The 112486-nt window shown below is 63.2% G+C and carries 111 protein-coding genes, 1 tRNA gene and 1 pseudogene (2 of these 113 only partly in view); 52 read left to right on the top strand and 61 right to left on the bottom strand.

Annotation, left to right across the window (positions count from 1 at the left end):
- Positions 1–1460 carry the 3' portion of a polyphosphate kinase 1 gene (gene ppk1, locus SM755_RS04585; RefSeq protein WP_323171628.1) on the top strand. 922 nt of this gene lie to the left of the window's left edge, so 1460 of the gene's 2382 nt are visible here — the last part of the coding sequence; its start codon lies beyond the left edge, outside the window; it ends in the stop codon at positions 1458–1460.
- 86 nt (positions 1461–1546) lie between these two features.
- On the opposite strand, the gene SM755_RS04580 is transcribed toward ppk1, so the two are convergent.
- The 6 genes from SM755_RS04580 to glmS form a co-directional block, all read right to left on the bottom strand.
- Positions 1547–2233: a metallophosphoesterase family protein gene (locus SM755_RS04580; RefSeq protein WP_323171627.1), complete on the bottom strand. Its 687-nt coding sequence runs from the start codon at positions 2231–2233 to the stop codon at positions 1547–1549.
- A 292-nt stretch (positions 2234–2525) separates the two neighbouring features.
- Positions 2526–3569, bottom strand: coding sequence for an L-malyl-CoA/beta-methylmalyl-CoA lyase (citE, locus tag SM755_RS04575; protein WP_323171626.1), 1044 nt, complete (start codon positions 3567–3569; stop codon positions 2526–2528).
- A gap of 55 nt (positions 3570–3624) precedes the next feature.
- Positions 3625–4764, bottom strand: a complete 1140-nt coding sequence (gene mch / locus SM755_RS04570; RefSeq protein WP_323171625.1) for a 2-methylfumaryl-CoA hydratase — start codon at positions 4762–4764, stop codon at positions 3625–3627.
- The gene (locus tag SM755_RS04565; protein WP_323171624.1) at positions 4757–6037 is read right to left on the bottom strand and encodes a methylaspartate ammonia-lyase; all 1281 of its coding nucleotides are present in this window, start codon (positions 6035–6037) and stop codon (positions 4757–4759) included. Before SM755_RS04565 ends, mch begins: the two co-directional genes overlap by 8 nt.
- Before the next feature lie 113 nt (positions 6038–6150).
- A complete protein-coding gene (locus SM755_RS04560) occupies positions 6151–7590 on the bottom strand; it encodes a methylaspartate mutase subunit E (protein ID WP_323171623.1) in 1440 nt (479 codons plus the stop codon).
- Positions 7591–8046, bottom strand: a complete 456-nt coding sequence (gene glmS, locus SM755_RS04555; RefSeq protein ID WP_323171622.1) for a methylaspartate mutase subunit S — start codon at positions 8044–8046, stop codon at positions 7591–7593.
- Between the two features lie 137 nt (positions 8047–8183).
- On the opposite strand from glmS, the gene mct reads away from it, so the two are divergent.
- Entirely contained in the window at positions 8184–9371 is a 1188-nt protein-coding gene (mct, locus tag SM755_RS04550; RefSeq protein ID WP_323171876.1) for a succinyl-CoA:mesaconate CoA-transferase, read from the top strand.
- 169 nt (positions 9372–9540) lie between these two features.
- On the opposite strand, the gene psmB is transcribed toward mct, so the two are convergent.
- On the bottom strand, positions 9541–10272 hold the full coding sequence (gene psmB, locus SM755_RS04545) for an archaeal proteasome endopeptidase complex subunit beta (protein WP_006663958.1): 732 nt from the start codon (positions 10270–10272) through the stop codon (positions 9541–9543).
- A gap of 155 nt (positions 10273–10427) precedes the next feature.
- The gene (locus SM755_RS04540; RefSeq protein WP_006663959.1) at positions 10428–10598 is read right to left on the bottom strand and encodes a hypothetical protein; all 171 of its coding nucleotides are present in this window, start codon (positions 10596–10598) and stop codon (positions 10428–10430) included.
- 434 nt (positions 10599–11032) lie between these two features.
- Between SM755_RS04540 and SM755_RS04535 the strand changes: the two genes are divergently transcribed.
- Positions 11033–11386 carry a DUF555 domain-containing protein gene (locus SM755_RS04535; protein ID WP_006663960.1) on the top strand — a complete coding sequence of 118 codons (354 nt, stop codon included), beginning with the start codon at positions 11033–11035 and terminating at the stop codon, positions 11384–11386.
- Between the two features lie 77 nt (positions 11387–11463).
- Positions 11464–12003 carry a CBS domain-containing protein gene (locus tag SM755_RS04530; RefSeq protein ID WP_006663961.1) on the top strand — a complete coding sequence of 180 codons (540 nt, stop codon included), beginning with the start codon at positions 11464–11466 and terminating at the stop codon, positions 12001–12003.
- A gap of 84 nt (positions 12004–12087) precedes the next feature.
- Here SM755_RS04530 and SM755_RS04525 read toward each other — a convergent pair whose 3' ends face one another.
- Positions 12088–12501 (bottom strand): PadR family transcriptional regulator, encoded by a 414-nt coding sequence (locus tag SM755_RS04525; RefSeq protein WP_323171621.1) that lies wholly within the window; start codon positions 12499–12501, stop codon positions 12088–12090.
- 220 nt (positions 12502–12721) lie between these two features.
- Between SM755_RS04525 and SM755_RS04520 the strand changes: the two genes are divergently transcribed.
- On the top strand, positions 12722–13276 hold the full coding sequence (locus SM755_RS04520; RefSeq protein ID WP_323171620.1) for a hypothetical protein: 555 nt from the start codon (positions 12722–12724) through the stop codon (positions 13274–13276).
- Between the two features lie 10 nt (positions 13277–13286).
- Here the strand turns inward: SM755_RS04520 and SM755_RS04515 are convergent, their stop codons facing one another.
- The 3 genes from SM755_RS04515 to SM755_RS04505 all read right to left on the bottom strand — a co-directional run bounded on the left by SM755_RS04515 (position 13287) and on the right by SM755_RS04505 (position 17372).
- Positions 13287–14267: an aldo/keto reductase gene (locus SM755_RS04515; protein ID WP_323171619.1), complete on the bottom strand. Its 981-nt coding sequence runs from the start codon at positions 14265–14267 to the stop codon at positions 13287–13289.
- A 91-nt stretch (positions 14268–14358) separates the two neighbouring features.
- Positions 14359–14844, bottom strand: coding sequence for a hypothetical protein (locus tag SM755_RS04510; protein WP_323171618.1), 486 nt, complete (start codon positions 14842–14844; stop codon positions 14359–14361).
- Positions 14841–17372, bottom strand: a complete 2532-nt coding sequence (locus tag SM755_RS04505) for a penicillin acylase family protein (RefSeq protein WP_323171617.1) — start codon at positions 17370–17372, stop codon at positions 14841–14843. Before SM755_RS04505 ends, SM755_RS04510 begins: the two co-directional genes overlap by 4 nt.
- Positions 17373–17611: 239 nt before the next feature.
- Here SM755_RS04505 and SM755_RS04500 point away from each other — a divergent pair, with 239 nt between their 5' ends.
- Entirely contained in the window at positions 17612–17968 is a 357-nt protein-coding gene (locus tag SM755_RS04500) for a helix-turn-helix domain-containing protein (protein ID WP_323171616.1), read from the top strand.
- 20 nt (positions 17969–17988) lie between these two features.
- On the opposite strand, the gene SM755_RS04495 is transcribed toward SM755_RS04500, so the two are convergent.
- Positions 17989–18435: a UPF0179 family protein gene (locus SM755_RS04495; protein ID WP_006663968.1), complete on the bottom strand. Its 447-nt coding sequence runs from the start codon at positions 18433–18435 to the stop codon at positions 17989–17991.
- 81 nt (positions 18436–18516) lie between these two features.
- Entirely contained in the window at positions 18517–18939 is a 423-nt protein-coding gene (locus SM755_RS04490; RefSeq protein WP_323171615.1) for a DUF5820 family protein, read from the bottom strand.
- A 550-nt stretch (positions 18940–19489) separates the two neighbouring features.
- On the opposite strand from SM755_RS04490, the gene SM755_RS04485 reads away from it, so the two are divergent.
- Genes SM755_RS04485 through SM755_RS04470 form a run of 4 tightly spaced genes read left to right on the top strand, consistent with a single transcriptional unit; the run spans position 19490 to position 27287 of the window.
- Positions 19490–21562: a serine protein kinase PrkA gene (locus tag SM755_RS04485; RefSeq protein WP_323171614.1), complete on the top strand. Its 2073-nt coding sequence runs from the start codon at positions 19490–19492 to the stop codon at positions 21560–21562.
- Between the two features lies 1 nt (position 21563).
- On the top strand, positions 21564–23849 hold the full coding sequence (locus SM755_RS04480; RefSeq protein ID WP_323171613.1) for a kinase anchor protein: 2286 nt from the start codon (positions 21564–21566) through the stop codon (positions 23847–23849).
- Between the two features lie 46 nt (positions 23850–23895).
- Positions 23896–25224 carry a YeaH/YhbH family protein gene (locus tag SM755_RS04475; protein ID WP_323171612.1) on the top strand — a complete coding sequence of 443 codons (1329 nt, stop codon included), beginning with the start codon at positions 23896–23898 and terminating at the stop codon, positions 25222–25224.
- Between the two features lie 23 nt (positions 25225–25247).
- On the top strand, positions 25248–27287 hold the full coding sequence (locus SM755_RS04470; RefSeq protein ID WP_323171611.1) for a SpoVR family protein: 2040 nt from the start codon (positions 25248–25250) through the stop codon (positions 27285–27287).
- Positions 27288–27370: 83 nt separating this feature from the next.
- Here the strand turns inward: SM755_RS04470 and SM755_RS04465 are convergent, their stop codons facing one another.
- Positions 27371–28072: a glycerophosphodiester phosphodiesterase gene (locus tag SM755_RS04465; protein WP_323171610.1), complete on the bottom strand. Its 702-nt coding sequence runs from the start codon at positions 28070–28072 to the stop codon at positions 27371–27373.
- 263 nt (positions 28073–28335) lie between these two features.
- On the opposite strand from SM755_RS04465, the gene SM755_RS04460 reads away from it, so the two are divergent.
- Positions 28336–28788 carry a response regulator gene (locus SM755_RS04460; protein ID WP_323171609.1) on the top strand — a complete coding sequence of 151 codons (453 nt, stop codon included), beginning with the start codon at positions 28336–28338 and terminating at the stop codon, positions 28786–28788.
- Between the two features lie 94 nt (positions 28789–28882).
- Positions 28883–29617, top strand: coding sequence for an SDR family oxidoreductase (locus SM755_RS04455; protein WP_323171608.1), 735 nt, complete (start codon positions 28883–28885; stop codon positions 29615–29617).
- Positions 29618–29622: 5 nt separating this feature from the next.
- Here SM755_RS04455 and SM755_RS04450 read toward each other — a convergent pair whose 3' ends face one another.
- Together SM755_RS04450 and glnA are read right to left on the bottom strand one after the other, a co-directional pair.
- Entirely contained in the window at positions 29623–30033 is a 411-nt protein-coding gene (locus tag SM755_RS04450; protein WP_323171607.1) for a hypothetical protein, read from the bottom strand.
- Between the two features lie 227 nt (positions 30034–30260).
- The gene (gene glnA / locus SM755_RS04445) at positions 30261–31616 is read right to left on the bottom strand and encodes a type I glutamate--ammonia ligase (RefSeq protein ID WP_323171606.1); all 1356 of its coding nucleotides are present in this window, start codon (positions 31614–31616) and stop codon (positions 30261–30263) included.
- Positions 31617–31828: 212 nt separating this feature from the next.
- On the opposite strand from glnA, the pseudogene SM755_RS04440 reads away from it, so the two are divergent.
- Positions 31829–32184 (top strand): annotated as a pseudogene (locus SM755_RS04440) (thioredoxin family protein).
- 16 nt (positions 32185–32200) lie between these two features.
- Here the strand turns inward: SM755_RS04440 and SM755_RS04435 are convergent.
- From SM755_RS04435 to SM755_RS04420, 4 genes are all read right to left on the bottom strand, one after another.
- Complete coding sequence (locus SM755_RS04435) at positions 32201–32602, bottom strand: hypothetical protein (RefSeq protein WP_323171605.1); 402 nt, start codon at positions 32600–32602, stop codon at positions 32201–32203.
- 89 nt (positions 32603–32691) lie between these two features.
- Positions 32692–32856: a hypothetical protein gene (locus SM755_RS04430; protein ID WP_006109440.1), complete on the bottom strand. Its 165-nt coding sequence runs from the start codon at positions 32854–32856 to the stop codon at positions 32692–32694.
- A gap of 158 nt (positions 32857–33014) precedes the next feature.
- Positions 33015–33245: a hypothetical protein gene (locus tag SM755_RS04425; RefSeq protein ID WP_006663982.1), complete on the bottom strand. Its 231-nt coding sequence runs from the start codon at positions 33243–33245 to the stop codon at positions 33015–33017.
- Positions 33246–33299: 54 nt separating this feature from the next.
- The gene (locus SM755_RS04420; RefSeq protein WP_323171604.1) at positions 33300–34256 is read right to left on the bottom strand and encodes a PGF-CTERM sorting domain-containing protein; all 957 of its coding nucleotides are present in this window, start codon (positions 34254–34256) and stop codon (positions 33300–33302) included.
- 280 nt (positions 34257–34536) lie between these two features.
- On the opposite strand from SM755_RS04420, the gene SM755_RS04415 reads away from it, so the two are divergent.
- The 3 genes from SM755_RS04415 to SM755_RS04405 all read left to right on the top strand — a co-directional run bounded on the left by SM755_RS04415 (position 34537) and on the right by SM755_RS04405 (position 38626).
- On the top strand, positions 34537–37419 hold the full coding sequence (locus SM755_RS04415) for a DEAD/DEAH box helicase (protein ID WP_323171603.1): 2883 nt from the start codon (positions 34537–34539) through the stop codon (positions 37417–37419).
- A 95-nt stretch (positions 37420–37514) separates the two neighbouring features.
- On the top strand, positions 37515–37895 hold the full coding sequence (locus tag SM755_RS04410) for a response regulator (protein WP_323171602.1): 381 nt from the start codon (positions 37515–37517) through the stop codon (positions 37893–37895).
- Between the two features lie 74 nt (positions 37896–37969).
- Complete coding sequence (locus tag SM755_RS04405) at positions 37970–38626, top strand: protein sorting system archaetidylserine decarboxylase (protein WP_323171601.1); 657 nt, start codon at positions 37970–37972, stop codon at positions 38624–38626.
- A gap of 104 nt (positions 38627–38730) precedes the next feature.
- Here the strand turns inward: SM755_RS04405 and SM755_RS04400 are convergent, their stop codons facing one another.
- Positions 38731–41004, bottom strand: coding sequence for an AAA family ATPase (locus SM755_RS04400; protein ID WP_323171600.1), 2274 nt, complete (start codon positions 41002–41004; stop codon positions 38731–38733).
- 157 nt (positions 41005–41161) lie between these two features.
- Here SM755_RS04400 and SM755_RS04395 point away from each other — a divergent pair, with 157 nt between their 5' ends.
- On the top strand, positions 41162–41296 hold the full coding sequence (locus SM755_RS04395) for a hypothetical protein (protein WP_006663988.1): 135 nt from the start codon (positions 41162–41164) through the stop codon (positions 41294–41296).
- 55 nt (positions 41297–41351) lie between these two features.
- Here SM755_RS04395 and SM755_RS04390 read toward each other — a convergent pair whose 3' ends face one another.
- Complete coding sequence (locus tag SM755_RS04390) at positions 41352–41597, bottom strand: hypothetical protein (RefSeq protein ID WP_323171599.1); 246 nt, start codon at positions 41595–41597, stop codon at positions 41352–41354.
- A 1-nt stretch (position 41598) separates the two neighbouring features.
- A complete protein-coding gene (locus SM755_RS04385) occupies positions 41599–42120 on the bottom strand; it encodes a DUF5796 family protein (RefSeq protein ID WP_323171598.1) in 522 nt (173 codons plus the stop codon).
- 131 nt (positions 42121–42251) lie between these two features.
- Here SM755_RS04385 and SM755_RS04380 point away from each other — a divergent pair, with 131 nt between their 5' ends.
- Both SM755_RS04380 and SM755_RS04375 read left to right on the top strand, forming a co-directional pair.
- On the top strand, positions 42252–43130 hold the full coding sequence (locus SM755_RS04380) for a shikimate kinase (protein WP_323171597.1): 879 nt from the start codon (positions 42252–42254) through the stop codon (positions 43128–43130).
- Positions 43127–43456 carry a chorismate mutase gene (locus SM755_RS04375; RefSeq protein ID WP_006663993.1) on the top strand — a complete coding sequence of 110 codons (330 nt, stop codon included), beginning with the start codon at positions 43127–43129 and terminating at the stop codon, positions 43454–43456. The genes SM755_RS04380 and SM755_RS04375 overlap by 4 nt, the downstream gene beginning before the upstream one ends.
- A 320-nt stretch (positions 43457–43776) precedes the next feature.
- Here SM755_RS04375 and SM755_RS04370 read toward each other — a convergent pair whose 3' ends face one another.
- The 7 genes from SM755_RS04370 to ribH form a co-directional block, all read right to left on the bottom strand.
- Positions 43777–44160: a PIN domain-containing protein gene (locus SM755_RS04370; RefSeq protein ID WP_323171596.1), complete on the bottom strand. Its 384-nt coding sequence runs from the start codon at positions 44158–44160 to the stop codon at positions 43777–43779.
- Entirely contained in the window at positions 44157–44402 is a 246-nt protein-coding gene (locus SM755_RS04365) for an AbrB/MazE/SpoVT family DNA-binding domain-containing protein (RefSeq protein ID WP_323171595.1), read from the bottom strand. The genes SM755_RS04370 and SM755_RS04365 overlap by 4 nt, the downstream gene beginning before the upstream one ends.
- A 181-nt stretch (positions 44403–44583) precedes the next feature.
- Positions 44584–45018, bottom strand: a complete 435-nt coding sequence (locus SM755_RS04360; RefSeq protein WP_006663994.1) for a GNAT family N-acetyltransferase — start codon at positions 45016–45018, stop codon at positions 44584–44586.
- Between the two features lie 320 nt (positions 45019–45338).
- A complete protein-coding gene (locus tag SM755_RS04355) occupies positions 45339–45551 on the bottom strand; it encodes a hypothetical protein (protein ID WP_006663995.1) in 213 nt (70 codons plus the stop codon).
- 119 nt (positions 45552–45670) lie between these two features.
- On the bottom strand, positions 45671–46480 hold the full coding sequence (locus tag SM755_RS04350) for a MarR family transcriptional regulator (RefSeq protein WP_323171594.1): 810 nt from the start codon (positions 46478–46480) through the stop codon (positions 45671–45673).
- Positions 46481–46644: 164 nt separating this feature from the next.
- A complete protein-coding gene (locus SM755_RS04345) occupies positions 46645–47793 on the bottom strand; it encodes a pyridoxal phosphate-dependent aminotransferase (protein WP_323171593.1) in 1149 nt (382 codons plus the stop codon).
- A gap of 41 nt (positions 47794–47834) precedes the next feature.
- A complete protein-coding gene (gene ribH, locus SM755_RS04340) occupies positions 47835–48269 on the bottom strand; it encodes a 6,7-dimethyl-8-ribityllumazine synthase (RefSeq protein WP_323171592.1) in 435 nt (144 codons plus the stop codon).
- A 220-nt stretch (positions 48270–48489) separates the two neighbouring features.
- Here ribH and tuf point away from each other — a divergent pair, with 220 nt between their 5' ends.
- Positions 48490–49755, top strand: coding sequence for a translation elongation factor EF-1 subunit alpha (gene tuf, locus SM755_RS04335; RefSeq protein WP_323171591.1), 1266 nt, complete (start codon positions 48490–48492; stop codon positions 49753–49755).
- 172 nt (positions 49756–49927) lie between these two features.
- Here the strand turns inward: tuf and SM755_RS04330 are convergent, their stop codons facing one another.
- Complete coding sequence (locus SM755_RS04330; RefSeq protein ID WP_323171590.1) at positions 49928–50704, bottom strand: ABC transporter; 777 nt, start codon at positions 50702–50704, stop codon at positions 49928–49930.
- Complete coding sequence (locus SM755_RS04325; RefSeq protein WP_323171589.1) at positions 50697–51737, bottom strand: ABC transporter ATP-binding protein; 1041 nt, start codon at positions 51735–51737, stop codon at positions 50697–50699. The genes SM755_RS04330 and SM755_RS04325 overlap by 8 nt, the downstream gene beginning before the upstream one ends.
- Positions 51738–51870: 133 nt before the next feature.
- Here SM755_RS04325 and SM755_RS04320 point away from each other — a divergent pair, with 133 nt between their 5' ends.
- From SM755_RS04320 to SM755_RS04250, 15 genes are all read left to right on the top strand, one after another.
- Positions 51871–53034: a 5-(carboxyamino)imidazole ribonucleotide synthase gene (locus tag SM755_RS04320; protein ID WP_323171588.1), complete on the top strand. Its 1164-nt coding sequence runs from the start codon at positions 51871–51873 to the stop codon at positions 53032–53034.
- Between the two features lie 15 nt (positions 53035–53049).
- A complete protein-coding gene (locus SM755_RS04315; protein ID WP_323171587.1) occupies positions 53050–53688 on the top strand; it encodes an AIR carboxylase family protein in 639 nt (212 codons plus the stop codon).
- A gap of 243 nt (positions 53689–53931) precedes the next feature.
- The gene (locus SM755_RS04310; RefSeq protein ID WP_006664003.1) at positions 53932–54345 is read left to right on the top strand and encodes an NADH-quinone oxidoreductase subunit A; all 414 of its coding nucleotides are present in this window, start codon (positions 53932–53934) and stop codon (positions 54343–54345) included.
- Between the two features lie 22 nt (positions 54346–54367).
- On the top strand, positions 54368–55075 hold the full coding sequence (locus SM755_RS04305) for an NADH-quinone oxidoreductase subunit B (protein ID WP_006109471.1): 708 nt from the start codon (positions 54368–54370) through the stop codon (positions 55073–55075).
- A complete protein-coding gene (locus SM755_RS04300; RefSeq protein WP_323171586.1) occupies positions 55072–56754 on the top strand; it encodes an NADH-quinone oxidoreductase subunit D in 1683 nt (560 codons plus the stop codon). The genes SM755_RS04305 and SM755_RS04300 overlap by 4 nt, the downstream gene beginning before the upstream one ends.
- A complete protein-coding gene (locus SM755_RS04295; RefSeq protein WP_323171585.1) occupies positions 56751–57839 on the top strand; it encodes a complex I subunit 1 family protein in 1089 nt (362 codons plus the stop codon). Before SM755_RS04300 ends, SM755_RS04295 begins: the two co-directional genes overlap by 4 nt.
- Positions 57836–58297: an NADH-quinone oxidoreductase subunit I gene (locus tag SM755_RS04290; RefSeq protein WP_006109474.1), complete on the top strand. Its 462-nt coding sequence runs from the start codon at positions 57836–57838 to the stop codon at positions 58295–58297. The genes SM755_RS04295 and SM755_RS04290 overlap by 4 nt, the downstream gene beginning before the upstream one ends.
- A gap of 39 nt (positions 58298–58336) precedes the next feature.
- On the top strand, positions 58337–58627 hold the full coding sequence (locus SM755_RS04285) for an NADH-quinone oxidoreductase subunit J (protein ID WP_006109475.1): 291 nt from the start codon (positions 58337–58339) through the stop codon (positions 58625–58627).
- Complete coding sequence (locus SM755_RS04280) at positions 58624–59139, top strand: hypothetical protein (protein ID WP_323171584.1); 516 nt, start codon at positions 58624–58626, stop codon at positions 59137–59139. The genes SM755_RS04285 and SM755_RS04280 overlap by 4 nt, the downstream gene beginning before the upstream one ends.
- Positions 59139–59444 carry an NADH-quinone oxidoreductase subunit NuoK gene (gene nuoK / locus SM755_RS04275; protein ID WP_006109477.1) on the top strand — a complete coding sequence of 102 codons (306 nt, stop codon included), beginning with the start codon at positions 59139–59141 and terminating at the stop codon, positions 59442–59444. Before SM755_RS04280 ends, nuoK begins: the two co-directional genes overlap by 1 nt.
- A 1-nt stretch (position 59445) precedes the next feature.
- Complete coding sequence (gene nuoL, locus SM755_RS04270) at positions 59446–61488, top strand: NADH-quinone oxidoreductase subunit L (protein WP_323171583.1); 2043 nt, start codon at positions 59446–59448, stop codon at positions 61486–61488.
- The gene (locus tag SM755_RS04265; RefSeq protein WP_006664008.1) at positions 61485–63020 is read left to right on the top strand and encodes a NuoM family protein; all 1536 of its coding nucleotides are present in this window, start codon (positions 61485–61487) and stop codon (positions 63018–63020) included. Before nuoL ends, SM755_RS04265 begins: the two co-directional genes overlap by 4 nt.
- Positions 63020–64540 carry an NADH-quinone oxidoreductase subunit N gene (locus tag SM755_RS04260; RefSeq protein WP_323171582.1) on the top strand — a complete coding sequence of 507 codons (1521 nt, stop codon included), beginning with the start codon at positions 63020–63022 and terminating at the stop codon, positions 64538–64540. Before SM755_RS04265 ends, SM755_RS04260 begins: the two co-directional genes overlap by 1 nt.
- Positions 64541–64715: 175 nt before the next feature.
- Positions 64716–66416 carry a DHH family phosphoesterase gene (locus tag SM755_RS04255; protein WP_323171581.1) on the top strand — a complete coding sequence of 567 codons (1701 nt, stop codon included), beginning with the start codon at positions 64716–64718 and terminating at the stop codon, positions 66414–66416.
- Between the two features lie 54 nt (positions 66417–66470).
- Complete coding sequence (locus SM755_RS04250) at positions 66471–67283, top strand: CBS domain-containing protein (protein ID WP_323171580.1); 813 nt, start codon at positions 66471–66473, stop codon at positions 67281–67283.
- A gap of 50 nt (positions 67284–67333) precedes the next feature.
- On the opposite strand, the gene SM755_RS04245 is transcribed toward SM755_RS04250, so the two are convergent.
- The 4 genes from SM755_RS04245 to SM755_RS04230 all read right to left on the bottom strand — a co-directional run bounded on the left by SM755_RS04245 (position 67334) and on the right by SM755_RS04230 (position 70111).
- The gene (locus SM755_RS04245) at positions 67334–67648 is read right to left on the bottom strand and encodes a histidine kinase (RefSeq protein ID WP_323171579.1); all 315 of its coding nucleotides are present in this window, start codon (positions 67646–67648) and stop codon (positions 67334–67336) included.
- 350 nt (positions 67649–67998) lie between these two features.
- A complete protein-coding gene (locus SM755_RS04240) occupies positions 67999–68241 on the bottom strand; it encodes a DUF6684 family protein (protein WP_006664013.1) in 243 nt (80 codons plus the stop codon).
- A gap of 191 nt (positions 68242–68432) precedes the next feature.
- On the bottom strand, positions 68433–68858 hold the full coding sequence (locus SM755_RS04235; protein WP_323171578.1) for a hypothetical protein: 426 nt from the start codon (positions 68856–68858) through the stop codon (positions 68433–68435).
- 188 nt (positions 68859–69046) lie between these two features.
- Positions 69047–70111: a polyprenyl synthetase family protein gene (locus SM755_RS04230; protein ID WP_323171577.1), complete on the bottom strand. Its 1065-nt coding sequence runs from the start codon at positions 70109–70111 to the stop codon at positions 69047–69049.
- Between the two features lie 147 nt (positions 70112–70258).
- Here SM755_RS04230 and SM755_RS04225 point away from each other — a divergent pair, with 147 nt between their 5' ends.
- Both SM755_RS04225 and SM755_RS04220 read left to right on the top strand, forming a co-directional pair.
- On the top strand, positions 70259–71572 hold the full coding sequence (locus tag SM755_RS04225; protein WP_323171576.1) for a M28 family peptidase: 1314 nt from the start codon (positions 70259–70261) through the stop codon (positions 71570–71572).
- 110 nt (positions 71573–71682) lie between these two features.
- Positions 71683–72495 carry an NAD(+)/NADH kinase gene (locus tag SM755_RS04220; RefSeq protein ID WP_323171575.1) on the top strand — a complete coding sequence of 271 codons (813 nt, stop codon included), beginning with the start codon at positions 71683–71685 and terminating at the stop codon, positions 72493–72495.
- A gap of 184 nt (positions 72496–72679) precedes the next feature.
- Here SM755_RS04220 and SM755_RS04215 read toward each other — a convergent pair whose 3' ends face one another.
- Positions 72680–72943, bottom strand: a complete 264-nt coding sequence (locus tag SM755_RS04215; RefSeq protein WP_323171574.1) for a hypothetical protein — start codon at positions 72941–72943, stop codon at positions 72680–72682.
- Between the two features lie 81 nt (positions 72944–73024).
- The gene (gene nth, locus SM755_RS04210; RefSeq protein ID WP_323171573.1) at positions 73025–73708 is read right to left on the bottom strand and encodes an endonuclease III; all 684 of its coding nucleotides are present in this window, start codon (positions 73706–73708) and stop codon (positions 73025–73027) included.
- 328 nt (positions 73709–74036) lie between these two features.
- Between nth and SM755_RS04205 the strand changes: the two genes are divergently transcribed.
- Both SM755_RS04205 and mvaD read left to right on the top strand, forming a co-directional pair.
- Positions 74037–74939 (top strand): coiled-coil domain-containing protein 154, encoded by a 903-nt coding sequence (locus SM755_RS04205; RefSeq protein WP_323171572.1) that lies wholly within the window; start codon positions 74037–74039, stop codon positions 74937–74939.
- Positions 74940–75018: 79 nt separating this feature from the next.
- Positions 75019–76002, top strand: a complete 984-nt coding sequence (mvaD, locus tag SM755_RS04200; protein WP_006664021.1) for a phosphomevalonate decarboxylase MvaD — start codon at positions 75019–75021, stop codon at positions 76000–76002.
- Positions 76003–76064: 62 nt separating this feature from the next.
- On the opposite strand, the gene SM755_RS04195 is transcribed toward mvaD, so the two are convergent.
- From SM755_RS04195 to fen, 4 genes are all read right to left on the bottom strand, one after another.
- Positions 76065–77303, bottom strand: coding sequence for a PQQ-binding-like beta-propeller repeat protein (locus SM755_RS04195; RefSeq protein WP_323171571.1), 1239 nt, complete (start codon positions 77301–77303; stop codon positions 76065–76067).
- A 132-nt stretch (positions 77304–77435) separates the two neighbouring features.
- Positions 77436–77765 (bottom strand): hypothetical protein, encoded by a 330-nt coding sequence (locus SM755_RS04190; protein ID WP_323171570.1) that lies wholly within the window; start codon positions 77763–77765, stop codon positions 77436–77438.
- Positions 77766–77938: 173 nt separating this feature from the next.
- A complete protein-coding gene (locus SM755_RS04185; RefSeq protein ID WP_323171569.1) occupies positions 77939–78958 on the bottom strand; it encodes an NAD(P)-dependent alcohol dehydrogenase in 1020 nt (339 codons plus the stop codon).
- Between the two features lie 87 nt (positions 78959–79045).
- Positions 79046–80023 carry a flap endonuclease-1 gene (gene fen / locus SM755_RS04180; protein WP_323171568.1) on the bottom strand — a complete coding sequence of 326 codons (978 nt, stop codon included), beginning with the start codon at positions 80021–80023 and terminating at the stop codon, positions 79046–79048.
- Positions 80024–80146: 123 nt separating this feature from the next.
- On the opposite strand from fen, the gene SM755_RS04175 reads away from it, so the two are divergent.
- Together SM755_RS04175 and SM755_RS04170 are read left to right on the top strand one after the other, a co-directional pair.
- Complete coding sequence (locus SM755_RS04175; RefSeq protein ID WP_323171567.1) at positions 80147–81547, top strand: PQQ-binding-like beta-propeller repeat protein; 1401 nt, start codon at positions 80147–80149, stop codon at positions 81545–81547.
- 1 nt (position 81548) lies between these two features.
- The gene (locus SM755_RS04170) at positions 81549–82499 is read left to right on the top strand and encodes a hypothetical protein (RefSeq protein ID WP_323171566.1); all 951 of its coding nucleotides are present in this window, start codon (positions 81549–81551) and stop codon (positions 82497–82499) included.
- Here the strand turns inward: SM755_RS04170 and SM755_RS04165 are convergent.
- Positions 82496–83116 (bottom strand): GNAT family N-acetyltransferase, encoded by a 621-nt coding sequence (locus SM755_RS04165; RefSeq protein ID WP_323171565.1) that lies wholly within the window; start codon positions 83114–83116, stop codon positions 82496–82498. The genes SM755_RS04170 and SM755_RS04165 overlap by 4 nt on opposite strands.
- A 135-nt stretch (positions 83117–83251) precedes the next feature.
- Between SM755_RS04165 and SM755_RS04160 the strand changes: the two genes are divergently transcribed.
- On the top strand, positions 83252–83803 hold the full coding sequence (locus tag SM755_RS04160) for a hypothetical protein (protein WP_323171564.1): 552 nt from the start codon (positions 83252–83254) through the stop codon (positions 83801–83803).
- 243 nt (positions 83804–84046) lie between these two features.
- Here the strand turns inward: SM755_RS04160 and SM755_RS04155 are convergent.
- Positions 84047–84117, bottom strand: a tRNA-Gly gene (locus SM755_RS04155).
- Between the two features lie 83 nt (positions 84118–84200).
- The gene (locus SM755_RS04150) at positions 84201–84914 is read right to left on the bottom strand and encodes a class I SAM-dependent methyltransferase (RefSeq protein WP_323171563.1); all 714 of its coding nucleotides are present in this window, start codon (positions 84912–84914) and stop codon (positions 84201–84203) included.
- Positions 84915–85079: 165 nt separating this feature from the next.
- Here SM755_RS04150 and SM755_RS04145 point away from each other — a divergent pair, with 165 nt between their 5' ends.
- From SM755_RS04145 to SM755_RS04135, 3 genes are all read left to right on the top strand, one after another.
- Positions 85080–85550, top strand: coding sequence for a DUF5793 family protein (locus SM755_RS04145; protein ID WP_323171562.1), 471 nt, complete (start codon positions 85080–85082; stop codon positions 85548–85550).
- A gap of 191 nt (positions 85551–85741) precedes the next feature.
- A complete protein-coding gene (locus tag SM755_RS04140) occupies positions 85742–86020 on the top strand; it encodes a UPF0058 family protein (protein ID WP_006109503.1) in 279 nt (92 codons plus the stop codon).
- A gap of 37 nt (positions 86021–86057) precedes the next feature.
- Positions 86058–88706, top strand: a complete 2649-nt coding sequence (locus SM755_RS04135) for a transcriptional regulator (RefSeq protein ID WP_323171561.1) — start codon at positions 86058–86060, stop codon at positions 88704–88706.
- A 202-nt stretch (positions 88707–88908) separates the two neighbouring features.
- On the opposite strand, the gene SM755_RS04130 is transcribed toward SM755_RS04135, so the two are convergent.
- Entirely contained in the window at positions 88909–89214 is a 306-nt protein-coding gene (locus SM755_RS04130; RefSeq protein WP_006109505.1) for a hypothetical protein, read from the bottom strand.
- A gap of 350 nt (positions 89215–89564) precedes the next feature.
- Between SM755_RS04130 and SM755_RS04125 the strand changes: the two genes are divergently transcribed.
- Positions 89565–90971 (top strand): adenylosuccinate synthase, encoded by a 1407-nt coding sequence (locus SM755_RS04125; protein ID WP_323171560.1) that lies wholly within the window; start codon positions 89565–89567, stop codon positions 90969–90971.
- A gap of 67 nt (positions 90972–91038) precedes the next feature.
- On the opposite strand, the gene SM755_RS04120 is transcribed toward SM755_RS04125, so the two are convergent.
- Both SM755_RS04120 and SM755_RS04115 read right to left on the bottom strand, forming a co-directional pair.
- Positions 91039–93456, bottom strand: a complete 2418-nt coding sequence (locus SM755_RS04120; RefSeq protein ID WP_323171559.1) for a hypothetical protein — start codon at positions 93454–93456, stop codon at positions 91039–91041.
- Entirely contained in the window at positions 93453–95549 is a 2097-nt protein-coding gene (locus tag SM755_RS04115) for an ATP-binding protein (protein WP_323171558.1), read from the bottom strand. Before SM755_RS04115 ends, SM755_RS04120 begins: the two co-directional genes overlap by 4 nt.
- A 155-nt stretch (positions 95550–95704) precedes the next feature.
- Here SM755_RS04115 and SM755_RS04110 point away from each other — a divergent pair, with 155 nt between their 5' ends.
- Both SM755_RS04110 and SM755_RS04105 read left to right on the top strand, forming a co-directional pair.
- A complete protein-coding gene (locus SM755_RS04110) occupies positions 95705–95920 on the top strand; it encodes a methytransferase partner Trm112 (protein ID WP_006109509.1) in 216 nt (71 codons plus the stop codon).
- A gap of 64 nt (positions 95921–95984) precedes the next feature.
- Positions 95985–96725: a hypothetical protein gene (locus tag SM755_RS04105; RefSeq protein WP_323171557.1), complete on the top strand. Its 741-nt coding sequence runs from the start codon at positions 95985–95987 to the stop codon at positions 96723–96725.
- A gap of 24 nt (positions 96726–96749) precedes the next feature.
- On the opposite strand, the gene SM755_RS04100 is transcribed toward SM755_RS04105, so the two are convergent.
- From SM755_RS04100 to SM755_RS04085, 4 genes are all read right to left on the bottom strand, one after another.
- Positions 96750–97913, bottom strand: a complete 1164-nt coding sequence (locus tag SM755_RS04100) for a DR2241 family protein (protein ID WP_323171556.1) — start codon at positions 97911–97913, stop codon at positions 96750–96752.
- A 2-nt stretch (positions 97914–97915) separates the two neighbouring features.
- On the bottom strand, positions 97916–98821 hold the full coding sequence (locus SM755_RS04095; RefSeq protein ID WP_006664039.1) for a CbiX/SirB N-terminal domain-containing protein: 906 nt from the start codon (positions 98819–98821) through the stop codon (positions 97916–97918).
- Between the two features lie 88 nt (positions 98822–98909).
- On the bottom strand, positions 98910–99260 hold the full coding sequence (locus SM755_RS04090; RefSeq protein WP_323171555.1) for a BsuPI-related putative proteinase inhibitor: 351 nt from the start codon (positions 99258–99260) through the stop codon (positions 98910–98912).
- A gap of 88 nt (positions 99261–99348) precedes the next feature.
- The gene (locus SM755_RS04085; RefSeq protein ID WP_323171554.1) at positions 99349–101427 is read right to left on the bottom strand and encodes an alkaline phosphatase D family protein; all 2079 of its coding nucleotides are present in this window, start codon (positions 101425–101427) and stop codon (positions 99349–99351) included.
- 350 nt (positions 101428–101777) lie between these two features.
- Between SM755_RS04085 and SM755_RS04080 the strand changes: the two genes are divergently transcribed.
- Positions 101778–102542, top strand: coding sequence for a DUF2797 domain-containing protein (locus tag SM755_RS04080; protein ID WP_323171553.1), 765 nt, complete (start codon positions 101778–101780; stop codon positions 102540–102542).
- 74 nt (positions 102543–102616) lie between these two features.
- On the opposite strand, the gene SM755_RS04075 is transcribed toward SM755_RS04080, so the two are convergent.
- From SM755_RS04075 to SM755_RS04065, 3 genes are all read right to left on the bottom strand, one after another.
- Positions 102617–103186 carry a cysteine hydrolase family protein gene (locus tag SM755_RS04075; RefSeq protein WP_323171552.1) on the bottom strand — a complete coding sequence of 190 codons (570 nt, stop codon included), beginning with the start codon at positions 103184–103186 and terminating at the stop codon, positions 102617–102619.
- A complete protein-coding gene (locus SM755_RS04070; protein ID WP_323171551.1) occupies positions 103183–103980 on the bottom strand; it encodes a YqcI/YcgG family protein in 798 nt (265 codons plus the stop codon). Before SM755_RS04070 ends, SM755_RS04075 begins: the two co-directional genes overlap by 4 nt.
- A 116-nt stretch (positions 103981–104096) precedes the next feature.
- Positions 104097–104585, bottom strand: coding sequence for an MOSC domain-containing protein (locus SM755_RS04065; RefSeq protein WP_323171550.1), 489 nt, complete (start codon positions 104583–104585; stop codon positions 104097–104099).
- Between the two features lie 182 nt (positions 104586–104767).
- Here SM755_RS04065 and SM755_RS04060 point away from each other — a divergent pair, with 182 nt between their 5' ends.
- Complete coding sequence (locus tag SM755_RS04060) at positions 104768–105172, top strand: hypothetical protein (RefSeq protein ID WP_323171549.1); 405 nt, start codon at positions 104768–104770, stop codon at positions 105170–105172.
- A 258-nt stretch (positions 105173–105430) separates the two neighbouring features.
- On the opposite strand, the gene SM755_RS04055 is transcribed toward SM755_RS04060, so the two are convergent.
- From SM755_RS04055 to SM755_RS04040, 4 genes are all read right to left on the bottom strand, one after another.
- Positions 105431–106300, bottom strand: a complete 870-nt coding sequence (locus SM755_RS04055) for a phosphatase PAP2 family protein (protein ID WP_323171548.1) — start codon at positions 106298–106300, stop codon at positions 105431–105433.
- Complete coding sequence (locus SM755_RS04050) at positions 106300–108216, bottom strand: ABC transporter substrate-binding protein (RefSeq protein WP_323171875.1); 1917 nt, start codon at positions 108214–108216, stop codon at positions 106300–106302. Before SM755_RS04050 ends, SM755_RS04055 begins: the two co-directional genes overlap by 1 nt.
- A gap of 207 nt (positions 108217–108423) precedes the next feature.
- A complete protein-coding gene (locus SM755_RS04045; RefSeq protein ID WP_323171547.1) occupies positions 108424–109299 on the bottom strand; it encodes a phosphatase PAP2 family protein in 876 nt (291 codons plus the stop codon).
- 4 nt (positions 109300–109303) lie between these two features.
- Positions 109304–111130, bottom strand: coding sequence for an ABC transporter substrate-binding protein (locus tag SM755_RS04040; RefSeq protein ID WP_323171546.1), 1827 nt, complete (start codon positions 111128–111130; stop codon positions 109304–109306).
- A gap of 443 nt (positions 111131–111573) precedes the next feature.
- Here SM755_RS04040 and SM755_RS04035 point away from each other — a divergent pair, with 443 nt between their 5' ends.
- Together SM755_RS04035 and SM755_RS04030 are read left to right on the top strand one after the other, a co-directional pair.
- Positions 111574–111909, top strand: a complete 336-nt coding sequence (locus SM755_RS04035) for a ribonuclease P protein component 4 (protein WP_323171545.1) — start codon at positions 111574–111576, stop codon at positions 111907–111909.
- Positions 111910–112002: 93 nt separating this feature from the next.
- The gene (locus tag SM755_RS04030; protein ID WP_323171544.1) at positions 112003–112251 is read left to right on the top strand and encodes a YhbY family RNA-binding protein; all 249 of its coding nucleotides are present in this window, start codon (positions 112003–112005) and stop codon (positions 112249–112251) included.
- 66 nt (positions 112252–112317) lie between these two features.
- Here the strand turns inward: SM755_RS04030 and SM755_RS04025 are convergent, their stop codons facing one another.
- On the bottom strand, positions 112318–112486 hold the 3' end of the coding sequence (locus SM755_RS04025) for a DMT family transporter (RefSeq protein ID WP_323171543.1). Its footprint extends 755 nt past the window's final position; the window shows 169 of its 924 coding nt (coding positions 756–924); the start codon falls outside the window, past its right edge — the gene reads right to left on this strand; its stop codon occupies positions 112318–112320.

Raw genomic sequence — 112486 nt, 5'->3', positions numbered from 1 at the left:
CTGATCTCAAGCGGTCTTCGTGGACCCCACGAGCACATCCCCGATTTCGATCGGTGACAAGCGATACTCAAGACGGACCGATGGCTATCTTTGATGAAATCCGAGAGGGGGATGTCCTTGTACATCATCCGTACCACTCCTTCGAAGGGACGGTACAACAGTTTCTCAACGCGGCGGCAAACGACCCCAACGTGCTCGCAGTGAAAGCGGCCATCTATCGGACGGCGAGTGACTCGAAAGTGATACAAAGTCTCATCGACGCCGCCAAGAACGGCAAGCAGGTGGCTGTGATGGTTGAACTCAAGGCTCGCTTCGACGAGAAGAATAACCTGGAGTGGGTTCGACAACTCGAGGAGGAAGGTATCCACGTCGCCTACGGGACCGTCAACCTGAAAACGCATTCTAAGACTGCGCTCGTCGTTCGGCAGGAAGACGACGGTGTTCGACTCTACTCACACGTCGGGACGGGAAATTACCACTCGGAGACGGCAAAGGGGTATTCTGATCTGGGGTTGGTGACCGCCAATCAGGACATTGGCCACGACCTCACGAAGGTATTCAACTTTTTTACCGGCCCAACGCTCGATGATCGCTTCCGGAAGCTCCTAATCGCGCCTGTAACGATGCGCGAGCGGTTTACGGAGATGATTAGACGGGAAGCTGACCATGCCGATGCGGGCCGACGGGCGCGGATCGTCGTGAAGGTAAACGGACTCGAAGATCCCTCGATGGTCGAGGAACTCTATCGCGCTTCAAGAGCCGGTGTTGAGATCGATCTGATTGTTCGGGACATCTGTCGGCTCCGCCCTGGTATCGAAGCGTTGAGCGAGAACATCACTGTCCATTCGATTGTCGGCCGATTCCTCGAACACGCTCGAATCTTCTACTTCGAAAACGGTGGCAAGCCTGAATGGTACATTGGGTCGGCCGATTGGATGACACGGAATCTCGACTATCGGGTGGAAGCCGTTACTCCCGTTCAGGAGACACAACTGCGTAGACAACTCCGGTTCATTTTGGAGTCATCAATGGCGGACAACCGCCGTCGGTGGGTGATGCAAAGCGACGGAAGCTACGAACAAATCACCCCGGATGATGACTCCATACGGGACATCCAAGAGATACTGATGACAGCCACGAAAGCGGCTCTCGATCGCGGAAGTGAATCGGGACTGATGGTCGATACAGATCTCATCGAGGGGGACCTCCTCATTGCGGACGCGTCCGAAACCGATGCAGATGCCGGTCGCGAGAAATCGGATAACTCTACGCACGACGAGACAATCACTCAGGCCCGGTCAGACGGCGGAGAGAAACCTGTGTTCGACGCGTATTCCGAGTACTGGTATCGTCCTAACAGCGAAATCTACGACTGGGCAGTTCGAACAACTGACGGCGACCGCCGATATTTCAAGACACGTGAGGGGGCACGGAACCGTCTCCGATCGGAGTACGTATAACGCCGATATTTCCGAACACGGTTATTCGAATTCGGAATATCTAGAACGTTGTCGGAGTGTGTCCAACCTCACGGTAGAAAACCGATTCAAGCCGGGTGAACGACTTTTGAGTCGTCTCGCTCTTGGTGAGTTGTCGTCTGGTCGGTAGTGATAAATTCGTCATACCGGTAATTGTAAGCCGTGAGCATGCCACCATAGACACAGCCGGTGTCGAGGCCGACGGCGAACTCTCGCTCAACCGGACGGTTGTGAACGGTGTGTCCGAAGAAGACACGATATGGACCGTCATAACTCTCGTACCAGAACGGTCCATTATACCCATCACCGTGTGGTGCACGCATCGTCAATAGCTCTTCAACGGAGTGGTTTTTCAATGTTCGCTTGGGGTCAACGCCACCATGGACAACGAGTGCGTCCGCAAAGGAGATAACAACAGGGAGCGAGTCAAAATACGCACGATCCCCCTCACGGAGCCATTCAGGATCCTTGCGGCCACGCACGATTTTCTGCTCGTTGTTCCCGCGAACGCTGATGAAACGACTATCTTCGCGGACAAGATCGATCACACCGGGGCTATCGGGTCCCTTTCGCACCAGATCACCGACGAAGATAACGAGATCGTCGTCGTTCAGGCCGAGGTCCGAAAGAAGCGTCTCAAGAGTGGCCCGGCTTCCGTGGACGTCTCCAACGACGTAAATATCACTGTACTCATCGACATCGAACCGTTTGTGGTGTGATTCGACACCATCGCTGAACTTCGGTACTGTGTTCATGAGAAACTGTTTGGAGTGGGTGGTGGGTCGATCTCTATCGGCGTTCAGACATCTATTCTCCGTAACCGGGTTAAGCTGTTTCTAGTAGCAGACTATACGTCTATGTATGAGTCCCCTCTAGAGAAGAGAGACCAGAAGCTATCGGACTGACGAATATTCGTCGGATCCAAACCCGTGAATAGCTCTCCTCGATACACCCACGCAACAACTGTTGGTACACACAAGACGCCGACGCCCCGTGACGAAACAACAGTATAGAGCTGCTGGTAGTCGGACCGGCTGTTCTCGAACGCTACTGGTAGGAAAGTTCGAGTTCACGCGCGCGTTCTAACAGTGATTCGTCGTAGCGCTCTGCGGTTTGGGCCGGTCGCCGGTCGTCGATCGCACGGACCTGCTGGACCGTATTTTCGAAGTTCTTGAACGTCGCTTCGTCGACCATCTGGCCGTCGATGGTGACCGCGCCGGTGCCTTCACGTTTGGCTTCGTTGAACCGTTCGATCTTGTGCACGTCGCGTTCTAGTTCGGCGGGCGTGGGCATGTGGATCGTGTTAGCCTGGATGGTCTGTTTGGGATAGAGCGACCAGGAACCGTCCAGACCGAGCCGGGCCTCGTGTTCGACCTGATCGGCGTACTCGTCGGCGTTGTAGTAGGTCAGCCCGGCGCGTTCTTTGAACAGGTCGTCGAACGGGCCGCCGATCGAGAGCAAGTCGCCGGCGCTGGCCTCGTTCGAGAGTTCTTCGAGCAGGCCGTCCCAGCGTGGGCGGCCGTCGCCGAGGTCGCGCCCGCCGAGTTCGGCGGTGTAGTCGACGGGACCGAAGACGAGCGCGGTGAGTCGCGATTCCGCGCCGAAGGCGGCGATCTTTCGGAGGTCGGACTTGGCCCGGCCGGTTTCGACGATGATCGAGAGGCCGATCGAGTTGTCCGGATAGCCGTGTTCGGACTCGGCCTCGGCGACGACCTCGGCCGCTCGCTGGACGTCCTCAAGTCGGCCGACCTTGGGGACGACGACGCCCTCGATGTCGTCGCCGAGTTCGTCCACGAGCTGATCGATCTGGTTGCGGCCCTTCTCGCGGTAGTCTGCGTCCTCGTAGCTCCACTCGACGCGGGGCCAGATTTCGCCGGGGAACTCGTACTCGGGGACGCGGTCGATGGTGTTTTCGAGCCCCTCAGCTTTCATGTCGGGAGCGGTGCCGTCCTCCAGGTCGGGGACGAGCCAGTCGGGTGCCTGGAAGCCCTCGGCCTCGAGGCCGGAGACGAGGTATTTCGCCGAGTCGTCTTTCGGGACGGCGGCCGGTGCGGTCTGGAAGGTTCGGCAGAGTCGGATGTCGTCGGTCATGTCTGGATTGGCTGTGTTGTCTGGTGAATCGGATCGCGGGTACTCTCTCTCTCTCTCAGGCTGTGCGTTTTCGAATCTCGGCGATTCTGGTTCCCGAATACACGGGTTCGTCGTCCTGGTTGAACGCGATGTGTTCGAACCGGACCGTTCCCGCCACATCGATCGAGGCGTCGTTGTCGGCCGAGAGCACGCGCGTGAACGCGTAGACGGTGTCGCCGGGTGCGACGAACGTGTGGAACTTCTCGTCGTCGAAACCGACCTCGCGCCAGGTTCGCTCGTCCGAGCGAGCGTGGCCAAGCGCGGTCGAGCGGGTCACGTCGCCGTAGGTGACGATGTCGCCCGACGGCGAGTCGCCCATCACGTCGACGTTGTGGTGCTGCTTGGCCGTGTTGAGCGTCGCCAGCGGTAGCGAGGCCACGGTCACGTCGTCCTGGGTGCGCCCGCGCTCGTGGCGGTAGGCGACGGCAGCGTCGCGTCCTTCGGCCGTCTCGAGCGCATCGACGAAATCCTCAAAAAAGCCCCCATCGGGGGTGACGAACGTTTCGGGGAGACCGGAACCCTCTTCGTCTCCGTCGGCATCGGCCGCTGTAGCACTCCCGCCGCCGTCCGTCGCGACCGGCTCCCGCCGCGGAATCATATTCGTCCGCTCGTACGAGCACAGCACCTCGCCCGTCGCGGCGTCTTTCCCCCTCGTCCGCCAGGTAACGATGCCGAACTCGGGGCGCGAACTCGAGGTCGCCGTCGAGACGACCTCGCTTTCGACGCGGAGTTCGGTGCCGGCGTACACGGGAGTCCCGGGGTATCGCACATCCGTCCGTCCGAGGAAGTAACCGCCCTTCTCGCTCAGGTCCTCGACGGTGATGCCGAGCGTGGCGGCGGTGAGGTAGTCCGGGTGGATCGGCGGCTCGTCGAAGCCCCGCTCCGCGGCGGCGTCGGAACGCCAGTAGGCCGGATCGTGGTTGAGCGTCTGGCTCATCCACGCTTCGTTGCCCCAGCGGGTGAGTGTCAGGCCGGGGTCGTGTTGAAGGCGGTCGCCCTCGGCAAAGTCCTCGAAGCAGTTGCCCTTCTCTCGCGTCTCGGATTGCTCGAGTGCCCGCGCGAACGTGTCGGAATCCGTCCAGTCAATCGGTCGCAGTTCGTTTCGCTCTCCGCTCCCGCTCCCGGTTTCGGAATCCCGTTGTGATTCCCTAGTCATCTGCAGTCACCTCGTCGGCGTCGAGTTCGGATTGCCGGCTTCGGTTTCGGCGCGCGATCGTCCGCCGCATCTCGTTTTCGACGATCATGTAGCCTTCGTCGAACCCCATGCCGGGCTTTGCGAGGACCTGCGCGGCGTCGGTCGCGAGCGCGACGTGTGCGCAGGCGCGTGCGGACGTTGCCGTTTCGTTGCAGGTGCCCCCGAGGTACGCGCGGGTCTCGGTCCCATCGCAGTAGCGGACGGCTTGCCCGCTGCGGTGGACACTACCGAGGTCCGGCGTCTTGATCTGGACGACGTCGGCTGCGCCGGCATCGACGAACGCCCGCACGTCTGCGAAGGTGTTGCACCACTCGTCGGCGACGATATCGACGCCGACGCCGGCCTCCTGCAGTCCCGTCCGAAGCTCCACCATCGCCTCGATCTGATCCTCGCGACCGCCGGCGTCCATCGGTCCCTCGATCTGGATCGGGTACGGCCCCGCGGCGTCCTCGACGGCGGCGAAGTACTCGACTACCTCGTCGCGATCGTAGGGGCCGCCGAAAACCTCCCCGATCATCCCGTACACGTCGATGTGGAATCGCGGCTCGTAGTCGTCGGGACCGAGTTCCTGCGAGCGCTCGGTGAGCCACTCGATGAACTCGAGCAGCGTCTCCCCGTTCTCGCCGATCTTCTCGACGCTGTTGATCAGCGCGTGCGGAAGGACAGGGACGCCCTTGACGAACATCTTCTCCGTGTTCGTGTAGCGGTCGTCCCCGGACTGGCCGAAGACCGGAACGGGTTCCGTCGCGGGGGCCGTGCCGAGTGCGTCGGCCAGTACGTCCGTGCGCGTCGTGCTCTCGGCTGCGGCGGCTGCCGCGAGCAGCGCCTGGGACACGCCGTAACGGATCGCAGTATGGAGTTGGCTCCCGCCGATCGCTATCTCCTCGAGGCGGTCGACGTTCGCCAGAAACTCGCTTGCGTCTCGTCCCACAAGCGTTTCAGCGACGGGTCCCTCGACGACGGGCGCGAACTCGTCGGCCCGAAAGAGCGGATCGCGTCCGCCCGCGCCGGAGTACTGGACCGCGGCGCAGTCGCCGCGGTGGGTCGTGCCGTCCGCGAGTTCGATGTCGACGATGAGGGTTTCGCCGGCCTGGCGGATTTCCTCGAAGCCGTCGGTGACGGGGTCGCCGGTGTAGGTGAACCCGTCCTGCTGTGCACCGTGCTTGATCGCGCGCTGGTCGTCGAAGAAGAACCCGGCGTAGCCGGGGGTTGCGTGGATGGCTGTGATTTCCATTGTTGGCGTTGAGGTTTGGGTTGGGTTGGGTTGGGTTGAGGTTGAGATTAGGGTCAGGGTTGGGGTTGGGATTGAGGGTAAGGTGATGTTGCGGGTGACTGGTACGCGTCGTCTTAGACGTCCCCCGCGTTCTGGGGGCGACCGATGAGTTTTCCGTCGCTGATCGCGTCGACGTCGTCTGCAACCATGCGAAACGACTGGTCGCGGCCTTCGGTGTCCGCACGCCGCGAGAGTCGCGCCCCGTGGATCTCCTTGATGTCGTCGTCCATCGCGAGGTCGGCCCACTCGAAGATGCGGACGCGGCCGTCGTCGTCCCGCGCGGGGAGGACGGCCCCTCTCGCGCTGTCGCTCGGTGCGAACGGCACGTCGAGTGCGCCCGAGTCGAACGCCTTGATCGTCCCCTGGACGACGTCGCCGTCGCCGTGCTCGAGGATGGTGTCCATGAGACACCGCGTTTCGCGCTCGATCAGATCCTGTTCCTCCGCGATACCGTCGATGTCGATCTCCTGCTCGATCGCCATGTCGATGACCTGGCGCGTCGTGCGCAGTCCGGAGGCGTTCGCCTCTTTCGTCGGCACGCCCTGGAACTCCTGGGGGGACTTGGTGATGACCTTGTCCGGCCGGGCGATGGCGGCAGTCATCCCGCCGAGGCTGATCACGCCGTTGGCGCGGGCCTCGTCCGGCGGGAAGCCGCCCATCCACTCGTGGAAAACCGTGGTGACGACGACCTCGTCGGGCAGGAACTCGTCGCCCAGTTTCTGCAGGGCGTTCAGCGCTGCAACGTCCTGGACGACGTTGCCGACCTGGCCGTAGCCCAGTGTCACGGAGCGCACGCCCTGCGTGGCGGCGAGTTGTCCCTCGACCAGCATGATCGCGATGGCGATCGACGGCGGCACCAGGGTTCCGGTCAGCGGCCCGAACGGCTCGCGGTTGATCCGCACGCCGCGTTCCGTGTAGGCTCCCGCGAGCCGGTCGACGAACTGCCACTTCTCGATGGTCTCCTCCAAGCCGTGGCGCTTGGTGTAGGGGATGTTGTACGAGATCGGACCGCCCTCGAAGCTCTGGAAGCCGCCGGCGAACGTGATGGCCGCCAGCAGGCGGGCGTCGGGCGTCCCGTGGCGAACCTCGATCGGGGCGTCAATCGCCTCGATCAACTCCCGGCAACCCGAAACGCCGTGGTTGACCGCCGGGAATCCGTTGAGGGTGTCCTCGCCGCTCTCGCGGGCGTTCTCGAGTCCCTCCTGGGCCTTCTCGTACTCGTTATCGCGCGTGTACGAGTCGATCGTCGTCGGGAGGAGATCCGCTTTCCCCTCTCCGTGGAGGTACTCGAGCAGTTCGACCTGATCGTCGAGGCGCGGCACGCCGGCCCGCGGCTGCAAGAGTGGTTTGGTCGCCTCTTCGAGAACGTCGGCGAAGCGCTTGCTCGCGGGAAGCGACTCGTGGTACGCGATCGCCTCGTCGAAGTCGACGTCTGCACCCGTCGGCCAGTCGGCCCGAATCTCCTCGTCGATACGCCGTAGCTCCTCGGCCGGAATGCGTTCGTCTCGTATCATCTAGGAACTGATCGTCGCGCGCTCTGTCTCCGTCGGCGTAATCTGGAGATCCTGGCGGAGCGCAGCGATCGCTTCTTCTGGGTCCGTCTCCGAGTCGAAGACCCGGTCGAAACCGAGTTCTTCGAACGTCGCCCGCGTCTGCTCGAAGTCGTCCTGGCCGACGGCGAGGTTGCCGCCGATGTAGGTGTGCGCATCGACACCCGCATCTTCGAGCACGCCGTGGAATCCCTGGCAGTCCTGCTCGGCGTGGCCGTAGAGCGACGAAACCAGTACGGCCTCGGCATCGTGTGCTACCGCGGCCTCGGCGAACTCTTCCTGGGAGGTCTGGACGCCGAGGTTGATGACGTCGAAGCCTGCTGCACTGAATGCCTGCTCTAGGATCGTAATGCCGACGACGTGAGCGTCCGAGCCGATCACGCCGAGGACGACCGTTTGGGACATCGTGTGCAGAACCATGAGGAACTTGGGTATAAACCTAATGATCTTCCATGATAATATTCCTTAAACACCTTAACAGCCCCTCTATGTCACAAGTTCACACCTACATGATCGATGGTAAAGGTTTAGGTGGCGGTATCGCAACCACCCACACCATGGGCGCACTCTCGAACCTGCGCGTGCTGGACCTAACCCAGGTCCTCGCCGGCCCGTACTGTACGATGTTACTCGCGGACATGGGTGCCGACGTGGTCAAGATCGAACGTCCCGGCGGCGACCTCATCCGATCGAACCCCCCGTTCGTCGACGATCCCGACGAAGAGGCCTACGGCGGCTACTTCCAGAGCGTCAACCGGGGCAAGCGAAGCATCGAACTCGACTTCACCGACGCGGACGACCGCGCGGACTTCCTCTCGCTCGTCGAGGAAGCCGACATCGTCGTCGAGAACTACCGCGCGGGCACGATGGAAAAGTACGACCTCGGCTACGAGACGCTCACCGAGTTCAATCCGGAACTCATCTACTCCTCGATCCGGGGCTTCGGCGACCCGCGCACCGGGGAAACCGACCGGCAGGGCCAGCCCTCCTTCGACCTCATCGCCCAGGCCCTGGGCGGCGTCATGGAGATCACCGGCCAGGAAGACGGCCCCCCGACGAAGGTCGGTCCCGGCATCGGCGACCTCTTCACCGCCACGCTGAACTGCATCGGCATCCTCGCCGCCGTCAACCACCGCGCACAGACCGGCGAGGGCCAGTACGTCGACACCGGCATGTACGACTCGATGATCAGCATGACCGAACGCGCCATCTACCAGCAGTCCTACACCGGCACCCCGCCCACCAGACAGGGCAACTCCCACCCCACGCTGTTCCCCTACAACGCCTTCGAAACCGCCGACGGCCACGCCGTCATCGCCGCATTCGGCACGAACCACTGGACCGAGGTCTGCGCCGCCATGGACCGCGACGACCTCGCCGACGACTACCCCACCACCGCCGACCGACTCGAACACCGCGAGTTCTTGCGCGCCGAACTCGCCGACTGGGCCGCGGATCGAACGACGGACGAACTCGTCGCTGAACTCGAGGGGAGCGTGCCCGTCGCGCCGGTGCAAAACACCGAGGATATCTTCGACGACCCGCACGTCCACGCGCGCGATATGCTCGTCCCGGTCGACCAACCCGGCACCGACGAGGTAGTCGAAATCGCCGGCTCGCCGATCAAGATGACCGAGACGCCTCCCGAACCGCGCGGCCGCGCCCCGCTGCTCGACGAACACCGTGAGGAGGTCCTCGATTCGACGAACGAGCGCGCGGACGCAGAACGGGCTGCCGACGACTGAACGCGGCTCGCGTCCAGTCTCGGTTTTCGTCGGCCAAGCCACTATTCCACTAGCGGACCGACAGCAACGATACGGATCTCTACACTACAATAGCACCAGCCAGAAAAGCTGCCAACAGCCCCAGTGGACGGGCCGGTGCTCCTGAACTCGGGATCGAGGTCGTTTGTGTTCAGACGACTTCCTCGAAGTCGTGGTGACCGTTGATCTCGACGCCCTCGTCGGTGATCTCACAGAGGAAAACGCCGTTGCCGGAGCCGGTGTCGCGTTCGGCGGCGGACTTGATCGCGCGGGCGGCGATCGTCGTCGCGTCATCGTTCGAGAGGCCGTCCTCGTACTCCTGTTCGAGCAGGCCGTAGGCGAGTTGCATTCCGCTGCCGGTGACGGTGTAGTCGTCTTCCATGACGCCGCCTGCGGGGTCGATGCTGTAGACGTGGCTGCCTTCCGAATCGACGCCGCCCAGGATGGGGTGGATCGCGAAGAACGGACCGCCGCGAGCGAAGTTACCGGCGAGCGTCGCTAGCGCGTCGATGCTCATCGGCTCCCCGCGTCGGGCCTCGTAGAGGTTGACCTCGGCGCGGAGACTCGAGATAAACGACTGGGCACCGCCGACGCTACCGACCATCGTCAGCGCGCCGGTCGGGTGAATCTGCTCGACCTTCTGGACGTTCTTGTTCGAGACGAACCGGCCGCCGAGGCTGGCGCGCATGTCCGTCGCGATGACGACGCCGTCCTCGGTCGTGATGCCGATCGTCGTCGTCCCCGTCTTGTTGACGTTGTCCAGATCGGCTCGCGAAAGGTCGTTCTGCGGCAGCGATCCGACCTCCGGCGCGTAAGGGTTCGAATCGTCGGCCAACTGATCGACCGTCCGGGAAAACTCCGAATTATGCTGTGGTGCTCGCATTGACCGAAGATTACGACCGGCACGATATAAAACATCGGCGGTCATCGTCCTTGTTTCCGCTTCGTCCGAGTTCAGCTTCGGCTCGGCGCACTACTGGATACTCGCGTCGCTACCGGGTCGAAACGAACAGCCGAGCAAACGAGTTCAGCGAGTGATCAGGGCTGGGAGGCGTCGTAAGCGGTTTCGACGGTGTCGATGAGTCGGTGGATGGGCAGCGTGATTCCGGCCTGGCGGGCGGCGATTGCGAGCGGCATGGCGACGATACCGGCCACGATGCAGAGTTGGTACAGTGCGAACAGCGTTGCGCGGTAGACGCGGGATATCATCAGCGTTCAGTCGTGGGACAGACGGAGGTGATATATAAGCGTTTGTAAGATGGAAAAATCATAATGTTTGTTAATTCCAGATAGGGGCGACGCCGTCCTGCGATTCAAAACCACTTTCAGTTCGAGCAACTGAACCTGTACTCGTCCCGACATCCGGCTATGCAGGCGGGAATCGACTGGCTCAATTTGCATAACTTACAGGGATGATCGGATTCGCGTGCGCGCCAAGTCGCTGGCACACGCGGGTAATACTGCCGGACAAAACTATTCACACGTCGATCGCACTCGAACGGTCGTCGCCACAAGCGACGCTCCGTGAGACGCGATCGAGTGTTCACTGACTTTCGTCTGGCAGTATAAGCAACACTCGTGCGGTTGCTCTCCGGTCAGCATCGAACCGCAAGACAGGAAACCCCCCGGACCGACCAGGAAATATGGGCAATTACCTCGTCGCGATGGAAGCAGCATGGCTCGTTCGGGATGTCGACGCGATCGACGACGCGATCGGCGTCGCGGTCAGCGAAGCCGGCAAACGTCTCAACAGCGAAGATATGGACTACGTCGAAGTCGAAGTCGGCGCGACGGGCTGTCCCGCGTGCGGTGAGCCCTTCGATTCGGCGTTCGTCGCAGCCGAAACCGCGCTCGTCGGCCTCGCTCTCGAGATGGAGGTCTTCAACGCCGACAGCGAGGAACACGCCTCCCGAATCGCAAAGAGCGAAGTCGGCGGCGCGCTCCGAGATGTCCCCCTCTCCGTCGTCGAAATCATCGAGGTCCCCGAGGACGAATAGCCCCCGCGACACCCTGCTCCGGACGCGGACTGCCAGCCACCCAAAGGACTTTCTATAACCCCTGGTTATTCACCGATATGGAACTTCCCACGCCCGCGGACCTCCGCCAGCGCCGGACCGAACTCGAGTTAACGCAGAGTGAACTCGCCGACAAGGCCGAGGTCTCTCAGCCGCTGATCGCCCGGATCGAGGGCGGCGACGTCGACCCCCGCCTCTCGACGCTTCGACGGATCGTCAACGCGCTGGAGAAGGCCGAAAGCGACGTGGTGCGCGCGGAAGACTTGATGAACGAAGCCGTCGTGAACGTGTCGCCGGACGACCCCGTTACGGAAGCCGCACGCAAGATGGAAGAGGAAGCCTACTCGCAACTCGCCGTAATCCAGGACGGCATTCCCGTCGGTTCGATCAGTCAGAGCGACCTCGTCCACCTGGACGCTGCGGCCCGTGATGAGCCGATCGCGGACCACATGAGCGAGAGTTTCCCAACCGTCTCGAAGGACGCGACGCTCGATGAGATCAGTAATCTGCTGGAGCACTACAAGGCCGTCATGATCACCGAAGCCGGCGAGACGGTCGGCATCATCACCGAGGCGGACATCGCTTCGCGGTTCTCCTGATTCATCCCGTCGCCCACCCCGCCGAATCCGCGGTTACACTCGACCGGTGCGGACGTGCGCTGAACGATGCGGCCCGCGCGCCACTCACTCGACGGACGGCCGCGGCGCGCTCTCGTACCGTTGCATCTTCGCCGATTTATCGGAAATCGTCTCGTACAGGTGCTGGAGCGTCTCCTCCGCGGCGAGCAGATTGTGTTCGTCGAGAAACTGCCGCCCCTCAGCAGTAAGCCTGTAGAATTTCCAGGGATACCCCTGCTGGCGCTCGTCTTCGGACAGCTCTACCCCTTCGAGCATCCCGGCCTCGATCAGTTTCTGGACGTGTTTGTACACGGTCGCCTCGCTAACGCTCGGATTCAACTGCTCGAGTTCGTACATCGAGGGGAGTTGCTCGGGGTGTTGCAAGACGTTCATGAGCAGTGCAAATCGCGTTTCTTGGGTGACGAAGTGAAGGAGCTCGCGGGTGTTCGGTCCCTCGGACGTGCCGAGCCGGGTACTCATACGGCGGGCTACGTGCTGGGACACCAAGTAAGTTACTCTGGAGTAAATCACTCTCAAGTAAGATACTGAACTCGTCGAATTCCGATTGATTTCCGATACTTGTCCCTTACTTTCTCGGTCCTGGGGTCCTCTATCGTCCCTTTCTCGATTGAGAACGAAGAATCGGAAAATCGGAAACGACCCGGAAACTACTATGGTCGATTGCCGACACTCATTGCACATGACAGACTCAAAGCCAGCCGTCCCCGAGTCGGTCCTCACGAGTGCCTACGAGCGACTCGACCGGGAGGACATCTCGCTCGCGGACAACGAGGCCATCTTGCACTCGCTGAGCGAGCTGACGCCGATCTACGAGAGCGACCGCTCCTATTTCGTCCTCGGTAGCTACGACCGCGAACCGATCCGGCGGCTCAACCTCGTCGTCGACCGGTTGAATCGACGATCCGATGCCTACGCGTTCCGGATGGTCGACGTTCGCGGCGAGTGGGAAAACGGGATTCAGAAGTTCTGTCTCATCGCGGATCTCGTCACGCACGTCGTCGGCGTCGCCGAGAAGGAGCCGAGCGACTTCCTCGTCGAACAGGGGCTGCTCGCCGGCACGTCCGAGTTCTTCGAGAAGAGTCACGTCCTCAAGCGCGAGTACCCGGACGGCGAGGACGACCATCCCTTCGGCTGGATGCAGGACGGCGTCTTCGACCTGCTCGAGTCGGAGGGGCGACTCCACCGCTGGGAGACCGAGGCGGACCTGGTCGCCGCCGCCGAGGAACTCCCGTGATCGAGTTCGGCTACGAGTGGCCCGACACGGGAACCGGTTCGTACGGCTCCTCGAGATAGGCCATGTCGGACGCCGACAGCGAGATATCGAGCGCTTCGACGGCCTGCTCTAAGTGTTCGACGCTGGTCGTGCCGATGATCGGTGCGTCGACCCAGTCCTTGTGGAGCAGCCAGGCAAGGGAAATCTGTGCCATCGTGACGCCCTTTTCGGCGGCGAGTTCGGCGACGCGGGCGTTGATTTCGGGGCCGCCGCCCTCGCGGTAGGGGTGGTCGTACAGGTATTCTTCTGTCTTGCCGCGCGTCGTCGCGTCGATGTTCTCGTGGGGACGCGTGAGGTAGCCGCGGGCGAGCGGCGACCAGGGGAGGACGCCGACGTTTTCTTTCGCACAGAGCGGCAGCATCTCGCGTTCTTCCTCGCGGTAGACGAGGTTGTAGTGGTTCTGCATCGTGACGAACCGGTCGAGTCCGAGTCGGTCGCTCGCGTACAGCGACTCGGCGAACTGGTGGGCCCACATCGAGGAGGCACCGACGTACCGAACGTGGCCGCGGCGGACGGCGTCGTCGAGCGCGCGCATGGTCGTTTCGATCGGCGTGTCGTCGTCCCAGCGGTGGATCTGGTAGAGGTCGATCGCGTCCACGCCGAGGCGCTCGCGGCTGGCGGCGAGTTCCTGTTCGATCGCCTTTCGCGAGAGCCCGCCCGAGTTCGGGCCGTCGTCGCGCATCTGGAAGTAGGTCTTCGTCGCGACGACGGCCGCATCCCGGTAGTCGAACTCGGCGAGTGCGTCGCCCAGGATGCGCTCGGATTCGCCCCGCGAGTACATGTTGGCCGTATCGAAGAAGTTGATCCCGAGGTCGATGGCGCGCTCGATGATTTCGGTGCTTTCCTCCGCTTCGAGGACCCACTCGCGCCAGTCGCTCGACCCGAAGCTCATGCAGCCGAGACAGAGGCGGCTGACCTCCATGCCGGTGTTTCCAAGCGTCGTGTACTCCATGTGCAAGGCTCGACGAGCGGGAAGAAAACAGTTCTGTCCGGGTCGGGGCTGCGACCGTCGCCGATCGTCGTCCCGAGAGTCGGAGTTCGCGTTAGACGATTCCTCGAACCAACGAGCCGAGCACCGGCAGCCCGATCGCACTGCCGACGGTGAGATAGACGACCGGCCGCATCTCGAGAACAGTCGCGGTCGCGCCGCCCAGGCTGATCACGAAGACTCCGAGGGCGACCAGCCCGAAGCCGGCCGCGGCGGCGAGCGCGCGCCACAGGTTCGCGGAGACGAGACCCACGAGCGCGCCCGCGAGTACGAGTCCGAACCAGTGGAGCCACGCGAGCGCGAGCCCGATGACGGTCGTCAGGACGAGCGCGACGGCGCGCTGGCGCGGATCGGCTCTTACGACCGCAAGCCGACGCCCGAGTTCAGCGACGGGCGATCGGTTCCCATCAGCGGTGCCGGCATCGGTGTCGGTGTCGGTGCTGGTGCTGGTGTTGGTGGCGGTGTCGGTATCGTCATCGGCGTCGGCAACCGCCGTCGGTTCCAGCTCGGCGCGGTCGCCGTCGGTCGAGTCGCCGTTCATGAGCCGTCCTCCACGAACGAGACGTCCACCTCGCCGCCATCGACCGTCCGATCCATCGCTTTCTGCTCGCCGTTTCGCCACCGGTCGAACTGGTCGTCGTAGTGCTCGGAGAAGTAGTCGCCCGAGTTCCCGCCGGGGAGAATCGCCGTCGCGTCGCCGCCGGGTTCGACGACCATCCGCCAGCTCGAGCCGACGGCCGAGTCGACGCGGTAGTTTTTGACCGTCGCCCGCGACCCGTCGACCGGCCGCGTCTCGTAGTCCAGAAACGGCGCTTCGACGCTGAACGGATGCTCGATCGCCCGCGTCGAGTTCCAGTCGCCGTACGTGTCCCAGCCCGCTTCGTCGAGTTCGTCTCGCGCGGTCTCGAGTGCGGCGACCATCGTCTCGGCCCGCGAGCGCTCGGCGAAGAATTGGCTGTCGGCGGGGAGCGTCGCCACAACCCAATCGTTCGGGTAGTACGAGTCGTCCAGTCCCGCGTCGTCGAACGCGGGTTCGAAGAGTTCTCGCCGGTAGTGTTCGAACCAGCGGGCGAAGACGAGCGCACCGCGGGAGTCGCGGTCCATACGGTAGTCCCACGATTCGAGGGCATCGCGGGCGTCCACGAGCCCGCTCGTCTCGCTCGTTCGAACGGCGTCGAGAAGGTCGGGAACGAGTTGGGCCGCCCGGCCGTCGTACACGTCGTCCTGGAGGTCGCGGTGGAAGTCGAGATCGGTCGGTTCGCCGCCGTCGACGCGCTCGTCGAGTCGGTCGTAGATCCGCCGCCCGCGGTAGGGGGTGGCGTAGGCGGTCCCGACGTAGTGGGTGGGGTCGTCGGTCACGCGCTGGTTCGCCGTCGCGAGTACATCGGGGTCGATGACGTGGGGTTTCTCCTCGAAGGGGACGAATCCATCCCAGGAGGACTCGCCGAAGGGAGTGAAGCCGTCCCACTCCCCCTCGCCCGCGGAGCCGTCGAAAATCCGGTTTCCGGCCACCGCCTCGCCGTCGACCTCCCGAATCGGGAGCTTGCCCGTCGCGTAGTACATCGTCCGCCCCTCGGCGTCCGCGTAGACGAGGTTCTGCGTCGGCAGGTCGAACTTTCGGGTCGACTCGAGCACGTCGTCGAGGCCGCCGCTCCGACCGAACTCGTAGATCGCCTCGGTCGTCCGGGTCGCCGTGTGGCCGGTCCAGGCGACGCCGACGGTCTGGCCCTCGCGCTCGAGGACCGGCCCGTGAACCGTCTTCCTGACCGTTATCGTGCGGTTCTCGCCGCCCGCGACGGCGAGTTCGCGTTCCTCGGTCTCGAACTCGCGCCACTCATCCTCGTAGCGGTAGCGCTCGCCTGCCTCGTCGAACTCGTACTCGTAGCAGTCGAGTACGTCCGCGCCGACGTTGGTGAACGACCAGACGCCGCTATCGTTGGCTCCGGCGATGACGAACGGGACGCCGGGAAAGGTCACACCGCGAATCGAGACCTTGGGCGTCTCGACGTGTTGCTCGTACCAGAGCGGCGGCGTCATCAGGGTGAGATGCGGGTCGTAGGCGACGATCGGGGTTCCGCTCTTGGTGTGCTCGCCGGAGACGACCCAGCTGTTCGAACCGACGCCCGGCGGCGATTCGAATTTCGAAAGCCAGTTCAGAAGCGCCGGGCCGACGGCGGCAGTGTGCTCGGCAGCAGTACCCGTATCAGTATCAACGTCAGTACCGGTCTCGGTCTCGGACTGCCGTAATCGGCCCACAGCGTTCGCGTCTTCGCCTTCGGTTCCGTTGTCGGTCGCCGCTCCGGCTCCGTTTTCGCGCCCCGTCTCGCCGTCACTGCGTTCGTCTGCATCTTCACTCAGTCGCTCCCCCTCAACTGCGTCCCGAAGAATCGGCACGTCGTGATCCAGCCGCTCCGGATAGAGTTCAGCCGTGGTCTCCTCGCCGAGTCGATCCGCGAGCAGCGCCTGCCGCAACTCGGCGAAATTCCCGGTTAGATCCCACGAGATCTGTTTCTCCATCAGCATCGAATCGACTGGCGTCCACGGCTCCGGCTCGGCCCCGAGCAGTTCGAACTCGAGGGGGAGCTGCCCGTCTCCGATCACCGCGTTGACGCCGTCCGCGTAGGCCTCGATCAGCGGCCCGGCCGGCGTCTCGGCAACGTGGTCCCAGGTCGCCTCGGCCGCTCCCGCGAAGTCCATCGCGATGTGAAACGCGTCGTCCTCGACGGTCGACTCGCCGACGAGTTCGGAAACCTGTCCGCGCATGACCCGCCGCTGGAGGTCGAGCTGGAAGAGCCGATCGAACGCCTGCGTGTACCCGACGGCGAAATACGCCGCCGCCTCGTCGTCGGCCGCGACCGTCGGCACGCCGAACTCGTCGTAGCGGACGCTGGCCTCGCCGTAGGGACTCTCGACTGTGTCCGGGAGTGACCGATTCGCTGCGTCCCAGGCGTCGCCCGAGAGCGGTGCGAACTGATCGAGTAACTCCCGGGCGGACGTCAACGTGAGCCCGCCAACACCGGCGGCCAACACCCCGGCGAGGACACCCCGTCGCGTGGTATCAGTCTTCACATCCGATACCTGTTGCTAGTGGTACATAACTGTCCTGTTGGGACGATTCTCCGGGAGGTGTGACGGTCGCGGTGCCACTACGCAGCAAAACTCGGCCGGTTCCAGCCGATGTGCGCGCTGAACTCGGCCAGCGCCGGTCTGCGGAGACTCGCGAACTCGGCCGGACAGCGATAACGCCACGTTAGCTAGTTCGTTTCCGAACTGCTATAGTACTCCACGCTGTAGGGACTGTCAATCGAATGTCTTCCCAGCAGATCGATACCCGCGAAACCGACGCCGGTGCCTGCTCAGTCATCGAATCGCTCGAACAGATCGGCTCCCAGTGGCGACTGGCCGTCCTCCACGAACTGCTCTCGGGCGAACAGCGGTTCAACGAACTCAAGCGCTCGACCGGCGCGAACGCGCGAACGCTCTCGCGCGTCCTCGACGATCTCGGCGAGACCGGCTTCGTCGAGCGCCGCATCGAGGAGGACGCCCCGATCGCGACCTATTACAGCCTCACCGACAAGGGCGAATCCCTCGAACCCGTCTTCGACGAAATCGAGTGCTGGGCCGGTACCTGGCTCGAGGACGAGTCGGCGCACGAACAGAACTAATCGGACGGCAGCAACGGCGTTCAGTCCTCTTGTTCGAGTTCAACGAGCTGTAGCGATCGGTCGAGGTGACAATCGTCGTGTGGCGGGTCGCCGAGCATCTCGCTGATCCGGTACTCCTCGTCGAAGTCGGCACCGTCGGGCTCGCAGAACTCGTGGCTCGGGCACTCGACGTACGGACAGGGGCCGGCGAGACTCGCCTTGCTCCCGGCGAACGCCCCCTTCGTCGGAATGTTCGCGCGCACGGGGACGGGTTCGACTTCCACGGCGCGGACGCCGCCGTCGTGCATCGCACATTCGAGCGTCTGTGCGTTCTCGCGAACGGACGTGATGCGATAGGTCGTCCCCGTCGAGAGGTTGAGACACTGGCTCCGGTACGGACAGCCGGCACAGCCGTCGGCCTCGCCCTGGTAGATGAACTCGGTTCCCGGTTCGGCGAGCCGGGAGCCGACGAGCGTGACAGTAGACATAGTAGAGATAACTCACCACTCGCGGTTAAGCCTCACGTCCCGCCGTCTGGATCGATCGCTGAACGCGTCTCACCCTCTCCCTCACCCTCCCCCGCTCTCGCCAACTGATTCGCGTCCAGTGAACTCGTCGAGTCGCGCGAAGTACTGTTCGCGCGGGACCTGATAGCAGTCTCTATAATCGATTTCGCCCGCGTCGAACTGCCGGGCGAGTTCGAGCGCGGCAGAGAGCGCGTCGGATCGCGTTGAAAATTGGGTACCGCCGTCGAGGGTGATCTCGGGTTCGAGATAAAGGGTAACGTACCAGTCGTTTCGGCCGGTTGTGTCGGTTGGATTTTGGCCGGGGCGACGCGTGCGCTTGCCGTGGGTGAGATACAGCGTCGGGAGACAGGGGGCGGGGAGGTCGTTGCCGTTGAAGATATCGGGACGGTACGCCAGGACGAGGCGGCCGTCCTCGCCCTCGGCCCAGATGTCCCAGGAATCGGGGAGTGCTGCGAGATCGGTCATAGTGAAGGTAGGAGGACTGTCCCTAAATCTCCGTCGTCGCCGAGCGCTGAGTAGCGTTTCAGTTACTGCAACGAACCCGACTGTTGATATCCGTAGACATATCAGGTCCGGTACCGGAGCGCGCGCGAGTGGACCACGGCAATGCAGGCCGGCCATTTACGTCGCTCGGCACGAACTGTGGTCCACGATACCATTCGTCTGTAGAGAATAGTGGCATATATCTCCCGTAATAATCTCCTAATAAATACCTTTTGGGGCCAACGTTAAGTACCTGGATTACTCACTCATTAAATACTATCGGTATCCGTCCGTTGGACCGATTCACCCCACGCCCACCCTGGTACGTTGCCCACGCTTCCAGACGTGGTCACCGGCCATCGGTGAATGGTGGGAGTTCACACATGACAGAGAAAGCCGCTGTCGCCCGCATGGGTATGCCCTCTTCGAGAGCCCCCGTCTCGTTCCGGAGGGTAGCCGCGACGCTGAGGGTTGGCGATCGGACCGACTCTCGGCTCACGACCGACGGGGATCCACAACTGGCAATGATACAATGACCGGTGACATCGAGACACTCGAGCAACTCAGCACGGAGTACAAGGAATCGATGCCCGCGGACCTGCGGGAGACCAAGTCTTTCGACTGGTACCTAGAAGCGGTGTACGACGACCCGAAGATCACCCGGAACGCCCATCAGCGCGTTGCGGATATGTTCGACTACTATGGGACGACGTACGACGAGACCGAAGGCGTCGTCGAGTACCAGTTAGCCAGTGAAGACCCGTTAAACGACGGTGAGAACACCTTCTACGGGACCGTGATCCACCAGTCGATCCACGAGTTCGTCAACAAGGTGAAGTCGGGAGCCAGACGCCTGGGACCGGAACGGCGGATCAAACTCCTGCTCGGCCCGGTCGGCTCGGGGAAGTCCCACTTCGACAAGCAGGTTCGGGAGTACTTCGAGGACTACACGATGCACGAGGAGGGGCGGATGTACACCTTCCGGTGGACGAACCTCTGCGATGTCATCAAAGACCAGGACCCCGCCGACGATACGGTTCGGTCGCCGATGAACCAGGACCCGCTGGTCCTGTTGCCGTACGAACAGCGCCAGCGGGTGATCGACGATGTCAACGAGCGCCTGGATGCGCCGTACACGATCCAAAACGAGCAGTCGCTCGATCCGGAGAGCGAGTTCTACATGGACAAACTGCTCGCGTACTACAACGACGACCTCCAGCAGGTGTTAGAGAACCACGTCGAGATCATCCGCTTCGTCGCCGACGAGAACAAACGGCAGGGACTGGAGACCTTCGAGCCGAAGGACAAGAAGAACCAGGACGAAACGGAGCTGACGGGTGACGTTAACTACTCGAAGATCGCCATCTACGGCGAGTCGGACCCGCGCGCGTTCGATTACTCGGGAGCGTTCTGTAACGCGAACCGCGGCATCTTCTCCGGCGAGGAGTTGCTCAAACTCCAGCGCGAGTTCCTCTATGACTTCCTGCACGCGACCCAGGAGCAGACGATCAAGCCGAAGAACAACCCGCGGATCGACATCGACCAGGTGATCGTCGGCCGGACGAACATGCCCGAGTACAAAGACAAGAAGGGCGACGAGAAGATGGAGGCGTTCAACGACCGCACCAAGCGGATCGACTTCCCGTACGTCCTGTCCTACGAGGACGAGTCCCAGATCTACCAGAAGATGCTGAACAACGCCGACGTGCCGGACATCAACGTCGAGCCGCACACCCTGGAGATGGCCGGCCTGTTCGGCGTCCTCACTCGGATCGAGGAGCCGGACGCCGAGACGGTCGACCTCCTCTCGAAGGTCAAAGCCTACAACGGCGAAATCGACGAGGGCGACGACATCGACATCAAGAAGCTCCGCGAAGAGGCGGAGCAGACGGCCGAAATCGGCGAGGGAATGGTCGGTATCTCGCCGCGGTTCATCGGCGACGAGATCGCGGAGGCGATCATGGACTCGAAGCACCGACAGCGCGGCTTCCTCTCGCCGCTGACGGTGTTCAACTTCTTCGAGGAGAACTTAGAACACCACGGCTCCATTCCGGAGGACAACTTCGAGACCTACTACCGCTACCTCGAGACGGTCCGCGAGGAGTACAAGGAACGCGCCATCGAGGACGTGCGCCACGCGCTCGCCTACGATCTCGACGAGATCCAGCGCCAGGGCGAGAAGTACATGGACCACGTCATGGCCTACATCGACGACGACACGATCGAGGACGAACTCACCGGACGCGAGCAGGAACCCGACGAGACGTTCCTGCGCTCGGTCGAGGAGAAACTCGACATCCCCGAAGACCGCAAGGAGGACTTCCGCCAGGAAGTGAGCAATTGGGTCAGCCGCAGGGCGCGCGAGGGCGAGGCCTTCAACCCGCAGGACAACGAGCGCCTGCGCCGCGCCCTCGAACGCAAGCTCTGGGAGGACAAGAAGCACAACATCAACTTCTCGGCGCTGGTCTCGGCCAACGAGTTCGACGACGACGAGCGCTCGGCCTGGATCGACGCGCTGATGGAACAGGGCTACTCCGAGGGCGGCGCGAAGGAAGTGCTCGAGTTCGCCGGCGCGGAGGTCGCCAAAGCCGAGATGGAAGACTAACATGACCGGACACGACTACGTCACCGAGGCCGATCGCGAACTCGAAGAGACCTACGAGGAGCCGATGAGTCTCGCGGCGTACGTCGACCGGATTTTCGAGAACCCGACGATCGCCTCGCACGCGTCGAAGTACCTGCTCGAGGCGATCGAAGCCGCCGGGACCCGCACGGTAGTCGAAGAGGGCGAGGAGAAAGAGCGCTATCGCTTCTTCGACGATCCGCACAACGACGGTGAGCACGCGATTCTCGGCAACACGGAAGTGTTGAACGGGTTCGTCGACGACCTCCGGTCGATCGCCGCGGGTCGCGGCAAGGACGAGAAGATCATCTGGTTCGAGGGCCCGACGGCGACGGGCAAATCGGAACTCAAGCGGTGTCTCGTCAACGGCCTCCGGGAGTACTCGAAGACGCCCGACGGGCGACGCTACACCGTCGAGTGGAACGTCACCACCGCCGAGACGGGCGATCGCGGCCTGAGCTACGGCGTCGATCCGACCGCCGGCGACGACCAGAACTGGTACGAGAGCCCGGTCCAGGCCCATCCGCTGTCGGTGTTTCCCGAGCAGGTCCGCTCGCAATTGCTCGCGGATCTGAACGCCGAACTCGACGACCACGTCCCCGTCCGGATCGACACCGAACTCGATCCGTTCTCGCGGGAAGCCTACGAGTTCTTAGAGGAGCGCTATCGTCGGGAGGGCAGCGACGATCTCTTCTCGGCGATCGCCGACGACGAGCACCTCCGCGTGAAAAATTACGTCGTCGACCACGGGCAGGGCGTCGGCGTCTTGCACTCGGAGGATGAGGGCCGTCCGAAGGAACGACTCGTCGGCTCCTGGATGCACGGGATGCTCCAGGAACTCGACTCGCGAGGCCGGAAGAACCCGCAGGCCTTTAGCTACGACGGGGTGCTGTCGCAGGGCAACGGCGTCCTCACCATCGTCGAGGACGCGGCCCAGCACGCCGACCTCCTCCAGAAGCTGCTGAACGTCCCCGACGAGCAGTCCGTCAAACTGGACAAGGGGATCGGGATGGACGTCGACACGCAGCTGCTGATCATCTCGAACCCCGATCTGGAGGCCCAGCTCAACCAGCACGCCGACCGGAACGGCATGGACCCATTGAAGGCGCTCAAGCGCCGCCTCGACAAACACCGCTTTGGCTACCTGACGAACCTCTCGCTCGAAACCGAACTCATCCGCCGCGAACTGGCGAACGAGACGGAAATCTGGGAGGCCGAGAGCTACGACGAACTCGAAGCGCGCATCCGCGAGCCGGTAACGACGACGATCAAGGGCCAGGACGGCGACACGCGAACCCGCGAGTTCGCCCCGCACGCGATCGAGGCGGCGGCGCTGTACGCGGTCGTCACGCGCCTGGACGAGGAGAACCTGCCCAACGGGCTCGACCTGGTCGACAAGGCGCTGATCTACGATCAGGGATTCCTCCAGGAGGGCGACACGCGCCGGGAGAAAGACGAGTTCGACTTCGACGACGACGGCAACGACGGCGATCACGGCATCCCGGTCACGTACACGCGCGATACGCTCGCGGAGTTGCTCCAGACAGAGCGGGACCGCCACCACGCCGAACTCGATGTCGAGAACGTGGTTATGCCGCGCGACGTGCTGAACTCGATGGCCGAAGGGATGGCGAACGCGCCGGTCTTCTCGACGGGCGAACGCTCGGAGTTCGAGAACCGCGTCGTGCCGGTCAAGAACTACGTCTTCGACCAGCAGGAGTCGGACGTTATCGAGGCGATCATGCACGAGAAACGCGTCGACGAGGAGACCGTCGCCGAGTACGTCGAACACGTCTACGCCTGGGAGACCGACGAGCCGCTGTACAACGACCGCGGCGAAGAGGTCGAGCCGGACCCGCTGAAGATGAAGCTGTTCGAGATCGAGCACCTCGGGCGGTTCTCCGAGGACGAGTACCAGGGCAATCTCCCCAGAGAGAGCGTCAGGAACTTCCGCCGGGAGAAGGTGATCACGTCGCTGAACCGCCACGCCTGGGAGCACCGCGACGAGGATTTCTCGGCGGCGAACGTCGACCTGACAGCGATTCCGGTCATCAAGAGTGTCCTCGAGAGCCACGACTGGGACGACGTCAGCCGGACCTTCGAGGACTTCGACCCGCGCCAGTGGGACGACCCGCCAAGCGGGACCGAGACGGCCGCCGTCAAGGAGTCGACGATCGAGACGATGGTGGCGGAGTTCGACTACTCTGCGGCGTCGGCCGAACTGACCAGCAGACACGTCATGGGACAGGTGAGCTACCGATGGGATTGACAGCTGAGACCGTAAGCGAGCGCGAGATCACGACCGAGGTGCAATCATGGGACTAAGAGACGACCTCGACCGCTTCCGCGAAGTCGGTGAACAGCGCCGCGAAGACCTCGCCGACTTCATCCAGTACGGCGACCTCGGCGGCGGCCGCCCCGACCAGATCAACATCCCGGTCAAAATCATCTCGCTGCCCGAGTTCGAGTACGACCAGCGCGACCAGGGCGGCGTCGGCCAGGGCGAAGACGGCACGCCCGACACCGGTCAACCGGTCGGTCAGCCACAGCCCCAGCCGGGCGACGACGACGGCGAGGACGGCGAACCCGGCGGGGAGGGCGGCGACCACGAGTACTACGAGATGGACCCCGAAGAGTTCGCCGAAGAACTCGACGAAGAACTCGGACTCGACCTCGAGCCGAAGGGCAAGCGCGTCGTCGAGGAGAAAGAGGGGCCGTTCACCGACCTCACGCGCACCGGCCCGGACAGTACGCTCGACTTCGAACGGATGTTCAAGGAAGGCCTCAAGCGTAAACTCGCGATGGACTTCGACGAGGACTTCCTTCGCGAACTCTGTAAGGTCGAGGGCATTACGCCGCGAGAGATCTTCGAGTGGGCTCGCGGCGAAAATCTGCCGGTGTCGATGGCCTGGATCGAAGAGGCCCACAGCGACGTTCCCGAGGACGAGCGGGGAACGTGGAGTTCCATCGCGGAAGTCGAGGCGAACGTCGAACGCGAGAGCGTCCAGCAACAGATCCGCCGCGAGGGAATCAAACACGTCCCCTTCCGCCGTGAAGATGAACGCTACCGTTACCCCGAGATTATCGAGGAGAAAGAGAAGAACGTCGTCGTCGTCAACATCCGCGACGTTTCCGGGTCGATGCGCGAGAAGAAACGCGAACTCGTCGAACGCACCTTCACGCCGCTGGACTGGTACCTCCAGGGCAAGTACGACAACGCCGAGTTCGTCTACATCGCCCACGACGCCGAGGCCTGGGAGGTCGAGCGCGACGACTTCTTCGGCATCCGCAGCGGTGGCGGCACGAAAATCTCGAGCGCGTACGAACTCGCCGCCGAACTACTGGAGGAGTATCCCTGGAGCGACTGGAACCGCTATGTCTTCGCGGCGGGGGACTCCGAGAACTCCTCGAACGACACCGAGGAACGGGTGATCCCGATGATGGACCAGATTCCCGCCAACCTCCACGCCTACGTGGAGACCCAGCCGAGCGGGAACGCGATCAACGCCACCCACGCCGAAGAACTCGAGCGCCACTTCGGCACGGACGCCGACGACGTGGCGATCGCATACGTCAACGACGCCGACGACGTGACCGACGCCATCTACGAAATCCTCAGCACGGAGAGTGAGACCGATGAGTGACAGAGCGAACACCGGTGATTCTCATGCGTAAGCGAAACACCAACGCCGACAGATTCCGCAAACAGGCGATCGCGACCGACCTCGAGGAACCGGTCACCGAGGCCCGGAACCTGGCCGAAAAACTGGGGCTCGAGCCCTACCCGGTCAACTACTGGATCATCGACTACGACGAGATGAACGAACTCATCGCCTACGGCGGCTTCCAGTCGCGCTATCCGCACTGGCGGTGGGGCATGCAGTACGACAAACAGCAAAAGCAGGGCCAGTACGGCGGCGGTAAGGCCTTCGAGATCGTCAACAACGACAACCCGGCCCACGCGTTCCTTCAGGAATCGAACACCGTCGCCGACCAGAAGGCCGTCATCACCCACGTCGAGGCCCACTCCGACTTCTTCGCGAACAACGAGTGGTTCGGCCTCTTCACCAGCGGCCGCGCCGACGAGAAACAGGTCAATGCCGCGGCCATGCTCGAACGGCACGCGCGGGCGATCGACGACTACATGTCCGATCCCGATATCGACCGCGCCGAGGTCGAGAAGTGGATCGACCACTGCCTCAGCCTCGAAGACAACATCGACCAACACCAGGTGTTCGAGCGCCGACTCGACGTCGACGGCCCGGCGGCAACTGCTGAACTCGACGAAGACTTGGCCGAGAAGCTGGACGAACTCGAACTCTCCGAGGAGATCAAAGGCGAGGTGTTCGACGAGGAGTGGCTCGAACGCTTAGCGGGCGAGGACGGCGGCGTCACCTTCCCCGAGGAGCCACAGAAGGACCTCCTCGCGTTCGTCCGCGAGCACGGCAAACGGTACGATTCGGAGGCCGAACGCGCCGTCGAGATGGACGAGTGGCAACGCGACGTCCTCGACATGATGCGCGCCGAGGCGTACTACTTCGCCGCCCAGAAGATGACGAAAGTGATGAACGAGGGCTGGGCCGCCTACTGGGAGTCGACCATGATGACCGACGAAGGCTTCGCCGGCGCGGACGAGTTCATGAACTACGCCGACCACATGGCGAAGGTGCTCGCCTCGGGCGGACTCAACCCCTACAGTCTGGGCATGGAACTGTGGGAGTACGTCGAGAACACGACGAACCGTCGCGAGGTCTTAGAGCATCTGCTTCGGGTCGAGGGCATCACCTGGCGGAATCTCTCGGACGTCGTCGACTTCGACGAGGTGCGCGAGCACCTCGAACCGCCCGCGGTGATCGATACGATCACGCCGGCGACGCTCGACGAACTCGAGAGCGCGGACGTGCCCGACGAGTGGATCGACCGCGACGCCCTCGAGCGGGCTCGGAGCGGCGAGATCGACGTTGAACGGTACCCCTGGAAGGTCCTGACCTACGAGGGACTCGCCCGACGACACTACTCGCTCGTCAAGCGCCAGCACCGCGGGTTCCTCTCGCGGGTCACCCAGAACGAACTCGAGCAGATCGGCCGCTACCTGTTCGACGATACCCGCTACGACAGCATCGAGGAAGCGCTCTCGAACGTCGAGTTCACCGCGGGCTGGGACCGGCTCTTTGACGTGCGTGAGAGTCACAACGACGTGACGTTCCTGGACGAGTTCCTCACGCAGGAGTTCATCACGGAGAACAACTACTTCACCTACGAGCACTCGAAGGCGACGGGGCAATTCCACGTCGCGAGCGACGCCGCCGAGGACGTCAAGAAGAAGCTCCTGTTGCAGTTTACCAATTTCGGCAAGCCGACGATCGCGGTCTACGACGGCAACTACAACAACGCGAACGAACTCCTGTTGGGCCACCAGTACAACGGCGTGATGCTCGATCTCGGGAAGGCGAAGGAGACGATCAAGCGTATCTTCGAGCTGTGGGGCCGGCCGGTGAATCTGCTGACCATCGTCAAGGAGATCGACGAGCACGATATCGAGGTGGCAAAGCGCCGGAACAGGGAGCCCGAAGCCGAAGAGCAGGGTAAACTACTGCGATACGACGGCGAGGAGGTGACGGTCGAGGATCGCCGCTGGGAGGAGGTCGAGCATCTCGCTGCCGACGATGTCGACTACGATACGAAGCCGGAGGAGTGGCTCGCCTGAGACGGACTGCTGTCAATCAGTTCCGGCGCACTCGCAGGATAGTCGCGGTTACGCCGGGAAATCGGTACAGCAGCCAGTCTGACTCACCGTGACGGTGGCAGACGGATCGGACGGTCGGCGGACACGCAGTCGACACCGCGCCGGGAGAGCAACGTTGCGGTATGTTGCTGTTTGACTGGCCATGCGTGGATTTCGAGACTGACAGTTCTCGCTCGCGAAACGAGTCGCGTCGTTAGACAGCGCCAGTAGCTCGCACCGATCGCGTCGCAGTCGAGTTCAATCGCGGTCGTGATGGGTGTTTCGAGCCGACGGCTGACGAGGAGGCCGATGGATTGACTCGGCTCGCGTTCGCGGATCGCTCGCAGTTCCGAGGGGAGAAACGAGGTCAGGAGAACGGGGTTGTCGATGCCGTCGATCGCATCGAGCACGTCCGCCGCGAGGCCGCGTTCCTTGAGTTCGAGGTGGAGTTCGAGACCCGGCGGAAGCGCCTCGAGTAGTTCTGCAAGCGTCGGAATCCGCTCGCCGGAATCGAGGACGGTGTGTGTTTTGAGTTCTGAGAGGGGGGTCGTTGCGACGGTGGCAGTGTCGGGAGTAGTTGTCGTCGTATCGACAGCACCACCGATAACCCGCTCGACTGTCGCATCGTGGATGACGACGAGTTCACCCGATTGACAGCGGCGGATGTCGACCTCGACGGCGTCCGCGTGGTCGGCAGCGGATTGGACGGCGGCGATTGTGTTCTCGGGAGCCGTCGACGCGAAGCCGCGGTGGGCGATCAGTCGCATTCGACCCACGTGATGTGGCTGGTGGACTTTAGCGTTCTGTTCTCCGCGCTATTGGTGCCCTGCGAGCTACCGGTTCCGGTGATGGGGGTCCAATGGCACGGCGGATACGTATACTGTGTGAACACTCTTCTGTTCGTGCCAGTTATTCGACCAAATCAATTAGCATCCACGTTTAAACAGATGCCATGAGAACAGGGCAGTACGTGTCCCCTGCATGTATCGTTGTGGAGTTTCAACGTTGCACCTTCCGTGGTGGCTGAACGATGAGTGATCCACGATCGGAACCGTTCGAAATCCTCCTCGTCGGAGCCGATCCGAACGACGATCATCCCATCCGCGATGCCTTCGAAAACCTTCCAATCGATAGTTGCGTCACCGTTACCGACGATGCAACGGCAGGCCTCGCCGAACTCGAGCGCCGCCAAACGGACGAGACGGCCCCGTTTCCGGCACTCGTCCTGCTCGATATCGACCAGCCGTCCGTCGACGGCCACGAATTCCTCAAAACGGTCAAAGCGGACCCGGTACTCGTCCGGCTCCCCGTGATCGTACTCACGGCGGCAGACGATCCGGCGACCGTTCGCGAGAGCTACGAACTCGCGGCGAACGCCTCGCTCTCGAAGCCGTCGAGCCCCGATGAGTTCGACTCGCTGGCCGAGACAGTGGCGTCCTTCTGGTTCGAGCAGGTGCTCTTGCCGCCCATCGACACGTCCTGAGCGGCCCGTCGCGTGCAGCTTGCAGGCACCGATCATCACGCGCTTCGGACGATCGCCCCCGGTATTGATCGTCCCCGCCGTTGGAGGGACAGCCATGGCACCACAATCAGCCTTCGAGGTCGATTTCACGGATACCGTCGCCGTCGTCACCGGTGCAAGCGGTGCACTCGGCAGTGCTGCCGTCGACCGATTCCGGACAGCGGGCGCGACCGTCTGTGCCGTCGATGTCGTCGCCCCCGACGACGAGGACAGCCTGCTCGACCGCGACCCCGCCGACGAGGCCGCCCTCGCGTTCTACGAGGCCGACCTGACCGACGAAGCCGACGTCACTGAACTCGTCTCCCAGATCGTCGACGACCACGGCCGAATCGATCACCTGCTGAATATCGCAGGGACCTGGCGCGGCGGTGACCACATCGAGGAAACGTCCCTCGATGATGTCGAACTCTTGCTCGATGTCAACCTGAAGACGGCGTTTCTCGCGTCGAAACATGCCCTGCCGCACCTTCAGGAAACTGAGGGGTCGATCGTCAGCATCAGCGCACGCTCGTCACTCGAGGGCGGCGAGGGTGACGGTCCGTACCGCATCACGAAGGCCGGAATCCGCCTGCTCACGGAGACGCTGGCAGAGGAGAATCGCGGCACCGTCCGGGCCAACTGCGTGATGCCGAGCGTGATCGACACCCCGATGAACCGCGAGATGATGGCGGATGCGGATCACGACTCGTGGGTCGATCCGAGCGACATCGCGGACGTGATGGCCTTTCTCTGCAGCGACGGCGCGACGGTCACGAGCGGCGCTGCGGTACCGGTCTACGGCGAGGCCTAAGCCGCTCACTCGGCCGGGAGCCGCTCGGTCTCGGACCTGATCTCGTCGTCCTCCCGCCACTGGTAGTACCGGTAGGTCTCGCCGGCGATTTCGACCAGCGAGACGTTCGCACGCGCTGGAACGCCGGCGGGGAACTCGTCGGAATCGAGCGCAGCATCAGGACGCTGGGCGGCGGCATCCGCGTGCGCATTTCCCTCCGTAGCTGACTCCGAGTTCACCGCAGCATCGTAGCCACCCGCCGCATCGTCACCTCCTTCGGCCGGGGTCCGTGGTTCGGCAGTCGAATCTTTCCAGTCGGCGAGCGCGATTGCATGCTCCGCGACGGCGCGGAGCGTCTCACCGTCTCTGTCCTCGAGTGCCCCAGCCAGTTCGGCGTCGAGTTCGACCGGCGGCCGTGGGCGGTCGCGTTCGTTCATTGCACGCGGTTGTGCGCCCGTCCCGAAATCTCATCCGGTCTCCGCTCACTCGCCGGTTCGGCGCACGCTAACCGCCGGCGAGCATCGATATGGAGGGACCTTGCGGTCGCGACGCGAGTCGGAACCGATACCGAATCGAAAATCGAAAGACGAGACGCGAGGTGACAGCAGATCAGTGAGCCGAAACCCGCACCCGAACTCGCGGGGTGAACACCAGCGAGCGGCGGTTAGAACGTTTCGAGGTACCGGTCGAGTTCCCACTGCGAGACGTCGATCAGGTACTCCTCGAACTCCTGGTTCTTGGCTTCGACGAACTTCGGAGCGACGTGGTCGCCGAGCGCGTCGTAGATGACATCGTCCGCTTTCAAGGCGTCGACGGCTCCGCCGAGGTTCGACGGCAGCGTTTCGATACCGTACTCTTCCCGTTTCTGTTCGTCGAACTCGTAGATGTTCTCGCGAACCGGGTCCGGACAGTCGAGATCGTTCTCGATGCCGTCGAGACCGGCGTGGATGAGCGCGGCGAACGCGAGGTACGGGTTACAGGACGGGTCGGGGAAGCGGGCTTCGATTCGCGAGGCCGCGGACGTGCGGGCCGCGGGCTTGCGGATCAGCGCCGAGCGGTTGCGGTCGGACCAGGCGACGTAGACCGGCGCTTCGTAGCCCGGTACCAGCCGCTTGTAGCTGTTGACCGTCGGATTCGAGACCGCCGTGATCGCCGGGGCGTGCTCGAGGATCCCAGCGAGGAACGAGTGAGCCGTCTCCGACAGATCGAACTCGTCGTCCGCATCGTGGAAGGCGTTCTCGCCGTCCTCGGTAAAGAGCGAGAGGTGGGTGTGCATTCCCGAGCCGTTGATCTTCGGGATCGGCTTGGGCATGAACGTCGCGTGGTAGTCGTGCTGGGCGGCGATGGCGCGAACGACAGTGCGGAAGGTGGCGACGTTGTCCGCCGTCGTCAGCGCGTCGTCGTACTCGAAGTTGATCTCGTGCTGGCCCTCCGCGACCTCGTGGTGGCTCGCTTCGACCTCGAAGCCCATGCTCTCGAGGCCGTAAATGATGTCCCGGCGCACGTCGCTCGCGAGGTCCTTCGGCGCGAGGTCGAAGTAGCCGCCCGCGTCGTTGGTCGTCGTCGTCGCGTATCCGTCTTCGTCCTCCTCGAACAGGAAGAACTCCGGTTCCGGCGCGGCGTTGACCGTGTACCCCATCTCCTTGGCGCGGTCGAGGGCGCGCTTGAGCACGTAGCGCGGATCGCCCTCGAACGGCTCACCCGTCGAGGTGTCGTAGACGTCGCAGATCATCCGGGCTGCCGCGCTGTTCTCGTCGTTGCGCCACGGCAAGATTGCGAACGTCTCCGGATCCGGCTTCAGCCGCATGTCCGATTCCTGGATCCGGACGAAGCCCTCGATCGAGGAGCCGTCGAAGTAGATGCCCTCGGTAAACGCCTTCTCGGCCTGACGTGCCGGCACAGAGACGTTCTTGACGGTTCCGAGGATATCCGTAAACTGCAATCGGAGGAAATCGACGTCCTCCGTCTCGATTTTGTCTAACACGTTCTGCTCTGCCGTAGTCAGGTTCCCGTCTGTCATCTTTTGTTCGGCTCAATCCACGGGACCCACTACTAAAACTCTACTGTTGTGGGCGAATATCCTTCTTCACATGGATTCGTGGATGTTTGTCCACAACAATTCGAGTTCAGCCGAGAGTGGCACATCCCGTGGCAAACGTTGCGCTGCAGGTTGACGAATGGTTGTGACAACGCGTCCGGCACAGATTTCCTCGCGGAGTCCCGTCACCGACTATGAACGAGTTCACAGCCACACCGGTGCAACTCGACACTGAAGCTGAACTCGATGCGTTCATCGAGCGTCACGAGACTCCACTTGTGGAGTTTTACACGGAGGCTGCCCGCTGTGTCAGGCGATGGGACCAGTACTCGGCACCGTTGCGCGGTCGACAGCCGTCGCCATTGGGCTGGTGAATCCGCGGGACGATCTCGAACTCGTTGATCGGTTCGAGATTTAGTCGGTACCGACGCTGGTGTTTTTTCGAGCGGGCGAACCGATCGCAACGCGTGCTGATGGATTTCTCGGCGGTGACGAGGTGGTCGCGTTTCTCGAAGCGAACGCCCCTGTGGCCGTGGCGGACGGCGGTTGATCGGGGCGAGGGCCGGCTATTCTGCTGTTGTCTCGTCGGTCTCGTTGGTCTCCTCCCCTTCGCCTTCGTCGGTGCCGTCGTCTCCCGCCTCCGACTCTTCCGCTTCGGGCCCAGATATCTCGGTCGGGTCCACCTCACCCGCGAGGAACTGTTCACCGAGTTCAGTGATGTCGTACATTCCCGGCGCGTGTTTCGTCAGTAGATCCCGTTTCGTGAGTTCTCGACACCGGTAGGCGGCGTGCGGGCTCCGACAGATCTTTTCGGATTCGATCTGGTCCGGCATGAAGAACTCGTCCTGGCTCAGGAGTTCGAGAATCGGCTCGTCGGCGGGGTCCATCCAGTCGGCGGGCACTTCGGTATCCGGTTCGGTATCTGGTTCGGCGTCCGATTCGGTGTCGGAGTCGTCGTCCGCTGTCATGGCGCGTTGTACGCACTCTGCGGGCAAGAAAGAACTGATCGGAAACGGGTTCGGTCGAGACGAACCCTCGGGACGCGACCCCGAGCGATTTACGAGGGGTGTTGGTGCTGGATGCGCTCGGCAATCGTATTAGGGACGCGCGTGCCGCAGTCGGCGCAGTTCCAGTTTCGGGAGACGGTCCCGGGCTCTTTCTCGAGGTCGTGATTGTACTGGATGACGGCACCACAGTGACAGGTGTAGGTCGTACGGGACATGCGTATGGAGGTCGTAGTCGCGCGGTGCAGAAGTTTCTGTCACGTAGTAGACGGTGTGAGATGATCGCGTTGGTTTCGATTGCACGGGAAGGTGGTGGTGCGCAACGATGAGTCGCTGTGGATCGCAATCGAACGCTTCTCGATTGCGATTGCGATGCTCACTCCGTCTCGTCGAGCAAGCCGAGTTCAGTCGCGACCAGATCGGCGATTTGGTCTGCGATGTCCGGATCGACCTCTGCGACGGCTTCACCGTCGTGAAGTTGGGCGTTGTGTCGCTCGACCGCGTCGGCGACGTTCGAGAGCGGGACGCGAGAGGTCGTCTCGCAGGCGTCACAGACGATCGGGACGCGCGCGGAATCGGTATCCGTCTCCGTGTTATCGCTCGTCATTGGCGGGTATCTCGTGGCAATCAGCAAAGAATCATCGGTTTTACGGGTTCTCAGCTATCCGCGCCGGCGAGCCACGACAGCGGCGAGCAGCGCGCCCACTGCAGCGAGAACGCCGAAGCCAGGAACCGTGTCAGTGTCGTTCGTGGAATCGGTTCCGCTATCGCCGTCGTTGTCGCCGGTATCGGTGTCGGAACCGGAGCCGGTGCCAGTTCCGTCGTCGGCGTTGCCGTCCGTCTCGTTGACGGGGATGTCCGCGTCGCCGTCGAGTTGCAACACGGCGACCATATCGCCGTGCGAGCCGTCGGGCGTGTACGTCCAGCTACCGCCGGCTTCCTCGTAGGGTTCGGCCGCTTCGAGCGGATCGATGTCCGACTTCCAGTCCTGGTTGGCTTGCTGAATGTAGCCGACGAGTTCGATCTGGTCCGCGTGGGGGCCCTCGATTTCGACTTCGCCGTATTCGACGGTCTCGTCTTCTGGGAGTCCGTGCCATTCGACACAGTGTGAGTCGAGGTAACCATCACCCTGCGGGAGTTCGCTCGTGCCGAACTGATCCCCGTCCATCGGGCGGTTATAGTTGTCCGTCAGCGGGTACTCGACGGTGAACGGATCGGCTCCCTGGTGCCAGGAAAGCGACTCGCCGGTGGGAATCGTCACGGTCGTGTCCGGTACCGATTCACCGGAGACGGGTTGGCCGGCCTCGTTGACCAACGTGACGCACATCTTCCCGGAGCCCTCGCCGAGGTAGGGCATGCGGTAGTCGTCGCGCGGGTTCGTGTAACTGATCCAGCTCCCGTCGTCAGCCGCCGCCTCGAAGTACGGGTCGCCTTGCTCCGGAACGGCCTCGACGTACTCCTCCTCGGAGACGTACTGTTGCGCAATTGCGGACACGGGGTCGGAACCGTGTCCGGCCGCGGCGGCACCGACGGGGCCGAAGGCGGCGACTGCGCCGAGAAGGGCGCAGATACCGACGACGAGCACCGCACGGCGGCCGGACGGAGCGTCACGCTTCATAGCGATCGCCTCCGCGACGAATGCGGTATCGTGGGCGTCGGCGACGCGTTCGGTCGGTCGGCCGAGTTCACCGATTCGGGACCTGTTTCCATCAACGGGTGTCGATTAGTACGGGTCTGTGACAGTCGTCTGCGTGGAGCTGTCATCTCGTCGGCATACTGAATAGACCGTTGTAGGTATGTGCCGGTTACCGACGTCTAGGCACTCCGTACCGTCACCTGAACGTGAATTGTGGTCAAGAACGTGGCTCTTATGCATCGCTCGCCCGTATCCCGGTTCGATGACCGAGGGGGACGTTGCGGCTTTCTCACGTCTCGGCCCGACAGTCCGCGGAGCGCTCTCCGAGCGCGGATTCTCGACGCCGACGGCACCACAACGGCTCGCGATTCCGCCGCTCGCCGCCGGCCGGAACACGCTCGTGATCGCACCGACCGGGAGTGGCAAGACCGAAACGGCCATGCTCCCCGTCTTCGACGACCTCGTCGACTCCCAACCCGAGGGATTCGGCGCGCTCTACGTGACGCCGCTGCGGGCGCTCAACCGCGACATGTTAGAGCGCCTCGAGTGGTGGGGCGAGTTCCTCGACCTCGAAGTCGACGTTCGCCACGGCGACACGACCGACTACCAGCGCAGCAAGCAAGCCGAGGACCCGCCGGACGTACTGATTACGACGCCCGAAACCGTCCAGGCGATGCTCACCGGCGACCGCCTCCGGGACGCGCTTGCGGACCTCTCCCACGTCGTGATCGACGAAGTCCACGAACTCGCGGCCTCCAAACGCGGCGCACAGCTGGCGATCGGGCTCGAGCGCCTCCGCGACATCGCCGGGCAGTTCCAGCGAATCGGACTCTCGGCGACCGTCGGCGACCCCGACGAAGTCGGCCAGTTCCTCACCGGCGGCCGGCCCTGCGAGATCCGCGAAATCGACGTCGGCAGCAACGTCGACGTGACCGTCCGCGAACCCGAGATCACCGACGAGGACGAGCAACTCGCCGGGCAACTGATGACCGAACCCGACACGGCGAGTCACGTTCGCCTGATCCGCGACCTCGTCGACGAACACGAGTCCACGCTCGTCTTCGTCAACACGCGCCAGACCGCCGAGGCCCTGGGCTCGCGCTTCAAAGAACTCGACCTGCCGATCGGCGTCCACCACGGCTCGCTCTCGAAGGAGGCCCGGATCGACGTCGAAGACCGATTCAAGGCCGGGGAGCTGGACGGTCTGCTTTGTACCTCCTCGATGGAACTCGGAATCGACGTGGGCCGCGTCGATCACGTGATCCAGTACAAGAGTCCGCGGCAGGTCGCCCGCCTGCTCCAGCGGGTCGGCCGCGCCGGGCACCGACGCGACGAGGTCTCGAGCGGCACGATCGTCACCACCCGACCCGACGACACCTTCGAAGCGCTGGCGATTGCCCGCCGCGCCCGCGACGGCGAGGTCGAACCGGCGCGGATCCACGAGGGCAGCCTCGACGTGGTCGCAAACCAGATCCCAGGATTCGTCCAGAGCCGCGGCTCGGTGCCCGTCCGCGACGCCTACGAGACCGTCAGCCGAGCGTATCCGTTCCGCGACCTCGCGCCGGAGACGTTCCACGAGATCCTCGGTGAACTCCACCGCAACCGGATCGTCTGGTTCGACGAGGGCGAGGACCGCCTCGAGACCACCGGCGGCACCTGGCAGTACGTCTACGCCAACCTCTCGATGATCCCCGACGAGGAGACCTACGAGGTCCACGACATCGCCTCGAGTTCACAGATCGGGACCTTAGACGAGCGGTTCGTCGTCAACTTCGCCCAGCCGGGCGAGGTGTTCGTCCAGCGCGGCGAGATGTGGCGTATCGCAGAAATCGACGACGACGAGGCGCGGGTGAAGGTCAGCCCGATCGAGGACCCCGCCGGCGAGGTGCCATCCTGGATCGGGCAGGAGATTCCGGTCCCCGCGGCGGTCGCCCAGGAGGTCGGCGAGATTCGCGGCGTCGCCGAACCGCAGTTCGAAGCGGGCGCGGACGCCCGCGCCGTCGGTCGCGAACTCGCCGGCCGGTATCCCGCGGACGAGTTCACGCTGACCGAGGCCTGTACGCAACTCGAGCGGCAGGTCGACGCTGGTTCGGGATCCGGTTTGCGGTCGGGAACTGAGTCGGAATCGGACGGGGCCGCGCCGATGCCAACCGCGGATCGGATCGTCCTCGAACGCCAGGGCCGAACCATCGTCATCAACGCCTGTTACGGCCACACGGCAAACGAGACGCTCGGACGCGTTCTCTCGTCACTGCTCGGTCAGCAGGCTGGCTCCTCGGTCGGCCTCGAAACTGACCCCTACCGGATCGAACTCGAGGTACCCACGTCGGTCGCGACGAGCGACATCGTCGAGGTCTTCGAAGAGACAGACCCCGAGCACGTCGGGGCCATCGTCGAACTCGGGCTCAAGAACTCCGATGCGCTCGCGTTCCGGCTGGCGCAGGTCTCCGCCAAGTTCGGCGCGCTCAAGCGCTGGCAGGGACAGGGTTCGGGCCGACTCTCGAACGACCGCCTGCTCGCTGCACTCGAGGATACCCCGATGTACGACGAGTCGATCCGCGAGGTGTTCCACGAGGATCTGGACATCGAGCGGGCGACAGCGGTTCTCGACGGCGTTCAGGCCGGCGAGATCGAACTCGTCACCTACCGCGGGCGGACGCCGGTCGGTCGGGGCGGCCGTTCCTCCGGCGGGAAAGAGTTACTCGCCCCCGAGAACGCCGATGCGGGGGTCATCGAGACCGTCAAGGAGCGGCTGCAGGACGACCGGATCATCCTGCTGTGTACGCACTGCAAGGACTGGAAGGTCACGACGAAGGTCAAGCGCGTTCGCGACCAGCCCCAGTGTCCCGAGTGCGGGTCGACGCGCATCGCCTCACTGAACCCGTGGGCCGACGAGGTCGTGCAGGCGGTGCGCGCGGAAGAAAAGGACGAGGAACAGGAGAAGATGACCGAGCGCGCGTACCGCGCGGCGAGTCTCGTCCAGAGCCACGGCAAACGAGCCGTCGTCGCGATGGCGGCCCGCGGCGTCGGCCCGCACAACGCCGCCCAGATCATCAACAAACTGCGGGAGAACGAGGACGAGTTCTACCGCGACATCCTCTCGAAGGAACGCGAGTACGCGCGGACGCAGTCGTTCTGGGATTAACCGGAGTCGTTCGTTTCAGTTCACGCGTCTCCCGGCGGAACGATCCGAATCTGCAAGAAGAACTATTAGATAAACCTGTGTCACTGCCACCATACATGCCATCTCACAGCGTTCTTCTCGTCGAAGACAGCGAGTTCCTCACGGAACACGTCAGCAAGACGTTACGGGAGGAACACGGCTTCGAGGTCGACGCGGTGGCGACGGCGGCCGCGACGCGGACGGCACTCGCAACGGGGGACTTCGACTGCGTCGTCTCGAGTTACGAACTCCCCGACGAGACCGGAATCGAACTCGCGTGCTCGCTCTCCGAGGAGAGGGTTCCGTTCGTACTCTTTACCGGGAACTCGCTCGAACCGCTCGTCGACGAGGCACTCGCGGCCGGTGTTTCCGCGTTCATCAGCAAGAGCACCCACGCGACGGGCGAGATGAACGTCTTTGCGAACCGGATTCGACTCGCGATTCGGGCAGGCACGTAGCGTGATCCACACCTGTATCACGACACGAGCACCCCATCCGTAACGACCATACAACTCGCTCACCTTCTCCCGCTATGAACCTCGCGCCGGGAGCCTGGAAGTACGCCCTCGTGCCGCTGCTCGCCGCCCCCTTCGCGTTCATCTTCAGCGTGACGGCGAGCGTCGTCGCGCTCGCACTCGGCGTCGGAACGCTCGCCTTCTTCCGCGATCCGGAGCGCACGCCGCCGCCGACCGGCGTCGTCGCCCCCGCCGACGGCACCGTGTCCGTCCTGCGCGAGGAGGGCGACCGCGTCCGCCTCGGCACCTTCATGAACGTCTGGCACGTCCATGTCGTCCGCGCTCCCTTCGCCGGAACGATCACCGACGTCGAACACATCCCCGGCGCGAACAAACCCGCCTTCTCCAAGGACTCCGACCGAAACGAGCGCGTCCACGTGCGGTTCGAGACCGACGCAGCCACGAACCAGCTGCCGACCGACAGCGAGGCGACCGTCACCTTCATCGCCGGCGCGTTCGCTCGCCGAATCCACCCCTATTGCGAGGCCGACGATGAACTCGACCGCGGCGACCGACTCGGCCACATCGCCTTCGGCAGCCGCGTCGACGTGCTCTTTCCACCCGCGGTCGACATCGACGACATCGCCGTCGATCCCGGCGACTCGATGACCGCTGGTGAGACCGTAATCCTCGACGATGGCCCGTTCGGGGAATTCGATGTCCTCGATGCGTAATCCGCGCCATTTCCCTGCTTCTCTCGCGTAACCCGCGGCCCACGACCGCACCAGGCACGCGACAGCACTCGAGCGCACTCGAGCGCACGCCACACAAACCGCCGCTACGGCGTATCGACGTTCCCCCGCGCCGCCTCGAGATGTCGGCGCTCGACGACGACCTCGTCGGCCCGCTCGTTCGCTTCGCCCGGACTGAACTCGTCTGCAACCTCGCGGATCGCCTTCATCGAGGCGTCTCTAACAAGGGCTTCGAGGTCCGCGCCGGTGTAGCCTTCGAGTTCAGCAGCCAGTTCGTCGAGGGCCACGTCGTCGCTGAGGGGCTTGCCGCGGGTGTGGACCGCGAGGATCTTCTCGCGGGCCTTGCGGTCGGGGTCGCCGACGTAGACGTGGGTGTCGAGGCGGCCGGGTCGGAGGAGGGCGGGGTCGATCTGGTCCTTGCGGTTGGTCGCCGCGAGGACGACCAGGTTCGGATTCTCGCGCATGCCGTCGAGTTCGGTCAGCAGTTGCGAGACAACGCGTTCCGTGACTTCGTGGCCTTCGCCGCGGGCGGCGGTGATGGCGTCGATTTCGTCGAAGAAGACGATGGAAGGGGCGGCCTGGCGGGCGCGTTCGAACACCTTTCGGATGGCCTTTTCACTCTCGCCGACGTAGCGGTCGACGATTTCGGGGCCGTCGACGCGGACGAAGTTCACGTCGGTTTCGCCGGCCAGCGCGCGGGCGAGGAGCGTCTTGCCGGTTCCCGGCGGGCCGTAGAGCAGGACGCCTGAGGGTGGTTGGGTGTTCGTCGCCTCGAAGAGGCGGTCGTAGGTCAGCGGCCACTCGACGGATTCCCGAAGCGTCTGCTTTGCGTCCTCGAGCCCGCCGACGTTGGTGAAATTCGTGTCGGGCGACTCGGCGACGTACTCGCGCATCGCCGAGGGCTCGACGGAGGCAAGCGCCTCGTCGAAGTGGCGCTTTTGTACCGTCGGATTCCGGTTCCACGCCTCGCGGTCGTCCGTCTCGGCCGGCCGATCCCGAATCGCCGCCATCGCGGCCTCGCTTGCGACGCCGTCCAGATCCGCGCCGACGAAGCCGTGCGTCCGACGGGCGAGGGCGTCCACGTCGACGTCGTCCGCGAGCGGCATCCCGCGGGTGTGGACCTCGAGGATCTCTTTGCGTCCCGTTTCGTCGGGAACGCCGATCTGGATTTCGCGGTCGAACCGGCCGCCGCGGCGGAGTGCGGGGTCGATGCTATCGACGCGGTTCGTCGCGCCGATGACGATCACTTCGCCGCGCGCGTCGAGGCCGTCCATCAGCGTCAGCAACTGACCGACGATCCGATTTTCGGCGTCGCCGTCGTCGTCTCTCGTCCCCGCGATCGAGTCGATTTCGTCGAAGAAGATGATCGTCGGAGCGTCCTCACGCGCCTGCTCGAATGTCTGGCGCAGCTGCTCTTCGGATTCGCCCTTGTACTTCGACATGATCTCCGGCCCCGAAATCGTCACGAAATGGGCGTCGACCTCGTTCGCGACCGCCCGGGCGATCAGCGTCTTCCCGGTCCCGGGCGGGCCGTAGAGCAACACGCCGGAGGGCGGTTCGACTCCGAGCCGCTGGAACAGCTCCGGCTCCGACAGCGGGAGTTCGATCATCTCCCGCACGAGTTCGAGTTCGTCGTCCAGGCCGCCGATGTCCTCGTAGGTGACGCCGGAACTGGCTGTGCCGTCTGCCGGCTGCTCGCCGGTGGCTGGCGACGAGCCGCTACCAGCCGTGGCTGTGCCAGTGCTCTCGCCGTCACTCTCGGGGGTGGTGGCTGTACTCGAGCCGGTACTGCTACTGGTATCGGTACCGGTACCGGAGGCCGCCCCACCACCCGCCGAGCCAGTGACGCGGACCGTCGTTGAACTCGTGATTCGAACGTCGCCGCCAGGGGTCGTGTCGACGACGGAAAATGGTTCCTGGCCGACGCCTTCGATTCTGATCTGTTCTCCGGCGCGCACCGGTCGGTTTCGCAGCGTCTTGGCCGCCTCGTGTTCGGCGACTTGCTGCTGGCTGGAAGACAGCGTCGGTGGCGGCGTTAGTGTCACGCGCTCAGCGTCGCGGATCGAGGACGTGTCCTTCGTCCGGATGGTGACCGTATCGCCGACGTGAACGCCGGCATTGGCGCGGGTGTCGCCGTCGATCTGAATCGCGTGCTCCGGAATCGACGCGTCCGCCGGCCACATTTTTGCGACGGTCGTCTTTCCACCGTCGCCCTCGCCTTCGATGACGATCGTATCGCCACTGAGAACGCCCAGCTGTCGGCGAGCAAGCTCAGGTATTCGGGCGACACCTCGGCCTGCATCGCGCTTCTCGGCCGCTTGGACCGACAGCGAGATGCCGTCGGAATCCGACCCACTCATACCCGGTTCTTTCGGCCACGTCGCCTTGAGAATTACCCACGTCACTCCCATCTCACGATACGTTTCATCGAGACGGTATCAGCTCAGATTTCCATCCCGGCAGCACGTCCCCGTGTGCCGGAGCAACGCCTTTGGGTATTCGTGGCCAACTCGCGATATGGTGGTCCAGACCGAGCGGGACGACGCCACCTGGTACGAGTGTGAAACCTGCGGACTGCTCTTCGACGAGAAGTCCGATGCAACGGCGCACGAAAAACGGTGTGACGGAGCTGATCCGAGCTACATTCAATAAGTTCTGTACTCGCGACGGTCTCGATGAGCCAGCAGCCGATTAATCCGCAGGCGGCCTACTTGAGCCGCTCGCGATGAGACGCAGCGAGTTCACCTGCGCGATCTAACGTGTGCGTCTCGGTCCAGCGGACGCGGTCGCCGTCGCCGTAGGCAAGCGCCGTCTTCAGTTCGTCGCGCAAGACACCGTGGCCGACCGACAGCACCGTGCCGGACTCGTCGCCGAGTTCGTAGACGCCGGGCCGATCTGGTGCACTTGCGACAGCCTCCCGATCGAGCGTCGTCCAGGCTTTTTGTAGCGGCATGTTACGCGGTGGAGTCCTCACGATGCTGCTCGGGAGTGTCGTCCGACTCGCCGCTCGTGAACTCGTCGGTAGTGGATTCGTCGGTAGCGGATTCGTCGGTAGCGGGAACGAGTTCGTAGGCGTGTTCGCTCAGTTCGTCCTCGGCGAAGACGAACACCCGTCCGTCGACCAGCGAGAGGTCGGCCTCGACGCGGATCGAGTAGGCGTCCGTCGAGACGGACACGCCCGGATACAGTACTTCTTCGTCGTCACCGCTGAGTATCACGCGACCGACGCCGGTCGTCTCCAGGATATCGTCGTGGGTGTCCCGGTCGTTGACGTAGGTCATGACGCCCTCGACGCCGTCGGGGTCGGTGACGAGGACGTGGACGTCCTTCCCCGGCGGGGTCTTGATCGACTCCGTGACGGGTTCGGGCGGCCCGTGGTAGAAGACTTCCCGGCCGTCGAGGTACTGGACGACGACCCCGCCCTCGACGAGATTGACGGTGATCGTACTCGGAGCGACGTTATTGCGTGCGCTCATTGTTCGCTCGTTCGGGCGGAGTCGGGAAAAGCGGTGTGTTCTCAGCGGTCGCTATTCAGTTTCGGTTCCCATCCAAGAGAAGACTTGTCAGAACCGCCAGCCGTAAGTACGCACTCTGTGAGTCTTCTCGTATGGACGGCCGCGCCGTCGCACCCGCAGCCGGAACGGTCCTCAACGCACTCGCGACGGGGACCGGTTCAGCCTTCGCGATCGATCTCGAGACGACCGCGACGGTCGAACTCACCGACAGTGGCGAAACCGTCGGCCGGGTCGACGGCCACCCGGACGCGGACACGACGCTCATCGAACGCTGCGTCGACCTGACCCTCGACGAGTTCGCCGCGTCGGCCGGCCTCGATCGGTCCACCGTCGGCGCTCGCGTTCACACCGAAAGCGAGGTCCCGATGGCCGGCGGGCTAAAGAGTTCGAGCGCCGCGGCCAACGCCACCGTTCTCGCGACGCTCGATGCACTGGCAGTCAGCGACGCCGTCGATCGCATCGACGCCTGTCGACTCGGCGTTCGGGCCGCTCGCGAGGCCGGTGTCACCGCGACCGGCGCGTTCGACGACGCCAGCGCGAGCATGCTCGGCGGCGTGACGATCACCGACAACACGAGCGACGAACTGCTCGCCCGCGACGAACCCGACTGGCACGCGGCGGTCTACACGCCGCCGACGCAAGCCTACAGCGCCGATGCCGACATCGCCGCCTGCGAGCGCATCGCGCCGATGGCTGAACTCGTCGAAGAACTCGCACTCGATGGCCGCTACGGCGAGGCGATGACGGTCAACGGCTTCGCGTTCTGTGGCGCGCTCGAGTTCTCGACGGGACCGATGCTCGACGCGCTGCCGGACGTAACCGGAGTGTCGTTGTCCGGAACCGGACCCAGCTACGTCGCCGTCGGCGACCGCGACACGCTGGCCGGCGTTCGAGAGCGGTGGAACGAGCGCGAGGGAACGACACGATTACTGCAGACCCGAACAGACGGGACACGTATTCAAACATCATGACGCCAGATTCAGCTTCGAACGGAGACGAGATCGCAAGCGAGAACCGAACACCGGACGAGATGGATCTCGAAGAACTCCGCGAGGAGATCGAGACGATCGACCAGGAGATCGTCGAACTGATCGCCCAGCGAACCTACGTCGCGGATACGATCGCGGCGGTCAAAGACGAGAAGGACCTGCCGACGACCGACGAGAAACAGGAGGAGCAGGTAATGGAACGAGCGGGGCAGAACGCAGAGCAGTTCGATGTCGACGCGAATCTGGTGAAGGCGATCTTTCGGTTGTTGATCGAACTGAACAAGGTTGAACAAAGAGAAAATAGATAACCCCCCACGGTTTTACTCTCTCACCCTCATGGACGAACGGGGATGTCATTGCTCGCGGTTAAGTGCAGACCGAACAGTATCGTAGATGCCGTCAGGATCCGGCTTTTCGTACGAACTATCTGGCCATAGATCTCTCATATCAATGGACATCTGAGAAAGAAGTCTTGAATATTAGGATGGTCTGCGAAGAACACCCACAGTCTTACTTCGTATCGAGATAGACCATTATTCCCCATTCTGCATGATGAATTTCACAAATTTGAACAAGGTAGAGAAGCGACAGAATCGGTAGCGCGATAGAGATATTACTACGTACTACGTCACTCATCAGCCGGTTCTAGCGGGACTCGTTCCACCTCGATGTCCGCGTAGTCCTTTTCCGAGGAGAGCACGTTCTGCGTCCGCGTCTCTGCAGTCGCGGCGTGGAACGCATCGAACGCCGTCATTCCCTCATCGTAGTAGTTGACGGCCTTCAGAACGATTTGTCGCTCTTCCTCGTCTCGGACAGGAACGAGTTCGAGCAGATTTGCCACGAGTGGGACGTACTCAAACTCGTACCGTTCTCGGGCGAGAAGGAGTTCGAGATAGGAGAAGGCGGACGTTTCGATGTCGTGCTCGCCGAGTGCTTCTTCTGCTGATTGCTGCAACCAGTCCGAGTTGTTGGCGAGCGCAAGTAGAAAGTCGGTTTCGACGTAGACCGTCATCTATCGTCTCCGTTCTCGCGGGCCTCCGCTTTCGCTTCTGCTTCGATGTCCGCCCGAATATCATCGACGGACGCGTCACGTAACTCGCCTGCCGCTTCGCGGACTGCAGCGAGCGGGTTGTCTGCAACCGGAACGAGTTCGATTCTATCTTCGTACGTGACGATGTGGTACTTCTCGCCGTATTTTTCTCGTACGTCTTTGGGGATATACAGCCTCCCCTGCCCGTCCGTTTCTGCTGACATGGATATGACTATGGTGGCACAGGTAAAGAATCTTACCACCAGTAGGGAATAGATGGTACAAACACCGATATTCCATCTATTCGCACATTGAGTATTATCTATCTTAACAAGGTCGAGCAACGCGAGAATCGGTAACGAGTTCGATCTATCGATTATTGATCCGCCATACTGTTTCAACAGACTATTTCAACGGCTGTTTGTACACGTAGCTAGCCCGCTCCATCCCGGCCCGCTCCTCATAGAAGCGATGGGCATCCTCACGCTGGAGTCCAGAAGAGAGGGCGACGAGTTCACAGTTTCTCTCCTCGGCCCAGTCTTCGATAAACGAGAGGAGTTTCATACCATGTCCCTTCGACCGATGGTCGGCGTCTGTTACCAATTCGTAAACCCACACGTGGCGACCGTAGTACATATTCACCTGGATCCCAACGCCAGCGAGCGAGACGATTTCGTCGTCTACTGAGACAGCGAAGAGTCGGTACCCATCATCGGTCATTTCACGGAGATAGTCAAGGTAGGAGTCTTCGTTCAGATGGGTCCGCAATTGGGACATCACTGGAAACGCGCCTAACCACTCTGCTTCGGTCTCTAACTCGTGGACCTTCGTCTTGGCCATCTCTCCAAAAGAAGAGAAGACGACCTTAGTCGGTTTTGGTAGTGACACTCATCATCAAACGTACGTGATGAGAAAGCGCCGAAGGAGACGAACTCTATAACGTCAGTCGGAGACCTGAAGACGGTTGGGCAACACGAGAATCGGGAGTACCCAACGGAGAGCGACATCGTTTATCAGCCGGTTCGACCGGGACTCGTTCCACCTCGCTGCCCTCGTCGTCTCTCTTTGATGAAAGGACGGACATCATTCGTGTTTCATGCTCGGGACGCTCGGGATCTGGCATCCCGATGAAAAGATACGGAGTCCCGAATCGCCGTCGGTCAGACTTCGACTTCGGTGACGTGTTCCGCTTCGATTTCGTCGCGGGTGTACTCTTTCCCGTGTTGTTCGCGAACGTGATCGCGCGTGATTTCGACCAGTCGGTCTTTGTCCTCCTCCTCCGTCCGCATGAGGAAGACACAGCCCGAAACCTCGGTGTCACACGCTACCTGTAGCGCCGTTATTGTCTCTTCGTCGGAGTGTTCGATAGCCATGGTGCAGTCCCCGCGAGAGGGTACGCCGTGAACTCGCATGTAGGCACCGAGTGGGCGGTATGCACGCCCTGACTCGCGTGCAGTTGCTGCAACCATCTACGGCTACGAGCCGTCACACATCACTCGCTCGTTGATTCGAGCGTGAGCGGTCGCGACTCCCGCCGATAGCGCTCGAACGTCGATTCTGCCCACTCCCGAGTCGCCGGTGCGTCGGTGTCGAGCAACAGTTGCACCGCGCCGCTGTGCTGGTCAGCACAGCTAACGGCGACCCGATCGTCGAAGAGACTGACGCCGTAGGGCGGCAAGTCGTCGTGCACGCGGACCGTGAGATTCCCGCTTTCGAGCGGCCCGGCGCAGTGCTCCCCGTAGGTCGCGAGAATGGAGCGGTCGACGCTCGGCGGGTCGATGATCTCCGTCCGCATCCCGTCGAGAACTCGCTCTCGAAGCTCGTCCTTACAGGGTTCGAGCAGGGCGATATCGAACCCGACGAACCGAAACTCGTCTGTCTCCTCGAACAGGGATGCGAATCGGTTCACCGGCCGGTACGGCGAATCGACCGCGGCGGCCGTCACGACCGCGTCGGTCGCCATCTCGACGGTGAACCCGCTTTCCTCGCTCGGAAGCCACTCCCAGGTATCGCGAAGCTTCCGCTCGGTTTCGAGCCGGTCGATCAACTCCCGCAGCCCCGCCGCGACGAACGCGCCCAACTGCGTCGTTTCGTACCGCTTGCCGGTCCGTCTGATCCAGTTGCGCTCTTCGAACGCCCGCAGCGTCCGCCCGACCGTGGACGACGACGCCCCCGTCTCCCTCCGAAGCGCAACTCGACTCCGAGGCCGGTCGGCCAGCGCATCGAGCACGGCCACGCGATGTTCCGACCGCGCGAGGAACTCGATGTCGTCGAGCGGCGTGCTCGTGGCTCTCGACATCATGGTACTAATACGCACACGCTCGACATAGCTGTTCGGATCCTGAGGACACTTCGATCGCGCACCATCTCGCCGCTGAGGACTCAAGCGTCGCATCTCTGGCCGCTTGACTTGTCCGACGAGCAACTGAACTCGTGTGAAAACGAACGATAGTCCCGTCTGGCAGGTTAGAGATACCCTTCCTCGGCGAGCCGTTCGATACCCTCCTCGAGTCGCTCTTCGCTCGCCGCGTAGGAGATGCGGGCGTAACCGGGCGTCCCGAACGCGCTGCCGGGAACCGTTGCGACGTGGGCGTCCTCGAGCGCTCCCTCGCACCAGGCCTGATCGTCGTCGGCCACGGGAAGCATCATGTAGAACGCGCCGTCAGGAACCGCAACGTCGACGTCGTGGTCGTCGAGCAAGTCGATAACGAGTTCACGTCGCTGGCCGAAGGCGTCGACCATCTGGGTGACGGCGTCGTCGGTGTGTTCGAGGGCTTCGACGCCGGCGTGTTGGACGAAGTTGACGGCCGACGACACGGAGTGGCTGTGGAGTTTGCCGGCCTGGCCGATCAGGTCCTCGGGGCCGGCGAAGTAGCCGAGTCGCCAGCCGGTCATGGAGTAGGCCTTCGAGAAGCCGTTGACGGTGATGGTGCGGTCGGCCATGCCGTCGAACGTTCCCAGGCTGGTGGGTTCGACGCCGTAGGTGATCTCCTTGTAGATTTCGTCGGAGATGACGGTGATGTCGTGTTCGACGGCGAGGTCGCGGACGCCCTCGAGTGCGGCGTCCGTGTAGACGGCACCGGTCGGGTTCGACGGCGAGTTCACGATGAGCAGCTCGGTTTCGTCGGAGACGGCGGCTTCGAGGTCGTCGAGGGCGGGTTCGAGCTGGAAGTCGGAGTCGGAGAGGTCGACGCGGGTGAGGTCGCCGCCGGCCATCTTGACCATGGCCTCGTAGGAGACCCAGGCGGGGTCAAGCAGCGCGACCTCGTCGCCGTCCTGAATCAGGGCCTGGACGATTTCGTAGAGCGCCTGCTTCGCGCCGGGGGTGACGATGATTTCCTCGGGGCCGTGGTCGAGGCCGTCAGCGGCGAGTTTGTCCGCGATGGCTTTGCGGAGTTCGAGGATACCGGCGGAGGTCGTGTAGCCGGTGTGGCCGGCGTCCATTGCGTCCTGGCCGGCGTCGACGATGTTCTGTGGCGTCGGGAAGTCGGGTTCGCCGACGGACAGATCGACGACGTCTGCGCCCTCTTGCTCGAGTTCGGTGGCGAGCGCGGAGATGGCGAGGGTTGCGGACGGTTCGACTCGGGTCAGGCGGTCGGTGAATTCCATGGTCATTGCTGGAACTGAGTTCGATTTCGGGATGCGTCGTGGTCGTTTTAGTCGGTGGTACGCGACGGTGACTCGGGATCGGGTAGTTCGTCGACGAGATCGAGCGCGCTGTCGACCGCTTTCGCAGCGTTTTCGATGCGCTCGCGTGACTCGGCCGCGGACATGCCGGGGCCGGTGACGCCGAGTGTGACAGGAGTATCACGCTCGAGGCTCACGTCTGCGAGCCGCTGGGCGGTCGCGTCGGAGATGACCTGATCGTGGTCGGTGTCGCCGGTGATGACGGTTCCGATGACGGCCACGGCGTCGACAGCCTCGAGTCGCGCGAGGCGGTCGGCTGCCAGCGGGGCGTCATACACCCCGGGGACGTGGACGATGTCGTGCACCTCGGCTCCCGCAGCCTGGGCTGCCTCCGCGGCTTCGTGCTCCATCTGCTCGGTGATCGGTCGATTGAACTCCGCGACCACCAGTCCGAGCGCGGTCATACGCGAGCCGAGGTGAGCGGGCGTAAAAGAGGTACCGTTCTCGCCGAATGTATCCTCAAGTTGGAACCGATGCCACCGGCCGGCTGACCCGAAAATCGGACCGGGCTCTTATCACCTGTAACGGACGCACGTCTAGCGTTTCTGTACTGTCCAGCAAATGCCGCACAAGGGTTTAGGAGTACATATCGAGTAGATCCTGCTAGCGGTACTACCCACCACCATGAGTGCAAGTCCACACCAGAACCTGGCCATTATCGGCCACGTTGACCACGGGAAGAGTACGCTCGTGGGACGACTCCTCTACGAAACGGGGAGCATCCCCGAGCACGTCATCGAACAGCACCGCGAGGAGGCCGAAGAGAAGGGGAAAGGCGGCTTCGAGTTCGCCTACGTCATGGACAACCTCGCCGAGGAGCGCGAACGCGGTGTCACCATCGACATCGCCCACCAGGAGTTCTCCACCGACGAGTACGACTTCACAATCGTCGACACGCCGGGCCACCGCGACTTCGTCAAGAACATGATCACGGGCGCGTCCCAGGCGGATCACGCCGTCCTCGTCGTCGCCGCCGACGACGGCGTCGCGCCCCAGACCCAGGAACACGTTTTCCTTGCACGAACGCTCGGCATCGACGAACTCATCGTCGCCGTCAACAAGATGGACGTCGTCGACTACGAGGAATCCACCTACGATGAGGTCGTCGAGGAGGTTACCCAACTGCTCAATCAGGTGCAGTTCAACACCGAGGACGCCTCGTTCATTCCCGTCTCGGCGTTCGAAGGCGACAACGTCGCGGACGTCTCCGATAACACGCCGTGGTACGAGGGTGAAACCGTTCTCGAGGCCCTCAACACCTTGCCGGAGCCGGAGCCGCCGACGGATGCACCGCTTCGCCTGCCGATTCAGGACGTGTACACGATTTCGGGTATCGGAACCGTCCCGGTCGGCCGCATCGAAACCGGTATCATGAACACCGGCGATACCGTTTCCTTCCAGCCCAGCGACGTGGGCGGCGAAGTAAAGACGATCGAGATGCACCACGAGGAAGTGCCGAAGGCCGAACCCGGCGATAACGTCGGGTTCAACGTCCGCGGCATCGGCAAGGACGATATCCGCCGCGGCGATGTCTGCGGCCCGGCCGACGATCCGCCGAGCGTCGCCGAGACCTTCCAGGCCCAGATCGTCGTCATGCAACACCCGTCCGTGATCACGGCCGGCTATACGCCGGTCTTCCACGCGCACACGGCACAGGTCGCCTGTACGATCGAATCCATCGATCAGAAGATCGACTCCTCGAGCGGCGAAGTCGCCGAGGAAGACCCCGACTTCATCCAGTCGGGTGACGCTGCTGTGGTCACCATCCGACCCCAGAAGCCCCTCAGCATCGAACCGTCCAGCGAAATCCCTGAACTCGGGAGCTTCGCCATCCGCGACATGGGCCAGACCATCGCGGCCGGCAAGGTCCTCAGCGTCAACGAGAAATAACGCAGCAAGCGCGTTCGACCCGCAGATTCGCAAACTCGGCAGTTCGCGAGTTCGGGATCGGTCATACTATCGGACAGCACTATTTGAAGATCGGTTGCTCGAACTCGGCTGTTTCCAACGGAAATAGCCGGATTATCGCGACCAACTCCTCACTGACTTCTGTCCGACAGTATCAGTAGTGGCCCATCACGCCACGGTCGCGAGTTCGCTCGACCAGATGCAAAAAGACGAGGTAGCCGCCGACGAGGTAGCCGGTGCTAGTGACGAACAGCGCGACGAGTTCGGTGGGCGGAAACTCCCAGAGTCTCGTTCCGTCTAGCATTGCGAGGGTGATGAGGTTGCTTCCGGGGCTGACCGGGAGGAAGGCGAGAGCGGGTCCCTGGACCGCACCGGGGGCAGCGATCAGGCCGGCAAAGCCGAACCGAAGCAGTTGCTGGACGTTTTCGAGCCGTTTGTAGAGCAAGGAAAGTCCGGCAACGGCGTAGCCGACGCCGATCGCCGGTAGGATCGTGACGACGAGCAGCGGCGCGACCGTGAGCAGGTCTACCGAGACCGATCGACCGGTCGTGACGACCATGAGAGCGAGGAGGACGAGCGCGAGACCGCTACTGAGGACGATATTGAACACGGTTGTAACCGAGAAAATGCGACCGAGACCGGCGGGCGAGAGATACAGTTGTTCGAGCGTGCCCCATTTGGCTTCTCGCATGATGCTACCAGCGACGTCGAAATACGCCGCACTGGTAGCCAAAAAGAGGAAGAAACCGACGACGATGACATCGAGAGCGGCCTCGGCATCCGCGCCGCCGAGCGACCGGCCGCCGAGAAAAACCACTGCGAACGTCGCGTACATCCCGACGACTCGCATGAGCGTATTGACCCAATATCGTCTCAGAAGGACGACCCGCTTTTCGATGACGGCGGCGACGAGACGCAACTGGTTAGTCATCGGCGGGCCTCCGCTCGGTTTCGATAAGCCGTAAGAACACGTCTTCGAGGTCCGGCTCGAGCGTCTCAACTGAGCCGAACGTTGTCCCCGAATTTCGAAGCACCGCCATTAGCTCGTAGAACTCGTTTCCCTGCACGCGGGTCGCGTCGAACCGGTGTGTCACGGTAGTCCCGTCATCGCGGCTCGTCCACGCCGTCGCGCCGAATCGTTCGGTGAGGGTTGTTTTCACATCGTTCGATAACCACCCGGTGACGGTCACGCGGACGGCTCGCGTCCGGAACAGATCGAGCAGCGTCTCGACCGTCTCGTCCGCCAGCACCGACCCGTCGTTCAGGATGATAACTCGGTTACACAGTGATTCGATGACCTGCATGTCGTGACTCGAAACGAGAACCGTTCGCTCGTTCTGGTCCGCCAGTCGCCGGAGTTCCCGGCGCAGTTCGAACGAACTCTCCACGTCGAGGCCCAGCGTGGGTTCGTCGAGAACGACGAGCGGCGTCTCCCGAACGAGGGTACACGCCAGCGACGCCTTCTGTTTCATTCCGCGGGAGAGTTCGTTGACCGGATCGTCGGCTCGGTCCGCGAGACCGACCTGTTCGAGTAGTCGATCGATCCGGTCGGAATCGGCCCGTTGACCGCCGATCCGGGCGAAGAATCGAATGTTTTCGCGAACGGTAAGCCGCCAGTAGACGTTCCGCGCCCCTTCAAGCATCGCGGCGACGGACCGGGAGGCGGCAGCCGGGGATTCGGTTACATCGACGCCGTCGATGCGTGCTGTTCCACCTGTCGGGCGGATCAACCCGAGAAGCAACTTGATCGTCGTCGTCTTGCCGGCCCCGTTCGGACCGAGCAGTCCGACGATCGTCCCTTCCTCGATGGCGAACGATACGTCGTCGACCGCAGTCGTCATCCCCGCGTCGGTCTCGTAGGTTTTCTCCAACCCGTCGACCGTCAAAAGCGGTTCCGACCGATCGCGGGCGGCCGACCGCGTTCCGTCGGACTGTCGATCCAACACGGGTTCGTTCGCGACCATGTATTACGATGCTAACATCAGTCGGAATATGTCTTTGGAATAACAGGTGAATACTATTTCCCGGCCAGTCGGTACAGTTCGTTCGCTCACCGATTGCCAATTCTTAAGCGGGGTCACCGTCAATGCCCGCCCAATGACGACGTTACAGACGCCAGGACCAACGATCGGCGTCGTCGGTGGCGGCCAACTCGGGCGCATGCTCGCGGAGGCGGCAGCACCGCTCGGCGTCGAGGTCGTCGTCCTCGATCCGACGCCCGACTGCCCGGCCGCACCGGTCGCTCGAGACCAGATCGTCGCCGACTTCGACGACGAAGCCGGCATTCGTGAACTCGCCGCTCGCGCCGACGTGCTCACCTTCGAAATCGAACTCGCAGACCAGGACGTCTTAGAGCGCGTCAGCGAGGACTCCGGCACGCCGGTCCACCCCAAGCCGGCGACACTCGAGACGATTCACGACAAACTCGTCCAGAAACACGAACTCGAGGACGCGGGCGTTCCCGTCCCGCCGTTTCGCAAGGTTACGGACGCCGCCGACATCCGCGCCGCGATCGACGACTACGGCGCGCCGGTCATGCTCAAGGCTCGAACCGGTGGCTACGACGGCCGTGGGAACGTTCCCGTCGAGTCCAAAGCGGACGCCGAGGCCGCACTCGACTCCGTCGCCGGCCCCGCCATGGTCGAGGCCTTCGTCGAGTTCGAGCGTGAAATCTCGATCATCGCGGTCAAGGGCAAGAACGAAATCGCGACGTTCCCGATCGGCGAGAACGTCCACGAGGAGGAGATCCTGCGGCAGACGATCGTGCCGGCGGGCTCCTCCGATGTGGTTGCAGAACGCGCCCGCGGGGTCGCCTCGGATGTCCTCGACGTGATGGAGGGGCGCGGCGTCTACGGCATCGAATTGTTCGAAACGAGCGACGGTGAGGTCCTGCTCAACGAAATCGCCCCGCGCCCGCACAACTCCGGCCACTGGACCATCGAGGGCGCACAGAGTTCGCAGTTCGAACAGCACGCGCGGGCGGTTCTGGGGTGGCCCCTCGCCGCGACCGATCTCCGCTCGCCGACGGTGTCGGTGAACCTGCTCGGTGACGTCGAGGAGTCCCAGTCTGCGACGTTGCAACACGTCGACCGAATTCTCGAGACGCCGGGTGCGGCCCTCCACTGGTACGGCAAGCGAGAGGCGCGTCCCCTGCGAAAGCTGGGTCACGTGACGCTATCCGGACGCAACGACGAGACGACAGCCGAATTACTCGAGGCCGCGCGCGAACTCGAGGAGTCCGTCACGTTCACGTCGGAGTGACCGCCAGTACCTACTATGAGTGACAGCGTTTCCGACCTGATCGACCGACTCCACGAGGAAGCCACACAGGACCGCCCAGCGGCCGAGACGCCGGACGTTGGCATCGTAATGGGCAGCGATTCCGATCTCGAAACGATGCTGACCGGCGGCGAGCGCCGCGGAGCCTACGACGCGTTCGTGGATGAACTCGGCTTTGCCGAGCAGACCGACTACGAAAACGCCCCCGACGAGCGGTTTACGTTCGAAACGTACGTCACCTCGGCCCATCGGACGCCGGACCTGATGGCGGCCTACGCCGAGACGGCAGAAGAGCGCGGACTCGACGTCATCATCGCGGGCGCGGGCGGCAAATCCGCTGATCTGCCGAATATGACCGCCTCGATCGCGTATCCGCTGCCGGTAATCGGCGTCCCCGTCCAGGAGAAGTCCGTCGACAGCGTGATCGGGATGCCGACCGGCGCGCCGCTCGTCGCCGTCGACGCCGGCAAGTCCTTCAATGCCGCCCTCTCTGCCGCACAGATCCTCGCACGTCAGCACGACGACGTGCACGATCGTCTCGTCACCTACCACGACGGGCTGCGCGACGGCGTCGGCACCGTTTCGCGCGAACTCCACGACGAGGGAACGCCTGCGTTCCGAGAGCGCGAACGGTAATCGGCGAACCACCTGCCACTACTCCGGCGTGGTCGTCCAACGTTCATCGTTCTTCATTGGCGCTCCTATCGTCCGTACTCGGCCACATCGCGATTCGCTCGCGTGGAAACGACTACGGCGAATATACGCCGAGTATACAGACAGACAGTTTATCCCTGATCTCTCGGCTTGGCCCGTGTTGACCCGGAAAACGAACAATCAACCCTTATGTGCGTGCGGTTTAAACTCCCGAACGTTACGGAGATGAACGATTGGATAGCGATCGGGGCGCTCGCGCTCGTCGGAGTCCTGATACCCCTCAGTATGATGGCGGTATCGGCGCTGCTACGTCCGAGTGTGCCCGAAACGAGCAAACGTGCCACCTACGAGAGTGGTGAGGTTCCGACCGGCGGCACGCGCGTCCGGTTTAACATCCAGTACTACATGGTTGCGCTTCTGTTCCTCGTCTTCGATATCGAAACCGTCCTCCTGTTTCCCTGGGCGGTCGTGTACCTGGATGCCATCGAATCGGATGCCGTGTCACTGCTCGATATCCTCGGCCCGATGGTGCTTTTCGTCGCAATCCTGCTCGCGGGACTTGCATGGGCGTGGCGAAACGGTGCCGTCCAGTGGGCACAGACACCTCGTCAGGTAGACACGGAGCGGAATCGACCATGAGCACGAGCACGACCCAGACACCATGAGTAGCGACGAACCACAACAAACGATTCACGACAGCACAGCGCCGTCGACGGACACCCGTGAGGCCCGGATCGGCGAGGGTGTCGACGATCGCTTCAACTCCAGACTTCGCGAGGCGTTCGGCGCATCCCCGTTCATCCTCACGAAGTTCGACGAGTTCATGAACTGGGTGCGCGGGAACTCGATGTTCATGCTCCAGTTCGGCATCGCCTGCTGCAGCATCGAGATGATGCACACGTACGCGATCAAACACGACCTCGACCGATTCGGGGCCGGGGTCCCGCGCGCGTCGCCGCGACAGGCCGACGTGATGATCGTCCCGGGAACGATCGTCTCGAAGTTCGGCCCGCGCATGAAGCGCGTCTACGATCAGATGCCCGAGCCCAAATTCGTCGTCGGGATGGGGTCCTGTACGATTTCGGGCGGTCCGTTCCAGGAAGGGTACAATGTCGTCAAGGGTGCCGAAGAGATCATCCCGATCGACATTCACGTCCCCGGCTGCCCGCCGCGGCCTGAAGCCCTGATCTACGGCGTCCTCAAACTCCAGGAGCGGATCAAAAACGGCGAGTCCTCGGCCGTCGTCGTCAAACCGTACGAACTCGAGGAGTTCGGCGACCTGCCGAAGGACGAACTGGTCCAGAAACTCGCAGACCAGATCGACGAGGACGACCTCGTCATGCGGTACAACTGGGCTGATTCACCATGAGCACGGGCACGGAATCCGAGGCCGAAACCGAGCCGGAGCTGACACAGCCAGCGTCCGGCACCGACGAAGCCGAACTCGAGGCGCTGCTCGGTGACCGCGCAATCGCACGCGAAGAACACCTGAACGCGCCGGGATTCGTCATCAATCCCAACGACGTGCAGGCCGTTCTTTCGGACCTTCGGGACGAGGCCGGCTACGACCACCTCTCGTGTGTCACCGCACAGCAGTACGAGGACCGGTACGAGTCGATCTACCACCTGAAGAAGTTCGCCGATCCGACCGACGAACTCAGCATCGTCGTTCCGACGACGACCGAGAATCCGGTCAGTCAGAGCGCCGAACCGGTGTTCCGAACGGCCGACTGGCACGAACGAGAGGCCTACGACCTCATCGGCGTCGAATACGAGGGGCACCCGGACCTCCGGCGGATTCTCCTGCCCGAGACCTGGCAGGGACATCCGCTCTCGAAGGATTACGACCAGGAAAAACCGCAGCTCGTCACGCTGACAGAGCATCAGAACCCGATCCAGCCCGACCACCGAGAGGCCGATTCGGACACGATGTTCCTGAACATCGGGCCGCACCATCCGGCAACTCACGGTGTCCTTCACGTCGAAACGGTACTCGACGGCGAGACCGTCGCCGATGTCGAGCCGGATATCGGCTATCTCCACCGGTGTGAAGAGCAGATGTGTCAGTCGGGAACCTACCGCCACCAGATCATGCCCTACCCCGACCGCTGGGACTACGTCTCGGCGGGCCTGTTGAACGAGTGGGCCTACGCGCGGGCGATCGAAGATCTGGCCGACGTCGAGGTCCCCGAGTACGCGCAGGTCATCCGGACGATGGGCGCTGAACTCTGCCGGATCGCCTCGCACATGCTCGCACTCGGAACGTTCGCACTCGACGTCTACGGCGAGTTCACCGCGACGTTCATGTACACGTTCCGCGACCGGGAGGTCATCCAGGATCTGCTGGAGGACCTGACGGGCCAGCGGATGATGTTCAACTACTTCCGGGTCGGGGGCGTCGCCTGGGATCTGCCCGAACCGCGCGAGGAGTTCTTCGCGCAGGCGCGAGACTTCCTTGACGAACTCCCGGCGAAGGTCGCGGAGTACCACGACCTGATCACGGGGAACGAAATCTTCCAGACCCGGTGTATCGACACGGGCGTCTTAGAGCCGGACGTCGCGAAAAGCTACGGCTGTACGGGCCCGGTCGTTCGCGGCTCCGGCGTCGACTACGACCTCCGTCGTGACGACCCCTACGGGTACTACGACCAACTCGATTGGGACGTCATCACGCGCGATGGTTGTGACAACTACGCCCGCGTCCTCTGTCGGATGGAAGAAGTCGAGGAGTCCGCAAAGATCATCGAGCAGTGTCTCGATCTGCTCGAAGAATGGCCCGAAGACGAACGCGATGTCCAGGCCAACGTCCCCCGGACGCTGAAGCCGGACGCCGACACCGAAATCTACCGGGCCGTCGAGGGTGCCAAAGGTGAACTCGGCATCTACATTCGCTCCGACGGCACGGACAAGCCCGGTCGGTTCAAGATCCGAAGTCCGTGCTTCTCGAACCTGCAGGCCCTCGGGGAGATGTCCGAAGGGGAGTACATCCCCGACCTGATCGCGTCGCTCGGCAGCCTCGATATCGTCTTAGGTGAGGTGGATCGATGAACGCGGCGACAACCACGCCGCTCCAGTCGGACGTGCTGTTACCCGAGCGTCTCGGCGATCTCACCGGCCTGAACGAGTTCGGTCTCGCCGGCGAGTTGCTCTCGACGCTCATCGGTGCGGTCATCGTCGGGAGCCTGATCCTCGCGATGACTGCCGTCGCCGGTCCCTGGGCGAAGCGAAAGATAACGGCCTCCTTTACGGACCGCATTTCGATCAACCAGATCGGACCGGCCGGCATCGGCATCATCATCGCGGACGCAGTTCGGATGCTCTCGAAGGAGAACATCATTCCGGAGAACGCGGACCGGCCGGCCTACGACCTTGCGCCGATCGTCATCGTGGGATCGGCGCTCCTCGGGTTCGCCGTGATCCCGATGGGAAGCGGCATCCAACTCGCGGATCCCGAGGTCGGCCTGGCGTTTGCCTTCGCCGTCGCCGGGATCGCCTCGATCGGACTCGTGATGGCCGGCTATTCGTCGGGCAACAAGTACTCACTGCTCGGCGGCTTGCGCGCGGTCGCACAGAACGTCGCCTACGAGATCCCACTCGTCGTGACCGGGATGTCCGTCGTGCTGTTTGCGGGCTCGCTGCAGATGAGTACGATCGTCGATGCACAGAACACGCAGACGCTCGTCGATCTCGGAGTCGTCTCGATTCCGGCCTGGTACGCCCTCGTCAACCCGTTCGCGTTCGTCCTCTTTCTGATCGCGAACTTCGCCGAGGTCGGACGCAACCCGTTCGACATGCCCGAAGCGCCGGCTGAACTCGTTGCCGGATACCAGACCGAGTACTCCTCGGTCTACTTCGTGCTAGTCTACCTCGGCGAGTTCCTCCACATCTTCCTCGGCGGGGCGATTATCTCGACGATCTTCCTCGGCGGCCCGGCCGGACCGGGGCCCGATGCACTCGGCATCGTCTGGTTCACCCTCAAAATCTGGGGCGTGTTCTTCCTGACGCAGTGGCTGCGTTCGGCGGTGCCGCGCGTACGAATCGACCAGCTTATCGAGATCGGCTGGAAGGGACTGCTCGTCCTCTCGTTTGCGAATCTCGGACTAACCGCGGCAATCGTAGGGGTGATAGCATGATCGGGGTACTCAAATCGATGGCAACGACGATGAAACACGCACTGGACGGCTCCACCTTCACGGTGGAGTATCCGAGCACGGCACCGGACGTATCGCCGCGATTCCGCGGCGTCCACAAGTTCAGCCAGGAACGCTGTATCTGGTGTCGCCAGTGCGAGAATGTCTGTCCGAACGACACGATCCAGATCGTCATGGACGACAAGCGAAACGGCGAACAGTACAACCTCCACATCGGCCAGTGTATCTACTGCCGGCTCTGCGAGGAGGTCTGTCCCGTCGACGCCATCCTGCTCACGCAGAACTTCGAGTTCACTGGCGATACCAAACACGACCTCGTCTACAACAAAGAGGAGCTGAAGTCGGTACCGTGGTACAAGGATATCGACCCGCTCGAGTCACGCGAACCGGACCGGGGCGCGTGGATCGGCGAGGGAGACGGGGAGGTCGATTACCAGTAATGGGTCGCCCGTCCCCGAAACGGGCAGTCTAACACAACAATGATATACGAGCAGATCGCGTTCGCGCTGTTTGCGTTCATCACGCTCGCCAGCGCGCTGGGTGTGGTTCTCTTGCGAGAGCCGTGGCACTCAGCGCTCATGCTCGGCGTTGCGCTGTTGAGCATCGCGGTCCACTTCGTGATGCAGGCGGCCGAGTTCGTCGCGATGATGCAGGTTCTCGTCTACGTCGGCGGGGTGCTCATCCTCATCACGTTCGCCGTGATGCTGACGGAGCGTGAGGACGCGACAGACGATACGGAGACGAACGCCGACGAGGTGGTACAGACATGACGACCAAGCCGCGACTCCGGGTCGGGCGGGTGCTCCTTCCGGGCGTCCTCGCGGTCGGCCTCTTCGGGCTGATGGCGCTGATCGTCCTGAATACGAGCTTCGGCGGGAGCCAGGGATTCCCCGAGAGCATTGCGATCACATCTGAACTCGGGTACGCGATGTTCGGACTCGACGAACTCCAGTCCACCGCGGGATCGATTCCGAACACGGAGTCGTTCCTTGCGGCGTTCTTCCTGATCGCCGTCGTCCTCGATGCGGCCCTCGACGGAGCGATCGTCCTCGCAAAGCGCGAGGAGGGAGGGAAACCGGTCGTCGCACTGCCGAGCCAGCGTGACGATGCCGAACCGGTCAGGTCCGCGACGGGACGCGAGACGGTCGCAGACGGCGGCTCGGATTCAACCGGGAGTGTGACAGCTACCGGATCCGACGCCGATTCTGCCGCTGATTCGACGACCGGTGGCGATGGCAACGACGATAACGATGGCGACGGCGACACAGGAGGTGACGCCTGATGGCGGTCGAGGTTCAGTACTACGTCCTCCTGTCGATGGCCCTGTTCTCGATCGGGCTCTTTGGCATTCTGACGCGTCGCAACGCACTGCTGTTTCTGATGTCCGTCGAACTCATGCTGAACGCGGCCAACATCAATCTGATCGCGTTCGCGTTCTATCACGGCAACCTCACCGGGCAGGTGTTCGCCCTGTTCACCATGGCGCTCGCCGCCGCAGAGGTTGCGATCGGACTCGGAATCTTGCTGGTGTTGTACCGTAACTTCCGTGACGTCGATGTCACGGTTCCAACGACGATGAGGTGGTAAGATGGCAGGAACAGGTGCATTCGGTTACGCTCCGGCAATCGCACTGTTCCCGCTCGTGGCGTTCGTCGTCGCGCTAACCTTCGGCAAGTACATGCCGAAACGGGGCGCGATCGCGGGCATCCTCGCGACGGCAGGCTCGCTCCTGCTCTCGCTGTGGCTGCTCGTCACCGTCGCGGGCGGCGAAGTATATCACGAGACGCTCTACGAGTGGGCTGCCGGCGACGTACTGACCGAGGCCGGATCAAACGGGATCGAGTTCACCTTCGGACTCTTGATCGATCCGCTGTCGGCGTTGATGCTCGTCATCGTCTCGCTGGTCGCGTTCCTCGTACACGTCTTCAGTCTCGGGTACATGAACGCCGAGGGCGAGACCGGACTGCCGCGGTACTACGCCGGACTCGGGCTCTTTACGTTCAGCATGCTCGCCTTCGTCTACGCGGACAACCTGCTGATGGCGTTCATGTTCTTCGAACTCGTCGGCCTGTGTTCGTACCTGCTGATCGGCTTCTGGTTTCGCACCCGATCGGCACCCTCGGCCGCGAAGAAGGCGTTTCTGGTCACTCGCTTCGGTGACTACTTCTTCCTGCTGGGCGTCGTCGCCATCGCGTCGACGTTCGGCACGGTCGCGTTCGCCGGGGAGAACTCCTTCGTCGTTGCCGCCGAGACGGCGATCGAAAACGGCCAGACGCTGTTCGGCTTCGATGCGCGGACCTGGGTGACGATCACCGCCTTGCTCGTCCTCGGGGGCGTCATGGGCAAGTCCGCGCAGTTCCCGCTGCACACCTGGCTGCCGGACGCCATGGAAGGTCCGACCACGGTCTCCGCACTCATTCACGCGGCGACGATGGTCGCGGCCGGCGTCTATCTGGTCGCCCGGATGTTCGGCTACTATGCGCTCTCGCCGACCGCGCTAACGGTCATCGCGTTCGTCGGTGGCTTCACCGCGCTGTTTGCCGCGACGATGGGCGTCGTCAAAGACGATATCAAACAGGTGCTGGCGTACTCGACGATCAGCCAGTACGGTTACATGATGCTCGGACTCGGCGTCGGCGGCTACGTCGCCGGCGTCTTCCACCTCATGAACCACGCCTTCTTCAAGGCGCTGCTGTTCCTGGGTGCCGGCGCAGTTATCGTGATCATGCACCACGAACAGGACATGTGGAAGATGGGCGGTCTGAAGGACAAAGCACCCATCACGTACTACACGTTCCTCGCCGGCGCGCTCGCGCTCGCGGGGATCATCCCGTTCTCGGGCTTCTGGTCCAAGGACGAGGTGCTCTACGACGCCCTGATCGTCGGCCTCGAACAGCCGGTGATCCTCGTCGCTTACGCGATGGCGCTGCTCGCGGTCTTTTTCACCGGTTTCTACACCTTCCGGATGGTCTTTCTCACCTTCCACGGTGAGCCCCGGTCGGAGACCGCCGAGGACCCGCACCCGGTCGGCTGGTCGATCAAGGCCCCGCTGATCGTGCTGGGTATCCTCGCCGTCGTCGCGGGTCTCGTCAACCTCGCACCGCTCGCGCAGGTGCTGGGTGCCGACATCACGTTCTTGGAGCACTGGCTCGACGGCGAGTTCGGCTCGGTCGAAGGGCTGACCTACCACGCCTACCACGAGACCGTCGCCTTCGACGAGGGCGCGATCGGCTCCGAGACGGTGACGATGCTGCTCGGTGCCGGCCTCTCGCTCGGACTGGCACTCGCCGGTGCGCTCACCGCACACACCCTCTACAACGTCCCCGAACCGGTGCGCCACAAGGAGCGACTCGGCGGCGTTCGCCGGACGCTCGAGGCGAACTACTACCAGGACGAGTACCAGGTATGGATCGCCGAACGGGTCACGTTGCCCGTCGCTCGCATGGCAGACCGGTTCGACCAGTCCGTCATCGACGGCCTCGTCAATAGCGTCTCGACCGCGAGTCTCTTCGGCGGCAGCCGGCTGAAACGAGTCCAGACCGGCCTCGTGACGAACTACGCGGCGCTGTTGGTGGCCGGGTTCATCGGCCTCCTGCTTCTCCTCGGCACGCTCGGGGGGTGGTTCCTATGATGATCGAAGCACTGATCGCGGTTGCACTGCTCGGCGCGCTCGTCACGTTCGTCGCGCCGAACCGCATCGCCGGCAAACTGGCGTTCGCCATCAGCCTGATTCCGACCGCACTCGCGCTGTGGCTGTTCTCGGCGTTCGACGGCAGCGGCAACGCCCTGCTCGGCGGTGAACTCGCGTTCTCCTCGAACGTCGAATGGATTCAGTTCGGCGACTACACGATCTCGTGGTTCGTCGGCCTCGACGGCATCAGTCTGCCGCTCGTGGTCATGACGACGATCCTCGTCACCCTTGCGATCGTGAGTTCGTGGACGCCGATCGACGAGCGCGAGTCCCAGTTCTACGGCCTCCTGCTCTTTATCGAGGCAAACCTGATCGGCGTCTTCGCCGCACTGGACTTCTTCGTCTGGTTCATCTTCTGGGAGGCCGTCCTCATCCCGATGTACTTGCTGATCGGGATCTGGGGCGGTCCGCGCCGGAAGTACGCCGCGATCAAGTTCTTCGTCTACACGAACGTCGCCTCGCTCGTGATGTTCGGCGCGTTCATCGCGCTCGTCCTCGGTCTCGGTGACGGGGTCACGAGCTTTGCGCTGCCCGAAATCGCGGACGCGATGGTCAACGGCGGCGGCGTCCAGACGGCGCTGTTCGGCGTCGATCCGGGCACGCTCACCGCGATCGTGTTCGTCGCAATGTTCCTCGGCTTCGCAGTCAAGGTGCCGGTCGTCCCGTTCCACACGTGGCTGCCGGACGCCCACGTCGAGGCTCCGACGCCGGCCTCCGTTCTGCTTGCCGGCGTGCTACTGAAGATGGGGACCTACGCGCTGTTGCGGTTCAACTTCACCATGTTCCCCGAGCAGGTCGAGGCCTACGCGGTGCCGATCGCCGCGATCGCGGTCATCAGCGTCATCTACGGCGCATTGTTGGCGCTGGCGCAGACGGACCTGAAACGGATCGTCGCCTACTCCTCGGTCTCCTCGATGGGCTACGTCATCCTCGGCCTGATCGCGTACACCGAGTTCGGCGTCAGCGGCGCGACCTTCCAGATGGTCAGTCACGGACTGATCTCCGGGCTGATGTTCATGGCCGTCGGCGTCATCTACAACGTGACCCACACGCGGATGGTCACCGACATGTCCGGACTGGCGGATCGGATGCCCGTCGCGGCCGGCGTTCTCGTCGCTGGCGCGTTCGGCTACATGGGACTGCCGCTGATGAGCGGCTTCTACGGCGAGTTCACGATCTTCTTCGGGGCCTTCGGCTCCGAGTTGCTCGCGTACTCGCAGGTGTTTACGGCGCTTGCGATGTTCGGCATCGTCATCGTCGCCGGCTACCTGCTGTTTGCACTCCAGCGGACGGTCTTCGGACCGTACCACCTGGAAACTGACTACGAGATCGGCCGCGCCGCGTTGCACGACATCGCACCGATGTTCGTGTTGCTCGGACTGATCATCCTGCTTGGCGTGGCCCCAGAGTTGATCTTCGAGATGATGAAAGACGCAGTTACTCCGATTCTGGAGACCGGAGGTGGACTGTAATGGCGATCTTCGAACTTCCCGGCTGGACGGCACTCGCCCCGGCAGTACTGCTCGCGGCGACGGCGCTTGCCTTGTTCGTCATCGATAGTATCTCGCCGACGACGACGAACCGCGGTCTGCTCGCCGGCACTGCGACGGCGGGCTCGCTCGCCGCACTCGGCGTCGCGGTCTGGTTCGTCCTGGCCGGCGTCGGCACGCCGACTATCGACGGTGGCCGCGGCGTCATCGACGTGCTGGGCAACCAGTTCGTCGTCGACCAGCTCGCGCTGTTCTTCATGATCGTCATCACCGTCGTCACGGCGCTCGTGACCGTCGCGAGCTACGATTACATGGAAGAGCACGCCTACCAGGCCGAGTACTACTCGCTGGTCTTGCTCGCCGCGACCGGGATGGCCACGATGGCCGCCGCCAATAGTCTGGTAACGATCTTCATCGCGCTCGAACTCTCGAGTCTGCCGTCCTACGCGCTCGTCGCGATCCTCAAGGACAACCGCGGCAGCGTCGAGGGCGGTCTGAAGTACTTCCTGATCGGCGCGCTGTCCTCGGCCATCTTCCTCTACGGCATCTCGCTGGTCTACGGTGCGACCGGGCATCTGCAACTCGAAACCATCGCGGATGTCATCGGGAACGGCGACGCGAACGACTACGGCGGACTGCTCGGTCTCGGCATCCTCATGCTGATCGGCGGTTTCGCGTACAAGACCGCGAGCGTCCCGTTCCACTTCTGGGCCCCGGAGGCCTACGAGGGCGCGCCCGCACCGATTTCGGCGTTCCTCTCGTCGGCCTCGAAGGCGGCCGGTTTCGTCATCGCGTTCCGCGTGTTCACCGAGGCGTTCCCCGTCGCCCAGACGGCGAGCGTCATCGGCGTCGACTGGACGGTCGCGTTCATCGTCCTCGCGGTCGTCACGATGACGCTCGGGAACTTCGCCGCCGCAACCCAGGAGAACGTCAAACGCATGCTCGCATACTCCTCGATCGGCCACGCGGGCTACGCGCTGATCGGCCTCGCCGGCATCTCGGCCGACGGCGGTGCACTCGTCATGGGCGCGGCGATGATGCACCTGCTGGTCTACGGCTTCATGAACACTGGCGCGTTCCTGTTCGTCGCACTCGCCGAGTACTGGGGCGTCGGCCGTACCTTCGAAGACTACAACGGCCTCGCCCGACAGGCACCCGTCGCCTGCTTCGCGCTCGGGATCTGTCTGTTCAGTCTCGCCGGCATTCCGCCGCTTGGCGGCTTCTGGAGCAAGTACTTCCTGTATACCAGCGCACTCGACGCCGGCTTGCTCGTCGTCGCCGTCGCGCTCGTGGTCAACAGCGCCCTCTCGCTGTACTACTACTCTCGGCTGATCAAGGCCGTCTGGATCGAAGACCCGATCGCCGAACGCGACTCCCTCTCCCAGCCGATCGGACTGTACGCTGCGCTCGTCGTTGCAGCCGTCATGACGGTTGCACTCCTGCCGATGTTCGGCCCCGTCGCCGATACGGCCGTCAACGCAGCAACTGCCGTGCTCACCTAACACCTAACAGCGAACCCCTGACTCCTGGCCTCTCTATCCTGTCGCTTCTCCACTCGAAAACCCCCGTGTTTGGCGTCGGTTCGAGTTCACGATAGCGCACGTGGGTGTGGTCGTGCGGTCTCGCCCGAACTCGGTACCGGTAGGTTTTACCTCTCTGGGTCGCAAGCCGCGATACATGGTTTTCCGGCTCGTCCTCGGGTGCGGAACCGTCGGCCGCACCGTTGCCGAAGCGCTCTCTACCCGCGGCCAGAGCCATCTTCCGGGCCACACACACGGTTCCGACGCTATCAATTCACCTCCCACTTCCACTTCCACTGCCGCCAGTCCGAGCACGGCACCAACTGCTGCGTACACTACTGCCAGACAGTCTGCACTCTCCCTCGCCGCCAGGACTGCAACAGCAACCAGTCCGGCCGACCGCCTCCTCGTCATCACCGCCGACCAGAACGTCGCCGAAACGCTCCGCGATGAGAGCATCCCCGCCCGCCGTGGCGACCCGACCGATCCCGACACCCTCGCAACCATCGACCACCCCGATGTCATCTTCATCGGCGGTGACCGAACCGATACCAACCGCCACGCCCTCGAAACCGCGAGAGATCAGTTTCCCGCCGCTTCGATCACCGCCTACATGGGCGGGAACCCGACATCCGACGATCGTGCCAGGTTTACTGAACTCGCGGATCACACCGTCGATGCCACGAGTGCACTCGTCGAACGGGTGTTGGAGGAGACGACGACATCGGAGGCCGAGGCGGCGCTCGGGCTGCAACGGAAGTTAGTGACGATCGACGGGCCGCTCGCGGTCGTGATGCACGACAATCCCGATCCGGACGCGATTGCGAGCGCGGTTGCGCTTGCCGATATCGCCGAGTCGGTTGGCGTTCCCGCCGATGCCTGTTATTTCGGGGACATCTCTCATCAGGAGAATCGGGCGATGGTGAACCTGCTGGGGCTGTCCCTGCGGAACCTTTCGCCGGGCGAGACGCTGGAGACGTACGAGGCAGTTGCGCTGGTGGATCACTCCCGTCCGGGGGTTAACGACCAACTTCCCGAGGAGCGCCCGATCGATATCGTCATCGACCACCATCCGCCACGGGGGCCGATCCCGAGCGAGTTCGTCGAGTTGCGCGAGTCGGTCGGAGCGACCAGTACGATACTGACTGAGTATATCGACCGGTTCAGTGGGACGTTCGACTCGGCGACGGCGACGGCATTGCTGTATGGCATTCGGATCGACACGAACGACTTTACGCGGGAGGTCTCGCCGGCGGACTTTCGGGCAGCGTCGGTTCTCCGGCCACACGTCGAAACGTCGATTCTTCGTCGGATCGAACAACCGACGCTCGAAGGCGAGACGCTCGAGACGATTGCGCTGGCGATCAAAAACCGGGTCCAGCGCGGATCGGTCGTCGTGGCGAGTGCCGGCCGGATCGGAAACCGGGACGCGCTTCCCCAGGCGGCAGATCAGTTGCTCGCGATGGACGGCGTCGAAACGACGCTCGTCTTCGGGTTCAGGGACGAGATGGCGTTTCTCTCGGCCCGGTCCCGGTCCAGCGATGTCGATCTCGGGGAAACGCTCCGGGACGGGTTCGACCAGATCGGGAGCGCCGGCGGTCACGCGGACATGGCCGGTGCCCAACTCGAGGTCGGTATTCTCGGCCAACTCGACGACGAAGCGGAGGTCGAATCGATCGTCAACGTTGCAGAGGAAGTGATTACCGACCGGTTTTTCGAGGCGATGGAGACGCGTCCGGGCGTCCCGGTCAGTACGGACCACCGGGCGAGCGAGTGGCTGTTCGAGGCGGATGCCGACTGGGTGGAATCGCCGGAGTCGGTTCGATCGCCCGTCGAAACGGACGACGACGAGGAGTGACCGCCATCTGCGGACAGTAACAGTACTTTTGCGCACGGACCCGTTACCACCGGTATGGAGATCGTGTCGGACAGGACAAAGCCCCAGGTCGAGGAGTACATGACCCGCGACGTGGCGACCGTCTCGCCCGACGCTACCGTGGGTGACGTTGCAGCGCGGATCGCAGAGAGCGACGAGCACAGCGGCTTTCCCGTCTGTGAACGCCGCCGCGTCGAGGGCTTTATCAGCGCTCGCGATCTGCTGCTGGCCGACGACGACGACCCCATCTTCAAGGTCATGACGACCGACCTGCTCGTCGCTCACCCCGAAATGAAAGTCACCGACGCCGCCCGAGTCATCCTCCGCTCCGGCATCCAGAAACTCCCCGTCGTCGACGACGCGGGCAACCTCGTCGGCATCATCTCGAACGCCGACGTCATCCGCAGTCAGATCGAACGCGCAACCCCCGAAAAGGTCGGGAAACTCGTCCGAACGCTCGAACAGATCCACGACATCGAGCTCGAACAGGAACGCCGTACCGTCGCGATCGATCAACTCACCCCCACCCAGGGCCGCGTCTACGCCGACGAACTCGAGGGACGCCAGTACGAACTCGAACGCGGCCTGGCCGAACCCCTCGTCGTTATCGACAACGGCGGGACGCTCTTGCTCGCCGACGGCCACCACCGCGTCCTCGCCTCCGACAGACTCGGCATCGACGCCATGGACGCCTACGTCATCGTCATCGACCACGAAATCGAACTCGGAATGGCCAAGACCGCCGCCAACGAGGGACTCGAAGAACTCGACGATATCGAGGTCGTCGACTACGCGCGCCACCCGCTGGTCCAGACGACGAAGCGATTACAATCGGCGGCGAACGACTGATCGCAATCGACCGTCTCCGCTCCGCGGAGCCTGCACATCGTGTTGGACGATTATCCGCCGTTTCCGTTGCCGGCTCGTGATGCCACCATTACGACTGCAACCAGTGTCAGCAGCACACAGCCGATCGTCACAGCCCCGTAAAGCGCACCCGTTATCGGTGACACGACGACCGTTGCTCCGTTCACGGTTATCGACTCGAGTTCAGCGTGCCGGGGAAGGAGAAAGCCCAGAACGGCCCCGAAGACAGCAGTGACGAGGACGATCGTTCCGACCGTAGCGAGAACGAGCGTGCGTCCGGTGACGGTTCTCCCTGTCGCCGCGATCGGCTCGCCAGCGGGCGGCGTCTCGCTTCGGTCGTCGGTCATGATCGTCGTTCCCTCGACATCGGATACAAACTTTTGTTCGTGTCCGGTGTTTGGACGGCTGTGACCGAGAAGGAACTCTTCGCACTCTTGCTCGTTGGGATCGCACTCTTGATGGGAACGGCGGGATTCGTCTTGATCATCAATTGAACTCGTGCCGGCGTTCGAGTCGCCACACTCCGGGTTGCATAGCGATTCGGAGGTGAGCGTACTTTGATTGCTGTCTATACGCGGTCATTCGAGGCCTGCGAGTCGACTCGTTTCGAGAGTGTCTCGGAAGTCTCGGAAGCGGGGGTTTGAATCGTGACCGGATTCGGTCACCGCCACGACGAAGCGAGCCATCCCGTCTCCGATCACGGCGTTTCCCCGCGCGTGTGGTCGTCACTCTCGATTACGCGTGCGGCAATGGCCGTAACGACCGCGAGTGAAACGGCTATCGAGATCAAAATCGCGAACTGAATCGTCGACTGCAGCGGGGAGAATCCCCACGGATTGAACACGGCGAACAAGCCGGTGAAGAACACGATAATCACGAACGGGATGAAGTTGACCGCGAGGTCCAATGCGAGTTCAGTGTCGAATGCACGGCGGCTCATGTGTCTGTGGGTGTGTTGGGTGTGGGTTTTGGTCTCGAGTGGCGATTACGTCCGATAGTTTCGATGTCTTGATGTCTTGATGTCTTGATGTCTTGATGTCTCGACAGTTCCGCTGATTTTGAGAGTTCCGAGAGTTCGATAGTGACCGGTGTTGTTTCAGCGGTATCCGGATGCGGTCTCTTTTCGATATCTTACCCGTGTTGATCACCCCGTTCGCTTCCGCGTTCGCGGTTCCGGCGCGAGCGAACGCGGAGGGCGACTGCGCCGACAGCGGTGATGACACCGGCGGCGGCGATTGCGATTCCACGTCTCGCGAGGCCGGTCAGTTCGTCGGCAGGAGCGACCGAGAGCGTTCCGGTGCCGAGTGCGTACAGGAGCCCGCCGAGGACGACGAAGGCGATACCGAATCCGATTGCGAGTGGCCACGGCCGAGCGACGCGGGCGGACTCCGTGAGGAAGCCGGTGACGCTCGCGGCGAACAGGACGAGGCCGGCCACGGCAACCGGGAGCAGGGCGACGACGATCCCGACCTCCGAGAAGACGAGGCCGAGAGCGACGAGCAGCGGCCAGGGACTCGTGGTCGCCGATCCGGTACCGTGTGCAGAGTGGTCGCCCATAGGGAACGGTATGATACCCTCGCCGTAGTATCTACCCCTACCGATCACAGAACGGAACACTCTGTATTGCTAACCGGTACGTGATCGGGACGTAATCAGGACGAGCGACAGCGCGGGTTCGGAGCACCACCGCACCGAGTCGAACTCGGCGTTGGAACACTACACACCACTCACAGCACTTACGGCACCTAGACGTCGCGATCGACGACGAACTCCGTGAACGTGTACAGCCGATCGGTCGTCTCCGCGTCGAGATCGAGTTCATCGACGGCTGCACGAGCATCGGCGGCGAGTTCGAGTGCGTGCTCGCGGGCGTACTCGATGCTGCCGGCGTCCTCGATGATCGACAGCGCCTCAGCGAGTTCGGCGTCGGTGTTCGTCTCGGCTTCTAGAATCTCCTGCAGGCGCGTCGCCGTTTCCGGCGGACTCTCCTCGATGGCGTGGATGACCAGCAGCGTCTTCTTGCCCTCGCGAACGTCGTTGCCGAACTCCTTGCCGAACTCGCCGGCGCGGCCAAGGGAGTTTTCGATATCGAGGATGTCGTCGCCGATCTGGAAGGCGACGGCGGTCAGTTCGGCGTAGGTGGCGGCGGCCCGTTCGACGCGTTCGGGTTGGTCGGTGATGATCGCGGCGAGGCGGGCGACGATGCGGCCGAGGCAGCCGGTTTTGCACGCGCACATCTCGAGATACTCAGCGGGCGTGATCCGAACCTCGCGCTCGTTGTGCCAGCAGATGTCCATGCCCTGGCCGAGGTGGGTGCGGTTGAGTTCGTCCATCAGCATCTCGTAGGCGGCGAGTCGCTGTTCGGCCGGCAGATTCCCGGGGTCTTCGGTCAGGATCTTCAGCGGCAGGAAGTAAAGCGCATTGCCGGCGTTCAGCGCGACGTCGCGCCCGTAGATGTGATGCAACGCGGGTTCGCCGCGGCGTTTCGTCGCGCCGTCCTCGACGTCGTCGACGATGATCGTCCCGTTGTGTAGGATCTCCGGAATGCACGCGTAGGGGAGGTACTCCGTGGGGTCCTCGCCGAAGCCCTCGACGAAGACGAGAAAAAGGACGGCGCGCCAGCGTTTGCCGCCGCGGTCGAGTAAGTCCCAGAGCGGGTCCGACAGCGCCCGCTGAAGAGCGTCCGGGTCGTAGGCGTAGGTCGGCTCGCCGAAGAACGATTCGAGGTACTCGGTGTCGATCTCGCGCGGCACGAGATCCGCGATCGCCTCGTCTACGACCGGCCGCCACTCGGCAAGCGTCTCCCGCATACACGCCCCGAGAGCGAGCGAGGTAAAAAAGATTCTCAGTTCGTCCTGAACGTCCGGTCTCACCGCACGTGACGCCATCGCATACGAACTGGACCACGCTACCCGGCAAACGGTACAATTACCAGCCCCGCCGAGATACCCGCCACTATGACCACCTGGATCGGCGACGTCTTCACCAGCGACGCTGGCTGGACGCACCTGGAACGACTGGTCGACATCGGCAATCGAATGGCAGGCAGCGACGGCGAGCGAGCGGCCGCCGAACTGACCCGCGACGCGCTCGCCGACGCCGGCGCGCGAAACGCCCGCCTCGACCCCTTCGACATTCAGGGCTGGACGCGCGGCGAGAGTTCGATCGTCGCTGGCGAGGAGACCGAACTCGACTGTATCGCGCTCCCCCGAAGCCCGGCCGACGGCGCGACGGCCGAACTCGTCGACCTTGGGTACGGACTGCCGGAGGACTTCGAGGACGCCGATCTCGAAGGGACGATTGCAATGGTCCGCAGCGACATTCCGGACTACTACGAGCGCTACATCCACCGCCGGGAGAAGTACTACCACGCCGTCGACCAGGGGGCCGTCGGTTTCATCTACCGCAACCACGTCCCGGGCTGTCTTCCGCCGACCGGCAGCGTCGGGACCGAGGACGATCCGATCGGCGACATCCCCGCCGTCGGCGTCTCGAAGGAAGTCGGCACGCGCCTGGCCCGCCGGTACGACGGCGAGGAGCTCACGGTCAGCGTCGACGCGGACATCGCGGCGGCCACGAGCCAGAACGTCCACGCCGAACTCGGCCCCGAAACCGAGGAACGCGTCCTCGTCACGAGCCACGTCGACGCCCACGACATCGCCGAGGGCGCACTCGACAACGGTGCCGGCACCGCAATGGTCGTCGAACTCGCCCACGCGCTTGCCGCCCGCGAGGACGAACTCGAGACGCGCGTCGAGTTCGTCGCCTACGGTGCCGAGGAGGTCGGCCTGGTCGGCTCCGGCTACCACGCCGAACGAACCGACCACGACGAAATCAAAGCGATCGTCAACAACGACGGCGTCGTCCGCGACCGGACGCTCTCGCTCACGACCCACGGCTTTCCCGAACTGGCGGACGCCGCGAACGCGGTCGCCGAGCGCCGCGACCATCCGATCGAGACGGTCCCCGAACTCGGTCCCCACAGCGACCACTGGCCGTTCGTCCAGTGGGGCGTCCCCGGCTACCACGCGAAATCGACCGCCGACGAGGTCGGTCGCGGCTGGGGCCACACCTTCGCCGACACGCTGGAGAAACTCGAGGTTCGCACCCTGCGCGAACAGGCGATCTTGCTCACCGACCTCGTCGTCGAACTCGCAGGCGACGAGCGGACCGTCGAACACCGACCGGCCGAGGAAATCGCCACCGAACTCGAAGCGCAGGGACTCGCCGAAGGAAGCAAACTCACGGGCGACTGGCCGTACGACGACTGATCGAACCCCGCGACCGGCCGCTCGATAGTAACCCGCAGCCACCCGAGGAGAGATGCACCGCAGAGATCTGGGACCCCACGCTTTTGAGCACGCCACGCGAACTGCTTCGCATGGACGCTGGCACGTGGTCTCCCGATGAGTCGCCGGTTATCGGCCTCCTCGAGTTCAGTTCGAACGAGTCGCTTCCAGCGACCGACGCGTTCGAGTCGGCGCTCGCCGCGGCCGACGCGACGATTCACCGGGGTGAACTCGAAGCCGTCCTCGATGCGGAACCGGCTCCGACGCTGCTGGTCGCAGCCGGCGAGTCGGCGCTTTCGGCGCTCGCTCGTGCAACCGCCACCGCCTTGCTCTCCGCTCCAGTGCTTCCGGTCGGGTCGATTCCAGGCGTTCGAGCCGCGCCTCGCAATCGCGCTCCCGACGCCCTCGCCGCGGCACTCGACGGCGACGCGACAGTTCGCCGCCAGGACGTGTTGGAAGCCGACGCGTTGCTCGAGGGCGACGCGAGCCACTCCTCCGTTCGAGCGCTGTTCGATCTCACCCTCGTCACCGACGAACCCGCCTCCATCTCCGAGTTCTCGATTCGAAGCCGGGACGAGACGGTCGACTCGGTTCGGGCGGACGGCATCGTCGTCGCTACCGCGGCCGGCACGCACGGCTACGCGAGCGCCGTCGACGCCCCGGAACTCTCTCGGGCGGTCGACGGCGTCGCCGTCGCTCCGATCGGACCGTTCGTGACGAACACCCGCCGGTGGGTTCTCCCGGATCATGAACTCGCGCTGACGGTCGACCGCGACGAACAGCCGGTGACGCTGGTCGCCGACGACCGAGCGATCGGCCGCGTTGCCGTGGCCGAACCGGTTACCGTCTCGGTCGTTGAGACGCTCCCGGTGCTCGCGGTGCCCGATACTGTACTCGAAGGGTGAACTCGGTCCGACCGCAAGCGCCTCGAAAACGAGTGGAAAACAACGAGAAACCGCAACTACGTGTTCGACCCGCCGGAATCGCGCTGGCCCTGCGTTCGTGATCGCTGTCACAGTTCGGGACGTGGGATCGCCCGCCAGCTGAACTCGCCCCAGTTCAGCCTGTCCACGCCCGATCGCTCGCCGTTTAACTGTTGTACGGCTCTTCGTCCCGGTGGTTGTCCGGATTCGTGTTGTCGAGTGCGTCCGCCTCGCGCTCGTCGGATTTGTGCTCGATATCCTGTCGGCGCTGTTCCTCGTCCGCTCGCTCTCTGGCTTCCTTCTCCTCCTCGGTGAGCGCGTCGTCGTCCTCCTCGTCGTCGGTTTCTTCGTGGGTTAGTTCGACGTCCCGTCCGTGTTCGTCTTTCCCGGTCCTGTCGGTCTGGCCGGTTTCGCTTGGGTCGTCAACCATGGTGATCCCGTTCGGGGCTATCGTCGCTCGCCGAAAAGGCGTTCGGCTTGCGTGAGTCGACCCGCAGCCAGCGCCGCGGCGCTACCAGGGCTCGCCGGAAGCGAGATCGATCTCGCTGTCACCCCTCTCCGAAGGACAGATGTCCGCGAGGACGCAGTCGTCGCAGTCGGGGTTCCGGGCCGTACAGGTCGCACGGCCGTGATCGATACAGAGGTGGGTGAACTGCTGCCAGTAGCCCTCGGGGACGAGTTCCATCAGCTCCTGTTCGATCGGTTCGGGGTACTCTTCCTCGGTCAGCCCAAGTCGGCGAGAGAGGCGCTGAACGTGCGTGTCGACGACGATTCCCTCGACGACGTCGTGACCGTGCTGGAGGACGACGTTCGCCGTCTTGCGCCCCACGCCGGACAGATCGGTGAGTTCGTCCATCGTATCGGGAACCTCACCGTCGTGTTCCTCGACGATCGTTTGACAGGCGCTGCGGATGTACTTCGCCTTGTTGTTGTAGTAGGTGATCGAGTTCAGTTCCTCGGCGAGTTCGTCCTGGGGCGCGTTGGCGTAGTCTTCGGGCCCGTCGTACGTCTCGAAGAGGTGTTCGGTTTCGGTGTTGACGCGCTCGTCGGTGCACTGTGCCGAGAGGATGACGGCGATCAGTAGCTCGAGACGGTTCGAGTACCGGAGTGAAATCGTCGAGTCCGGATACGCCTCCTCGAGTCGATCGACGACCTCCGCAGCCTGATCCGTGCGGCTCTCACGCGGCGTTCCCATGCAGCGTTCGTTGCGAGAGCGTCCATTTGAGGTGTTCGGTTCGACCCCAGCAATCCGGCGGGCGTGCCGGGGCGGGGCGTATTGCAGGGGAGTGCGTTACTGTGGCATGCCGTGGCTGTTGCGGACGGACGAACGCGTGAGCGGTGGTTCGTTCCGGCCGACTAGTTGCACCGCTTTCAACGAACAGGTGGTATTATTAGCCGCGTTGTGTGACTCGTTCAAAGAACGAGCGATCACACATCACCGGCGCTCTCCCCTGGCGGGAACCGAGACGAGTGGCTGACGTATACGCTTCCGTCTCGCCCGCGCTACCTGCGATACGATACCGATGCCATCACGAAACGATACGACGCCGTCGACCGATTCACCGGACGAGAGTGACGTTCTCGAGACGCTGGTCGCTGCACTCCGCGACGATCGAAACGATCCACAGCGACGGGCGCTCCAGCGCGCGCTCGGTCTTCCCGACACTGCACCCGCGGGCGAAACCCCCGATACGTCAGGTACTGTTCCCGGTGTGGCCGACTCCGCTGACAGTGTCGTCGGCGCTACTGACGAGACCGGCGCTGACGCAGCGTCGACTGACACCTCACTCGAAGACGTCCAGACCGAACTCGAAGCGACCACAACCGAAATCGAGCAGCTCCAGGCCGACATCGCGGATCTCAACGCGGCCGACAACGTCCTTCGGCGTCGTCTCGAGGGAACGCTCCAGCCCCAACTCGATTCGGTCACCGACCGGCTCGAAGCACTCGACTCCCAGTTGGAGCACCACCGATCCGAGACGACAAGTCGTCTGGCCGGCTTCGAGGCCACTTGTACCGCTCTCGAGGACGCCGTTGCCGAACTCGAGGCCGACGTCGACACCTACGGCGACCGCCTCACCGAACTCGAGACGCGCATCGACACCGTCGAACGCACCCTCGAATCCAGGACGGACGAGTTGGCCACCCAAACCGACGATGCGGAGGTACGGCTCAAACGCGAACTCATCTTGCTGCGGTCGGCCTTTTCAGGGGAAATCGAACGCGTCGACGACACGATCGACGCGCTCGAGGCGACAGTCGAGACAGATCACGATGCTCTCAGCGATTTCGATACCACATTGAGCGAACTTGAAACTCGCCTGGCTGCACTCGAAGCCGAAACTGACGCCGCCAGCGACTGGCGTCGCTCACTTGGGGACGCGATCCAGTCGTCATCCGATTCGGTAGCGAGCGACGAGCAGTAGTAATTCGTTTTCGACGCCCGCGTGAAGCCACCAATCGGATGCCGTGAACTTTAAGCGGCCATCATCCGCCTATCCGGGTATGAAAGCGACCGCGATGGCCCACCCGATTCAGGGGTTGGTCAAGTACCACGGGATGCGCGACGACATCAAGCGACTCCCGTACCACGACAGCATCAGCGTCTGTACGGCCCCGAGCCACACCCGCACGACAGTCGAGTTCTCGATGGACTACGACGAGGACACCTACGTCGTCGACGGCGAGGAATTAGAGGGCCGCGCCGCAGAGCGCGTCGACGCCGTCGTCGAGAAGGCCCGCGACCTCTCGGACGCCGCGCACACGGTCTACCCCGTCCGCCTCGAGAGCGAGAACAGCTTCCCGACGAACGTCGGGCTCGGCTCTTCCTCCTCCGGCTTTGCCGCCGCCGCGATGGCACTGGCCGACGCGGCCGAAATCGACGCCGACAGGCCCACGATTTCGACCATCGCCCGCGTCGGCTCGGCCTCGGCCGCGCGCGCCGTCACCGGCGCGTTCTCCCACCTGCACACCGGACTGAACGACGAGGATTGTCGCTCGGAGCGCTTGCCGAGTAATCTCCACGAGGAGTTAAAGATCATCGTCGGGCTCGTCCCCTACCACAAGGAAACCGAGGACGCCCACGACGAGGCCGCCGACAGTCACATGTTCCAGGCCCGCAACGCCCACATCCACGGCCAGATCGCCGAGATGCGCGACGCGCTTCGCAACGACGACTTCGAGGGCGTCTTCGAACTCGCCGAACACGACTCGCTCTCGCTCGCGGCGACGACGATGACCGGTCCCGAGGGCTGGGTCTACTGGCAGCCGGCGACGCTCGCGGTCTTCAACCGCGTTCGCGAACTGCGAGAGGAAGAGGACATCCCCGTCTACTTCTCCACCGATACGGGCGCAACCGTCTACGTCAACACGACAGACGAATACGCCGAGGAGGTCGAAGAGGCAATCTCGGACTGCGGTGTCTCGACGACGGTCTGGGACGTTGGCGGTCCCGCCAGACTCCTGGACGAGGACGATCACCTGTTCTGACGGCTGCATTTCGAGTTCGCGGTCCGCGAGTTCACGACTCAACGGATTCGGCCGCCGCGCGGCTACGCTCGAAGCGCCCGCACCGACTCGTTCGTCCCGACGTACAGCGTCTCCCCCGCGATCGCGAGTTCAAGTGAACTCGCCACGTCGCGCCGCCAGAGTTCATCGCCGGTCGCGGCGTCGAACGCGACCAGCGGAACTCGGTCGTTGGCGAACGGCCCGACGTAGACGGTCCCGTCGGCACTGACCGGTGGCTGAAGACCCGCCTCCGGTTCGTAACGCCAGCGTTCCTCGCCGTCGACTGAGAACGCGGCGAGTTGTCCCGCCGATCCGATGGTACCTCCTCGAATGTCGGACGTACTCACGTACACCCGTTGTCCGTCGACTGACGGCGATTGAGTTGTTCGTGCCGTGGTGAGTTCCGTTCGTCTCGTTCCGTCAGTCACATCGTAGATCGAGAGCCGGCCCCTATCCTCGCCGTCGCCGGCGTAATTATGGCGCTCTGATCGAACTACCAGCCCGTTCGCTACCGCGGTCGATCCGTAGGATTCGTAGGGAAATCCATCGTCGACCGTCCAGCGCGGACTGAACTCGGCGTCGACGATATCATACGCCGTCAGCGAGTAGCGCCCGGCATAGACCGGCCCGCCCGCAGTTATCGGGCTCGCAGCGTCCAGATCCGCCGTGGTGATGATGTCGCCGGTGTCGGCGTGGAGTCGGGCGACGGTATCTCGACCCGTGGCGTAGACCCACCCGTCGCGTTCGAGGGGCGTGTAATAGTAATTGTCGTCGTCGAATTCAGTTTCCCAGATCGATTCTCCGCCCGGGGTGAGCGCGCGGAGTTGATCCTCCCTGAACTCGTACAGTCGGCCGGCGATAAACGCGAGGGTCGCCCTGTCCTCGCGCGGTTTGGTCCATTGCGTTTGGCCGGTCGCCGCGTCCAGCGCCACGAGTTCACCGTCGGTTCTGACGTACACGGTGTCGTCGGCGACGATCAGCGTCCGAAGCGAGTTCTGCTCCTGCCCGTTCTCGTGTTCGTACGTCCACGCGATTTCGGGCTCGTCCCGAGGCGGTGTCGCGTACGGGTTGTGGCTCGTCTGGGCGAAATTATACCCCTCCATCGGCCACTGACCGGGGTCGGGATGCCAGTCGGGGGAGAGTCGCCGGTCGGGTTCTCCGAGTCGCCGTTCTCTGAGTTCGGTTCGGACCGTCGAGCAGCCGGCGAGCGCACCGAGCGAGAGGGACGCGGTCGCGATGAACTCGCGTCGACGCCAGGCCGGCGGTGTTGCGTTGGAGGGCACTACTGGTTAGTGTGAAGTACATTCAGATATACTTTTCATACGGAAAAGGGGTGGTGCACGTCTCGGTTCGATCGTCCGATCTCGTGGTCGATGTGGGCCGCTGCGCGTCGTTGCGGGTGTGACTGTGTCGCGTTACCACCGCGGGCGCGTGTATCGCATCGCCCGGAGCGCCATGCTAATCACGAGCAGCGCGATGAACGCGACGGCGAGCCACTGGCCAGTGTGGGTCGTCAACGCACCGCCGATCAGTCCGAGGAGATCGGCGCCGACCGCCTGGCCCAGGGCGAAGAGCGCGACTGCGAGACCACCGAGGACGACGATCGTCTGCACTGCGGTCGACAGCAACCATGCACCGATGCTGAACCGCGGACCGCGCCGTCGATCTACCGGCGACCGCTCGCTGGTGGTTTCGGGTTCGGTAGCCGCCGACTCGGATCGGTTGCGTTCGGCGTGCTGTGACATGGGCAATCACCCCGATCTCCTGTAGCCGCGAGGAACGGATTATTATAGCCCGAATAACACGGACGGACGGTTGAGAACGGGTCTACCGGTTTCCCCGCACTGGGATCCCCTCCCTGCGGCCGAATCGAAATTGCACTGTTTGACAGACGAAACGGTCCACTGTCAACAGGTGATTACTCGAGGCTGATGACGACTTTCCCTCGATGCTCGCCGGACTCGACGTATCGGTAGGCCTCGCGGACATCGGCGGCGTCGAAGGTACGGTCGATCACCGGCTCCATTTCCGAGGCGGCCATCGCCTGGGTCATCCGATCGAACATCGCGCGGCTGCCGACGCCCATCACGCCCTCGACGGTGAGCGCCTTGTGGAGAATCGGGCCCGGGTGAACCTGTCCCTCCTGCCCGGCGAGGACGCCGATGAGGTGGACGTGCCCGCCCGGAGCGGCCGCCGCGAGTGACTGTTCGAGCGTTCCCGGGCCGCCGACCTCGACGACGTGGTCAACGCCACCGCCGGTTCGCTCCCGGACGAGTTCACCCCAGTCGGGCGTTTCCTCGTAGTTGCACGTCCACGTCGCGCCCAGGTCGCGGGCGCGCTCGAGTTTGTCGTCGCTCGAGGAGGTCGCGAAGACGTCGGCTCCGTGGAGTGCTGCGAACTGGAGGGCGAACGTCGAGACGCCGCCGGTTCCGAGCGCGAGGACGCGCTCGCCCGCGCCGAGCCCGCCGTCTTCGACCAGCGCGCGCCAGGCGGTTAGCCCGGCACACGAGAGCGTCGCCCCCTGTTCGTATGAGAGGTGATCGGGCAGGGTCGTGAGGCTCGCTGCGGGAAACGTGACGTACTCGGCCAGCACACCGTCGACGTTGCCGCCAGTCGTCCGGGCGATCTTCTCCCGCGTTCCGGGACCGTCGATCCAGTCGGGTGCGAACGGCGTCGCGACCCGCTGGCCGTCCGAGAGTCGGTCGACCTGGTCGCCGACCGCGACGACCTCCCCGGCACCGTCGGAGAGCGGAACGACCGGCAATTCCGCGCCGGGGTAGGCGAGTTCGTCGTTGGCGATCGCCAGATCTCGGTAGTTGAGCGAGGCGGCGTGGATTCGAACGAGCGCCTCGTCGGCGTCCGGCTCCGGTCGGTCGCGCTCGGTTTCGACGATGCCCGCGTAGTCACTCGTCGCCGCTTGGACTTCGTAAGCGTCCATCAACAGAATGGAGGGGGACCGCCGGACTTCGGTGCTCCGCTTAGCGACCGTTTTGCTGGTTCCACGACGGGGCCCGCCCTCGTCACATCACGTCCAGCGATCCAATCCCGTCTGCGTGAGGCTCTCTTCGATGCGCTCGAAGCCCCGTTCGACCTCCGTCGGATCGACCCCCCACTCGTCGGTGACGTACTCCCGAGCCGCGTCCAGATCCGGATCGAGCGTCGTGCTGAACTCGTAGTCGTCGGTCACGTTCGGCTCGCGGAAGAGTTCGCGGACGCGGTCGCCGTACCGAATCGAGTCGCCGCGGGCCTCGAGCACGCTCCAGAGGTCCCCGTGCTCGGTGATCTCCGCGATGGCCGTTTTCGGGCCGATCCCGGAGACGCCCTCGTTGAAGTCGGTGCCGATGAGAATGGCGGCGTCGATGAGCTGTTCGAGCGTCAGGTCGTGGTGGTCGAGCGTCGCCTGGAGATCCATGCGTTCGGGGTCGCCCTTGCTCGTCAGTTGGCGAAGCGTGAGCGGCGCGCCGAAGAGCAGGGCGTCGTAGTCCTCCGAGCCGACGTAGTCGGCGTCGCCGCGCCGGGCCATGTGCGCGGCCTGGGCCTCGCCCTCGGCGGGAGCTTCGACGATCGGCACGTCGAGCAGTTCGAGGAGTTCGCGGCTGGTCTCCTGAATCGTCGGGGTGAGCCGCTGGGTTCGGGACTCGAGTTGGGCGATGGCGACCTCGTCGCCCTCCTCGCGGGCGGTCTCGAGTTGCTCCTCGTAGGTTTGGCGCTGGTCCCGCCGGGATTCGATCTCGTCTTCCTTGAGCTCGGAGGGGCCGCCGTCGAAGACCATGACCGGCGTCACGTCGTTTTCGAAGAACTTGGGCAGTCCCTGGACGATACCGACCAGGTTGGCGACCTCGGTCCCGTCCGTGGTCGTGTATTTCGCGCTGTTGGTCCACTTGACCGTCGTCGTCAGATAGCGGTAGAGCCAGTTGTGCGCGTCGACGGCGACGACACCCTCGATGTCCGCGAACGGAACCTCCTCGATGACGGCGATGTCGCGCAAAGCAGCGTTTCCCATTGCCTCTCTATTCGGGCGAACGGGTTTTGAATCGTTGGCTTCCGTCGCGAGTTCACTCGCCGTCGGAATTTCTCAACGATAGAAACACTTTTAATTTCTACGCATGCAGTTTCGATACGTACCGTGAAGAACTCCGTCGAGAACGTCAGTCGACGGGCAGTTCTCGCCGGTGCGGGATTGCTACTCGGCGCGGGCTGTCTCGGCGCTGAGCGGACGCCCGGGACCAGTGATACCGACTGGCGAATGTACGGCCGCGACCCGGGTCGGACGCGGTTCGTCCCGAACGCGTCCCTCCCGCGCGACGGCGTCGATATCGCCTGGGAACGCTCGGTCAGCGCCTCCGGCTGGTACCCGCCGGTCGTCGCGAACGAAACCGTCTACTGCCAGTACAGCAACGGACTCTTCGTCCTCGACGCCGCGACGGGGGAGGGGACGCGTGCGAGCACCTACGGGCCGTTCGGCCGTGATATCTTGCCGATGGCGTTCGCCTCGACTGAACTCTACCGGGACGGCGTGTTGGTCGTTCCGTATGACACCGTCATCGGCGGCTACGCTGCCGGCCGCGACGGCTGGCCAGACTCGGTTTCGGGGATCGGCCAGGAACGCACTCGCTGGTGGCTCGACGGCGACTCGACGAGCACGTCTCGACTGCCCCCCAGAGCTTCCGCCGGCGAGTGGCTCGGCTCGCCGCTCGTCGTCGACGGGACACTCGTCTCGCTGCATCCACGGTCGGCGACGCTTTCTGCGAGCGATAGCGACGACGGAAGCAACCGCTGGCGATTCAACCTCGAGACGGTCGCCGCCGACGGATACGTCGCCTCCCCGGTCGGCCACGTCATCGATACGACAACCGGCACCGTCGTCGTCAAACTCCGGACGCGGCGGGAGGAGGCCGCCGTCGTCGTCCCGCTGCTCGTCGGAATCTCCAGCGAGAACGGGTCGCTCGAATGGCAAACGACCACAGACGAAGTCTCATCCGGCGACACGAAACCGGGCGTCGAACCCGCAGACAGTCTCACAACGCGCGACGGCACTGTCTACACGATCGACTGGAACACATCGACCCGAGCGCTTCGTCTCTGTGAACTCGACGCTGCGACCGGTGAACTCGGCTGGACGAAATCGCTCGACCGAACCGAACACATCGGTGTCGCCGTCGACGAGGCACGGCTCTATCACGTCGGATTGATCGACCGCGAGGAGGTACCCGAGACGTTCCGTATCGTCGCACTCGACCGCGACAGTGGCTCCCGACGGTGGGCTGTGACGATCGACGATGCGCCGTTGGATCCCCGACTTCCGTACGGGGCACCGCCGACGGTCGCCGACGAGCACCTGCTCGTTCCCGGCAAGCGGGGACTTCACGCACTCGATCGGGGAACCGGCGAGACCCTGTGGACGTTCACAGAAATGGTCCCGACCAGCGGCGGTGGATCGGTCGAACGCAGCGGGATGACGCCGGCCGTCGTCACCGACGACCGCATCGTGATCGGAACGACGCTCGCGCTCTACGGACTCGAATAGTATGTCGACACCGAACGATTCGAACGACAGGACGCCGACTGGCACCGAACCGTCACAGCAGCCGGCGGACGATGCTTCCGTCGGATTGATCGGCCTCATCCGAATCACCATCGCCGTGCTCCGCGCTCGACCGTCGTTACTCGTCCCCTTCGCGCTCGCCGGCGTGGTCGGAGCGACGAGTGCAGTCGCCAGGATCGAATCGCCGTATCCCGTCGATATGGTGGCGTTTCCTGCCAACGGCGTCGTCCACCTTTCGGTCGCACTGGTACCGGCACTGGAGCCGATGGTCGAGGTGAATTCGGGTCTCGTTCTCGGGCTGAAGCCGGCGTTCCTGGCCGTACTCATCGGCTGGCAGGTCGGACTCGCGCTCGCGGTGACGGTGGCGTTTGCGGGGGTCGTTCGGGCGGCGGCTCGTTCAATTTCGAAAACAGACGCAGTCTCATCGCCGTCGGCGACATCCGAAGTCGGGGCTGACGAGAGCAGGGAACGCATTCCGAGTCTCGTCCCGTCACCCGTCCGACTCGGTTGGCTCTTCGCGTACGTGCTCGGGATCCAGATCGTGCTGCTCGCCGGTCTTTTCGTGGTTGGAGCGTTCGGAATCGGACCCGGACCCGGATCGACTGGACTCGGTCTGCTTTTCGGATGGCTGTTCGTCGTCGTTCCCATCGCGAGCGGACTCTTTCTAACGCCCGCAGCGATCGTGATCGGCGGCAAACGCCCGATCGAGGCTGCGATTGAGAGCGCCGCATACGCCGTGAGACGTCCGCTCTCGGTCGTCGCGTTACTCCTCGCTACCGGCTATCTCGGCACCGTCCTGACCGGCGTCTTTCACGGCGGACCGTCCCCGCGGATCGGCGTCGCACTCGGAACGTTCACGAGCGTCGCCGTCGGCGGGACACTCCATGCAATCGTCGTCGCAGCGGCATACGTTTGCTGGTCAGCCGACAGCTAGCGCGGCGATTCCGCGTCAGTCTCTCCCGTCGCTTCCGGTGGTGGCTCGCTTCCACACCGGGAGTCGAGAAACGAGTGTTCGGCGTCGGAGAGGTCGCGGCTGCGGAACTCGTCGAGACCAGCCTGATACGCGTCTCGAGTTCGGCCAGCGGCTTCCGAAGTAGCGGATTCACCGTTCGCAGTGTCGGAGGGGGCAGCGGTCTCGCTATCGATCGTCGCCGTCGGTGGATACTCGAGCACGAGTTCGGCGATGCCGGTCGTCTCGCCGGTGTAGCCGAAGCCGGCGCGGTAGAGCGCCTCGTAGGCGAAGGGGTTGTTGACGGCGATGCGGAGGCGGTCGTAGCCGCGCTCTCTCGCGCGGTCGCGGACGAGGGCGACGAGTTCGGGACCGATTCCCTCGCCGCGGCGGTCGCGGGCGACCGTGACGTATCGCAACCAGAGCGTGTTTTCGTCGGTTCGGTCCTCGTTGAACGCGATAGCTCCAACGGTGGTGTCGTCCTCGCGGGCGACAGCCTTCCCCGTATTCGTCATGACGAACTTGCCGGCGTAGCTGAACCGCGTGTGATCGAGGCGCAGTTTCGGTCCGTCCGGCGGCCACGCGAGCAGTTCGTAGTCCACGGTGGAATCGAACGGTCGTTGGGACGAGAGCCACTAATAGACACCGGAGTGATGCGTTCTTGGGGAATTACCAGTAGATATTCCAGTTGGACAAACCATTATAGCGCCGGTTGTGGTACGACACCCAGAACCAGTATGAGTGCCGAATCCGATACACAGTCCGCAGTCGGTATCGAGAACGCGATCGGCTGGCCGCTCGGGAGCGCGCTCGGTGGGGCGATCGGTGCGCTCGCGTTCGGGCTCCTCATGTGGGTCTACGACCCGGATACCGTGTCCGCTGCGATCCCCGGCATATACGGGCTCGACCCGGTCGGTGTCGTCGGTTGGGGCATCCACATCGCTCACGGAATTCTGCTGGGGCTCCTCTTCGGACTGCTCGTTACTCGCAACGTGTTCCTCGGCGTGATCATGACGAGTCCCGAAACGGGCGCACTCTCGCGAACCGGCCTCACACTTCGCCTCATCGGGGCCGGATTCGTCTTCGGATTGGCTATCTGGGCGATCCTGCCGTTGCTTGTCCTCCCCGTCTGGATCGAAGCGATCGGCACCGGTACCGCGACCGAGTTTCCGACCACTGCGATCGAGAGCATGCTCGGGCACGTCATCTTCGGGTCCGTTCTCGGTCTCGTCTTCGCGCTCGTCACCGACCTTCGCTCGCGCTCGCCCGGGACGCCACTCGAAGGGTAGTCGGAGACGACGGCGTACGGTGGAACGCCCACCAGAACAGTGTCGACCGGGATTGCTCAGATCGGGATTGCTGCTGCTCGGGAATTTGTTCGCACCAGCAATGTGCACATCCGTTCGTCAAAAATGCGCGGACCGGGATTTGAACCCGACTGCAAGACGGTCGTCCTCACTTCGTTCGGACGCTGCGACTCGCGCGCTTCAAATCCCTCTTCGCATTTTCTCCCCACGTCTGTTCGTCAAAAATGCGCGGACCGGGATTTGAACCCGGGCCATGAGCTTGGAAGGCTCAGGTCCTACCACTAGACCATCCGCGCGCACTCCCCGGTTTTGGCTCCACGTTTAAGGCTCTTCCTTTTCGATCTGATCGCCCGCCCGGAGCGGGGTCGCACCCACGAGTTCACTCCTGGGTTCCGGCGACGACCGCATAGCAGTTCCCGCTCGAGAGCTCCCACTCGCGGAGATCGAGCGCGCTCCGTTCGAGGTCGCGTTCGAACTCGGGCGGCGAGTAGATGTGATAGAAGCGGTCGACGGTCTCGCCGCCGGGGAGGGTCCACTCGACCGTCGTATCGAATCCCGTCTCAGCGGCGTCGTCGCTGTCGAAGCGGTCGTGAGCGGTCGACCAGACGCTGACCAGCGCTCGGCCGTCGGGTCGGAGGACGCGCCCGAGTTCGTCGAGGCTCCGCCGTCGCAGCGCCCGTGTTGGAAGGTGATGGAGGGTTGCCACGTAGATGCCGACGGTGATGGCATCCGTCGCAAGCGGGAGCGTGGCGGCGTCGCCCTGACAGAGAGCGACGCTGAACTCGTTCGTGCGGGCGCGTTCCCGACCGGTTTCGAGGAGGTTGCGGCTGATGTCGAGCCCGAGGACGCGATCGACGGTGTCGGCCGCGGCGAGCAGTTCTGCGTGGCGACAGTTGCCACAGCCGAGGTCGAGACCGACGATCGGCCGGGTCGCCGAATTGGCTGGTGCAGTCCGCTCAGTGAGTGCATCGGTCGTTTCGATGAACGACTCGACTTCGGGCCAGGCGTATTCGCGGGTCGTTGCGAAGTGACTCGCGATGTGATCGTAGGTGTCACGGACTGTGCTGGGGGTCGCTCTGTCGTCCTCCTCCATTATCGGGTGTCGGCCACGGGTGTGCAAAAAGCGTTGCGTTCGATCGTTCGTACCAGTCAGACAGATTGTTCCACTGCAGAGAGTGTCTGCAGATCGTGTCTGTCTACCGACGTGATTAGCTGTGCGTTACGTTCATACGATGGGAGCGCTAACCGTGAGTACGGAATGAGGCGCGAGCATTTCACGTTACACGTCAGCAATATTGACTGGGTCGAAACTGGCGAGAACCCGAGCAAACCCTCGGTGTCGATCGACTTTACCGGCCCAGCAGCGACACTCCGTGAGCGCCTTACTGGCCCCGACAACGAAATCCTCGACGCGGGTGAAACCGACGTCGCCTTGCGGCTCCAGGAACCGCTCGGAAACGACACCACCGGCGTCGTCAGCGTCACGAACCGCATCACGGGCGATTTCATTCTCGAACTCAACGAGGACGCGGCCGATGTCCTTCAGTTCATTCGTGCGGCCCGTGGGTACGGCGAGGGTGCGGCCGACGACGAGGGCCGGTACGAGGTCGAAATCACGCTCGATGGCGACTCCTTTGTCACTTACGACAAGCGAACGTTTCTCGTCTACGACGACGAAGGCAGTCTCCTCCGACAGCACAGCCTGATCCCGAGCGGCGTCGAACTCTAGATCGACCGCGCCAGATTCTCCCCCATCCGAATCGGACTGCGCCGTCACGTTCGAAACCGACTCCGCGGTCAGCCGCGCCAGTCACGGGACACACTGCCGGCGCTTGTACATCCGAGCGCGTATCTGCCGCCGGCAGTTTTGCGACCGACCGCCACACAATCCTTAAGCCGAAACCGTTCGTACTTGTGGGTATGCATAAGGACGAACTCCTCGAGCTACACGAAGAACTCGTCGTCATTATGGAGTACTTCGAAGAGCGCGAGGAGGTCGACGAGAGCCTGTTCGAAGCGTACCACCAGCTCGATGTCGATCCCTCGCATGTTCATAAATCAAAGAGTGAACACAAACACGCCGTCTTCGTTCTCGGAAACGCACTGGCGGGGGCAATGAGCGAAGACGAGTTCTCGAGTGCGGGCCGAATTGGCAAGCGAATGAAAGAACTTGCCGAGGATGCCGAGTCGAAAATATAGGCGAAACGTATTTGTTGCACTTCCCGCTTGTTGAACTATGGACTCGCGCACGCAAGAGCGCGTTGAGGAGTGGGATTCTCGCTCGTTCAGTGGTGGTTTCGACGGCCTCTCTGATCTCGCTGACGGTGGCTTTTCGGGAGCCGTCGCTGCGGGTGGTTCGTGGCTGTATATGCTTAACGGCCGCATCGTCGGCGTTCTCGGCGGTGAAATCACGGATTTCGAGGATGCTACGGGAACCGTTTACCAGGCACCGCACCCGTCGTTACCGTTGCTCTGTACGATGAAAGCGCACGGGGGCAACGTTCAGGCGAAGTACTACACGAACGAAACGCCGCTCCGGGAGGTCGACGAGACGCTCCAGAGCGGATCGTTTACCGGCTATATCGAACTGAGCGAGAACGTTCTCAGCGGCGATTACTACGCGGTTTACTACGGTGGTCGTCGGATGGCAGCCGCCTACATCGGAAACGCAGAACGGCTGATTACCGGCGACGAGGCGTTCGAGCGAGCCGACGATGAGATCGGCATCTACGAGGTCATCGATGTCGAAATCGAGGTCACTGACGTGCCGGGAACAGAAGCGCCAGCAGTGGAGACCGGGACGGAGACGGACACGGACGACAGCGAAACTACCGAAGGCAGGGCGGCGACGAGCCAACACGCAGACGTATCCGACCCGGCGGCGGACGACTACGGGCCCGCCGACGACACGAGCACGGCGGAGCCGACCGCTGACCCGACCGAGTCAGCGATCGATCCGATCGACGTTTCCGGCACCGAGCCGGCCGTCTCGGGAAGCGGTATCACCGCGAGCGGCGATTCGGAACTTACAGCGCCTGATTCCGACGACTCGAACGGAATCACGGCACCGGCAGATGGTGTCAGTACAACGGATGCCGACTCACCAACTGACCCCACACAAGCACAGTCAGGTGCTCCGGACGAGTCCCCGGCCCAGGGCGGGATGACGGCCAATCCGGACCCAGAGACAGTCGAAGCAGCAGCGGAGGAACTCGACCAGAACGATATTTCGTGGCTCGAGGACGACGGGGACAAGGGGGACGATGCTGACGACTCGGAGACAACAACGCCATCCGCCGATCCCGACACGGAGACAGCGGATTCGGCTCAACCCCGAACCCAATCCCAATCACAGTCCCAGCCCCAGCCCCAGGAACGAACGCAGGAACAGCCGAACGGCCGCCGGCAGCACCGGAACCAGCCCCAACCCCAGGAACGGAATCGGGATCGAGAGCAGAACTCCCCCTCGTCTCGGTCACGGGACCCGACCCAGACTCCACACCGGTCCGCCGACCCCGCCGCCTCCGCCGACCCTGACGATCCTGCCGGTCCCGTCGATCCTGACGCAGACAACCCCGACGCAGCAGAACTCGACCAGCAGTTCGAAGCCGAAGAGCAGTGGCGCGAAACCCGGTCGATCCCCTCGCTCGATCCCGACAACTCGGCGACTGCGGACGCGGACGCAGATGCAGAGCCCACCACCGGTGCTCAGTCCGCATCCGCTGTAACGGCCCCAAACCCCGCCAATAACACCCAACAAGCCCCTTCAGACGACGACCGAAAGACCCCCAAGACGAACACTGAAACCCAATCGAGTTCATCGTCGTCTGCTCGGGGATCGCACTCGACGGAAGGAACGCGACGATCGAACAGTTCGGACACGGCATCGGCTGATGCTACCCCAACTGACGACCGACACAAACGCCAGCTCACCCAGTATACGCGCCGAATCGAAGAACTCGAATCGAAACACGACGCGCTCGCGAACAAGGCTCGCGAACTCAAATCCGAGCGTGACGAGTTACGGGCCGAAAACCAGGAACTCGCGGCGACGATCGAACAGCTTCGCGGGCGCGTTTCGGAACTCGAGACCGAACTCGAGCAGGCTCGGGCGGGATCTGGCTCCGGCTCCGGCTCCCGGGGACCAGTCGATGCCGAGACCCACCTTTCCCCTACACAGGCGCTCTCGGGGACGAACCTCTTCGTGCGCTACGCCTCCAAGAGTCAGCCGACCCTTGAAACCGCACACGACGGCGGTGCCGACCGGAGCGAGGTCGCGACGAACCTGCGCCTCGAACACCACACCGAGTTCGACGCCGCGAGCGTCGCCGTCGAAGACCAACCCTACGAGGCGTTTCTCACCGAGACGATCGAACACCGCTTCGTTGACTGGCTCACCGAACGAGTTCTCTACGAGATCCGCGATACCGGCCACGCCGACGGCATGGCCGACCTCTACGATGCGATCCCGCGCATCGACCGCGCCGAACTCGGAGCGACGATCTCGCTCGCGGACGACGATACCGACGATGTCCCCGACCAGGTGACGTTCGATGTCGTCGCCTTCGACAAGATGGGGAACCCGCTCGTCCTCGCGACGTTCAACGACTCGCGCGAACCCGCCAGCCAGGAACTGCTCGAAGAACTCGAGGAGGCGGCTTCGGCAGTCAAGGCAAATTATCCGGATCTCGCGGCCGCCGTCGCCGTAACATCGAGTTACTTCGAGCCCGGCGCACTCGAGGTTGCAGAACAGGCAACGAGCAGCGGCTTTCTCAGTCGCGGCTCGAAGTTAAGTTACGTCAACCTCTCGCGAAAGAGCGGCTACCACCTCTGTCTGGTCGAATCGCGCAGTGAGGGGTTCCATATGAACGTTCCAGAACTCTAGTCGACGGCGTTTGCTATCACCGAAACGGTCCAGTAGTATCCACCGCTATCACCAGATGAAAGCGGACGCAAGCTCTCGCTGGTGACAATAGGACGGATCGAGAGATACTTCACCGACCGGAGATAGTCGTGCGGAGCGGTGAAGGATCGAGATTACTCTGTTCGAGGCAAGCTAGCGCTGTCGACTGATCAGTTTCCAGGCGTTAGCTGTCGGCCTCTGCGACGTCTTCGATCTTCATGCCCTCGAGCTTGTCGACGATGTCGTCGATTTTGCCATCGAGTTCATCGACGAACTCGACGGTACGCTCGGTTTTGATGGCACCCTGGCTGGAGGGCTCGATGAGGTTTTCTTCCTCGAGAACGCGGAGGGAGTAGCGAACCTTGTGGTGGGGGTAGCCGGTTTCGTTGGACATCTTCACGATACCGATGGGTTCGTTTTCGATGACCATCTTCAGGACCTGCAGATGTCGTTCGAGCATATCGACTTCCTTCTCAAGTCGGTCTATCATGGCATTTGTTAACTTGTCTTTGTAGCTTTTAAAAGTTACTCTCTAGGAGAGAGATGTCCACTCTCAACTCGGTGGTCGTTTTTGAGAGTAGTTAACGCTTCCGCTTGCGATCCACACACATGAATGATGATGATCTATTTGCCGGATAGCGAGTGTGTGCGGACGAATTCGGGGCAGCTATCAGTTCACCCCCTCTGTCGGCCGTTGCAAACGTGGATGGATGCGTGTATTCTCACGCTCGAGTATCGGAGATACACCCATAATCGTGTATATGTTGGCGATCTCGTTCCGGGTGACGCCCCGGTGATACCGTAATCTGTTTATCGGATCGGCAAGAACCCGCCGCTGTTATGACCGTCACAATCGTCGGGGCTCAACTCGGCGACGAAGGCAAGGGCGGCGTCGTCGACCTCTACGGCGACACCGCCGATGTCGTTGCCCGCTATCAGGGCGGCGACAACGCTGGACATACCGTCGTCCACGACGGTGAAGAGTACAAGCTATCGCTCGTTCCGTCGGGAGCCGTCCGGGGCAAGGTCGGCGTCCTCGGAAACGGCTGTGTCGTCAACCCCGAGACGCTGTTCGAGGAGATCGATGCGCTTCGCGAGCGCGGGTTGGACCCGGACGTTCGCGTCGCAGAGCGCGCCCACGTGATCCTCCCGTACCATCGCGCACTCGACGGGATCGAAGAGGAAGAAAAAGACGACCTCGCCGCCGGCACGACCGGGCGCGGCATCGGTCCCACCTACGAGGACAAGGCCGGCCGACGCGGCGTCCGCATCGGTGACCTGCTCGATCCCGAGGCACTTCGCGACCGACTCGAGTACGTCGTCCCCCAGAAGAAAGCCCTCGCCGAGGAGGTCTTCGGCAAAGAAACCGGCGAGGCGTTCGATATCGACCATCTCTACGACACCTACCGCGAGTTCGGCGAGCGCCTCGCTGAGGAGGACATGACCGTCGACTGCGGTACCTTCCTCCAAGAGCGCATCGACGCTGACGAGAGCGTCATGCTCGAAGGCGCACAGGGGACCTCGATCGACATCGACCACGGCATCTATCCCTACGTCACCTCCTCGAACCCGACCGCGGGCGGGGCAACGGTCGGAACCGGACTCGGCCCGACGGTCGTCGGCCAGGGCGAGGTCATCGGCATCATCAAAGCTTACCTGTCGCGAGTCGGAACCGGCCCGCTTCCGACCGAACTGGGCGGCGTCGAGGGCCAGACACCCGACTACGATCCCGCTGAGGCCAGTGCGGACGAGGAAGAACTCGCAACCTACATCCGCGATGAGGGCGGCGAGTACGGCACCGTCACGGGTCGCCCCCGCCGTGTCGGCTGGCTCGACATGCCGATGTTGCGCCACGCCGCGCGCGCGAACGGCTTTACCGGCCTCGCGATCAACCACATCGACGTGCTCGCCGGCCTGGACGAGGTGAAAGTCGGCCACAGCTACGAGTTCGACACCGCCGACTCGGCGAGCCATCAGAACGCAGCCCGTTCCGATGACGGCGACGAACTCCTGACGATGCCTCCGACCACCGAACAGTGGGGCCGCTGCGAGGCGACGTTCAAGGCGTTCGACGGTTGGGAGGACGTCGACTGGGCGGCCGTGGCCGAGGAGGGCTACGATGCGATTCCGGAGAATGCCCGCACCTACCTCGAGTACGTCAGCGATGAACTCGAGACGCCGATCTACGCGGTCGGCGTCGGGCCGGGACGGGAGGAAACCGTCATCGTCGAGACGCCCGACGAGTAGCGACTCGACGGTCTTCGATTTGTCTCCGATCTGCTTCTGGTCACAGCCGCTCCCGTGACAGCGACGGCTACGAGATCGGGTACAGCAACTGTTTTTGCTCTTCCGGCCAGTAGAACTGTCCGTCGTAGTATATCGGACGGATCGTGTTCGAGATGTACTCGTTGAGACCGTCCGGTTTGATTTCGTGTGTGATCGTCGCCGGAATCAAGCGCTTTCGTTCCGGCCGGTTTCCCCGCCAGTGGGCACCGACCGGATCAACCGGGAACGGGACGGAAACTCCTTCAATAGTGCCTTCTGGGGACGTATGTAAGGTCTGAATCTCCGACGGTCGCCACTTCGCAACGAATCGGTGCGTTCCGTCTCCGACGACGATCCCGCCGTCACCGCCGGCACCACCGGCACCGCCGCCACCACCGTCATCACCGGAACTGACGGTCGCACAGGTGTGTGCCGTCGCGAGGCTCTGGCCGTACAGGAGCAGTTCGCCGATCGTCGTCGAGATTGCAGCCTCCTCGTCACCGCTGTCCTCGGTCGGCGCTTCCGGCGTGCTGTAGCCCGCCACACCGGCGATGCTTCCCGTCTCGACGAGTTCAGTTGCAACCGTCGTGGCGTTTGTCGCATCGAGTTGGAACAACCCCACCTCGTTTTCGGAGAGATCGTCCGGCCGCAGCGTGCCGTCGGTACACGCCAGTCCACGTCCCGTTTCGTCGCAGTCGCCGATGTAGTGCAGGAAATCGGCTCCGGTCTCGAACACGGCATCGAGTTCAGCACGCGACGGTTCATCAATCCGTTCGACGCGGGGCGAGACGGCGTCAGACCGGCGGGTGTAGGTGTCGACGACGGCGGTTCGTGTCGATTCTGAAACGCGGTCGGTTGCGAACACGATGACGACGGTGCGGTCGTCCGATCGTTGTTCGAGATCGGAGAGCCGGTTCTCGTAGGCTGTGAGGGAGGCGCTAAAGGTTGTCCGCTGGGCGGCAGCGACGGGCGTGGAACGGGTCTGTTGGTGGGCCTCGGTGGCGTCCGCGTTCGGCTGCACGTTCGTCTCCGTCGCCGCCGCCCTGGTCGCGTCCGCTTCCGTCTTTGTCTCCGTCTCGCTGCCCGTCCCCGTCTCCGTCTTCAGGGCCGAACGCGATCCGAGCACGCCGTGTATTCGTCGCCGCACAGCCAGTTCGTCCGCACTGGTTGCCGTCTCGTCAGTCCGAACCTGATTCCGATTCCGATCCCGATCCCGACACCGTTCCTGTTCCCGTTCCCGTGTCGATGGCGGCTCGATCGCAGCGAGGTCATAGAGCAGATGCGGAAGCGCGTTGACGTGCTCGAACGTCGGGTCGACGGTCATCCGATAAGGCCATCGCGGTAGAATCTCCTCGATCGTCTCGTCGGAAAAGGACAGATACGTCCGGACGCGCTCGGCGATCGGCTTCCCCGGACAGTCCGTCAATTCGATTCCGGCGCTTCGAAGCTGCTCGGATTCGACCACCGTCAGTTCAGTTGGCTCGACCCACGACGCCAGCAGATCGAGAAAAAACGTTCGCCGCAGGAGCGCCCGAACCTCCGTCGGGAACGCGGGGCCATCGCTGAACTCGTGGAGCAGTCCGTGTTGTGGAGACCGAAGAACAGGCGCGTCTGTCGCGGTTCGGTCGGTACGGGCCGGTGTTCGGACGCGTGCACTGAGATAGTACGCAAGCGGAGCCACCGTAAAGAGTGCTGCTAGCTCGTTCGGCACGACGAGTTCGAGATCGGTCTCGGGCGTCGCGTCGCGAACCGCGTCGGGAACGCGGGTTTCATCCGCATCGGCGTCGACCGAGAGCAGCGGCGGATAGCCCCGGTAGTTGCGGTGGACGCGGTCGACGGTCGTCGTCTCGATCGAGGCGGAGAGGTGTGAGAGTGCGGTGGCGACGCCGTTGGGCGTTGGAGCGACCGTCATCTCGTCGCGCGGGTAATCGACGGGTGACTTGAAGCCCACGGTCACTCGCGTTGGGTGGGGAAACGAAATCGTCAGCGGGCCGCGCGAGCGGTTTCGAAGCGTCGCCGGGCCATCGAACCGGAGCCGGACGAAGATATTCGATTCGAACCGGCAGACGTAGGAGCCGTCCGAGAGCGTCAGCTCCTCGTCTCCGGCCTCGACAGAGAGCCGCGAGTTCTGAAACGACGAGTCGTCCCGCTTCGTGACCGATTCGAACGTCGAGTCGGGGCTGTGATCGGCGGCTGCATCGCCGTTGCCGTCACCGCCGGTGGAGCCGTGTCGGTCGCCGGCCTCGTCCAGGCGCGTGATATCGACCATATTCAACAGGTCGTATCGGAGTTCGGAGACGCGACCGACGGCCGTGGCGTCGATCGGTTCGTCGAACGAGTGGGGATCGTCCAGTCGATCCCAGCCGACGAGACCGAACGAAACGGTGTTTCCCGCGATATCACTGGCTCGAAGCGTTGTCCCGCGTATCGAAACGGTCACGGGATCGGTACCTGTGGAGCGACTCATCGTGTGTCCTCACCAGCCGCGTTCGTGTGCTCGTCCTCGGTTTCGTCTCTGTCATTGCCTCCGCCGTTGTCCCCCTTACCGTCCCCGTCACTGGCCTCGCCGGTCGGTTCCAATCGGTGGGAAGGACTACCACTGTCCGGCTCCGGCTCGGTCGTGGAGCCGGGTTCAGGGTCCCCCTCAGAACCAGAGTCAGAATCAGAGTCAGATTCGGGTTCGAGTTCGGACCTGGGGTCAGGATCGGACTCGGACTCGGACCCGGATCCGGAGTTGGGTTCGGATTCGAGTTCGAATCGAGAGCGCGTTTCCAATTCATCGACCAAACCGGCAGTCGACTCGCTTCCAAACACCGCTCCGGAACCCCGTTCGCGGTCGAGTTCGCTCGGCCGTTCGAGCGGACTGGACGCTTCGCTGAACTCGAATCGTGCGCCGGGCGTCGCGGTATCGGCAGTATTCGCTGCCGACGAGAGGTCGAGAGTCCAGCCGTGTTCCGCGGCGATCTGTGCGACGATTGCGAGGCCGAGGCCGGTATTGTCGGCCGTACTGGACTGGCCGGGCTCGAGGACCGAGTCGCGTTCGCCCGGCGGAATGCCGGGGCCGTCGTCCTCGACGGCGAAGCCGTTCGGGAGGGAATCGACGCGCACGCTGACCGCTGGGCCGGCGTGTTCGATCGCGTTCCGAAAGAGGTTCTCGAATAGTTGGAGGAGGCGGCCGCGGTCGGCTGCGAGTTGGGTGTCGCTCGTGGCCTCGAGCGAGGCCGTGTCGGTGTCGACGTTGTTCCAAGCGGTTGTGGCGATCGTGTCGATATCGACTGGCGGTGGGTCCTCGACGCGCTTGCCGCGGGCCATCGTCAGCACGTCCTCGATCAGCCGCTTCATGCGGTCGTGTGCACGCTGGATTTCCTCGAGTTCAGCCGTTGCCGTTGGAGCGGCCTCGTCCGTTTGGCTCTCCCGGGCTTTCTGGAGTGCGAGTTCGAGATAGCCGTCGGCGACGCCGAGCGGGTTTCGGAGGTCGTGGCTGACGATACTCGCGAACTGGTCGAGGCGTTCGTTCTTGCGCTGGAGTTCGCGCTCGCGCAGTTTGAGTTCGGTGAGGTCGGTGTAGATCAGATAGCCGCGGGTCGTGCCGTCGGTGGTTGCGACGGGGATGTTTCGAAGCAAGAACGGTCGTGGCCCGTCGGCGGTTTCGCGGACGACCTCGACGTCGGCGCGTTCGGTGAGTTCGGTTTCGACGAGGTGTGTCGGGTGTGACTGTGTTTGTGTTTGCGTTTGTATCTGTATCTGTGTCTGTGCCCGTGCCCGTGACTGTGTCTGTGCCCGTGCCCGTGACTGTGTCCGTTCCTGCCCAGGCACACCGGCGGTATCGGCCGATTCCGGTTTCGGTTCCGCTTCCGTTCCTGTCCCTTCCGTCGTGTCAGCCCCCTCAGTCGCCGTCATCCGCGCCGGGAGAAGGAGTTCCGTAAGCGGTTCGCCGACGGCGTCTGCGGCGTCGTACCCGAAGACGCGGATGAACGCAGAGTTGATAGCATCGACCAGCTGTGTGCCGTCTTCGATTCGATACTGCAAGGCGGCGTCGGGAACGTTCTCGAACAGCGCCGCGAACTGATCCCGTTCGGTCTCGAGCGCGCTCTGGTAGGTGACCCGGTTGCGAGCGTTCGTGACCGTCGCGACGAAGAGTTCGCCGAGGTGACGATCGGCTTCCGAGAACGCGGCCGGCTCCGTGGCGTGAAACTGGGCGACGCCACCGAACTCGAGTGGAATCGACAGCACCGACCGAAACGCGTCGCTCGTGGGTGCGGCGTCCGGAGCCGTCGTCAGATCGTCGACGACGTACGTCCTGTCCTCGCGGTATGTCTTCCCCGCGATACCCGCGTCGGCCGCGAGCGGTTCGGCCGGGATCAATCCCGCGGTGTTTGCCGCCTGCGGTTCGAACGTGCCGTCCTCGACGGTACAGATGCTCGCGGCATCGAACTCGATAATGCGATCGACACCGCTGATGGCGCGCGTATAGACTTCCGCGACCGACTCACAGGCCTCGAGATCGGTCGCGAGGCGGCCCAGCTGGGCAACACTATCTCCGAGATCAGCGGCCCCCATCGACCACGATCACCTCGCTGGATAGTGTTCGGTTCTGTGCAACTCGTTGTCTCATTGGGAATGAGATACACAGTGTCGTATATATGTTCACTGGTTGCCCATTTCGGTGCATCCGTTCCCGAAGCCTTTTGCTGTATGCGATACGCCTACGAAGTATGAAAGAGTCGTTGCTTGATATCCTCCGCTGTCCGCTCGACAAGCACGAACTGGAGCTCGAAAACGCGACGTACGCGGACACTGACGGCGATACTGACGCTGCCGAAGTCGTTTCCGGTGAACTCGTCTGTACCGATTGCGGCGAGCGCTATCCCATCGACGACGGGATTCCAAACCTGCTCCCGCCGGACATGCGCGAGGAATCCCCGGCCTGAGACAGTCGAGTCGATCGACGGTAACTACTTGAGACTGGCCCGATACCACTACCTGTATCGTCTCGTGACTGGTTCCGACCCCACTTCCGCCCGCGAGTCCGAGTCGCCGACAGCTGCATCGTCAGCCCGTAGTGATACCGATCGGACACAGCCCGCCGACTCCTCGCGTCCACAATCATCTCCCTCATCCCCGTCGAGTTCCGTACCGACGCCCGTCCACGTTCACGTCAACCGCAACCAACCCGAGACGCTCACCGCCGAAACGACGGCTCTGGAGACGAACGACTCGTTCGTCCTCGAACTGCACGGCCACGCGGCACCGGCACACGTCCACTGCCGACTCGACGACACACTCGCCCGCGTCGCCACGCTCGACAGCCCGAACTACTACATCGAGTCCGACGCCGTCACTCCCATCCCGATCAGCATCAGCGCCGACTCGCTCCGGGAACCCGTCCGCGGTGAACTCGAAATTCTGACCGGCTACGGGTCGGAATCCGTTTCGATCACGGTTACGGTTACACCGACCCCACCTGACGTCGAGATCGACGAGTCGCTTACGAGTACAGCGCGAGCCGATGCCGATGACGCGAACCGAAACGCGGATGCGGACCGGTCATCGATTGCGCGTCTCCGAGCTGAACTCGGGCTCGAGCCGGCCACGTTTGCCGTGCTCGCACTCGGGGCGCTCGCGTTGATTCTCGCCACGACGACGGCGGCGAGTATCGGCGGTCCGGTGGCGACGTTCGGCGTCGGCGTCGTTGTCGTCGGCGTTATCGTCGCGCTGTTCTTGCTCGTGACGTAGTCCGTGCCGATCACGCGGATCGGTCTACTGTTCTCGCATCTCGAGTTCACCGTCGGCGAATCGCTTCGCTCGGAGATACCGGACGCGGTAGCGATTCGCGCCGTCGTTGACGTCGGCTTCGCGGATCTCGTCCGTTCGATCGTCTGCGACCGCGTCAATCAGTTCTTCGAGCTGGTTGCGCTCGCTCGGGGTTAACTCGAGTTCGTACGTGCGCTCCGTTTCGGACTCCGCGATCGCCCACTTGCGCGCGGCGGCGATGACGAGCGAACAGGGTTCCCGGCACGGGAAGGGGCCGTCGCCGCCGTCGGGGTCGAGGTCGTCGCCCGCTTCGTACTCCCACTCGCGCCGGCGCAGACACTGGGAGTCGACACAACAGGCGTCGGCCATCCAGTCGACGGCCTCGCGCGGGAGTTCGGAGACGACCTCGTAGATGCCGCTTTGGCGGGACGCGGTCTCGCTCCAGTGGTCGACATCGAGGGTGCCCTCCCGCTCGCGGTGCCAGTTGGCGATCGTCGCCGGGTAAAAAAAGCCGACGGCGTCGACGAGTTCGGTTCCGGAGAGGCCGGTGAACGCCCAGCCGGTATCGAGCGTCGGCGCGGTCTTGAGCGGCCGGTAGCGACCGTCCTCGTCGTAGGTCGCGATCTCGCGGGCCGCACGCGGTTCGTCATAGGTTTCGAGGTCGTCGAGGTCCGCGTCGGCGTCGTCGACGTGCCAGAGGTCGTAGGCGCGCTCGCCGTCGGGTCCGTCGCCGTCGACGAAGCGGGCGGTGATACAGAGTTGCCCCCATTCACGGTCGATACCGTCGCGTAAGGCGGCGTAGCGAGCCGGAACAGCGGCTCCGTCGTCGCCGGCAAGCGGCGCGTCCTCACACCACCGCAGGAACGCCCGCCGGGCCGTTCCCTCGCCGCCGACCCGCTCCTGCCAGTAGTACCAGTTCGTGACGTACGCGTCGACGGTCTCGTCTCCCTCGCTCACCTCGCCCGCCTCGCCGACGATAATCTCCCGAAGGCCGTCCGCGTCCAGCCCAGCTCGGTCGACGCGCTCCCCGTCGATCGCGAGGGTGAACGTGAACTCGTCCCCGTCCGGCTCGTCGCGCGAAATCCGCAGTCCGTCGAATTCGATGTCGTTGTCGTCCCCGTCGCCGGTGACGCGCTGTACCAGCTCCTCGACGTGTCTCGTCGCCACCATCGTCAGTCACCCGCCTGCGAGGTCCGTTCGGGGTCCGATTCCGATTCGGTCGCCGAACTCGTTATCTGGCGAACGCGCTCGATCGCGTCGCCGAGTTCGGCCCCGGCGTCGGCCGCGCGCTCGAGGATCACGTCCGCCATCAATCCCTCGGTGCCGACGGCACCGGCGTACCAGATGCGGTGGCCGTCGACCTCGGCGGGGACGTTCCAGCCGAGGCGGTAATCCTCGGTGAGGCCCATGTCCTCGGGGATATCCTCCTGAGTGTGGTAGCCGTCGGCGACGAACAGCGGGACGACGACGATATCCTCGGTTGCAAAGAAGTCGGTCACGTCATCGACTTCAGGCTCCTCGTCCATGAACAGCGCCTCGACCTCGTCGAAGCGCCCGCGCTCGCGGATGCGGTCGGCGTGGTACTCGACGGCCTTGGCCGAGTTCTCGTTGCGCTCGGTGCCGTGGCCAACGACCGCGAGGCCGACCCCCTCGCCCACCGATGGGTCGCCAGTGACGCTCTCGGCGCGCTGGACGATCACGTCCGTCATCGCATCGTGGGTACCGACCGGCCCGCAGTAGTGGACGGTCTTCCCGACGTCCTCGGCTTCGAGCGTCACCTGCGAGGCGCTCGTCCCGTCAGACTCCCACTGCTCGGGCTCGAACTCGTCGAGACGGAGTTCGCGGGGGATAATCCGCTCGGTGAAGTACCCCTCGCTGATGAACAGCGGGACGACGAACACCTCCTCGGACTCGAGCGTGCGGATCACCTCGCGAAAGTGCGGTTCCTCCTTCCAGAACGCCTCGCGGACCTCGTCGAACGCGCCCGTCTCGCGGACGGTATCCGCGTGGGCGTACGTCGGATTCGAGGCATCCGGATTCAGGTGCGATCCGTGCGCCGCGATGACCAGCGCTTGCATGTCGAACCCTTAGAAGAGGGACGGTTTATCGACTTCGCTGTTCGCGACAGCCGTCGCCACAGCCGACCGGCAGCGCGGCGCGATGGCGTCACACGCTCAGCGCAGTCCGCGCCTCACACGTCGTCTCCCGCGCTCGCAACTCGGCCACCACGGTGAACTCGCCCGACTTCGGAGTCTCCCATTCGGCCTCGTAGGTCGTCGCCTCGCCTGGCTCGAGTTCATCTGCGCTGAGCAGCTGGGCGAACATGCGCCCGTCGGTAAAGCGCCAGACCTCCCGGCCCGTCTCCTCGTCCGCGACGGCGAAATCCGCCTTACAGGCGTCGGTGAACTGGAGTGTAACTGTATCTGTGCCTTCGTTCCGAACGGTAAACGTGAGTTCGACGCCGGCGTCCGCGTCGGGAGTCGCCGCCTCGAGCGATCCGGTGAGCGATGGTGTCATTGGGCCCACTTGGTCACCATTGGTGATAGGTGTTGTCCGTCCGGCGTCGGTGCTCGACGGGCGGGCGGGACCGCTGCTTAGTGCGGCGTCACTTCGAGAGGACCACGTTATCGAGGTAGCTCGCGTCGTCTCCCGAGCGATACTCCCCGCGGATGCGGAGCACGGTCAGATCGGCGAGCACGTCGCGGAACCGCTCTTCGGTCGCCAGGGGCTCCTGGCTCGTCAGGTCGATCCAGGGCACGGACGCAGTCAGCGGAACCTCGAACGAGGTCCACTCCTCGCCCGGTACCTGTTCGGGGTCGCGGAACTCGTAGACGAGTTGCGTGCCGTCGCCGGCGAGCAGCACGTCCCCGCCCTCGATCGGTTCAGCGTCGAACTGCTGATCGGGCTGTTCCTGTCGCAGGTCGAACGAGAGCGTCCCGCCGTAGAAGGACTCGCGGTCGCCGAGGTACGAGAACGGCGCCTGGTAGTACCAGGCGATACCGCCCTGGTTCTCCTCGTCGCCGATGTGGCCGCCCGGATTGCCGCCCGTTTCGTAGTATTCCGGCCGGTCGCTGCCGCCGTTCTGCGAGACGAGCCAGCCGTCGGTCCCCTCGTCGAACGAACTCTCGATGCTGTCTGTCGGCGTCAACCCGGGATCGATATCGGTCGCCTGCACCTCCGTCGTGAACTGCTCGTCGCCGAACTCGTCGTAGATGCCGATCGTGATCGCCTCTCCGGATTCGGCCACTTCGACGGTCCCGAAATTCGCGTACTCGCCCTTGGCGAAGAACGTCGTCGGGTTCAACGGCGCGTACTGTTCGTCCGCGGGACCGCTTGGCGCGCCGAGCGGCCCGGCGACCGCCTCGACGAACTCGAACTCGCCGTCGTCGTCCGGGTCGAACGCGCCGACGACGGACTTGTGAACGTCGCCGGCGACGACGACCAGATTCGCGATCTCCTCCGTCTGGACGAACTCGACGAGTTCGAGGAGTTCCGCCTCGTAGCCGGTTCGATCCGCCGGCGTGGCCCACGAGTCCGACGGGTACCCGAGCGGGGCCGGCGAGGCGAGTACCTTCCAGGTCGCATCGGAGTCTGCGAGCGCGTCCTTCAGCCACTCGCGTTGCTCGCGTCCGAGCAGCGTCTTCGAGTCGAGTTCGACGTTTGGGTCGCGGTACTGGCGGGTGTCGATGAGGAACAGTTCGACGTGTTTCCCCCAGCGGAACGAGTCGTAGAACCGGTTGGAGTCGCCGGGTGCGGCGTCCTCGTCCCGGTCGAGCGGCCAGTACTCGCGGAACGCGCGCCGCCCCTCGGGCATCAGCGGTTCGATCGGCCCGGCGAAGTTGTTGATGACCTCGTGGTCGTCCCAGACGGTGTAGACCGACGTGGACTCCAAGAGTTCACGGAGGTTCGTCCGCTCGGCGACGCTCGCCGGCGGGTCTCGCATCTCCTTGTACTTGTCCCGGTAGATCTCGAGCGCCTCGTCAAGCGGCGTGTTCTCCGTAATCTTCCCGGCTGGCGTCTGCGCGTCGGCGTAGATGGTGTCTCCGTGATAGAGGAAGAAGTCCGGCTCGCGCTCCGCGATGGATCGCAGGCCGGGGAACGGCGGTTCGATCGGGTCGTCGCCGTAGCCCCACGTGTCGCCGCTCCAGGCAAAGGTGACGGATCGTTCTTCGGTCGCCGACGGTGCCGTGAGGAACGTTCCGTGTTCGATCGCATCGGGCATCGCGTCGGCCGTCAGTTCGTCGACGTCGAGCGGCCGTTTCGACATCGGCCCGGCTGTGGCGGGCATCGCCCAGACGAAGTACCGGTACTCCGTGCCGGACGCGAGTTCGGTCAGGCGGACGTGACCCGTGTAGTCGGTCTCGCCGTCGACGCCGACTCGCTCGTAGCCGGCGTTGTCGGCCGACTCGATCGGCGCGTACGCGACGTGGATCGTCGCCTCGCGCTCGGCGCGGGCCCAGACGACCGCCGTCGTCGCCGTCACGTCACCGACGGCGACCCCGTGTGTGATCGGCACGATTTCGTCGCTGGAGCGAATCGGCTCCGGCGCGTCCGATTCCGAACTCGCGTCGCCGACCGCGGTCCCCACGAGGGCGGGCACCGTCGCGGCCGCGCCGATCGCCTGCAGAAACGTCCGTCGGTCATCTGCCGCCGCGTCCTCCGTGGCTGCGTGCGTGTCTCTCATGTCGCAGTAAATCCGGCACCGAACTCGCTCAATAACTTATATATTTTATATAAATATAAACATGTCCACTATGAGGTGTATTGGGACGTTCACTCCGTCGAGAAGCAGACCGAAATGCTCGGTAGTGCTCCCGAGAGAATCGTCCGAATACTGATGTCAGCAGAGACGATGATGAAGGAGAGGGAGATTAAACAGGTTTCAATTCGCTGAATCCTTCCCTCTGGCAAAATTATTATACTTCTGCCGGTGCGCTACCAAACCGCCGCAACTGGCTCGACTCGAAACAACTACTCGACGACTGATTCGCCCGGAACGCTACGCCTATCCGTTCGCGCTGCGAACGCGCACGCGTGCAACTGGTCGGCTACGAACCCAGCGGCCGGGGTTCCGCGCTCCTGCTCGCCAACGGCGACGCCGTCGAGCGCCGCGAACTCGAGCCCGGGGACGAACTCACCTACGCGCTCGGCAAGCGCCACTGCGCCGGCACCATCGACGACGGCCAGCACATCGCCTGCGACCGCCCGTCAGCACCCTACTGCGAGTTCCACACGAGCACCTGGGTCTGTGCCCGCTGTACGGGCACCTGTCTGAAGGACGAAATGGACTGTTACGAGTCCCACGCCGTCTACATCGCCGCGTTCGCCCCCGACACGTTCAAGGTCGGGGTCACCCGCCACTGGCGACTCGAAACCCGCCTCCGCGAGCAGGGGGCCGACCGCGCGGCCCACGTCCACACCGTCCCCAACGGAAAGATCGCCCGCGAGATCGAGGCGAAGATTGCGACTCGACTCGTCGACCGCGTCCGAACCGGCCCGAAGGTCGACGCACTCGCAGCCGAGGTTGACGCGAACGCCTGGGAGGCCGTTCTCGAGCCGTTCGACGTCATCGATCGGTTCGCGTTCGACTACGAACTGGCAGCCGACGGTGAACTCGACGCTCGCCCGGTTCAGGAGACGATGGCGAGGGGAACGGTCGTCGGCGTGAAGGGGCGGCTGCTCGTCCTCGAAAACGGCGGGACGACCTACGCCGTGGACATGCGGGATCTCGTCGGCTACGAGTTCACCGAGGGTGAGTCAGAGCGGAATCTGCAGTCGTCGCTCGGCTCCTTCGGGTGAGGACGATAGCCGATCAGTGGAGAACTGGTCCGCAACGTGAAACAGTGTCGGTTCCGAAACGCCGGCTCACCGACTCACTCGGACACGATCGACGCCGTCCGGACGACTGTTGCGAACTCGCCCTCGAGCTGGGCCAGAGCGGTTCGGTGAATCGTCTCCGCGTCGAACGTTTCCGCGTCGAATGTCCGTCCGAAGGTGGCGGTCGCATCGGCGACGAGACGCACGTCGAACCCGCGGTTCTCGGCCATCCGCGTCGTCGTCGAGACGCAGTGGTCCGTGGTCAGACCGGCGACGACGAGCGTCTCGAGTTCGCGGTCGCGTAACCACGTTTCGAGTTCGGTGTCGACGAACGCGCCGTTGACCGATTTGACGAATGTCCGCTCGTCCGCGCGCGGTTCCGTCTCGGGTTTGAACGCGAACCCCGGCTGGTCGCTGCGAAGCGGTGACGCCGCTTCGGTCGAGTCGTGGCGGACGTGGACGACAGGCCGGTCGGTCTCGCGCCAGTGTGCGAGCAGGTCGGCGGCGCGGTTCTCGGCGTCGGGATTGTTCCGCGAGCCCCACGACGGGTCGTCGAACCCCCGTTGGAAGTCGATCAGGAGCAACGCGGCGTCGTCGGGGATAGCGGAATCGGGATCCTCTGTCATGGTAATCTCGCGGCCGGCTTGGGATGGTCTCTGGTCACCGTCATCGGACACTCCGAGGGTGCCTGTTCGTCGTCGGCGGAGAGCATGTACTGGGGCCACTCCCGGTCGCCGTCGACGCCCCAGTCACCGAGGTCTGCGTGCGGGCAAACGCCGTCGTAGTCTTCGAGCCGATCCTGGATGATGTCGCGTGCACGCTGTCCGGCTTCGTCGTCGGCAGTCACGTTCAGCCCCTCGAAGAGTGCGCGCGGCTGGAACGTGATTTCGAGCCCGACCGGACAGTAGCGGCTCTTGCGCGTGTCGTAGAACGGGGCTCGGCAGGTCGGAAACATCGGTTCGCCGCCGAGACAGAACTCCCAGTACTGGTCGTCGGGGTCCGTGGGGATGTCTTCGGGCCAGGGGTGGGGGTCGTGGAGGTGAAGCGTCTGGAGGATGTGCCAGAGCGCGTCGTGGTACGCTCGCTCCGAGAGCGGGTCCGCAGGCGGTTTGAAGAAGGTGACGAGCGAGGCGCGGTCGGCGTGATCCCGATACACGTCGAGGTATTCGAGGATGCGATCGCGAAGCGTCAACAGCGCGTCGGCGTCGCTCATCGACGGTACCGTCGTGTACAGCGGTTCCCCGTTGCTGACGGATTCGGCGCCGAAGAAACAGGGGAACGGCGAATCGTTTCGCTCGCCGAGCAGCCCGGACTGAAACGTCTCCCAGTGATCGGCGACCCATTGTGGCGTCTTTCCGGCCCGCACTCGCCGGTCGAGTGTGTCCTGATCTAGCAGCGATTGTGTCCCTGGCTCGTTCATGATCGACCCCCTATATGACGTATTGGGTGTTCAGGAGTAGCCGGGGAAAACTGTACTGGTTCCGGAAGATGTTCCGATCTGTCCCGACTATGTTCGGATGTCTAACTCGAACGTGGCTATTCGTCATATTCTGCCACGGATTCGCGAAGTGAGTACTCGATCCGGTCGGTTTCGGCGATCGATTCACCCTCCAGAATCTGCGCCCGGAGGCCGCCACGGTGGACCAACGCCTCGCGGATTCCCGCTTCGTCGAGGTGGCGCTCGAGGTACGAACACGGCTCACAGAGTTCAGTCCCTTCACAGATGGCATCGCCGACACGGAATCGGCTGCCGACCAAGTGATTCAACGGCACTCCTGTCGTCGTCACGTTCCGCCGGTGAACGCCGGGTTCGAGTTCGATGTCGTACTCGCGTTCGACGGCTGCGAGCGTTTCGCGTTCGATGAGCGTGAGGTCGCTGCCCTCGCGGGCGTCGAACGTGCCCTCGGCGCGGTAGTATCGGTCGCCCTCGAGTCCGCGGTCGGCGACGGCCATCACACGGTCGACTCGTTCCATCGGCGCGCCCTGTTCGGGCGCGATATGAATCGCGTGGATGCGACCAGCCATACGGTAGTCTGTGGCGGCACCGAGATAGTCGTTCGGTTTCCTCGCGACGCCTGCGTTCGGTTCCGGCGTACAGTCTGGTTTCCTTCGCTCTCATTCTCGCCCTCACCCTCGCAGCCACGAAACACGTCAGCAGCCCCGAAAACATAACAATCCTTTTCCCCGGCGGTCCAGAATCTGGGGGTATGACGGACGAAAACGAACCCGATACCGCTGTCGACGACAACGGTGACGCCGACGCAAACGACGGGGAAGAAAAGTCCTTCCGTGAACGAGTCGAGGAAATCCGCGAAAAGCGCGCCGAAGAGGGCGAAGGCGAGGGTGAGCCCCCGGAGAGCCCGTTCGGCGGTGGCGGCGGCGGTCCTGGCGGCATGGGCGGCGGCGGAAACCCGTTCGCACAGATGATGGGCGGCATGATGGGCGGCGGCCCCGGCGGTCCCGGCGGCATGGGCGGCGGTCCCGGCGGTCCCAGCGGCAGTGACGAAGTCGGCAACGAAGAACTCGTCCGCGAGGTTCGCCAACTCCGCGACGAAATGCGCGACCAGACGCGCGCGCTCAAGCGGATCGCGGACGCGCTCGAAGATAACTGACAACTGATAACTGATCGCTCACAGTTGCCGGAAGCCACGGTTCGGTACGCGACTCCTTCGAGACTCACACTCGAACCCACTTTTCACAGTCAGTGTGTGTTCCTCCTACGACAGCCCGTTTCCTCACACTCACACTCCACACCCCACACTCACACTCACACTCACACTCACACTCACACCTCCGCTCCTCACACCTCACAGAAATGCCGAATGCTAACCTGACATCGGCGTACCCTCGACCGTCAGCGACGACACCGATCAGGTGTGATCTGAACTCGAATCCATCTCGCGATCATCGTCCGCGTCCCGACCCCGAATCGAGGCGATCCAGGCGGAGACGGACCAGCGGTCGACGAGTACGCGGGCGAGACTGACGCTGATGTAGGCGAGTCCAATGCCTGCGAGCACGTCGATCGCCCAGTGGATGCCCAGATACATCGTCGAGAGCGCGATAGAGGCTCCCAATCCGAGAGTGACGTAAAACCACGTCGGATACCGGTCTCGAGTTCGGTAGGCGAGAAGGGTGACGGTCGTCGCGAGGGAGGCGTGCAACGAGGGGAAGACGTTCGTGTTTCGGTTGACCTGTCGCGTGAGGTGTTGATACTGCGGATACGTATCGTACAGCAGCGCCTCGACGAGTTCAGGCATCATGTTCCGCGGTCCGAAGGCGATGACGAAGACATAGAGGACGAGTCCGAGGGTGTAGTTGAGCGTGTAGGCGGCCAACAGTTCGCGGAGCGGGCGCGTATCTGAGAGGGCGAAATAGGCGACGACCGGAAAGGTGAGCGCGAAGACGTAGCCGTAGATGTAGATAAAGGAGAAGTAGGCCGTCACGGCCGGCGTCTCGAAGGACTGTAGCCAGAGGATGAACTGGCCCTCGATGTCGTAGATGGCCCAGGTGAGGTTCCAGCCGATCATCCACGAGAGGTCGGGAACGATCTGTCTGGCGATACTGTTGAACAGCAAGACGATGGCGAGGACGGCCAACACGGGTGCCGTAGCGCGAAGACGGGTTCGCCACTCCGTGCGCGTCACTTGCAGTCGGCGGCGGCCGACGAAGAGAGCCACGGAGACGGCGATCATGAGCGTGACGACGACGACCAACTGGACGAGGACCTGTGTGAGCATCAGTATCTCACCCGAAGCCGCCCCTCGTCGTCGTATCGAAACCCGGCTTCCTCGAACGCCGCTCGTGCCGCCTCAACATCGAGTTCACCGTCGGTCCCGAGGAACGGCGTCTCGGGGTCGGTCCCCGTCCACGCCAGCGATTCGGGTGTCCACTCCCGGGTGACGGGTGCGGCAACCGGCCGTGCATGACCGTAGAAGACGTCCGAGACTAACTGTTCTTTGTCGATCAACCGGGCGATCACCCGTCTGAACCGCGGATTGGAAAACGGTGCTGTCCGCGCGTTGAAACCGAGGTGGTAGAACGATCCCGTCGCCGACTCGATCACTTCGAGCGGATCCGAGTCGCTGGTTTGCTCGCGTTCGCTTTCGGCTGCGAGCACGTCGTCGACGACGTAGGATTCGAGGGCGAGACTCGTCACGTCCGCCTCGTCGCTCTCGACGAGTTCGATCGCGGACGTACTCCGCGGATCGATCCGTATTCGGAGCGTCTCGGCGCTGGGCTCGGGGAGCGCGACGGACTCGCGTCGCGTAAAGTGCTCGTCGAAGCGCTCGAGCGTGACGAACTCGCGCTGGGTCCGGTTTTCGAACTGGAAGGGGCCGCTTCCGATCGGCGGCAGATTATCGGTGACGAGGGCTTCCGTCGTTCCGTCTGCGACGGTGATAGCTGGGATACTCGCCGTCTCGGTCCGCTCGTCCCAGATGTGAGCAGGTAAAATCGGGATCTCGAGGACGCGTTTGGCGACCGGTTCGCTCGCCGTACAGGTGAACTCGAGTTCGTATTCGCCCTGCTTGACCACGTCCGCGATCGGATCGACGTGACCGCGATAGCGTGGCGACGGCGCGGGGAACTCGCTGTCGTCCCGTGTCGTATCGGACAGAAAGTCGATAGTAAAGGCGACATCGTCGGCGGTGAGTTCGTGGCCGTCGTGGAACTGGCAGTCCTCTCGAAGCGTGACGGTCAGCGTGCCAGTGGGCTCGAGATCAGCATCGGGATTGAGTTCGATATCGGTATCAGTATCGGTATCGGTGCTGTTACCGTTCTCGGTGCGTTCGTCCCCATCTTCGTTCTCGGCCTCGGTCTCGTTCTCGTTCCACGTCCAATCGGCCCCGAGCCACGGAGAATATGTCCGATCGCCGTCTTCCTCGACACCGTCCGTCTCCTCGTCGCTCCCACCAGCATCCGTCCCATCCTCACTCCATCTCGGTACCGCAAGCGAATCGTACAGCAATCCCGTGACCAGCCCTCGATTTCGAAACTCCACTGCGAGCGGATTGAGGTTCTGCGACGGCCGGGAATCCGTATGGACCGCCCGTAGCACTGCCTCTTCCGCCGTCGGCGGATCGAGTCCGAGATATCCCATGCGGGTTGCGAGATGGCCTTGCTTCCAGCCGTCGAACCGATCGGTTCGAGCGAGTCTGAACTCGTGTGGAACGCAAATGGGGACGAACGGTTGTTCGAGCGCGAGTGCTTCGAGGGTCCGGCTGACGGCCTGTTCGCGCTCCTCGCCGTCGGCGCGCTGCTGGCGCTCGAGATACGTATCGAACGTGAGATTCGTAAAGCCGAACGGATTCTGCCAGCCTGATTCGTCAGCGAATTTCGAGTGAAGGGTTTCGTAGAGAAAGTCCGGGCGGATATCGCCGGGGTGACGACCGACGTAGATATCGAAGTCGTGGTTAATCAGGACACTGCGACGAAACGCCTCCCGTGACTGCATATCGATTTCGATGTCGATTCCGGCGGCTTCCAGTGTCGCGCCGATATCCTGTGCGAGCTGGATACTCTCCCTATCTCCATCGGCAGAAAGCGTCGTAATCGTCAGCGAGAGCTGTTCGACCTCGTTTCGATTGACGATACTGCGGACATGTCGGAGACAGCCACTGGTCGATACGGAAAGGCCGACCGACGCGGCGAGCATTGCCCGACGGCTGAGACCGCCGTTATCGCGACCTTCGGACGGGGTATGGCGGCGGTCCGGGCTGGAGGACGGTGGGGAATCACTCATATCGTCCGTTGCCACAGTTCGCCGGGGACGATATAACAGTATTGCGCTGTCCGCTGTTCCACGTTGGTATCCGTGTGAGTTCAGAACGGCCGGCTAACGAAACGGTATCCGATCGCTGTCTCACGAGTTATCCTGCGATGGCGTCGTCACGGTATCACGGTACTCGTGAACTCGCTCGCGGAGCTGTTCGAAGATCACTATAAGTGACCACCGATCGACGAGATAGGTCGAGAGGGCAACACAGAACCCGGCGAGTGCGAGGCCGGCGAGCACGTCGATACCCCAGTGAATGCCCAGATACATCGTCGAGATCATGATGCTGATACTCAGACAGACAGCGATGGGGAACCATCGAGGATATGTCGAGCGGGTTTGGTAGGCGAACGCGGCGACGGTTGCTGAGAGGGAGGTGTGAAGCGAGGGAAAGACGTTTGTGTTCCGGTTGACCTCGGTGGTGAGATACTGTACTTGCGGATTGTTGTCGTACAGCATTGTCTGAGTAAGCTCTTCGACAAACACGTTTCGCGGGCCATAGGCGATAAACAGGATGTAGAAGACGAGACCGATCGCATAGTTGAGCGAGTAGGCTATCAGGAGCCGCCGAAAGTCGATCGTCTTCGGCAGTGCCGCGTACGCAATGACCGGGAAGATGAGCAAAAAGACATAGCCGTAGACGTAGCTGATCGAGAAGTACGTGTTCGCTTCGGGCGAGGCGATCGCCTGAAAGAGCAAGACGAACTCGCCCTCGATGGTGTAAAACACCTCGGTCATGTGGACGCCGTAGGTCTGGGAGAGGCCGCGTCCCTGCTGTCGCATGATCCGATTGAGTAGCAAGATTGCAAGGAGCAAGGCAATTGCAGGTGCGCTGGTACGAAGGCGAGACTTCCACTCCTTGCGGAGCAGTGAGAGGCGGTCCCGACCAACGACGCCCGCGAGTCCGACTGCAAGGAGGATCGAAACAGCGACGGCGACCTGCAACAGAAGCTGCGTGAGCATTGTGTTACCTCAGCAGGTTTCCGTCATTGTCGTACTCGTAATCTTCGGCAAACAGTGACCTGGCGGCCTCGACATCGAGTTCGCCGTCGGTTCCGAGAAACGGGGTGACGGGGTCTTTGTCCTCCCAGACGAGCGAGTCGACCTCGGAGTCACTATCAGGTGTCCATTTCTCGGCGACGGGCGCGGCGACAGGTCGTGCGTGGCCGTTGAAGACCGTTTCGGTGATCCAACCCTTGTCGACCAGTCGGGCGACGGCGCGGCGAAAGCGGGGGTTGCTAAACGGCTCTTTAAGGGTATTAAACCCGATATGGTAGAACGTCCAGGACGTATCCTCGACCCGCTCGACTGGATCGTCATCCGAAATGCCACCGAGAGCGTACGTCTCGAGGCGGGCCGTCGTCATGTCCGCCCCGCCGCTTGTGATCCGGTCGATAGAGGAGGCCGTCCCCGGGTCGACTTCGAGACGAAGTTCGGGGACAGTCGGTTCCGGAACGCCGTCTGTACCCACCGAAAAGTGGTCCTCGAAGCGTTCGAGGAGCAAGAACTCTCCCTTACTCCGGTCGGCGAACTGGAAGGGGCCGCTTCCGACCGGTGGAATGTTGTTGGCTGTGACGAGCGACCAGGTCCCCTGCGGCGGTGAGAACTCGTCGTTTCCGGTCACACGCCTATCGACGCGTTCCGACCAGATGCGTCGTGGCAGAATCGGTACCGTAAACGCACGCTCGGCAACTTCGGGACTGGTCGAGGATGAAATTGTCAGCTGGTAGTCGTTCTCGACGGTGATCGAGTCTACCGCAGCGACCTGGCCGCGATAGCGCGGTGCCGGCGAGGCCTCTGGTGCACGACCGAGCGTCGTGTCAGCGAGGAACCGATAGGTGAACTCGACATCCTGAGCCGTCAGCGGATCGCCGTTGTGGAACGTACAATTCTTGCGCAATTCGATCGTCGCGGTCGATCCGTTCCACTCCCAGTCGGCTGCGAGCCACGGTCTCAGGTTGCTCTCGCTGTCGTCGTCCGTCTCTTCGTAGGTCGCAAGCGAGTCGTACAGCAAGTCGGTAATGGTCCCTCGCTCGCGGGCCGTCGCCGAGAGTGGATTGAGGTTTCGCGTCGGTCGAGCGTCGGTGATCAGCGCGTGTAGCTGCTCGACGTCCGCTGCCGGTTCGAGTCCGAGATAACCGAGCCGGGTTGCGAGATGCCCATCTTCCCATCCGCTAAAGCGATCCGTTTGGACGAGCCGATACTCGTTCGGAATACAGACCGGAATGAACGGTTGTTCGAGGGCGAACCGCCAGAGGAGTTCGGCGATAGCTTCCTCGCGCTCCGCTCCCTCGACAGTGCGTTGTCGCTCGAGGGCGCTATCGAAGGAGGGGTCCATAAATCGAACCTCGCCATCGAAAGAGGGGTCCATAAACTTAAACGGATTCTGCCAGCCGCTTTCGTACGCGTAGGTCGAGTGTAACGCCTCGTAGAGAAAGTCGGGATTGAAGTCGGCCGGGTGACGCCCGACGTAGATATCGAAATCCTGCTCGAGCAGGACCGTCTCGAGGAGTTCAGATCGCGATCGCGTGTTGATCGTTGCGTTGATGCCGACGGAGCGAAGATTCTGCTCGAGATGGCGTGCGATCTGGGCTCCTTCTCTGTCGCCATCCGCGCCGGGCAGTGTGAGAATGGAGACGGATATCCCGTTCGAACTCTTCGGGTCGACGACGCTCTGGACGCGGTTGATACAGCCGCTCGCTCCAATCGAGAGGCCAGTCGCGCCGGCGGCCAGCATCGCCCGTCGACTAATCCCCTCGGCGGACTCGTCGGAGTCGTCTAGTGGTGAGTTCATATCGATTCGGTGCACCTCGGTCGGGTATCGGCTAACAGTCGGTTGGACATCGGTTTCGAGTGTAAAGAATCTGTGGACATTGTGCGCGCTCGCACGTCACATCTCATCGAGCGACCGGACCCAGCAAGTCGGACCGGTGAGTCGAGTGCGGGAGAGCCAATCGTCGAACGTGCAGGGAGGGATTGGGGAACGATCACGGTTCATCTCGTTAAACTGTGGGGGACCTTCGTGCCACGAGTTCGGTTCCGTAGTAGGACGGTTCGATCAGTCGTACACTTCAAAGGGTCAACACCCCCAGTATAAAACGCTTCGAAACCATGTTCTCTTGAACGTTGGTTGAAACTAGACGTGTGTGATCGCGGTGTTCCCTGGGATCAGCATCGGTACAGCCCGGATTAGTGGCAGAACACAACACCAATAGGTCGTGGCGTCCAACCAGCAGTATGACCGTTGCCGCAGAGCGGATCGACCGGCTACACGAACTCGCTCGAGCGGCAGCAGCCGATGGCGAGGATGACCGGGCGCGGTACTACGTGCGTCTGGCTCGGCGTGTGGCGGAACGAAACCGTCTGACGCTGCCCCGCGAGTTCCGGCGGTTCACCTGCGATGCCTGCGATGCGTATCTTCGGCCGGGCGCGAACGCCCGCATTCGGCTTCAGGACGGCCACGTCGTGATCACCTGCGAGTGCGGCGCACACGCCAGATATCCGTACGGCGATCGGCAAGCCGGGACGGCGACAGCCGATTCGGAGTCGGCAGCCGACGCGAGTCCCGAGTGACGAACTTGCGAACTACCGAACTCGCGGTGTTCGAGCGGGGTTCGAGCGGCGCTCCTTCGAGAGGATTAACCACCTGGATACGATACGTGGCGTATGGACAACCAGCGACTCAAAGAGCAGGCCCACGATGTCGATGTCACGGTTTGGGTCGGCAAAAGCGGCATTGATGCCGTCGTCGACGAACTCAACGATCAACTCTCGAACCGCGACCTCGTCAAAGTGAAATTCCTCCGTGCGGCCCGCGCCGGGAGCCCGACCGAGGAGAAAGCACAGACGCTTGCAGACCGCGTCAGCGCAGACCTGATCGAGACGCGCGGGCATACGGCCGTCATGCACCGGTAGGTGTTCGGATCAATCGAAAGCGATGGTGCTGGCGGCCGATAGTCGCCAGACTCACACGATTGGCGATTACGGATTCGACTCCGTCGACACGAAATAGACGCCGACAGCCATCACGATCCCGCCAAGGACGAACCGCGAGCCGAGCGACTCACCGAGCAACGTCGCTCCGAAGACCGCACCGACGATCGGCTGGATGAAAAAGAACGCCGAGATAACGCTCGCGTCGACGAACTCC

Origin of the sequence: Natrialba sp. PRR66, assembly GCF_034808065.1 — an archaeon.
In the GTDB taxonomy this organism is placed as follows: Archaea; Halobacteriota; Halobacteria; order Halobacteriales; family Natrialbaceae; genus Natrialba; species Natrialba aegyptia.
This window is presented reverse-complemented; position numbering and strand designations above follow the sequence as displayed.

Coding starts and splice junctions, on each gene's coding strand:
- SM755_RS04580 (WP_323171627.1), bottom strand. CDS start 2,233: ATGAACACAGTACCGAAGTTCAGCGATGGTGTCGAATCACACCACAAA.
- citE (WP_323171626.1), bottom strand. CDS start 3,569: ATGACCGACGACATCCGACTCTGCCGAACCTTCCAGACCGCACCGGCC.
- mch (WP_323171625.1), bottom strand. CDS start 4,764: ATGACTAGGGAATCACAACGGGATTCCGAAACCGGGAGCGGGAGCGGA.
- SM755_RS04565 (WP_323171624.1), bottom strand. CDS start 6,037: ATGGAAATCACAGCCATCCACGCAACCCCCGGCTACGCCGGGTTCTTC.
- SM755_RS04560 (WP_323171623.1), bottom strand. CDS start 7,590: ATGATACGAGACGAACGCATTCCGGCCGAGGAGCTACGGCGTATCGAC.
- glmS (WP_323171622.1), bottom strand. CDS start 8,046: ATGGTTCTGCACACGATGTCCCAAACGGTCGTCCTCGGCGTGATCGGC.
- mct (WP_323171876.1), top strand. CDS start 8,184: ATGGGCGCACTCTCGAACCTGCGCGTGCTGGACCTAACCCAGGTCCTC.
- psmB (WP_006663958.1), bottom strand. CDS start 10,272: ATGCGAGCACCACAGCATAATTCGGAGTTTTCCCGGACGGTCGATCAG.
- SM755_RS04540 (WP_006663959.1), bottom strand. CDS start 10,598: ATGATATCCCGCGTCTACCGCGCAACGCTGTTCGCACTGTACCAACTC.
- SM755_RS04535 (WP_006663960.1), top strand. CDS start 11,033: ATGGGCAATTACCTCGTCGCGATGGAAGCAGCATGGCTCGTTCGGGAT.
- SM755_RS04530 (WP_006663961.1), top strand. CDS start 11,464: ATGGAACTTCCCACGCCCGCGGACCTCCGCCAGCGCCGGACCGAACTC.
- SM755_RS04525 (WP_323171621.1), bottom strand. CDS start 12,501: ATGAGTACCCGGCTCGGCACGTCCGAGGGACCGAACACCCGCGAGCTC.
- SM755_RS04520 (WP_323171620.1), top strand. CDS start 12,722: ATGACAGACTCAAAGCCAGCCGTCCCCGAGTCGGTCCTCACGAGTGCC.
- SM755_RS04515 (WP_323171619.1), bottom strand. CDS start 14,267: ATGGAGTACACGACGCTTGGAAACACCGGCATGGAGGTCAGCCGCCTC.
- SM755_RS04510 (WP_323171618.1), bottom strand. CDS start 14,844: ATGAACGGCGACTCGACCGACGGCGACCGCGCCGAGCTGGAACCGACG.
- SM755_RS04500 (WP_323171616.1), top strand. CDS start 17,612: ATGTCTTCCCAGCAGATCGATACCCGCGAAACCGACGCCGGTGCCTGC.
- SM755_RS04495 (WP_006663968.1), bottom strand. CDS start 18,435: ATGTCTACTGTCACGCTCGTCGGCTCCCGGCTCGCCGAACCGGGAACC.
- SM755_RS04490 (WP_323171615.1), bottom strand. CDS start 18,939: ATGACCGATCTCGCAGCACTCCCCGATTCCTGGGACATCTGGGCCGAG.
- SM755_RS04485 (WP_323171614.1), top strand. CDS start 19,490: ATGACCGGTGACATCGAGACACTCGAGCAACTCAGCACGGAGTACAAG.
- SM755_RS04480 (WP_323171613.1), top strand. CDS start 21,564: ATGACCGGACACGACTACGTCACCGAGGCCGATCGCGAACTCGAAGAG.
- SM755_RS04475 (WP_323171612.1), top strand. CDS start 23,896: ATGGGACTAAGAGACGACCTCGACCGCTTCCGCGAAGTCGGTGAACAG.
- SM755_RS04470 (WP_323171611.1), top strand. CDS start 25,248: ATGCGTAAGCGAAACACCAACGCCGACAGATTCCGCAAACAGGCGATC.
- SM755_RS04465 (WP_323171610.1), bottom strand. CDS start 28,072: ATGCGACTGATCGCCCACCGCGGCTTCGCGTCGACGGCTCCCGAGAAC.
- SM755_RS04460 (WP_323171609.1), top strand. CDS start 28,336: ATGAGTGATCCACGATCGGAACCGTTCGAAATCCTCCTCGTCGGAGCC.
- SM755_RS04455 (WP_323171608.1), top strand. CDS start 28,883: ATGGCACCACAATCAGCCTTCGAGGTCGATTTCACGGATACCGTCGCC.
- SM755_RS04450 (WP_323171607.1), bottom strand. CDS start 30,033: ATGAACGAACGCGACCGCCCACGGCCGCCGGTCGAACTCGACGCCGAA.
- glnA (WP_323171606.1), bottom strand. CDS start 31,616: ATGACAGACGGGAACCTGACTACGGCAGAGCAGAACGTGTTAGACAAA.
- SM755_RS04435 (WP_323171605.1), bottom strand. CDS start 32,602: ATGACAGCGGACGACGACTCCGACACCGAATCGGACGCCGAACCAGAT.
- SM755_RS04430 (WP_006109440.1), bottom strand. CDS start 32,856: ATGTCCCGTACGACCTACACCTGTCACTGTGGTGCCGTCATCCAGTAC.
- SM755_RS04425 (WP_006663982.1), bottom strand. CDS start 33,245: ATGACGAGCGATAACACGGAGACGGATACCGATTCCGCGCGCGTCCCG.
- SM755_RS04420 (WP_323171604.1), bottom strand. CDS start 34,256: ATGAAGCGTGACGCTCCGTCCGGCCGCCGTGCGGTGCTCGTCGTCGGT.
- SM755_RS04415 (WP_323171603.1), top strand. CDS start 34,537: ATGACCGAGGGGGACGTTGCGGCTTTCTCACGTCTCGGCCCGACAGTC.
- SM755_RS04410 (WP_323171602.1), top strand. CDS start 37,515: ATGCCATCTCACAGCGTTCTTCTCGTCGAAGACAGCGAGTTCCTCACG.
- SM755_RS04405 (WP_323171601.1), top strand. CDS start 37,970: ATGAACCTCGCGCCGGGAGCCTGGAAGTACGCCCTCGTGCCGCTGCTC.
- SM755_RS04400 (WP_323171600.1), bottom strand. CDS start 41,004: ATGAGTGGGTCGGATTCCGACGGCATCTCGCTGTCGGTCCAAGCGGCC.
- SM755_RS04395 (WP_006663988.1), top strand. CDS start 41,162: ATGGTGGTCCAGACCGAGCGGGACGACGCCACCTGGTACGAGTGTGAA.
- SM755_RS04390 (WP_323171599.1), bottom strand. CDS start 41,597: ATGCCGCTACAAAAAGCCTGGACGACGCTCGATCGGGAGGCTGTCGCA.
- SM755_RS04385 (WP_323171598.1), bottom strand. CDS start 42,120: ATGAGCGCACGCAATAACGTCGCTCCGAGTACGATCACCGTCAATCTC.
- SM755_RS04380 (WP_323171597.1), top strand. CDS start 42,252: ATGGACGGCCGCGCCGTCGCACCCGCAGCCGGAACGGTCCTCAACGCA.
- SM755_RS04375 (WP_006663993.1), top strand. CDS start 43,127: ATGACGCCAGATTCAGCTTCGAACGGAGACGAGATCGCAAGCGAGAAC.
- SM755_RS04370 (WP_323171596.1), bottom strand. CDS start 44,160: ATGACGGTCTACGTCGAAACCGACTTTCTACTTGCGCTCGCCAACAAC.
- SM755_RS04365 (WP_323171595.1), bottom strand. CDS start 44,402: ATGTCAGCAGAAACGGACGGGCAGGGGAGGCTGTATATCCCCAAAGAC.
- SM755_RS04360 (WP_006663994.1), bottom strand. CDS start 45,018: ATGGCCAAGACGAAGGTCCACGAGTTAGAGACCGAAGCAGAGTGGTTA.
- SM755_RS04355 (WP_006663995.1), bottom strand. CDS start 45,551: ATGGCTATCGAACACTCCGACGAAGAGACAATAACGGCGCTACAGGTA.
- SM755_RS04350 (WP_323171594.1), bottom strand. CDS start 46,480: ATGATGTCGAGAGCCACGAGCACGCCGCTCGACGACATCGAGTTCCTC.
- SM755_RS04345 (WP_323171593.1), bottom strand. CDS start 47,793: ATGACCATGGAATTCACCGACCGCCTGACCCGAGTCGAACCGTCCGCA.
- ribH (WP_323171592.1), bottom strand. CDS start 48,269: ATGACCGCGCTCGGACTGGTGGTCGCGGAGTTCAATCGACCGATCACC.
- tuf (WP_323171591.1), top strand. CDS start 48,490: ATGAGTGCAAGTCCACACCAGAACCTGGCCATTATCGGCCACGTTGAC.
- SM755_RS04330 (WP_323171590.1), bottom strand. CDS start 50,704: ATGACTAACCAGTTGCGTCTCGTCGCCGCCGTCATCGAAAAGCGGGTC.
- SM755_RS04325 (WP_323171589.1), bottom strand. CDS start 51,737: ATGGTCGCGAACGAACCCGTGTTGGATCGACAGTCCGACGGAACGCGG.
- SM755_RS04320 (WP_323171588.1), top strand. CDS start 51,871: ATGACGACGTTACAGACGCCAGGACCAACGATCGGCGTCGTCGGTGGC.
- SM755_RS04315 (WP_323171587.1), top strand. CDS start 53,050: ATGAGTGACAGCGTTTCCGACCTGATCGACCGACTCCACGAGGAAGCC.
- SM755_RS04310 (WP_006664003.1), top strand. CDS start 53,932: ATGAACGATTGGATAGCGATCGGGGCGCTCGCGCTCGTCGGAGTCCTG.
- SM755_RS04305 (WP_006109471.1), top strand. CDS start 54,368: ATGAGTAGCGACGAACCACAACAAACGATTCACGACAGCACAGCGCCG.
- SM755_RS04300 (WP_323171586.1), top strand. CDS start 55,072: ATGAGCACGGGCACGGAATCCGAGGCCGAAACCGAGCCGGAGCTGACA.
- SM755_RS04295 (WP_323171585.1), top strand. CDS start 56,751: ATGAACGCGGCGACAACCACGCCGCTCCAGTCGGACGTGCTGTTACCC.
- SM755_RS04290 (WP_006109474.1), top strand. CDS start 57,836: ATGATCGGGGTACTCAAATCGATGGCAACGACGATGAAACACGCACTG.
- SM755_RS04285 (WP_006109475.1), top strand. CDS start 58,337: ATGATATACGAGCAGATCGCGTTCGCGCTGTTTGCGTTCATCACGCTC.
- SM755_RS04280 (WP_323171584.1), top strand. CDS start 58,624: ATGACGACCAAGCCGCGACTCCGGGTCGGGCGGGTGCTCCTTCCGGGC.
- nuoK (WP_006109477.1), top strand. CDS start 59,139: ATGGCGGTCGAGGTTCAGTACTACGTCCTCCTGTCGATGGCCCTGTTC.
- nuoL (WP_323171583.1), top strand. CDS start 59,446: ATGGCAGGAACAGGTGCATTCGGTTACGCTCCGGCAATCGCACTGTTC.
- SM755_RS04265 (WP_006664008.1), top strand. CDS start 61,485: ATGATGATCGAAGCACTGATCGCGGTTGCACTGCTCGGCGCGCTCGTC.
- SM755_RS04260 (WP_323171582.1), top strand. CDS start 63,020: ATGGCGATCTTCGAACTTCCCGGCTGGACGGCACTCGCCCCGGCAGTA.
- SM755_RS04255 (WP_323171581.1), top strand. CDS start 64,716: ATGGTTTTCCGGCTCGTCCTCGGGTGCGGAACCGTCGGCCGCACCGTT.
- SM755_RS04250 (WP_323171580.1), top strand. CDS start 66,471: ATGGAGATCGTGTCGGACAGGACAAAGCCCCAGGTCGAGGAGTACATG.
- SM755_RS04245 (WP_323171579.1), bottom strand. CDS start 67,648: ATGACCGACGACCGAAGCGAGACGCCGCCCGCTGGCGAGCCGATCGCG.
- SM755_RS04240 (WP_006664013.1), bottom strand. CDS start 68,241: ATGAGCCGCCGTGCATTCGACACTGAACTCGCATTGGACCTCGCGGTC.
- SM755_RS04235 (WP_323171578.1), bottom strand. CDS start 68,858: ATGGGCGACCACTCTGCACACGGTACCGGATCGGCGACCACGAGTCCC.
- SM755_RS04230 (WP_323171577.1), bottom strand. CDS start 70,111: ATGCGGGAGACGCTTGCCGAGTGGCGGCCGGTCGTAGACGAGGCGATC.
- SM755_RS04225 (WP_323171576.1), top strand. CDS start 70,259: ATGACCACCTGGATCGGCGACGTCTTCACCAGCGACGCTGGCTGGACG.
- SM755_RS04220 (WP_323171575.1), top strand. CDS start 71,683: ATGGACGCTGGCACGTGGTCTCCCGATGAGTCGCCGGTTATCGGCCTC.
- SM755_RS04215 (WP_323171574.1), bottom strand. CDS start 72,943: ATGGTTGACGACCCAAGCGAAACCGGCCAGACCGACAGGACCGGGAAA.
- nth (WP_323171573.1), bottom strand. CDS start 73,708: ATGGGAACGCCGCGTGAGAGCCGCACGGATCAGGCTGCGGAGGTCGTC.
- SM755_RS04205 (WP_323171572.1), top strand. CDS start 74,037: ATGCCATCACGAAACGATACGACGCCGTCGACCGATTCACCGGACGAG.
- mvaD (WP_006664021.1), top strand. CDS start 75,019: ATGAAAGCGACCGCGATGGCCCACCCGATTCAGGGGTTGGTCAAGTAC.
- SM755_RS04190 (WP_323171570.1), bottom strand. CDS start 77,765: ATGTCACAGCACGCCGAACGCAACCGATCCGAGTCGGCGGCTACCGAA.
- SM755_RS04185 (WP_323171569.1), bottom strand. CDS start 78,958: ATGGACGCTTACGAAGTCCAAGCGGCGACGAGTGACTACGCGGGCATC.
- fen (WP_323171568.1), bottom strand. CDS start 80,023: ATGGGAAACGCTGCTTTGCGCGACATCGCCGTCATCGAGGAGGTTCCG.
- SM755_RS04170 (WP_323171566.1), top strand. CDS start 81,549: ATGTCGACACCGAACGATTCGAACGACAGGACGCCGACTGGCACCGAA.
- SM755_RS04160 (WP_323171564.1), top strand. CDS start 83,252: ATGAGTGCCGAATCCGATACACAGTCCGCAGTCGGTATCGAGAACGCG.
- SM755_RS04150 (WP_323171563.1), bottom strand. CDS start 84,914: ATGGAGGAGGACGACAGAGCGACCCCCAGCACAGTCCGTGACACCTAC.
- SM755_RS04145 (WP_323171562.1), top strand. CDS start 85,080: ATGAGGCGCGAGCATTTCACGTTACACGTCAGCAATATTGACTGGGTC.
- SM755_RS04140 (WP_006109503.1), top strand. CDS start 85,742: ATGCATAAGGACGAACTCCTCGAGCTACACGAAGAACTCGTCGTCATT.
- SM755_RS04135 (WP_323171561.1), top strand. CDS start 86,058: ATGGACTCGCGCACGCAAGAGCGCGTTGAGGAGTGGGATTCTCGCTCG.
- SM755_RS04130 (WP_006109505.1), bottom strand. CDS start 89,214: ATGATAGACCGACTTGAGAAGGAAGTCGATATGCTCGAACGACATCTG.
- SM755_RS04125 (WP_323171560.1), top strand. CDS start 89,565: ATGACCGTCACAATCGTCGGGGCTCAACTCGGCGACGAAGGCAAGGGC.
- SM755_RS04120 (WP_323171559.1), bottom strand. CDS start 93,456: ATGAGTCGCTCCACAGGTACCGATCCCGTGACCGTTTCGATACGCGGG.
- SM755_RS04115 (WP_323171558.1), bottom strand. CDS start 95,549: ATGGGGGCCGCTGATCTCGGAGATAGTGTTGCCCAGCTGGGCCGCCTC.
- SM755_RS04110 (WP_006109509.1), top strand. CDS start 95,705: ATGAAAGAGTCGTTGCTTGATATCCTCCGCTGTCCGCTCGACAAGCAC.
- SM755_RS04100 (WP_323171556.1), bottom strand. CDS start 97,913: ATGGTGGCGACGAGACACGTCGAGGAGCTGGTACAGCGCGTCACCGGC.
- SM755_RS04095 (WP_006664039.1), bottom strand. CDS start 98,821: ATGCAAGCGCTGGTCATCGCGGCGCACGGATCGCACCTGAATCCGGAT.
- SM755_RS04090 (WP_323171555.1), bottom strand. CDS start 99,260: ATGACACCATCGCTCACCGGATCGCTCGAGGCGGCGACTCCCGACGCG.
- SM755_RS04085 (WP_323171554.1), bottom strand. CDS start 101,427: ATGAGAGACACGCACGCAGCCACGGAGGACGCGGCGGCAGATGACCGA.
- SM755_RS04075 (WP_323171552.1), bottom strand. CDS start 103,186: ATGACAGAGGATCCCGATTCCGCTATCCCCGACGACGCCGCGTTGCTC.
- SM755_RS04070 (WP_323171551.1), bottom strand. CDS start 103,980: ATGAACGAGCCAGGGACACAATCGCTGCTAGATCAGGACACACTCGAC.
- SM755_RS04065 (WP_323171550.1), bottom strand. CDS start 104,585: ATGGCTGGTCGCATCCACGCGATTCATATCGCGCCCGAACAGGGCGCG.
- SM755_RS04060 (WP_323171549.1), top strand. CDS start 104,768: ATGACGGACGAAAACGAACCCGATACCGCTGTCGACGACAACGGTGAC.
- SM755_RS04055 (WP_323171548.1), bottom strand. CDS start 106,300: ATGCTCACACAGGTCCTCGTCCAGTTGGTCGTCGTCGTCACGCTCATG.
- SM755_RS04050 (WP_323171875.1), bottom strand. CDS start 108,216: ATGCTCGCCGCGTCGGTCGGCCTTTCCGTATCGACCAGTGGCTGTCTC.
- SM755_RS04045 (WP_323171547.1), bottom strand. CDS start 109,299: ATGCTCACGCAGCTTCTGTTGCAGGTCGCCGTCGCTGTTTCGATCCTC.
- SM755_RS04040 (WP_323171546.1), bottom strand. CDS start 111,130: ATGAACTCACCACTAGACGACTCCGACGAGTCCGCCGAGGGGATTAGT.
- SM755_RS04035 (WP_323171545.1), top strand. CDS start 111,574: ATGACCGTTGCCGCAGAGCGGATCGACCGGCTACACGAACTCGCTCGA.
- SM755_RS04030 (WP_323171544.1), top strand. CDS start 112,003: ATGGACAACCAGCGACTCAAAGAGCAGGCCCACGATGTCGATGTCACG.